Source organism: Methylobacterium sp. UNCCL125 (assembly GCF_900116795.1).
Classification (GTDB): Bacteria; Pseudomonadota; Alphaproteobacteria; order Rhizobiales; family Beijerinckiaceae; genus Methylobacterium; species Methylobacterium fujisawaense.
This window is the reverse complement of the sequence record NZ_FPBW01000013.1, coordinates 54326-167217: the sequence shown is the minus strand read 5'-3', so window position 1 is coordinate 167217 and position 112892 is coordinate 54326. Positions and strand designations below refer to the sequence as shown.

Sequence of the window (112892 nt, the reverse complement as noted above, 5' to 3'; positions counted from 1 at the left end):
GGCGGGCCGACCGACCAAGATCGTCGAGAAGCCGCAGAACCCGGAATCCACCTGGGCGGTGACCGGCCTGTACTTCTACGACAATCAGGTGCTCGACATCGCCGCCGACGTGAAGCCCTCGGCCCGCGGCGAGCTGGAGATCACCAGCGTCAACGAGGCCTACCTGCAACGCGGGCAACTGCACGTGGAGCGCATGTCGCGCGGCTATGCGTGGCTCGACACCGGGACCCACGACAGCCTGCTGGAGGCGAGCGAGTTCGTCCGCACCCTGCAGCACCGCCAGGGCCTGCAGGTCGCCTGCCTGGAGGAGATCGCCTACCTCCAGCACTTCATCTCCCGCGACCAGCTCGTGGCCCGGGGCGAGATGTTTGCCAAGACCGCCTACGGCCAGAACCTGCTGCGCCTCGCCCGCGAGAGCGAGGACGACCTGCGGCTGCGTCGCGGCAAGTAGCCGGCGTGCCCTCGGTCGGATGCGCCTCCTATTTCGGAGCGCATCCGATGCAGATGCCCCGCATGATCCGATCGTTCTGCGCCTCGTTCGGCGTGAGCGTGCGCCGGTCGTCGGGCGTCGCCGCGCCGGCCCCCCGGCTCGGCGGCATCACACGGCCGAGGGAGGAGGTGTTCGGCGCGGTCGCCGTCGAGGCGGGACCGCCGCCGGTGCCGGTCTGAGCCTGCGCCGCCGCGGCGCTGGCCGCCAGGATTGGCAGGAAGATCGCGAGGCCGAGGGTGGTGAGCGGTCGGGTCATCTGTCTGGAACTCCGTGCCGGGCCATAACGCGGGTGTGACCATCCGGTTCGACCCCACGGGCCGATCCCTACCTTTGTTCGCCTTTGCAGAACCGATGCGGCGCCGTATCAGGAGCCGCGTTCCCGCAGCCGACATTCTGAAGCGTCGAAACCCGGAGCCGCCGCGACGATGCGGGACCCCAACGCGATCGACTTCTGGCGCGGCTTCGCCCTGATCACGATCTTCATCAACCACATCCCCGGCAACACCTTCGAGCGCTACACCTTCTCGCAATACGGCATCTCGGACGCGGCCGAGCTGTTCGTGTTCCTCGCGGGCTGGTCGATCGGCATCGCCACACGGGGTCGCGACGGCAACCCCGAGCCGCCCGGACGGAGCGTGGTGCGGCTGCTGGCCCGCACCGTCGAGGTCTACCGGGCGCAGCTCACCGTCATGCTGCTGGCGCTGGCGATCATCGCGGGCGCGGCGCTGCTGCTCGACAACCCGCTCATCCTCGAATGGCACAATGCCGGCGGCTTCTTTGCGGACCCGATCCAATCGGTCTGCGGCATGGCGCTGCTGACCTACCAGCTCGGCTACTTCAACATCCTTCCGCTCTACGTGCTGCTGATCGGTATCGCGCCCGTCTTCGTGCTCGTCGGGCGCGTCAGCCTGCTCGCGGCCCTGGCGCTCTCCGTGGGCGTGTATCTCGCCAGCCTCATCTTCGGCTGGAACCTTCCATCCTGGCCGGGGGAAGGGGACTGGTTCTTCGATCCGTTCTGCTGGCAGCTTCTGCTCGTACTCGGCTTCGTGCTTCAGGGCTGGAACCTGCGCTCTGATATCCTGCGCCGCTGGGCGAGACGCCTGTTTCCGATGGGCGTCGTCATCGTTCTCCTCGGGATCCTGCTCGCGGTGACGGAGATCCGCCCTGATCCGATGCTCGTTCCGGAGCCGCGCCTGCTCTTCACGTTCGAGAAGACCTACCTCACACCGGCCCGGCTGCTTCATTTCTTGGGGGTATTGTTAGCGTTTGCGCCCCTTTACAGGGTACTCGCCCCCCGAATCGGTCGCATTGTCGGTTATCTAACTCAGATGGGCCGGAACTCGCTGGCTGTCTTCTCGATGGGTTCGATCCTGAGCCTGATCGGGCAGCTCGTGCGTTTCCAGACTGGCGGCGGCGTGCCGATCGATATGCTGGTCGCCGGCTCGGGCCTCGTCGGGCTGGGGTTTACGGCATGGTTCGTCGAATGGCGCAGCCGCAGCAGATCGTCGCGACCGCGGACATGATGCGGGCGGGGTATCCTGTACGCCCATCCCGGGCCGTCCGGACCGGTGCCGCCGGCGGGCTCGCCCCGGCGCTGGCCACCTGGATCCTGACGGCCAGCCTGTGGGGCATTCCGGGCGGATCGGCCGCGGCGGAGCAGCCCACCATTCCAGCCCCGGGCGATCCAACCCTCTCCTTGGAGTGCCGGGTTCCCGGCGCACAATTGTACACCGTGGCCCAGCTCGGCGCCGTCAAGGCGGCGCTGGCGGAGAATCGCCCGCTCAAGATCCTGGCGATCGGCGGCAGCGCGGCGCCCGGGGCGTCCGCCTCCTATCCGGCCAAGCTCGAAGCCGCCCTGGAGCACGCTCTGCCGAAGGTCGACGTGACGATCGACCATCGCGGCCTTCCGGGCGAGATCGCCTCCGGGGCCGCCGAGCGCCTGCGGACCATGGTGGCCGAGGCCGAGCCCGACCTCGTGGTCTGGCAGGTCGGCACACACGATGCCATCGCCCGCGTCGACGTCGACGCCTTCGCGAGCGCGCTGGCCGAGGCCGTCGGCTGGATCCGCTCTCACGAAATCGACGTGGTGCTGGTCGACCCGATCTATACCGCCAGCATGGCCGCCGACGTCGACTACAACCGGATCGTCGAGGCGGTCCGCACCGTCGCGACCCAGCAGGGCGTGCCGCTCGTGCGACGCTACGAGGCGCTGCATTACCTGTCGAGCCGCACGGATAAGGGCGAGGGGCACATGCTCGGCCGCCAGTTCCGGCTCAACGATCTCGGGTTGCGGTGCATGGCCGAGCATGTCGCCCTGACGATCGCAACCTCCCTGATGCGGACCGAGACGCCGAAGGAACCCAAGGCGGCCCCGGCCCAGCCGCCCTTAACCGAGCCGCAACGCGCCCCGGGCTAGACCGGACGGCCAGAGATCGGCCTCCCGCCGAGTTCAGGACGGGCGCGGAGCGCGTAGTGTCAGCCACGGCTCTCCCTCTCCGCGCGTTCCGGCACCTCCGGGCTCTGAAGACCGGTCCCCAGCGGGCGGCCCTCGCGGTCTTCGCGATCCGCGTGGGGGCAGCCGGCTTCGCCTACGGCGCGCAGGTGCTCGCGGCCCGGATGATGGGCTGGGACGCCTACGGGATCTTCGCCTCGGTCTGGGTCTGGACCGCGATGCTCGGCCATACCCTGACCCTTGGCCTGTCGCAGGGCGCCTGCCGCTTCGTGCCGGGCGATCAGGCGCAGGGCGATCTCGACCTCGCGCGGGGCTATATCCGGGCCGGCGCCCTGGTGACCGGCGGTGCGGCCCTCGCCATCGCGGGGCTCGGTGCGGCCCTGCTGATGCTCGAACCGGACCTGTTCGCCCCGGCCTACTGGGCCCCGATCGCGGTCGCGCTCGGCGTGATGCCGCTCTTCGCGCTCCAGGATTACCTCGAGGGCGTGGCCCGCAGCCAGAACTGGGTCGGGCTCGCCATCGCGCCGCCCTACCTCCTGCGCCAGACCCTGATGATGGGCTGCATGATCGCGGCGATCCTGCTCGGCGCGCCGCCCCGCGCCGAGGTGGCGATGGCCTGCATGCTGATCGCCGCCGCCGGCGCCACGGGCCTGCAGGCTGCCCTGCTCGCCGCGCGGCTTCGGCGGAGTCTGCCGGCCGGGCCGCACCGCTACCGGTGGCGGGCTTGGCTGGGGACGAGCCTGCCGATCGCCGCCATCGACCTCGCCAATGCCGGCTTCACCTTCGTCGACGTCATCGTGCTCGGTGCCCTGGTGAGCCCGGCGGAGGTCGGGGTCTACTTCGCGGCGACGCGGATCCAGCAATTCGTCGTGTTCGTCCACTACGCCGTCAGCGCGGCGACGCTCCAGCGCTACAGCGCCGCCCAGGCACAGGCCAACCGCTTCCTGCTCGCCGAGCTGGTCCGCCGCCAGGGCCGCATGACGGCAGCCGCGACGCTCGTGGTCGGCGGCGCGATCCTGGCCGTCAGCCCCCTGCTGCTCGCCATGTTCGGCCCGGGACTCGGCGCCAGCGTGCCGATCCTGTGCATCCTGATCGCCGGCAGCGTCGGAGCGAGCCTGTTCGGGCCGGGAGAGGACCTCCTCACCATGCTGGGCGGCGAGCGGCTCTGTGCCGGCATCACCGTGGGGAGCCTCGTCGCCGCCGCAGGTCTGTGCCTCGCCCTGGTTCCGGCCTTCGGGACGCTCGGCGCCGCCATGGCGGTGGCGCTCGCGACCATGGGCCGGGCCGCCCTTCTGGCCCGGGCCGCCGGGCGGATCCACGGGCTGGCGACCCCGGTCTGGGCCACCGGGATGGCCCGATGACCGCGGCGAACCCCCTCCGCGCGCCCTCCGACGTCGCGTTCGCGCTGACCGACGCACCGGATCCCGTCGCCTGGGATGCGCTGGTCGCAGCGAGCACCGCCCCGCATCCGCATTTCGCGCGGCACGTGATCGATGCCCATCGGGCCGCAGGACTCCTGTCGGCCGCTCTGCGCTATGTCACGGTCCGCCAGGGAGACCGGCTCGTGGCGCTGCTGCCGTATGCGCCGACCCGCGACCTGTGCGGTCTCGGCAGCCGGATCCTGCGGCCGTTCCTCTCCCCCTACGTGACCGCCACCGCGCCGCTGATCGCCGACGGCCCGGACCGGACGGCCCATGCGCGGGCGCTGGTGGCCGGGCTCGAGGCGGCTTCCGGTGGCCGGGCGTGGCGCTGGCCTCTGCTGCCGACCGGAGAAGGCGCCGTGCCGGACATGCTGGCGGAAATGCGCCGGCGCGGCTGGGCGATCGGCACGGTGGCGGCCTTCGACCGGCCGGTCATGGACCGGCGCGCCGACCAAGCGGCGTTCCTCGCCGATCATCCCAACCGGGCGCGCTTCAAGGATCTGCGTCGCCGGGCGCGCCGTCTGGCAGAGACCGGCGCCGTCGCCCATGTGAGCGCCGCGAGCGGACCGGACCTCGCCCACCTCGTTGCGGCATTTCTCGACCTGGAGCGCGTCGGCTGGAAGGGAAAGGCCGGCACCGCCATGGCCTGCCGCCCGGAGAGCGCCGCGCTCGCCCGCGCCCTGTTCACGGCGACCCCGGGCCCGGTCGGCGTCCGGGCCGATGCGCTGACCCTCGACGGGCGGCCGATTGCCGTCAGCCTGGCCCTGGTCACCGGCGGCACCGCGACCCTGCTGAAGACCGCCTACGACGAAGGCCTGCGCAGCCACGCCCCGGGCCTCCTGCTGGAAGCCGAGATCATGCGGGCCTGCCACGAGACCGGCTTCGCCGAACGCCTCGACTCGGCGACGTTGGACGGTTCGGCTCTGGAAAGCCTCTACCGCGACCGGACCCCGATCGCCGAGGTCATCGCCGTTCCGCCCGGTCGGCAGGTGATCTCCCTAGAGCGGCGCGTCCGGCTCGCCCGATTCGAGCGCGACGCGCGCGCCGCCGCCAAGCGGGCGCTGCGGCGGCGCTAGATCGGCGCGGCGCAGGTCGCACCCACGGGCGCCCTGGGGAGATTTGCGAGCGCGATCTCCGGTCATCCGCCCCGGGAAGGCCGGTGACGGCGCCCGTGCTCCGCGCGCAGGCCGGCCCGGCGGCGTGTCCGAGCCAGGGCGCCAGGGCGAACTGCGCGTTGCCCGCGACCGCATCGGTCGTATTCTCCATTTCCGGTCCGCCGCACGGATCACCTGCCGGGCGACCACCGGACCGGCCCTGGGGTTTGGCGCCGGGTGGCCATGCCGCGGGAGGACCGGCAGCCGGGCCGCTCGGAACCGCAGCCCGGTCGCGCCGGGCGATCAGCGCGGAGGAGGCATCATGGACGACTGGAAAGCGGGGCTCCGGGCGGAACTGAGGGCGATCGACATCGCCACCGGCGACGCGGCTTCGGCGCAACTGCCGGACCTGCTGCGACGCCTGAGCCGACATCAAGCCGGGCTAGGTCGCAACCCTGTCCTGTCCCTCTATCGCCAATGGCGCATCCGGAGCCTGGCGCGGGCCGTGGCGGACGCGCGCTGGCACGTGGAACAGGGGCGCCGCGCGCGCCTCGGCGGTCTCGATTCGCGGTCGTGAGAGGGTGCGGTCAGGCCGCGGCAGATCGGCCGGCCGCGCCGCGACCCGACCGCGGCGTCTCACTCAGGGTCTTCAACCCGGGGCCGGCCGCCGCGAGGGGGACCGGCGGATCCAAACGGTCGGCCGGCACGGCCGGCAGGCGCACGAGGACGATCGTGCCCACCGTTTCCTCCGAGCGGATCCGGAGCGAGCCGCCATGCAGCTCGACCATCGAGCGGGTGATGGCGAGGCCCAAACCCGATCCCTTGTGGCTGCGGGTCATCTGCGTCTCGACCTGGGTGAAGGGCCGGCCGAGCCGGTCGAGATCGGAGCGCGGAATGCCGATGCCGTTGTCCTCGATGTACAGATGCGTGCACGCCCCGGCACGGCGCGCGCGCACCGCGACGCGCCCGCCGGCCGGCGTGAACTTCACGGCGTTCTGCAGGAGGTTGGCGAGGATCTGCCGGATCGCCTGCGGATCGGCCAGCAGGTCCAGCCCGGACGTCACGTCGACGCTGACGGTGATCGCCTTCTCGCGGGCGGCCGGCTCGACCGGGGCGAGCGCAGCCGTGATGGCGGCCTCCGCCGAGATCGCCTTCGGGATCAGCCGCACCCGCCGGGCCTCGAGGCGGGCCATGTCGAGGATGTCGTCGATCATGGACAGCAGATGCGAGCCGCTCTCGCGGATGTCGCGGCAATATTCGGTGTAGCGCGGGGTGCCGAGCGGGCCGAGCACGGCATTCTCCATCACGTCGGCAAAGCCGATGATGGCGTTGAGCGGCGTGCGCAGTTCGTGGCTCATATTGGCCAGGAATTCGGCCTTGGCCTGGTTCGCGGCCTCGGCGACTGCCTTCTGGTCGAGATAGCGCTCGGCGAGGTCGGCGAGCTGCTGGGTCTGAAGCTCGAGGGTCCGGCGGGACCGTTTGAGGTCCTTCACGGTCTCGATCAGTTCGCGCTCGGACGCGAGGAGCTGCTCCTGATTGCGCTTCAGGCTGGTGATATCGGTCCCAACCGAGACGTAGCCCCCATCCTTGGTGCGCCGTTCGCTGATCTGCAGCCAGCGGCCATCGGTGAGTTCGGCCTCGAAGGTCCGGGCCGCCATGCTGGTCAACGCCATGCCCGCCTCGGGTGATTCCCGACGGACCTGAGGCAGCACGCCGCGACCCATCACGTCCGTGTAGCTTCGCCCGGCCTGCGCATCCTCCGGGCTCAAGGCGTGGAGGTGGCGGAACTTGGAATTGCACAGGACCAGCCGATTGCCGGTATCCCAGAGCACGAACGCCTCCGAGATCGCCTCGACGGCGTCGCGCAGGCGCATGTCGGCCGCCGCGTTGGTCTCTTCGAGGGCCCGCTGTTCGCTGATGTCGGTGGCGATGCCGACGAGGTGGCGGCCACCATCGGCGGCGTCGGCCACGACCTCGGCCCGGGCACGCAGCCAGACATAGGCCCCGTCGGCGCCGCGCATCCGGAAGGCGTGGTCGATATGCGTCTGATTGGCGGCGAGCCCCCGGGCGAGGCTGTACAGGTCGCCATCATCGGGATGGACCAAGCCGTTGACGTCGCCGAACGAGAGATACTCGTTTTGTCGCCGGTAGCCGAGCAGCGTGTACATCGAGTCGGACCAGTAGATCCGGCCCCGGGCGATGTCCCAGTCCCACAGCCCACAGGCACCCCGGCGCAGGGCGGTCTCGAGGCGACCGCGGATCTGCTCGCGGGCGCGGTCGGCCCGGGCCGCCTGACGGGTCTGCAGCCCGTAGGCCAGTCCGACGCCGACGATCACGAGGGCGGCGGCGGCGATCAGGACGATCTGGTCGCGGGTGCGGGCGCTCCAGCCACGCAGCAGCGGCTCGATGGGCTGCAGCACCGCCACCTGGCCCGCGCCGCCCGGGAGGCTGTGCATGGCAGCGAGCACGCTCTCGCCCCCGGGGAGTTCGAGGGCCATGGCGCCTGCGCGCTCGCCGAGGCCGGAGAGCGGCTCGCTGTCGCCGAGGACGGCGGCGAGCGTCGTCCGGTCGGCGGGCAGCGGCGGATGGGCGGCGAGAATGCGGGTGTCGGGGCGGACCACCAGCAGGCGGCGGCCGGGATGCCGTTCGCTCTCCGGCATCAGCGCCCGCAGGTCCTCCGCGACGGTACCGGTTGGGTCCACCGCCCGGGCGGCCAGACGGGCGAAGCCTTCGACCTCGGCCCGGGCACCCGCCAGGATCTCGGCCCGCTGGCCCTGGATGTGAAGCGCCGCGAGCCCGACGAGGCAGGCCAGGAACACCGCCAGCGTCCCCGGCACGGCGTAGCGCAGCCAGCGTTCGGCTTGGCCGAGCCGCGGATCCCGGGTCCGCATCGGCCAGGAGATCGTGAGATTCGAATCCGCACGCGCGGAGAAGGAAGCGGAAGCCGCCTCCGGCATGGCCGAACCTCACCCGTGGGAACAGCGATCCGGTACGGGCGCCCGGCCCCCGAAGGCCCCCCGAATCTGAGTGAATACAATCACCTCGGGGGGCCGTTTGTCCACGGGTTTTTTACCATAACGACTTGACGCCCGTCGGGTGTTGCGCGGCCGCCCGGGAATCAATTTCTACCGCAGGTTCAGACGCTTAGCCGTCTCCAAGGGTGCGGGCGAGGATGTCGGCCGTGTCCCGGGAAAGGCCGGGGATCGCCTTGATCCCATTCAGCATTTCGACCGCTTTGGCGCCGCGTGATTTTTCCAGCCGACGCCATGATTTGAAGGCCGTGAGGAGCCGCGCGGCAACCTGTGGGTTGGTCGAATCAAGCGCCGCGACCGTGTCGGCCACGCGGGCGAAGCCCGACCCGTCCGGCCGGGCGAACTGGGTCGGGTTGCCGAACGCGAAGCTTCCGATCAGCGCCCGGACGCGGTTCGGATTGGTCATGGTGAAGGCGGGGTGCTCCTGGAGACGGGCGATCCGGTCGAGCGTGCCGGGTTCCGGGATCTGGGCCTGGATGGCAAACCACTTGTCGAGCACGAGGGGTTCGTCGGCGTAGCGCGTTGCGAACTCCGCGAGGGCAACCTCGCGGGTCTCGCCCGGAATCAGCGCCAGGGTGCCGAGGGCGGCGAGCCGGTCGGTCATGTTGGTCGCCTCGGCCAGGCGCTCGGCGGCGCGGGCCGCGCCGGTCCGGGGATCCCCGGCGGCGATCAGGTCGAGGGCGGCGTTGCGGAGCGACCGGCGCCCCGCCGAGGCGGCGTCGGGGCTGTAAGGGACACCCGCGTCCGGCACGAGCGCCGCGTCGATCGCTTCGAGCCGCGGCCGCAGGACCTGGCCGAGACGGGTCCGCAGATCGGAACGCCCCCGGTGGATGGCGTCGGGATCGACCTCGGCCGGGACGGCGTCGGCGGCCTCGCCTTCGCTCGGCAGCGCCAGGACCAGCGCCGCGAAGGCCGGGTCGGCCAGGGCCTCGCCGTCGAGGAAGCGGCCGAGCGCCGCCGCGAAGGCCTCGGTCCGGTCGGCGTCCGGGTCGAGGATCAGCCGCAGCGCCACGTCCTGCGCGGCCTGCCAGCGATTGAAGGGGTCGCTGTCCTGTGCCAGGAGCCGCATCCGCTGCGCATCCGTCAGGCCGAGATCGAGCTTCACCGGCGCGGAGAAGTCGCGCAGGAGCGACGGGACCGGCTCCTCGGCGACGGCGTCGAACACGATCGCGGCCTCCGGGCGGTCGAGCACATAGACGCCATCCCGCACATCCGGGCAGTTGGCGCCGGTCAGTGGCCCCGTGGCCCCCACCAGGCCGAGGGCCACGGGAATGACCAGGGGTGTCTCGTCGGAGTCTGCGGTGCCGGGCAGGCTCTGAGCGAAATGGAGGGTGTAACGCGCGGCGGCCGGATCGTAGGCGGCCGTGACGGCGAGGCGGGGCGTACCGGGGCGCTCGTACCAGCGGGCGAACGCATCGAGGTCGTGCCCCGTCACGGCCGCGAAGGCCGCGAGGAAATCCTCCACGGTGGCGGCGCGCCCGTCGTTGTCGGCGAAGTAGCGGTCCATGCCGGCCCGGAAGGCCTCGGGACCGATCAGGGTCCGCAGCATCCGGACGATCTCGGCGCCCTTGTCGTAGACGGTCGCCGTGTAGAAGTTGTTGATCTCGGCATAGGCCCGCGGCCGCACCGGATGCCGCAGCGGCCCGGCATCCTCGGGGAACTGACGCGCCCGCAGCGAGCGCACCTCGGCGATGCGATGCACCGGCCTGGAGCGCATGTCGGAGGAGAATTCCTGGTCGCGGAAGACCGTGAGACCCTCCTTCAGGCAGAGCTGGAACCAGTCCCGGCAGGTGACGCGGTTGCCGGACCAGTTGTGGAAGTACTCGTGGGCAATGATCGCCTCGATGGCGGCGTAATCGCCGTCGGTGGCGGTCTCGGGGCTGGCCAGCACGTACTTGTCGTTGAAGATGTTGAGGCCCTTGTTCTCCATGGCGCCCATGTTGAAGTCGGACACCGCGACGACGTTGAACACGTCGAGGTCGTAGGCGCGGCCGAAGGCCGTCTCGTCCCAGGCCATGGAGCGGATGACGGCGTCCAGGGCGTAGCCCGCCCGGTCCTCCTTGCCGGGCTCGACGTAGACCGCGCAGCTGACGGTGCGGCCCTCCATCGTGGTGAAGGGGGTCTCGACCTTCCCGAGCCGGCCGCCCACGAGGGCGAACAGGTAGGCGGGCTTGGGGTGCGGATCGTGCCAGAGGGCGTAGTGGCGGCCGGGCCCGGCATCGCCGGCCTCGACGGGATTGCCGTTGCCGAGCAGGACGGGCGCCTCGGTCCGGTCGGCCTCGATGCGCGTGGTGTAGACCGCCAGCACGTCGGGACGATCGAGGAAGTAGGTGATCCGCCGGAAGCCGTCCGCCTCGCACTGGGTGCAGTAGACCCCGTTCGAGCGGTAGAGCCCCATCAGCTTGGTGTTGGCGGTCGGATCCACCTCCGTGACGAGGCGCAGCGCGAAGGGCCGCGGAGGCGGATCGCGGAGGATGAAGCCGGACGGCGTCGCCGCGTAGGCGTCGGGCGCCAGCGGCGCCCCGTCGAGTTCGGCCGAGACCAGCCGGAGATCGTCGCCGTCGAGGGTGAGCGGAGCCGCCGGCACACAGGCCGGGTTCGGCCGCAGCGTCAAGGTCGCGTCGATGCGGGTCGCGTGCGGGTCGAGACGGATGTCGAGGTCGACCCGATCGATCAGGTAGTCGCTGGGCCGGTATTCCTCGAGGCGGATCAGCGGCGGCGTCTCGGTGCGCATTCGGCTCACTCCGGGTGCGGGATGGGCCCGTTCTGGTCCCTCGGCGCGCGCGGCGCAACGATCGGAGCCGCCGAAACGGCCCCGGAGAGACAGCGCGCCGTCGGGACAGCCTTCGCGCGTCAAACCGATCCGATCACCGCGCCGCATCGCCCGGCGCTGGCGGCCGGCCGCGGCAACGGACGCGTCCGCGGTCGTCTTTTTGCGGTAGCCTCCCTCGCGCCGGACGCCGGATCGTCACGGGACGCAGGAGCGCCAGGGTCGATTTATGGCCCGTCCGGCGCGCGCGGCCTTCTCACCGCCGGGCCGGCCGCTAGCTAGCGGTGGCGATCAGCCGGAGGCGGGACGCGCGTCCCGAACAGGACGCACGATCCACCTCCGACCAGCCACAGGATAGGTCCGATGGAATACCTGCACACCATGGTCCGGGTCGCCGACCTCGACCGGGCCCTCGCCTTCTACGTCGACACGTTCGGCCTGAAGGAGGTCCGCCGCGTCGAGAACGAGAAGGGGCGCTTCACCCTCGTGTTCCTGGCCGCCCCCGGCGACGTCGAGCGGGCCACGGCCACACGATCCCCGCTCATCGAGCTGACCTACAATTGGGATCCGGAAACCTACTCGGGCGGGCGCAACTTCGGCCATCTCGCCTATCAGGTAGACGACATCTACGCCTTCTGCGCGCGGCTGCAGGAGAAGGGCGTGACCATCAACCGCCCGCCGCGCGACGGCTACATGGCCTTCGTGAAGTCGCCGGACGGCATCTCCATCGAGATCCTCCAGAAGGGCGGCGCCAAAGCGCCGCAGGAGCCGTGGACGTCCATGGAGAACACCGGCACCTGGTAGCGCGGGTCGACTCCCTTGACCCGGACGGCCCCGCGGGCGCATCTGCCCGCGGATCAGCCGGCCGGGCGGCCGCTCCGGACGCGCGAGCGTCCGGGGAGGAAAGTCCGGGCTCCATGGAGAGACGGTGCCGGATAACATCCGGCGGGGGCGACCCCAGGGACAGTGCCACAGAAAGCAGACCGCCCCGGATCCGTCCGGGGTCAGGGTGAAAGGGTGCGGTAAGAGCGCACCGCGGACGCGGCAACGCGGACGGCACGGCAAACCCCACCGGGAGCAAGACCGAATAGGGGCGGCGCGCCCTTCGCGAGAAGGGCAGGCCGGCTCTCCAGGCCAGTCGCCCGGGTTGGTTGCTCGAGGCGGTCGGCAACGACCGTCCCAGAGGAATGGCCGCCACGTCGGCGCGCGCGAGCGCTCCGGCCCTACAGAACCCGGCTTATAGGCCGGCTGATCCACATCCCGATAAGCCCTGCGTCCTCAACGCCTTATCGGCCCGGCGCCGCGCCCGCGCCGCAGCACGCCGCGCCGAAGATTCCGGTGCGGAAAAAACCTTCGGTTAACCTTGCCGGGTTCAGATCGTTCGGCGCGGCAGCGCCAAGCTTGTGCGTTGACGATCCTCCGAGGCCCATGATACCCGGCATCCTCCCGTCAACGGCGTGTATCGGATCGCCGGGCGCAACCTGCCTTCCTGCAGGTCCCGTCCGTGCGCGGCGTTTTGCGCGCTCCGCATCCGGTGCCGTTCCCGTCACGCGCGCCGCGCTCGCGCGGCCCGGCACAGGGCACCATGAGACGCACGAGCCGCTTCCGCGTCCGGATCTCCGGACCGCGCCGATCCTCCGCCGGTTCTCGCAACCCGCGTCGCGCCCCGTCGGCGAGGCGCCCGTGAGCCGGCGCCGTCCTTCTCCCGAGAGCTCGCCCCGCCACAGCGGCGCCGTCGCGCCGTCGGAACCGCACGTGCCGGTCCTCCTCGATGAAGTCGTCGAGGCGCTCGGCACCGCGGGCGGGATCGCGGTCGACGGCACGTTCGGTGCCGGCGGCTATACCCGCGCCCTCCTGGCGGCGGATCCGGACCTGCAGGTCGTCGCGATCGATCGGGACCCCACGGCGATCGCAGCCGGGCAGGCGCTCGTCGCGGAATCCGGGGGGCGCCTGCGCCTCCTGCCCGGCCGCTTCGGCGCGCTCGACACCCTCCTGGCGGAGACGGGTCTCGCGCAGGTCGACCGGGTGGTCCTCGATATCGGCGTCTCCTCGATGCAGCTCGACGTGCCGGAACGGGGCTTCTCGTTCCGGAGCGACGGGCCCCTCGACATGCGCATGGGCTGCGACGGGCCGAGCGCCGCGGACCTCGTGAACGAGGCCGACGAGACCGTGCTCGCCGACATCCTCTATCTTTACGGCGAGGAGCGTCGCTCGCGCGCGGTGGCACGGACCATCTTCGAGGCGCGCCGCCGCGGCCGGATCGAGACCACGGCGCAGCTCGCGGAGCTGGTCGCCAGCGTCGTGCGCGTCGAGCCCGGCAGCCACATTCACCCGGCGACGCGGACGTTCCAGGGCCTGCGCATCGCCGTGAACGACGAACTCGGCGAATTGGTGCGGGCGCTGCACGCCGCCGAGCGCGTGCTCAGGCCGGGCGGCCGGCTCGCCGTCGTGACGTTCCATTCGCTCGAGGACCGGATCGTCAAGCAGTTCTTCGCCGCGCGGAGCGGCCGCTCCGCGCAGGGCTCTCGCCATCTCCCGGGAGCCCCGGTCGAGACCGTCCGCAGCTTCCGTCTCGTCACCAAGGGCCCGGTCCTGCCGGGCGAGGCCGAGACCGCCCGCAACCCGCGCGCCCGGTCCGCCAAGCTGCGGGCTGCGGAGCGTACCGAATCCGACATTCCCGAACCGCTGGCGGCCCTGACCGCCCTGGCGAGCCTGCCGGATGCGGCCCGCGGAGGCCATCGCCGATGATCCGCCTGCTGAACCTGCTGGCGGTGGCCGGCCTCGTCGCCTCGGCGATCTACGCCTACTCGATCAAGTACGACACGCTCTACCAGGGCGGTCAGGTCTCCAAGCTCCAGACGGCCCTGCACAAGGAACGGCAGGCGATCGCCGTGCTGCGTGCCGAGTGGCAGCTTCTGACCCGGCCCGACCGCCTCCAGGCGGCCGTCGACAAACATCTGGCTCTGGAGCCGATCGGCACCAGCCACTTGGCGCGCCTCTCGGACCTGCCCGCCCGACAGGAGCGCGGAGACGAGATCGGCCGCCTGCTCGCCGCCACGGCGACCCCCAAAGACAAGGGCACGATCGAGCCGCGAACGACCGGCGCGATCACCCGCACCGTCACCACGACCCGCACCCCGCCGACGGCTTCGAGGTAATCCCCCGTGTCCGATGACGCCGCCCAGACCCTAGAGCCGACGGTCGAGCCCGCCGTGTCGGACCACGAGGCCGCGCTTCTCGAGGCTGCCGCGCTGGCGCATGCCGCGGGCGCGCCGCGCCCTGTCGAGGAGGAGGCGCGCGAGCCGGTGCCGCCGTCGGAGCGCGCAAAGCTGCTCCTGCGGAGCATGTTCCGGCTGGCCATCGAGCGCTCGCACATGCGCGTCGCCCTGGTCGGCCTGGTCTTCGTGGGCGTGTTCGGGACGATCTCCGCCAAGCTCCTGATGATGGCGATCTTCGGGGATCCGCCCAGCCAGGAGCACCGGGTCGCGGCCGCATCCTCGACCGCCTTCCGGCCCGACATCATCGACCGGAACGGCGAGATCCTGGCCACCGACATCCGCACGGTCTCGGTCTTCGCCGAACCCGGGAACATCTACGACAAGGACGAGGCGGTGGAACTCCTCACCGCGGTCCTGCCGGAACTCAACGCCTCCGAGCTGCGCGCCAAGCTCACCCAGCGCAAGGACAAGAAGGGCGCCGGCTTCGTCTGGGTGAAGCGCGAGCTGACCCCGAAGCAGCAGGCCGAGGTCCACCGGCTCGGCATCCCGGGCATCGGCTTCCTGCCCGACCACAAGCGCGTCTACCCGAACGGCGTCGCGGCCGCCCACATCCTGGGCGCGACGAACCTCGACGGCATCGGCATCGCCGGCATGGAGAAGTACATCGACTCCACCGGCCTGCAGGCCCTCAACAGCTTCGGGCTGATCAACAAGCAGGCCGACCTGAAGCCGGTGCAGCTGTCGATCGACCTGCGCGCGCAGTTCGCCGTCCGCGACGAGCTGGCCTGGGGCATCGACCACTTCAAGGCCAAGGCCGGCGCCTCCATGATCCTCGACGTGAAGACCGGCGAGGTCATCGCGCTCGTGTCCATGCCCGATTTCGACCCGAACGATCCCAAGGATGCGCTCTCGCCGGATCGCATCAACCGCATGAATGTCGGCGTCTACGAGATGGGCTCGACCTTCAAGGCGATGACGCTCGCCATGGCGCTCGATTCCGGAAAGTACAACGTCAACTCGACCTTCGACACCCGGGGCGGCGTGCTGAACTGGGGCCGCCAGAAGATCCACGAGTACCACGGCACCAACCGCGTCATCACCATGCCGGAGGTGTTCACCCACTCCTCCAACATCGGCTCCGCCAAGATGGCGCTCGGCGTCGGCGTGCCCGGTCACAAGGCCTTCCTGAAGAAGATGGGCCTGCTCGACCGGCTGCGGACCGAGCTGCCCGAGAGCGCGGCGCCGATCGTTCCGTCCCGCTGGACCGAGATCAACACCATCACCATCGCGTTCGGCCACGGCATCGCGGTGGCGCCGATCCAGGCGGCGGCAGCGGTGGCGGCCATCGCCAACGGCGGCGACCTGATCACCCCGACCTTCCTCAAGGCGAACCCCGACGACAAGGCGCGATCCACCCACGTCCTGTCGGGCCAGACCTCCGAGGCGATGCGCTACATCATGCGGCTCAACGCCTCCGAGGGCTCGGCCAAGAAGGCCGCGGTCCCGTACTACTTCGTCGGCGGCAAGACCGGCACGGCCGAGAAGGTGATCGGCGGACGCTACATTCACAACCGCCTGTTCACGACCTTCATGGCGGCGGCGCCGATGAACGACCCGAAGTACCTGTTCGTCACGATCATGGACGAGCCGCAGGGCCTGCCGGAATCCGGCGGCTATGCCACCGCGGCCTGGAATTCCGGCGTGGTCACCGGCAAGGTGATCGAGCGCGTGGCGCCGATCCTCGGCCTGCCGCCGCAATTCGAGCCGCCGGTGAGGCCGTTCCCGCAGATGGTCAAGCTCAACGCCTACCACGTCAACCAGCTCGGCGGCCCATGAGGGTGGATTCATGAGTGCGCGGCTCGCCGACCTCTTCCCCGAGGCCACCGGCCCGGCCGCGGACCTGACCGTATCGGACCTCACGGCCGACAGCCGGCAGGTCGCCACCGGCACGGTGTTCGTGGCGGTGCCGGGCACGAAGGCCGATGGCCGGCGCTTCGCCGCGCAGGCCGCCCAGCGCGGCGCCGCCGCGGTGGCCGGGGAGGGGGCCCGCCCCGCCGACCTGCCGGACGCAGTCGCCTGGATCCCGGTCGCCGACGCGCGCCGGTCGCTCGCTCTCGCCGCGGCCCGCCTCGCCGGCGCGCAGCCCGGGACCGTGGTGGCCGTCACCGGCACCGCCGGCAAGAGTTCGGTGGCCGACTTCGTGCGCCAGATCCTGGCCCGCCTCGGCCGCGACGCCGCGAGCCTCGGCACCGTCGGAATCGTCACGAACCGCGGCGCGCAGTACGGCTCCCTGACCACCCCGGACCCGGTGACGCTGCACCGGACGCTGGCGCGTCTCGCCGCCGAGGGCATCACCGACCTCGCCATGGAGGCCTCCTCCCACGGGATCGAGCAGCGCCGGCTCGACGGCGTGCGCCTCGACGCGGCGGGCTTCACCAATCTCGGGCGGGACCATCTCGACTACCACGCGAGCATCGAGGAATACCTCGCGGCCAAGCTGCGCCTGTTCACAGACCTGCTGCCGCCGGGCTGCCCGGCCATCGTCAATGCCGACGGCGCCTATGCCGAGCGGGTGATCGCCGCGGCCGAAGGCGCAGGACGTCCGGTCCGCACGGTCGGGCGGGGCGGCCGGGATCTGCACGTCGAATCCGTCCGGACCGAGGGGTTCGCGCAGGCCGCCCGGGTCCTGTTCGCCGGCCGGGCCCGGGATCTGCGCCTGCCGCTCGTCGGCGAATTCCAGGTGGAGAACGCCCTGGTGGCGGCCGGCCTCGCCCTCGCCACACCGGCGGGCGCCGCCGATCCCGACGGCGTCTTCGCCGCGCTCGAACATCTCACCGGCGTCCCCGGCCGCATGGAGCGGATCGGCGAGGCGCGGGGCGGGCTCTGCCTCGTCGACTACGCCCACAAGCCGGAGGCCCTGGAGAGCGTGCTCGCCGCGCTCCGCCCGTTCGCGTCGGGCCGGCTGATCGTGGTCTTCGGCTGCGGCGGCGACCGCGACCGGGGCAAGCGGCCGCTGATGGGCGCCATCGCGAAGCGGCTCGCCGACGTCGTCATCGTCACGGACGACAACCCGCGCACCGAGGATCCCGCCACCATCCGCCGGGCGATCCTGGACGCCGCTCCGGGCGCAGAGGAGATCGGCGACCGCTCCGAGGCGATTCACAGCGCCGTCGGCCGGCTCGGACCGGGCGATGTCCTGGTCGTGGCCGGCAAGGGCCATGAAACCGGCCAGATCGTGGGGGATCGCACGCTGCCGTTCTCGGACCATGCGGTCCTGCGTGCCGCGATTGCCGCGGCGGCCTGAGGACGACGGGGGAATCGACGATGACCGCACTCTGGACGCGGGAGGAGCTGGAATCCGCGACGGGCGGCCGACTGATCGGCCCCGAGCGCGCCATCGGCGGCGCCTCGATCGACACCCGCACGCTCCAGCCCGGCGACCTGTTCTTCGCGATCCGCGGCGATGCACGCGACGGCCACGACTTCGTTCCCGACGCCCTGGGCCGCGGGGCCGGCGCCGCGGTGGTGAGCGCGTCCCGCCTCGGGGACCTCGCGTCCCACGGTCCCGTCCTGGCGGTGCCCGAAGCGGGCGCCGACCCGGTACTCACCGCGATGGTGCGTCTCGGCGCCGCCGCCCGCGCCCGGACACGCGCGCAGGTCGTGGCCGTCACCGGCTCGGTCGGCAAGACCGGGACCAAGGAGGCGCTGCGCCACGTCCTGGCCGAGCAGGGGGAGACCCACGCCTCGGCGGCCTCCTACAACAATCATTGGGGCGTGCCCCTGACCCTGGCGCGGATGCCGCGCTCCACGCGCTACGGCGTGTTCGAGATCGGCATGAACCACGGCGGCGAGATCGTGCCGCTGACCGCCCAGGTCCGCCCCGACATCGCGCTCATCACCACCATCGCGCCCGCCCATATCGAACATTTCGCCTCGCTCGCCGCCATCGCGGACGCCAAGGGCGAGATCTTCTCCGGGCTCCAGCCCGGCGGCGTGGCGATCGTCAACCGCGACGTCCCGCATTTCGACCGGCTCGCGGCCCACGCGCAGGCCTCCCGGGCGGGACGGGTCGTCACCTTCGGCGAGCACCCGGATTCCGACGTGCGCGCCCTGAAGATCGTGCTCCGCCCCGACCTGTCGGTGATCGACGCGGTGGTGATGGGCCAGCCCGTCACCTACAAGCTCGGCACGGCGGGACGGCACGCGGCGCTGAATTCGCTCGGCGTCATGGCGGTGGTCCACAGCCTCGGGGCCGACCTCGCCCGCGCCGCCCTGTCTCTGGGCAGCCTGACGCCGCCGGCGGGCCGCGGCGAGCGCACCGCCCTCGAAATCGGTGGCGGCACCGCCTACCTCGTGGACGAGAGCTACAATGCCAACCCCGTCGCGGTCCGCGCGGCGCTGGCGACGCTCGCCGGGATCGAGACCGGACCCCGCGGACGCCGGATCGCGGTGCTGGGCGACATGCTGGAACTCGGCGCCGCCGCGCCCGACCTGCACCGCGGCCTCGCGGAGGCGATCGAGGCGGCACGGATCGACCTCGTCTTCACGGCCGGTCCGCTGATGCGCCACCTGTTCGAGGCCCTGCCGGTGAGCCGCCGCGGCGCCGTGACCGACACCGCCGCCGACCTGCTCGAGCCGCTCGCCCGGAATCTCAGATCCGGCGACGTCGTCATGGTAAAGGGATCGAACGGCAGCCGCATGGGCCGGATTGTCGAGGCGCTGAAAGCCCGCTACGCGGTCGATCCGACCCGGCGGACCCAGGCCGTCCCGTGACCGGCACGTCCGCGCGTTCGGCGCAGCCGGCGCCGCTCCCCGAAACCTGAGCCTGAACAAGGGGGCCGAGCGCCCGGATGCTGTACCTTCTCTCGGACCTGAGCAGCGCCTTCACGCCGCTCAACGTGTTCCGCTACATCACCTTCCGCACCGGCGGCGCGCTGTTCACCGCGGGCCTGTTCGTGTTCTGGTTCGGCCCCTGGATCATCTCGCTGCTGCGGATCCGCCAGGGCAAGGGTCAGCCGATCCGCGAGGACGGGCCGCAGACCCATCTGCTGACCAAGCGCGGCACGCCGACCATGGGCGGCCTGATGATCCTGGCCGGCGCCGTCGTGGCGATCCTGCTCTGGGCCAACCCGCGCAACCACTATGTCTGGGTGACGCTGACCGTCACGCTCGGCTTCGGTGCGATCGGCTTCTACGACGATTACCTCAAGGTCACGAAGCAGTCGCACAAGGGGTTCTCGGGCAAGTTCCGCCTCGCCCTGGAGGCCGTGATCGCCATGGCGGCCTGCTTCACCGTCGCGGTCTATTCCCCCGCCGCCCTCCAGAACCAGCTCGCCTTCCCGGTGTTCAAGGACGCCCTCCTCAATCTCGGCTGGTTCTACCCGCTGTTCGGCGCCTTCGTGATCGTCGGAGCGGGCAATTCCGTGAACATGACCGACGGCCTCGATGGCCTGGCGATCGTGCCGGTGATGATCGCCTGCGGCACCTTCGGGTTCATCGCCTATCTCGTCGGCAACTCGTTCACCGCCAGCTATCTGCAGGTGAACTACGTCCGCGACACGGGCGAACTGGCCGTGGTCTGCGGCGCGGTGATCGGTGCCGGTCTCGGCTTCCTCTGGTTCAACGCGCCGCCGGCCCAGATCTTCATGGGTGACACCGGCTCCCTGGCGCTGGGCGGCCTGCTGGGCTCCATCGCGGTGGCGACGAAGCACGAGATCGTCCTGGCCATCGTCGGCGGGCTGTTCGTCCTGGAGATGATGTCGGTGATCATCCAGGTTGCCTCGTTCAAGCTCACGGGCAAGCGCGTCTTCCGCATGGCGCCGATCCACCACCATTTCGAGCAGAAGGGCTGGAAGGAGCCGCAGGTGGTGATCCGCTTCTGGATCATCGCGGTGATCCTGGCGATGGCCGGTCTGGCGACGCTGAAGCTGCGCTGAAAAACTGTGCTAGAGGGGCGATGAAAGTGGGCGATCCCACGCTCGCCCTCATCCTGAGGTGCTGCGCAGCAGCCTCGAAGGAGCCCTCCAGCCGGCCACGCGATCCCTGGAGCCCTTCGAGACCTCCGCCGCGCGCCGGCACGACGGGATGAGACGGCGGGCGGGATCGGCCGGGTTCGGCTGCCGCATCCAGAGTTCCGCATGACCCCCGTCACCGTCTTCCAGGAAAAGACCGTCGCCCTGTTCGGACTCGGCGGCTCCGGACTTGCCACGGCCCTGGCGTTGAAGGCCGGCGGCGCGGGGGTGCAGGCCTGGGACGACAATGCCGACAGCCTCGCGCGGGCGCGGGAGGCCGGGATCGAGACGCGGGACCTGCGCGAGGCCGACTGGTCCGGCTTCGCCGCCCTCGTGCTTAGCCCGGGCGTGCCGCTGACCCATCCCGAGCCGCACTGGAGCGTCCGGCTCGCCCGGGACGCGGGCGTCGCGATCATCGGCGACATCGAGCTGTTCTGCCGGGAGCGGCGGGCCCAGGCGGCGGGGGCGCCGTTCGTGGCGATCACCGGGACCAACGGCAAGTCGACCACCACGGCGCTGATCGCCCATGTCCTCGCCCAGGCGGGCCGCGACGTTCAGATGGGCGGCAATATCGGCACCGCGATCCTGTCGCTGGAGCCCCCCGCGGCGGACCGCGTCCACGTGATCGAGATGTCGTCGTTCCAGATCGACCTGACGCCGAGCCTCGACCCGAGCGTCGGCGTGCTGATGAACATCACCCCCGACCATCTCGACCGCCACGGCACCATGGAGCAGTACGCGGCCATCAAGGAGCGCCTGATCCAGGGCGCCGGCCTCGCGGTGGTCGGCATCGACGACGCGCCGAGCCGGGCGATCGCCGACCGGCGCGGCGCCGACCTCGTGCGCGTCCACGTGCCCCACGGCGACGTGCTGTGCACCGACGCGCTGACGGTGCGCGAGGGGATCGTCCGCGACGTCGACGGCACGGCGCTCGCGGACGTCAACGGGATCGGCTCCCTCCGGGGGGCACATAACTGGCAGAATGCAGGCGTTGCGGTGGCGGTGGCGCGGGCCCTCGGCCTGTCGCCGGAGCAGATCCAGGCGGGTCTGACGTCCTTTCCGGGCCTGCCGCACCGGATGGAGGAGGTGGGACGGCGCGGCCACGTCCTGTTCGTCAACGATTCCAAGGCGACCAACGCCGATTCCACCGAGAAGGCGCTCACCGCCTTCCGGGACATCCACTGGATCCTCGGCGGCAAGGCCAAGGAGGGCGGCATCTTCCCGCTGGTGCCATATTTCGAGCGGGTCGCCCACGCCTACCTGATTGGCGCCGCCTCGGATGCCTTCGCGGCGACCCTGGAGGGCGCAGTGCCCTACACCCGCTGCGAGACCCTCGAGAACGCCGTCCCGAAGGCTGCCGAGAACGCCGCCGCCTCGGGCGCGCCGGAGCCGGTGGTGCTGCTGTCGCCGGCCTGCGCGTCCTACGACCAGTTCCGGAACTTCGAGATCCGCGGCAACCGCTTCCGCGAGCTGGTCCAGGCGCTGCCCTGAGGGTGCGCCGCTCTCAGCGCGCGAGAACCTTGGCGGCGTCGCGGGTGGTGCCGACCGCCTGCGAGACGTTGGCCACCGACTGGACGATCGCCCCGATATTGCCGGTGATCGCCGTGACGGCGCCCGCGGCGCTCTGCATGTTCTCGGCGAGGTCCCGGGTCACGGTGCTCTGCTCCTCGATGGCGGCCGCGGTGGCCACCACGGTCTCGCGCATCACCGAGACCGAGGATCCGATCGAACTGAGCGCCTGCACGACCTCCTGCGAGACGCGCTGCACGCTGGCGATCTCGCCGTTGATCTGGCCGGTGGCGCGCGCCGCCTGATCGGCCAGCGCCTTGACCTCCGAGGCCACGACCGCGAAGCCGCGGCCCGCCGCCCCCGCCCGGGCGGCCTCGATGGTGGCGTTCAGCGCCAGCAGGTTGATCTGGCCGGCGATATCCCGGATCAGGCCGACGATGCCGGTCATCGCGGTGGCGGTCTCGGCGAGGCGCTTGGTGTGGCCATCCGCGTCCTGGACGCAGGCATAGGCGGTGTCGGTGGCGCCCTGGGAGCGCACGATGCTCTGGGACATTTCCGCCACCGACGCCGCGAGTTCCTCGGCCGCGGCCGCGACGGTCTGGACGTTGCCGGCGGTGGAATCCGCCGCCGACGAGGCCAGCGCGGCCGCCTTCGTCGAATGCGTCACCGCCTGCTCGATCTCGCCGAAATTCTGGTCGATGAGCGTCCGGAGATTGGCGAGCAGCCGGACCTGATCGCTGATGTCGGTGGCGAACTTCACCACCTTGTAGGGCCGTCCGGCGGCATCGAGGATCGGGTTGTAGGAGGCCTGGATCCAGACCTCGCGGCCGTCCTTGCCGATCCGCCGGAACTGGGCGGCCTGATAGGTTCCGTTCCGCAGGGCCGCCCAGAAGGCCCGGTACCCCTCGCTCTCGCGGTGGGCGGGGTCCACGAACAGGCTGTGATGCTGCCCGATCACCTCGTCGCGGGTGTAGCCCATCGCGGTCAGGAAATTGTCGTTGACCGCCGTCACCGTGCCGTCGAGATCGAAGGCGATGACCGCCTGCACCTTGTCGATCGCGGCGATCTGGCCGGCGCGGTCGGCCTCCTCGGTCCGCTGCTGCGTGATGTCGGTGGCGAACTTCACCACCTTGTAGGGGCGGCCGCGGACGTCGAGCATCGGATTGTACGAGGCCTGGATCCAGATTGGCCGGCCGCCGCGGCCCACCCGCTGAAATTGACCGGATTCGAATGCGCCGGACCGAAGGCGTTCCCAGAAGGCCCGGTAGTCCGGCGCGTCCCGCTGGGCCGGATCCATGAACAGGCTGTGGTGCTGCCCGACGATCTCGGGCAGCGTGTACCCGACGACGTCGAGGAAATTGCGGTTCGCCGAGAGAATCCGCCCGGCCAGATCGAACTCGATCACGCCCTGAACCCGGTCGAGGGCCGCGAGCTTGGCATGCGCTTCACGGACGTTCAGGGCAGAAAACATGGCGCGTCGGCTTCCTCTGGGCGGGCCAGGCGCAGCGCGCCTCGACCCGCCGGGGGTACACCTGAAAGTTGCAATGGGAAGATTAACATAGGGTGTCTTTATACCAGTATAAAACCGGTCGAATACAGCACTCCACCGCAGGCCGGTTTCGCGGCGGCCGAAAGCCCACGCGGCGACCATAAGGCTCCGTTTACCATTCCTGCACAGGATCAGGCCCGACCCGCGCGGATCGGCATCCGCGCGGCCTGGAGTCGTTGCCCGGCATGATGTCACGCGCGGAACGCACGCCCCTGACGGACTGGTGGTGGACCGTGGACCGCGGTCTGCTCGCGGCCCTGTTCGCGCTGATGATCGCGGGTCTGGTCTTCCTGATGGGCGGCGGCCCCCCGGTGGCCGAACGCATCGGCCTCCCGACCTTCTACTTCCTCAACCGGCAGGCGATGTACCTCGCGCCGACCATCCTGCTGATCTGCGCGGTGTCGTTCCTGTCGCTGCGCGGCATCCGGCGGCTCGCGCTGGTCACCTGGGTCTGCGGCGTCGTCCTGTGCCTGCTCGCCGGCAAGTTCGGGCCCGAGATCAAGGGCGCGCACCGCTGGATCCAGTTCGGCTCCTTCGGCCTGCAGCCCTCGGAATTCGTGAAGCCCGCCTTCGTGGTCGTCGCCGCCTGGGCCTTCTCGGAAGGCGCCCAGCGCCGCGACATGCCGGGCGGGATCCTCGCCCTGCTGCTGCTGCCGATCACCATCGTGCCGCTGCTGCTCCAGCCCGATTTCGGCCAGACCATGCTGATTACCATGGTGTGGTGCGCGCTGTTCTTCGTGGCCGGCCTCCACCTGATCTGGGTGGCCGTCCTCGGCGTGCTGGGGCTCGGAGGCGTGTTCGCTGCCTATCTGTTCTTCCATCACGTGCGTGAGCGCTTCAACAAGTTCCTCGACCGGGATTCCGGCGGCGGCTTCCAGGATTTCTGGTCGCGGGAATCCTTCCGTTCGGGCGGCTGGTTCGGCACCGGGCCGGGGGAGGGCGTGGCCAAGCGCCACCTGCCGGACGCGCATACCGACTTCATCTTCTCGGTCACCGGCGAGGAGTTCGGCGTGATCGTCTGCCTGTGCCTCGTGGCCCTGTTCGCCTTCATCGTCCTGCGCGGCCTCAAGCTCGCCCGCCGCACCGACGACACCTTCTCGCGGCTGGCGATCACCGGCCTGACCACGCTGTTCGGCCTCCAGGCCTGCATCAACATGGCGGTGAACACCCAGCTGATGCCCGCCAAGGGCATGACGCTGCCCTTCGTCTCCTACGGCGGCTCCTCGCTGATCTCGCTGGCGCTCGGCACCGGCTTCCTCGTCGCCCTGACCCGCAAGCGTCCCCGCACCGTGATGCTCAGCCAGAAGCCCCCCGGCACCGCGCCGGCCACCGTCGCCGGAGTGATGCGGTGACGGTCTTCACCCCCACGATCCTGCTCTGCGCGGGTGGAACCGGCGGCCACCTGTTCCCGGCCGAGAGCCTCGCCCACGCGCTGCGCGCCCGCGGCATCCGGGTGGCCCTCGCCACCGACGCCCGGGTCGATGCCATCGCGTCCGAGTTCCCGGCCTCCGAGGTCGTCACCATCGCCTCGGCGACGCCGTCCGGCCGCTCGCCGCTGAAGCGGGCCGGCGCCGTGCTGACGCTCGGCCGCGGCTTCGGCGTGGCCGCGAAGGAGATCCGACGGATCAACCCGGCCGCCATCGTGGGCTTCGGGGGCTATCCGACCGTCCCGCCGGTGCTGGCCGGCCAGATCCTGCGCGTGCCGACGATCCTGCACGAGCAGAATGCCGTGATGGGCAGGGCCAACGCCTTCCTGGCGCGGGGCGCCCGCACCATCGCCACCGGCTTCAAGGACGTGCGCGGCGTGCCCGAGAAGGCCAAAGCCCCGCGGATCCACACCGGCAACCCGCTTCGCCCGGCGGTGATCGAGGCGGCGAAGATCCCGTATCCCCCCCTCGGTCCGGATGACGCCCTGCGACTCCTGGTGTTCGGCGGCAGCCAGGGCGCCCGGGTCATGGGCGAGGTCGTGCCCGAGGCGATCGCCCGTCTGCCCGAAGCGCTGCGCGCCCGGCTGCACCTCGTCCAGCAGGTCCGGCCCGAGGACCTGACGGCGGTGCAGAACCGCTACCTCGCCATGGGGCTTGCGGGGATCGAGGCGGCGCCGTTCTTCAAGGACCTGCCGGCCCGCATGGCCGCGAGCCACCTCGTGGTCTCGCGCTCGGGCGCCTCGACGGTCTCCGAACTAGCGGCGATCGGCCGCCCGGCGATCCTGGTCCCGCTGCCCGGCTCGCTGGATCAGGACCAGGCTGCCAACGCCGCGACCCTCGACGCGATCGGCGCGGCGCTGGCGGTGAAACAGTCGGATTTCACGCCCGAGCGCCTCGCCGCGGACCTCACGGCCTGCTTCGAGACGCCGGCAAAATTGACCGCAGCGGCCGATGCGGCCAGAAGCGCGGGCATCCATGACGCCGCCGAGAGGCTGGCCGAGGTCGTCGTCGAGACGGCCGCCCGCACCTGATCCTCCCGGGATTCCGCACCGGCGATCCCGACACCAGACGGTTCGACCCATGAAGCTGCCCGACAAGCTCGGACCCATCCACTTCATCGGCATCGGCGGTATCGGCATGTCCGGCATCGCCGAGGTGATGCACAACCTCGGCTACACGGTGCAGGGGTCGGACGCCTCGGACAACACCAATGTCCGCCGTCTCGCCGAGAAGGGCATGCGCACCTTCGTGGGCCACGACGCCCAGAACGTCGAGGAGGCGGCCCTGGTCGTCGTCTCCACGGCGATCCAGCGCGACAATCCCGAGCTGCAAGCCGCCCGGGAGCGCCGTCTGCCGGTGGTGCGCCGGGCCGAGATGCTGGCGGAGCTGATGCGCTTCAAGTCCTGCGTGGCCATCGCGGGCACACACGGCAAGACCACGACCACGTCGCTGGTCGCGACGCTGCTGCTGGCCGGCAACCTCGACCCGACGGTGATCAACGGCGGCATCATCAACGCCTTCGGCACCAATGCCCGCATGGGCGAGGGCGACTGGATGGTGGTGGAGGCCGACGAGTCCGACGGCACCTTCCTGAAGCTGCCGGCGGACGTCGCCATCGTCACCAACATCGACCCCGAGCATCTCGATCATTTCGGCTCGTTCGATGCCGTGAAGGACGCGTTCCGGCGGTTCATCGACAACATCCCGTTCTACGGCTTCGCGGTGATGTGCATCGACCATCCGGTGGTGCAGGATCTCGTCGGCCATATCGAGGACCGGCGGATCATCACCTACGGCGAGAACCCGCAGGCGGACGTGCGCCTGATCGACGTGGACCTGCGCGGCGGCCAGAGCCGCTTCCGGGTGATGATCCGCGACCGCCGCCCCGGCTACCGGATGGAGATGGAGGACCTGGTCCTGCCGATGCCGGGCAAGCACAACGCGCTCAACGCCACCGCGGCGCTCGCCGTGGCGCACGAGCTCGGCGTGAAGCCCGACGCGATCCGCCAGGCGCTCGCCGGCTTCGGCGGCGTCAAGCGGCGCTTCACCCGCACCGGCGAGTGGAACGGCGCGACGATCTTCGACGATTACGGACACCATCCGGTGGAGATCAAGGCGGTGCTCAAGGCCGCGCGCGCCTCGACCGAGCACGGCGTGATCGCCGTGGTGCAGCCACACCGCTATACCCGGCTGCAATCGCTCTTCGACGATTTCTGCACCTGCTTCAACGATGCCGACACGGTGATCGTGGCGCCGGTCTACGCGGCCGGCGAGACGCCGATCGAGGGCTTCGACCGCGACAGCCTCGTGGCGGGCCTGCGCTCCCGCGGCCACCGCGACGCCCGGGCGCTGGAGCGGCCTGAGGAACTTTCGGGGATCATCGCGGAGCTCGCCAAGCCGGGCGACTACGTGGTGTGCCTCGGGGCCGGTACGATCACCCAATGGGCCTACGCGCTGCCGGGCGAATTGGCCGCGCGGGGACGGTAAGGGGATGCGCGGGGCCGATCCGGAACCGGCCCGTTTCCGGCGATGCCTGCGCGGATCACAGACCGAGGCCGAGCGCCGCCTCCGGTGTCGCTTGCGGGACCGGCGTCTCGGCGGGGCCGAGGTCGTCCGGCAGGAATCGATCAGGCGCTCTGTCGCGGAGTTCGACTCCCGAACGTCACGCCTGATTGGCGAGCGGACTGGCGACCACCACGCGGACAGCGACCATGGCGTTCGGGCCCCGTGGCTGACCGCACAGGGCTCTCGCGTCCTGGGGTTCTGGAACGTCGGGATCGTGAACACCGTCGCCGGCGTCCGAGACACGATCTTGTCCGTGCCGCCCCCCTCTCACCGCTTGCCGCGAGAGGGTCGCGACGACCCCGTCGTCGGCACGGAACGCCCGAAGGGCGAAGGTGAGGGGGCGGCTTCAGTCAAGCCACAGCTGGAGCCGCCCCCTCACCCTCGGCTGCCGCCCCGATGCGACGACACGGTCGTCGCATCCCTCTCCCCGCAGGCGGGGAGCGGGGAGATCCAAAGATGACCGCATCCCTCCACGACCGTATCCGCGCCGCCGCGCCCGATCTTCGCGGGCGCCTGCTCGCCGACCAGCCGCTGGCCGACCTCACCTGGTTCCGGGTCGGCGGCCCCGCCGAGATCCTGTTCACCCCGGCCGACGAGGAGGATCTCGCGCGCCTCCTCGCCACCCTGGACCCCGACGTGCCGGTCACGGTCATCGGTCTCGGCTCGAACCTGATCGTCCGCGACGGCGGGGTGCCGGGCGTGGTGGTCCGGCTCGGCGGCAAGGCGTTCGGCAGCGTCGCGATCGACGGCGACACGCTGGCCGTGGGCACCGCGGTTCCCGACATGCGCCTCGCCAAGGCGGCCGCCGAGGCCGGTCTCGACGGGCTCGCCTTCTACCGCGGCATCCCGGGCTCGATCGGCGGCGCGCTGCGCATGAATGCCGGCGCGCATGGCGGCGAGACCACCGACGTGCTGGTGGAGGCGCGCGGAATCGACCGCCGGGGCGCATTGCGCACCTTCAGCCACGCCGACATGGGCTTCTCCTACCGGCATTCGGATGCCCCGGAGGACGTCATCTTCACGAGCGCCCTGTTCCGGGGCAAGCCCGGCGACCGGGCCGCCATCGAGGCGGAGATGGAGCGGGTCACGGCCGCCCGTGAGGCCGCCCAGCCGATCCGCGAGCGCACCGGCGGCTCGACCTTCGCCAATCCCGAGGGCGGCAAGGCGTGGCAGCTCATCGACGCCGCCGGTTGCCGGGGCCTGACCCGGGGCGGCGCCCAGGTCAGCGAGATGCACTGCAATTTCCTGATCAACACCGGTCATGCGACCGCCGCCGATATCGAGGGACTCGGCGAGGAAGTCCGTCGCCGGGTGCGCGAGACGAGCGGCGTCGAGCTGCGCTGGGAGATCCGGCGGATCGGCGCGGCGGCCGCCCCCCGGTGAGCGCGGTGTTCCCGTCTCGCCGATGCGGCCGGGATACGGTGCTCGTCTGCCACCGGTGACCGTCCGGTCCCTGCAGAGTCTGTTTGAAGCCGACCTATTCGAGGTGCCCTGATGTCCAAGCACGTCGCCGTCCTGCTGGGCGGCACCTCCGCCGAGCGCGAAGTCTCGCTCAGTTCCGGCAAGGCCTGCGCCGACGCCCTCGAAGGCGAGGGCTACCGGGTCACCCGGGTCGATGTCGGTCCCGATATCGCCTCCGTGCTGACGGCGCTCAAGCCGGACGTGGCCTTCAATGCGCTGCACGGCCCGGACGGGGAGGACGGCACGATCCAGGGTCTCCTGGAGATCCTCAGGATCCCCTACACCCATTCCGGCGTCCTCGCCTCGGCGCTCGCGATGAACAAGGAGCAGGCCAAGACCGTCATGCGCGCGGCCGGCGTCGACGTGCCGGAAGGCCGGATCGTTAACCGTCGTGAGGCCGCCAGGACACACCCCCTGCCGCCACCCTATGTGGTGAAACCCATCGCCGAGGGCTCCTCGGTGGGTGTGATCATCGTGCGCGACGGGCGCTCGCACCCGCCCCAGATCCTCGCCTCCGAGGAGTGGACGTTCGGCGAGCAAGTCCTTGTAGAACCTTACATAGCCGGCCGCGAGCTCACCTGCGGGGTGATGGGCGACAGGGCCCTCGGCGTGATCGAGGTGAAGGCCGCGACGGGGGATTGGTACGACTACGATGCTAAATACGCCCCGGGGGGGTCGGTGCACGTGCTCCCGGCCGAACTTAAACCAAATGTTTACCAGCGTGTCCAAGAACTGTCGTTAACGGCGCATCAAGCACTGGGCTGTCGGGGCGTCAGCCGTGCCGACCTTCGCTACGACGACACACCGGGTGGAACCGGTCTGCTCGTCGTGCTGGAGGTCAACACGCAACCCGGCATGACCCAGACGAGCCTTGTGCCGGAGATGGCGGCCCATGCGGGCCTGAGTTTCGGTGAGCTCGTCCGATGGATGGTGGAGGACGCTTCCCTGAATCGCTGAGCGGCGACGCCGCCGGCCGGACCGGTCCCGCGCGCCTCGCTGGCGCGATCCTGGGCCGGCTCGCCGGCCGCGTCTCGCCTCGGTCGCTCTCGGTCCGCCGGGCCCGCTCGGGCCAGCGCCTGAGCGAGCGCCTGCCGCGCGGCGTCGGCATGGTGGCGGTCTCCGTGTCCGCCGCCGCCATGGCGCTCGCCGGTTTCGTGGCGAGCGGCCGCTACGACGCCTTCGTGGCGGAGCAGGGCCGTCCCCTCGACATCGCGGCGCGCGTCGCGGGCTTCGGCGTCGAGCGCGTCACCATCTCGGGCATCTCCCGGATGTACGAGCGCGAGGTGCTGGCCGCCGCCGGCATCGACTGGCGCTCCTCGGTTCCCTTCCTCGACGTCAACGAGGTCCGCGAGCGGCTGCTGCGCGTGCCGCTGATCGCCCAGGCCTCCGTCCGGAAGATCTATCCCAACGAGATCGCCATCACCCAGGTGGAGCGCGAGCCCGCGGCCCTCTGGCAGAAGAACGGCGAGATCAGCGTGATCGCCGCCGACGGCACCGTCATCGACGCCATGCGGGACGACCGCTATGCCAGCCTCCCCCTGGTGGTCGGCGACGACGCCAACACCAAGCTTCCGGAATATCTCGCCCTCATCGCCGCCGCCGGTCCGCTCGCCGAGCGGATCAAGGCCGGCACCTACGTGTCCGGTCGGCGCTGGACCCTCAAGTTCGACGGCATCGACGTGCGCCTGCCCGAGGCCGACCCGGCCGCGGCGCTCGCCCGCCTCGTCCGGTTCGAGCGCGAGGCCGGCCTGCTTGAGAAGGACATCATCGCGGTGGACCTGCGCATGCCGGACCGCCTCGTGGTGCGCCTGACCGAGGAGGCCGCCGCCGCCCGTGCGGAAGCCCAGAAGGCGAAGAAGAAGGGCGCGGCCAGCTGATGCCCTTCCTGTCGATCTCCGCCCGTCCCGCCTCCCGCGTCCGGTAGCGTCAATGCACAGCCAACACGGCCTCACGCCGCGCTTGAAGCCGCTCTCCGCCCGGCGCTCGACCACCCTCTCGGTGCTCGATATCGGCACGAGCAAGGTGGTCTGCCTCATCGCCGAGCTGCAGCCCGCCGAGGCGCTCACCACGCTGCGCGGGCGCACCCACCTCGCGCGCATCATCGGCATCGGCCACCAGCGCTCGCTCGGCCTGAAGGGCGGCGCCATCGTCGACCTCGCCGCCGCCGAGGGCGCGATCCGTCAGGCGGTCCACGCCGCCGAGCGGATGGCCAAGGTCGAGGTCCAGTCGGTCATCGTCAACATGTCGGGCGGCCGGCTCGCCTCGCAGCATTTCCAGGCGCGGGTGAACGTCCGCTCCGGCACCGTCACGGGCAGCGACGTCGAGCGGGTGCTCGAGACCGCGAGCGCCCACGGCGTCAGCCCCGGCCGCGCCGTGCTGCACGCCCTGCCGACCGGCTACGCCCTGGACGGGCAGGGCGCCGTCATCGACCCGTCGGGCATGATCGGCGAGGCGCTCAGCGTCGACCTGCACGTGGTCACCAGCGAGCTGGCCGCCGCCCGCAACGTCATGCTGGCGGTGGAGCATTGCCACCTCGGCGTCGAGGCGGTGATCGCCACGCCCTACGCGGCCGGACTCTCCGCGCTCGTGGACGACGAGGCCGAGATGGGCGTCTGCGTCGTCGACATGGGCGGCGGCACCACCAGCGTCGGCGTGTTCTCCGGCGGGCACCTTGTCCACGTGGACGCCCTGGCGGTCGGCGGCCACCACGTCACCATGGACATCGCCCGCGGCCTCTCCACCCGGATGGCCGCGGCCGAACGGCTGAAGACCCTCTACGGCTCGGCCCTCTCCACGCCTTCCGACGACCGCGACATGATCGCGGTGCACGGGGTCGGCGAGGACGAGGGCGAGGCCCCGGCCCACATCCCGCGCTCGCAGCTCGTGCGGATCATCAAGCCGCGGGTCGAGGAGGTGGTCGAGCTGGTCCGCGACCGCCTGCGGGACGCGGGCTTCGCGGCCCAGGCCGGACGGCGCGTGGTTCTCACCGGCGGCGCCAGCCAGCTCGTCGGCCTGCCCGAGGTCGCCCGCCGCGTCCTCCAGGGTCAGGTGCGAATCGGACGGCCCCTCGGGATCCGGGGTCTGCCGGAAGCCGCAAAGGGCCCGGCCTTCTCGGCGGCGGTCGGCCTGCTGGTCTACCCGCAGGTGGCGCATGCCGAGCATTTCGAGCCGCGGGGGCACGGCGCCTTCGCGGCGACCGGAACCGACAACTACCTGAACCGGGTCGGCCGCTGGCTCCGGGACAGCTTCTAGGGTTTCGCATCCGCCCCCGCGGACGGGCGGATCGAAGAGTATCCGGCGCCCAGGCGTCGCACGGAAAGCACAGTTAGCGAGAGGCTCGACACCATGGCCATCACCCTCCAGGCGCCGGACATCCGGGAACTCAAGCCCCGCATCACCGTCTTCGGCGTCGGCGGCGCCGGCGGCAACGCCGTCAACAACATGATCGAGTCGGGCCTGCTCGGCTGCGAATTCGTCGTGGCCAACACGGACGCCCAGGCGCTCACCTCCTCGAAGGCCGAGCGGGTGATCCAGATGGGCCTGGGCGTGACGCAGGGCCTCGGGGCCGGCTCGCACCCGGAGGTCGGCTCGGCCGCCGCCGACGAGGTGATCGACGAGATCCGTGACCAGCTCTCGGGCGCCCACATGTGCTTCATCACCGCCGGCATGGGCGGCGGCACCGGCACCGGCGCCGCTCCGGTCATCGCCCGTGCGGCCCGCGACATGGGCATCCTGACGGTCGGCGTCGTGACGAAGCCGTTCCAGTTCGAGGGCATGCGCCGCATGCGCACCGCCGAATCCGGCATCCAGGAGCTGCAGGCCGCGGTCGACACCCTGATCGTGATCCCGAACCAGAACCTGTTCCGGGTCGCCAACGAGAAGACCACCTTCGCGGACGCCTTCGCGATGGCCGACCAGGTGCTCTACTCCGGCGTCGCCTGCATCACCGACCTGATGGTGAAGGAAGGCCTCATCAACCTCGACTTCGCCGACGTCCGCGCGATCATGCGCGGCATGGGCAAGGCCATGATGGGCACCGGCGAGGCGTCCGGCGAGAAGCGCGCCAACCGCGCCGCCGAGGCGGCCATCGCCAATCCGCTCCTCGACGACGTCTCCATGAAGGGGGCCCGCGGCCTGCTGATCTCGATCACGGGCGGCTCGGACCTGACCCTGTACGAGCTCGACGAGGCCGCGACCCGCATCCGCGAGGAAGTCGACCAGGACGCCAACATCATCCTGGGCGCCACCTTCGACGAGAGCCTCGACGGCATCATCCGCGTGTCGGTGGTCGCCACCGGCATCGAGCCGCTGCTGATCTCGGCGAACTCGCCCAACAACCCGGCCATCGCCGAGACCGAGCAGCGCATCGCCGAGGTTGCCGAGCGCCTGCGCGCCGAGGCCCGCTCTCGCGCCGCCTCGCCGGTGCCGAGCATCCGCACAGAGTCGGCCGCGCCGGCCCCCGCGCCGCAGCCCAGCACGGAGATGCGGGCCGAGCCGCGGATCGAGAGCCGCATGGAGAGCGCCGCGCCGGTGACCCGCGACGACGTCGTGCTCGCCCCGGCCCAAGCGCGCGCCGCGGCACCGTTCGTCCCGGCTCCCGCACCGCAGCGGGCCGAGCCGGCCACCGCCATCGAGGCCGGCCCGTTCGTGCCGCCGCGTCCCGCCGCCCCGACGGGCACGCCGCTCGCCCGCGCTCCGCGCATGCCGCAGATCCACGAGCTGCCGCCGATCGCCCAGACCCAGATCATGGCGAACCGCGCGGCCGAGGAGGCCGCTCCGGAATCCAAGCGGACCTCGCTGCTGCGCCGGCTCGCCACCGTGGGCTTCGGCGGCCGCCGCGAGGACATGGAGGGCGCCCCGGCAGCCCGGCCGGCCTCTCCCGCCGCCCCGCAGCCGCATTTGGCCCAGCCGCACATGGCCCAGCCGCACATGGCCCAGCCGCACATGGCCCAGTCCCACGTGCCGCCGGCCCCCCGTGCCCCGGCCGCGCCCGCGGTGCCGCAATACCGCCCGGCCCAGGGCAACCTCGACGCGCAGGGCCGGGTCTCCGCGCAGCCCCGGATGATGGACGACGATCAGCTCGAGATCCCCGCCTTCCTGCGTCGTCAGGCGAACTGACAGGCCGAGATCTCGGACACGGCAGGGGGCCGGCGGGAAACCGCCGGCCCCTTCGCGCTGCAACAAAGCAACTCGTGGTTGTTACGGCCTGAAACAGGCCTCATCGCGTGGGCATGCGGCGTCTCGCGAGGCCGGGACCGTGGTGCATCCGCGCCACAGAACGGCCGCCGGTTAGCCATGCGTTAACCAAGCTTTAAGCCTTTGGTGGACCAGCGTTTTGCGGCAACGAGCCGGTAAGCGTGTCTGTAACAGACCGTAAGAATCCGTGATTTGGCTGCCCTGTGCGGTGCAGCTATAGAAACCATGTGATCGAGACGACACGCATCGGGACACAACCTGATCGCGTGGGCTAGGGCATCAAGCAGCGGACGGATCAGTCGGTTTTCTCTTCACCCCCGGTCGGGGTGTCGGGATCTGGTCGCGCCCGGGGGCTAAGGAATGCGAACGCACAAACAGACGACCCTCAAAGGGCCGGCGACTCTCTCGGGCATCGGAGTTCACTCCGGCAATCCCGCCGAGATCACGATCCGGCCCGCTCCGGCCAATCATGGCATCGCCTTCCTCCGCACCGGCACCACTCACGGCAACGACCGCCTGATCAAGGCACACCACGCCCTCGTCTCCGCCACGGAACTCTGCACCGTTCTGGGTGACGTCGAGACGGGCGCAGTCGCCACCGTCGAGCACCTGATGTCCGCCCTGTTCGGCCTGGGCGTCGACAACGCCCTGATCGAGATCGACGGCCCGGAGATGCCGATCCTCGACGGATCCGCGCTCCCCTTCGTCCAGGCGATCGACCAAGTGGGGATCGCCACCTGCGACACCCCCCGGCGCTGGCTCAAGATCCTCCGCCACGTCCGCATCGAGACCGGCACGTCCTTCGCGGAGCTGCGTCCGATCGATCGCGGCTTCCGCCTCGATGTCGAGATCGATTTCGAGAGCCCGGTGATCGGCCGCTCCCGCAAGGCGATGGACCTCTCGCCCGCCACCTATCGCCGCGAGATCGCCGGCGCCCGCACCTTCGGGATGATGCGGGACGTGGAGCGCTACTGGAAGGCGGGCTTCGCCCTCGGCGCCTCGCTGGAGAACACCGTGGCGGTCGGCGAGACCGCGGTAGTCAACCCCGAGGGGCTGCGCTTCCAGGACGAATTCGTCCGCCACAAGATCCTCGACGCGATCGGCGACCTGGCGCTGGCCGGGCTGCCGATCCAGGGCGCGTACCGCTCCTATTGCGGCGGCCACCGGATGAATGTCGGTGTGCTCTCGGCCCTCTTCGCCGACCGGGCGAACTACGCCATCGTCGAGGCGCAGGGCTCGCGCCGCGAGACCGTTTTGTCCGAACTCGGCGTCGGCCTCGGCATCGCCGCCTTCGCGGGCGACCTCTAGAAAGCGCCTGTGGCCGGTGGGACACAGCCGGCAACCGATCCTGGCTGCCGCAGCCTTGCCGCTTTCGTGCCCGAATCGAACGGCACGGTTTAACGGTCCGTGAACGGCGGGCACGGCCCGGGGCGGGCCGGATCCACCCACGCGATGGCATGACGGCGCGAGACGGCGCCGGTTCCGGGAAAGAGCGCCAGATGCCTGTCACCATTCGTCATCGCCGGGGAGCGGCCTTCGCGGCGCCCCTCGTGGCCATCCTCGGCCTGGGCCTCGGCGGCTGCGACTTCGACCCGACCAGCATCTTCGCTGAGAAGTACAAACCCGAAGTCGTCCCGGACGTCCCGGCCGACAAGCTGTACAGCGATGGCTTGGCCAAGCTCGAGGACAGCGACTACGAGGGCGCAGTCAAGAAATTCGACAATCTGGACAAGCAGTATCAGTATTCCGAGTGGTCTCGGAAGGCACTGCTGATGACGGCCTACGCCAACTACGAAGGCCAGAAATACGACGACGCCATCAGCGCCTCGAAGCGTTACCTGCAGCGGCATCCGGCCAGCAAGGACGCCGCCTACGCGCAGTACCTGATGGCGATGTCGAACTATAAGCAGATCCCGGACGTCACCCGCGATCAGGACCGGTCCGAGAAGGCGCTCGTCGCCCTCCAGGAACTGGTACAGAAGTATCCGACATCGGAATACGCTGCCGACGCGAAGGCGAAGATCCAGATCACCCGCGATCAGCTCGCCGGCAAGGAGATGGAGATCGGCCGCTTCTACCTCGAGAAGCGGAATTTCCCGGCGGCGATCAACCGCTTCCGCGACGTGGTCGCCAAGTACCAGACCACCCGCCACGCCGAGGAGGCGCTCGAGCGCCTGACCGAGGCCTACTGGGCGCTGGGCATCACCCAGGAGGCGCAGAATGCCGCCGCGGTGCTCGGACACAACTTCCCGGAAAGCCCCTGGTACAAGGACGCCCACGCGCTCCTGGCTCAGGGCGGCCTCGAGCCCCGCGAGGAGAAGTCCTCGTTCCTCTCGAAGATCTACCGCACGGTCACCGGCAAGACCGCCTCGGCCGAGTAGGCATCGGAGCCCGCGACCGGGCCGTCCCGCGCACAGATCGAGGCCCGGAGCCGCCGCTCCGGGCCTTTCCCGTTGCGGCGCCCCCTTGCGTGGTGCGACGCATTTTTGGGGTGAATCCGCGCCGCAGCGGCCTTATGTGTGCGGTCCCGTCCTGAGGAATCCCCGTCGCCGCATGCTGGCGCAGCTCGCGATTCGCGACATCGTCCTGATCGACAGGCTCGAACTGAATTTTCGATCGGGACTCAGCGTCCTGACCGGAGAGACGGGCGCGGGCAAATCGATCCTGCTCGACGCCTTCGCCCTGGCCCTCGGCGGTCGTGGCGACGGCCGCCTGGTGCGTCACGGCGAGGCGCAGGGCGTGGTCACGGCGGTCTTCGACCTGCCCGTCGACCATCCCGCGCGCCGGATCGCGGAGGAGGCCGAGATCGACACCGAGGGCGACCTGATCCTGCGCCGGACCCAGATGGCGGACGGCCGGACCCGCGCCTTCGTCAACGACCAGCCGGTGGGCGTGCAGGTCCTGCGGGCGATCGGCGCGGCCCTTGTGGAGATCCACGGGCAGCACGACGACCGGGCGCTCGCCGACCCCGCCTCGCACCGCGCGATCCTGGACGCCTTCGGCGGGCTTCAGCCCCAGCTCGCCAAGGTCGGCACCGCCGCTCGGGCCGTCCGGACGGCTCGGACCGAACTCGCCGAGCACCGCGCCCGGGTCGAGACGGCCCGCAAGGAGGCCGACTTCCTGCGCCATTCCGTGGAGGAACTCGCCGAACTCGCGCCGCTTCCGGGGGAGGAGGCGCAGCTCGCCGAGCGCCGCACCATCATGCAGCAATCCGAGAAGGTGGCGCGCGAACTCAACGAGGCGCTGGAGGCGGTCGGCGGACCCCATTCCGGCGTGCCGCATCTCTCGGCCGCCCTGCGCAAGCTGGAGCGCCGCGCCGCGCAGCTGCCGGCCCTCGTCGACCCGTGCGTGAACGCCCTCGACGCCGCGATGGTCGCCCTCGACGAAGCCCGGGCGGTCCTCGATGCGGCGGTGGCCGAGACGGAGTTCGATCCCCGCGACCTGGAGCGCGTGGAGGAGCGGCTCTTCGCCCTGCGCGCCGCGTCGCGCAAGTACGACGTGCCCGCCGACGACCTCGCCGCCCTGGCGGAGCGCTACGCCAACGACGTCGCGGCCATCGATGCCGGCGAGGCGGCGCTGTCCGGCCTCGAGGAGGGGCTCGCGACGGCGGAGGCCGCCTACGCCGAGGCTGCCGAGAAGCTCAGCGCTGGGCGCCGCCGGGCGGCCAAGCAGCTCGACGCCGCCGTGAAGGCCGAGCTGCCGCCCCTCAAGCTGGAGCGGGCCCGGTTCATCACCGAGATCGTCACGGATCCGGATTCCCGCGATGCCGCCGGCACCGACCGCGTCGAGTTCTGGGCCCAGACAAACCCGGGGACCAAGCCCGGTCCGATGATGAAGGTCGCCTCGGGTGGCGAGCTGTCGCGCTTCATGCTGGCGCTCAAGGTGGTGCTGGCCGATAAGGGCTCCGCTCCGACCCTCATCTTCGACGAGATCGATACCGGGGTCGGCGGCGCGGTGGCGGACGCCATCGGGCTGCGCCTCGCCCGGCTGGCGGCCACCGTGCAGGTGGTCGCGGTGACCCATGCCCCCCAGGTTGCCGCGCGCGCCGAGACGCATTTCCTGATCGCCAAGGCGCCCGTGAAGGGGGCCGGCCGCGTCGCCACCCGCGTGTCGAGCCTGCCGGTCGCCGAGCGCCGGGAGGAGATCGCCCGGATGCTGGCGGGCGCCACCGTCACCGACGAAGCCCGGGCGGCAGCCGCGCGCCTGCTTCAGGGCGCCGAGGCGTAGCCCGGCGACAGCCTTAACCGTTGGTTGAGCTTAACGATGCGTTAACTATTCGACTTGAAAGTGCCGTCATCCCGGTACCGCGGAAGGCATGGGCGGTCGATGGGCGGGAGGGAGCCATGAAGCCGGCTATCGTCGAGTCCGATGGGCATCTGCCTGCGGGACAGTCGCTGAAGCGGGCGCTCGACACGCGCCAGCTCGGCCTCAACCTTCGCACGGTCTACGAAGGCAGCGTCGACACGCAGCCGATCACCGACACGCACGTCGAGCTGCTTCTGCGACTGCGCCAGAAGGAGCGGGAGCTGCGCCGGGCGATCTGATCCGGCCCCGCGCCGCTACCAGCGGCGCGCCCCCGGCCGTCGACGATACTCGGCGGCACGAATCAACGTCAGCACCCGGTCGAGGTTGACCAGCAGCTCGGCCTCCTCGCGCCGCGCTGCGGCCGCAAGCTCCGGATCGGTGGAGAATTTCTGGCGCGCCTGCGCCAGCGTGAGGGCACGCTCCACGGCTTCCCGCTCCGCATGCAGGGCCGACCAGACCGGGTCGGCATCCGCCCCCGTATCGACCTCCTCGCCGCCCACGATCCGACGTCCTCCCGCTGTCACTGCCGCTGGCATTGCTCCGGCATTGCCGCTGCCCATGCGGGTTATGAACGCGCGAGATCCACGAACCGTGCCGTCCGGCCCGCGGCGCGATGTCATCCCGGTGTCATCTGCCTGTCGTATGCGCCCCTCCATCGGGCGGCCGGCGCTGGGTCTCTTCGGAAGATCGGCCGCAGAGCTCTGCCGCGGGCATGGGCTTGCCGGCAGGGCAGCGCAGGCTCTTGCCCGACGGCAACGGAGAATCCCTTGAGACCCTTCGCTTACGCGCTCGCCGTCGGCCTCGCGACGGTTCAGCTGGCGTCCGCGGCGCTTGCCGCCGATATCACCGGCGCCGGGGCTACGTTCCCCTTCCCGGTCTACTCCAAGTGGGCCGAGGCCTATCGCAAGGAGACCGGCTCGGGCCTCAACTACCAGTCGATCGGCTCCGGCGGCGGCATCAAGCAGATCCAGGCGAAGACGGTCGATTTCGGCGCCACCGACGCGCCCCTCAAGCCCGAGCAGCTCGCCAAGGACGGTCTCGTCCAGTTCCCGACCGTGATGGGCGGCGTCGTGCCGGTGGTGAACATCCCCGGGATCGAGCCAGGCAAGCTCAAGCTCACCGGCGACGTGCTGGCCGACATCTATGCCGGCAAGATCGCCAAGTGGAGCGATCCGCGGATCGCGAAACTCAATGACGGGCTGAAGCTCCCCGACTCCAACATCACCCCGGTCTACCGCTCCGACGCGTCGGGCACGACCAACATCTTCACCACCTACCTGTCCCAGGTCTCCGAGCCCTGGAAGAAGGAATACGGCGCCGCCACGACGATCTCCTGGCCGGTGGGGCAGGGTGGCAAGGGCAACGAGGGCGTGACCGCCACGGTGAAGCAGGTCCCGAACGCGATCGGCTACGTCGAGTCGGCCTACGCCAAGCAGAACAAGCTTTCCTACGCCCTGCTGCAGAACAAGGCCGGCAAGTATCCGCAGCCCGACGACAAGGCGTTCCAGGCCGCGGCGGCGAGCGCCGACTGGAAGGCGACCCCGGGCTTCGGCATCTCCCTGACCAACCAGCCGGGCGAGGCGGCGTGGCCGATCACGGCGGCGACCTTCATCCTGGTCCACAAGGAGGCCGTCGATCCGGCCAAGTCCGCCGATGTGCTCAAGTTCTTCAACTGGGCCTACAAGAACGGCGACAAGCTTGCCGTCGACCTCGACTATGTCCCGCTGCCGGACAACGTCGTCGAGCTGATCCACCAGGAGTGGAAGGACGTGAAGGGCAAGGACGGTAAGCCCGTCTTCAACATGTGAGCGTGGCCGGGAGGAGGTGGGAACCTCCTCCCTCGCTTCTCGGAACGCCCCGCGCTACCACGCCCTCTTCGCAGAGAACAGCGGATGCCCGCTTTGACAGAATCGATCGCCCTCGGCCGAACCCGTTCCGCGACGGCGCGGAAGGCGCCGAGCCGGAGCCTCGACACCCTGTTCCGGACCTCCTCGTATGCCGCAGCGCTGCTGGTGCTGCTCGTCCTCGCCGGCATCCTGGGCTCGATCCTCTACGGCGGTTGGCCCGCCTTCCGCGAATTCGGCTTCGGATTCCTGACCTCCAGCGCCTGGAACGTCGGGACCGAGCAGTACGGCGCCCTGGTGGCGGTGATCGGGACCGTCGCCTCCGCCTTCCTGGCGCTCCTGATCGGCGTCCCCGTCTCCCTCGGAATCGCGGTCTACCTCACCCAGCTCTGCCCGGGCTGGGCCCGCAAGCCGGTCGCCATGACGATCGAGCTGCTCGCCGCCGTGCCCAGCATCATCTACGGCATGTGGGGCCTGTTCGTGTTCGCGCCGCTCTTCGCGCGCTACATCCAGATCCCGGTCTCGAACGTCGTCGAGGGCATGCCGATCGTCGGCACCTTGTTCTACGCCCGGGTGCCCTCGGGCGTCGGCGTCTTCACCGCCGGGATCATCCTGGCGATCATGATCGTGCCGTTCATCGCCTCGATCGCCCGCGACATGCTCGACCAGATCCCGACCGTGCTGCGCGAGAGCGCCTACGGCATCGGCTGCACCACCTGGGAGGTGGTGCGCCACGTGCTGGTGCCGCAGGCCTCGGTCTCGATCATCGGGGCGATCATGCTCGGCCTCGGCCGGGCGCTGGGCGAGACGATGGCGGTGACCTTCGTGGTCGGCAACGCCAACCGCCTCTCGGCCTCGATCTTCGATCCGAGCTCGACCATCGCGTCGCGCATCGCCAACGAGTTCAACGAAGCCGACGGCCTCCAGCTCAACGCCCTGATGGCTCTGGGCTGCATCCTGTTCGTGATCACCTTCGTGGTTCTCATCATCGCCCGGCTGCTGACGCGCCGCGTCCAGGCCGCCTGAGGAGCACGCGCGATGGACGCCTCCCCCACGATGACCGCGGCGCCCCGGCGCCGCTCCGGCCGGGTCCGTCAGGGCCGGCGCATCGCCGACCGCACGCTGCGGGTTGCCTGCACCGGGGCGACGCTGGTGGGTGCCCTGGTCCTGGGCTCGATCCTGGTGATGCTGATCGTCCAGGGCGTGCGCGGCTTCACGCCGACCCTGTTCACCAACCCGACGCCGGGCCCCGGATCCGAGGGCGGCGGCATCGCCAACGCCATTCTGGGCAGCCTCGTCCTGACCGGGATCGGCATCGTGATCGCGACGCCGGTCGGCGTCATGGCCGGGACCTTCCTGGCCGAGTACGGGCGCGGCTCGAAGCTCGCGGCCCTGATCCGCTTCCTCAACGACATCCTGCTCTCGGCGCCGTCGATCCTGATCGGCCTGTTCGTCTACACCCTGATGGTGCGGCCGATGGGCACCTATTCGGGCTGGGCCGGCGGCGTCGCGCTCGCGATCATCGCCGTTCCGGTGATCGTCCGCACCACCGAGGACATGCTGCGGCTCGTCCCCGGAACCCTGCGGGAGGCCGGCGCGGCGCTCGGGGCGCCGCCCTCGACGGTGATCATCAACGTCACGTGGCGGGCGGCCTCGGCTGGCATCGTCACCGGGATCATCCTGGCCCTGGCGCGCATCGCCGGCGAGACGGCGCCATTGCTGTTCACCGCCCTCAACAACAATTCCTGGTTCTCGGCCAACCTGATGGGTGGCGTCGCGAACCTGCCGGTGATGATCTACCAGTTCGCCCTGTCGCCCTACCCGAACTGGCAGGGCCTCGCCTGGGCCGGCGCGCTTCTGATCACCGCCACCATCCTGGTGCTGTCGATCATTGCCCGCCTTGTGATCAAGCCGCAGACCTCGCGCTGAGACCCTTCGAGGACACGACGATGAACGCCGCCTCCGCGATCCCCACGGTCGAGCTGAACCGCAACCGCGCCGACGAGGGCGGTCCCGTGCGGATCGCCGTGAAGCGCCTGAACTTCTACTACGGCAGCTTCCACGGGTTGAAGGACGTCAACCTCAACTTCCACGACCGGCAGGTCACGGCGCTGATCGGGCCCTCGGGCTGCGGCAAGTCCACCCTGCTGCGCTGCTTCAACCGGATCTACAGCCTCTATCCGGAGCAGCGGGCCGAGGGCGAGATCCTCCTGGACGGCGAGAACATCCTCAGCCCCTCCATCGACCTGAACGAGCTGCGCTCGCGCATCGGCATGGTGTTCCAGAAGCCGACGCCGTTCCCGATGTCGATCTATGACAACGTCGCCTTCGGCCTGCGCCTCTACGAGAAGCTGCCGAAATCCGAACTCGACGGCCGGATCGAGGCCTCCCTGCGCAAGGCCGCCCTCTGGGACGAGGTGAAGGACAAGCTCAAGCAGCAGGGCACGGGCCTGTCGGGCGGCCAGCAGCAGCGCCTGTGCATCGCCCGCACGGTGGCGCAGCGCCCGGAGGTGATCCTGTTCGACGAGCCGACCTCGGCCCTCGACCCGATCTCCACCGGCCGCATCGAGGAGCTGATCGAGCAGTTGCGCGACGAGTTCACCATCGTGATCGTCACCCACAACATGCAGCAGGCGGCGCGCATCTCGCAGTTCACCGCCTTCATGTATCTGGGCCAGCTGATCGAGTTCGGTCCGACCAACCGGATGTTCATGAACCCGACGGAACGCCGCACCCAGGACTACATCACCGGCCGGTTCGGCTAGTCTGCCTGGACGCTCCGGTCTCGGGGAAGGCCGTCCGGTCGCCGCATCCGCGGAGGGCCGGCGGGTCCCCGAGGGCCTCCCCGGAGCGCCGCCCCCGGGACCCATCGAAGGATTCGCCATGCCCGGCCATATCGTCACCTCCTACGACACCGACCTGGAGAACCTGCGTCGCTCGATCTCGGAGATGGGCGGCGTGGCCGAGAAGATGACCGCGGAGGCGACGGACGCCCTCGTGCGCCGGGACGACACGCTCGCCCAGGCGGTGATCGTCGCCGACAAGCGCCTCGACGCCCTGCAGCGGGACATCGAGGAGCGCGCCGTGCTGTTGATCGCCCGGCGTCAGCCCCTGGCGATCGATCTGCGTGAGACGATCTCGGCGATCCGCGTCTCCGGCGACCTCGAGCGGATCGGCGACCTCGCCAAGAACGTCGCCAAGCGGGTGGTGGCGATCTCCGATCAGGCGCCGGCCCAGAAGATCGTTCTCGGCGTGCGCCACATGAGCGACCTCGCGGAGGGCCAGCTCAAGGACGTTCTCGACGCCTATGCGAGCCGCGACGTCCAGGCAGCCCACGATGTCTGGGAGCGGGACGGCGAGATCGACGCCCTGTACAATTCGCTGTTCCGCGAGCTCCTGACCTACATGATGGAGGATCCGCGCAACATCTCGTTCTGCACGCATCTTCTGTTCTGCGCCAAGAACGTCGAGCGGATCGGCGACCACACCACCAACATCGCCGAGACGATCCATTATCTCGCCACGGGCGAGGCCCTGGCGGGCGACCGGCCGAAGAACGATGCGTCGAACTATGCGACCGTGGACGGGGTGCCGGCTCCGTAAGCGGGCCGCCCCCGGTCCAGGCGTCGGCCTGCGCGCGCTCCTGTGGGGCGCCGCCGGAGAATCGGAGCGTGCGGGTTGAGGCTGAGCGGCGCCTCCTGCACCCTCCGCCTGCCCGCCGGCTCCAAGGAGAGTCGGCGCGCCTGCAGGCCGTATGGCGCCGCTTCGTGAACGGATCTTCGAACGTGAGCATGCAAGTCCTGATCGTCGAGGACGAGGAGGCGCTGACCACGCTGCTGCGCTACAATCTGGAAGCCGAGGGCTTTCTGGTGGATTCCGCGGCTCGCGGCGACGACGCGGAGCTGCTCCTGGCGGAGCGGATCCCCGATCTCGTCCTGCTCGACTGGATGCTGCCCGGCCTGTCGGGCATCGAGCTGTGCCGGCGGATCCGGGCGCGCCGGGAGACCGAGCGGCTGCCCGTGATCATGCTCACCGCCCGGGGCGAGGAGGGCGACCGGATCCGCGGTCTCGGGACGGGCGCCGACGACTACATCGTCAAGCCGTTCTCCGTCCCGGAACTGCTTGCCCGGATCCGCGCGCTGCTCCGCCGGGCCAAGCCCGCGCATGTCTCGGACCGGCTGGCGGCGGGCGACCTCGAACTCGACCGCACCGGCCATCGCGTCCGCCGCGGCGGCGAGGAGCTGCATCTCGGTCCCACAGAGTTCCGTCTGCTGGAATTCCTGATGCTGGCGCCGGGCCGGGTCTTCTCCCGCGAGCAGCTCCTCGACGGGGTCTGGGGACACGACGTCTACATCGACGAGCGCACGGTCGACGTCCATGTCGGGCGGCTGCGCAAGGCACTGAACGGCCCGCGCCAAGCCGACCCGATCCGCACGGTCCGCGGCTCGGGCTACGCCTTCGACGAGACGTTCTCGCTCGACGCTTGAGACGGGCGCGAAGCGTTCCGGGGCAAAGCGTTCCGGGCCGGAGGCCGGTCGGCCGCGCCGCCCGCCCGCGCGCAGCGAAGGGAGCCGGGGACGTTCGAGGTCCGCGGATGCTGCGAGGCCCGGCGGGCCCCCGGGCCTCGCGCAGATTCAGCGGGTCAGCGCCGCGCTCCGGCCGGACGCGACCGGCACGACGTCGAGCGCCGCCAGAACCGTCCCCTCGGTGAGGATCTGCGGAAGCACCTGAGGCGCTCCGGTTCCGGTATAGAGGAGGTAGAGCGGCACGCCGCTGCGCCCGTGCTTCTCCAGCAGACGGGTGATCTCGGGATTCTGGTTGGTCCAGTCGCCCTTCATGTAGGTCACGCCGCGCTCGGCCATCGCGGCCCGCACGGCCTTGGTGTTGAGGGAGGTCGCCTCGTTCACCGCGCAGGTGATGCACCACGCGGCGGTCATGTCCACGAAGACGGGGCGGTGCGCGTCCACCAGGGCGTCGAGACGCGCTTGAGTGAAGGGCTCGACCCCGTCGGCGGCGGCCTGCGCCGACGGCGCGGCGCGGTCCCGCGGAAGGGTCACGGCGAGGGCCGCCACGGCGACCAGCGCGAGGGCCGCAGCGACCCGCGCGACCCGGCCCGCCCCGGGCGCGGCGGCGCGGCCGTGTTCCCAGGCCCAGGCGGCGAAGCCCACCAGGACGAGGCCGATCAGTGCCGCCAGCAGCCCACGCGGATCGACCTGCTGCGCCAGAACCCAGATCAGCCAGGCCACGGTGGCGTAGACCGGGAAGGCCAGGACCTGCTTGAGGGTCTCCATCCACGCGCCCGGCCGCGGCAGCGCCCGCAGGGCCGGCGGCCAGAGGGTCAGCACCAGGAAGGGCAGGGCGAGGCCGAGGCCGAGGCTCGCGAAGACGGCGAGCGCGACACCGGCACTCTGCGTCAGCGCGAAGCCCACCGCCGAGCCCATGAACGGCGCCGTGCAGGGGGTCGCCACCAGGGTCGCCAGCACACCCGTGAAGAACGAGCCGCTCAGGCCGGCACGCCGGGTCAGGCCGTCTCCGAGGCCGGCGAGCCGGCCGCCGACATGGACCACCCCGGACAGGCTCAGGCCCATCGCGAACAGCAGATAGGCGAGCGCTGCGACCATGGCGGGCGATTGCAGCTGGAAGCCCCAGCCGATCGCGGCCCCGCCACCCTTCAGGGCGATCAGCAGGGATGCGAGGCCGAGGAAGCTCGCCAGCACGCCGGCCGTGTAGGCGAGGCCGTGCAGTCGCAGCCGCGCCGGGCCCTCGCCGGCATGCCGCACGAGGCTCAGCACCTTGATGGACAGCACCGGGAAGACGCAGGGCATCAGGTTGAGGATCAGGCCGCCCAGAAAGGCGAAGGCCGCGGCGGTCGCGAGGGTCAGCGCGTCGAACTCGGCGACGGCCGGCGGGGCTCCGGCCGGATTCGGCGCGCTCGACGCGGCCGCGACGGCAGGAAGCACCGGCTCGTCACCATACGCGAAGGCGAGGCGGCGGGTGCCGTCCGTACCGACCTCGTCGATCGTCAGGACGCCGGGCAGGGCGGCGGGCACAGGATCGGTCGGGCTGCTGCGCGCGATGGTCAGATGCAGACCGGTCTCGTCGACGGTCATCACCTGCGCGGCGGCGTTGTCGATCGCCGTCTCGGCATAGGGGAAATAGGCGGCGTTCCGGATGGATTCGGGCTTCAGGCCGGTCGCGGCGAAATCGAGCTGCAGCGTGTCGCCCTGGCTCGACAGGCGCAGGGGCCAGAGCGCCGGCGCGGGCAGGGCAGCCCGGGCGCGCGCGAACAGCGCGGCGTTGGCCGGGTCCGGCTCGGCCTTGCCCACCGGCAGGGTGAGGGCGAGATCGGCCGAACCAGGGACGCACTCGGTCTCGCAGACGAGATAGGTCAGCTTCGCCTGGATCTGAACGGGATTGGCCGGGTCGAGGCTCGGCGGCGGCGTCACGGGCACGAGGAGCGTGACCTCACCCTCGTAGCCGTAATTCATGAGGGTCGCGATCGGGATGCGCTCCGGCGCCGGCCACCGGATCGCGCTGGCGTTGAAGCCGGCCGGCAGGGTCCAGGTCACCTCCGGAGGCAGTCCGGAATCGCCCGGGTTGCGCCAGTAGACGTGCCAGCCGGGCTTGATCTGCATCCGCACCGCCAGCGTGAACGGCTGTGCGCCGGCGACCGCGGCGGGCTCGGCCACGAGGCTCGCCCGCACGAGGTCGGCCGGCGTGCGGAAGCCCTGCGGGACCCCTTGGGCTGCGGCGGCCGAGAGGCTCGCGGCGAAGGCCAGGATCAGAATGGCGAGGCGGCGGATCATGCTGTCCCTTCGCGCGCAGGGCCGGCGCGGTTTCACGCACGGTGTATCCGGGCCAGCGCGGTCGTTTCGATGGCGGTGGGTCTTACCACGGGCCGCGCCCGGGATCCCACGCCGATCGCTCAGTCCGCGAGCGGCACGGTCGCACGCTCCAGCCAGTCGCGCGTCCCGGCATCGACCCGGGGCGCCAGGGTCTCCCGCACCCGGGCGTGATAGGCATCGATCCAGGCGCGCTCCTCCGGTTCGAGCAGGTCCGGCTGGATCAGCCGCCGATCATAGGGGGCGAGCGTCAGGGTCTCGAAGCCCAACATCGGGCGCTCGCCGCCCGCGATCGTGCGGGGCTCGACCAGCACGAGGTTCTCGATCCGGATGCCGTAGGCGCCGCGGGCGTAATAGCCCGGCTCGTTCGACAGGAGCATGCCGGGCTCCAGCACCACCGTGCCGGTCTTGGCGATCCGCTGCGGTCCCTCGTGCACCGACAGGAAGGCGCCGACGCCGTGGCCGGTGCCGTGATCGAAGTCGAGTCCCGCCTGCCAAAGCGGCGCCCGGGCGAAAGCGTCGATCTGGGCGCCGGTCGTGCCGACAGGAAACACCGCCCGGGCAATCGCGACATGGCCCTTCAGCACCCGGGTGTAACGGTCGCGCATCTCGGCGCTCGGCGTGCCCACCGCGACCGTGCGGGTGATGTCGGTGGTGCCGTCCGGATACTGCGCACCGGAATCGATCAGGAACAACTCGCCGGTCCGGACCGTCCGGTCGGTGGCGCGGCTCACCCGGTAATGGACGATCGCGCCGTTCGGCCCGGATCCCGAGATCGTCGGGAACGAGACCTCGCGCAGATCGCCGCCCGCCGCGCGGAAATCCTCAAGGGCCTCGACGGCGGCGATCTCGGTGAGGCCTCCGGCCGCGGCCGCACCGTCGAGCCAGGCAAGAAACCGCACGACACTCGCCCCGTCGCGGACATGGGCGGCGCGCGCACCGGCGATCTCGGCGGCGTTCTTGACCGCCTTCATGCCGGTGATCGGATCCTTGCCGACATCGGCGGTGCCGCCGGCAGCCTCGATCTTCTCCTTCAGGGCGACGGCGCCGGTCGCCGCGTCGAGGCGGACACGCACGCCGGCGAGGGATCCCAGCCCGTCGTCCAGTTCCGCCCGGGGCAGGATCTCGGCGATCGGGGCCAGCACCGCGCGCAGCGCCGGATCGACCTCGGGCGAGACCAGGAACAGCCGCGCCAACCCCTCGCGCGGCAGGATGGCGTAGCCGAGGGCCAGGGGCGTGTGACCGACATCGGAGCCGCGCAGGTTGAAGGCCCAGGCGAGATTGTGCGGATCCGAGATGACCAGGGCATCGCAGCCGCCCTCGGCGAGGGCCGCCCGGATCCGGGCGATTTTGTCGGTGCAGGCCTCGCCGCACAGGGCATCCGGATGGAGCACCACCGGCCCGGCGGGGGGCCTCGGGCGGCCCGCCCAGACGGCGTCGACGAGGTTCGGCACGGCCCGCACCGCGCCGCCGGCTCGGGTGGCGGCCCGCTCCAGGCGTGCGAGACCGTCGGGTGTATGCAGCCAGGGATCGTAGCCCAGAACCTGATCCCTCTTGAGGTTGACGCCGATCCAGGCTTCCGGCGTCGACTCGACCAGCGGCACCACCGTGAGGATGCCGGTATCGACCTGTTCGGGCGCCTGCAGGGTGTAGCGGCCGTCGACGACCAGCGCCGCGGATTCCATCAGGATCACGGCCGTCCCCGCAGAGCCGGTGAAGCCGGTGAGCCAAGCCAGCCGTTCGGCATCGGCCGGAACGTATTCGGACTGGTGCTCGTCCGCCCGGGGCACGACGAAACCGTCGATCCCGTGCTCGCGGAGGGCGGCCCGCAAGGCCTCGATCCGCTCGGCGCCCTTCCGGTGGCTCGGGTCGTCGAAGCTCTGGAAGCGCTGACGCGGCTGGGGCGGACGGGGCTCAGTCATGAGGCGAGCCTAGCGCCCGCCGCTCCCACGCCGCAACACCCCGTCCTCAGAGGAGGCGCCCGGGTGCGGTGCCTAAAAGATCGCTAACAATCTTATCACGCCGCCGGATTTGGCCTATTCCTCAGACATGCCACGCCGCGTCTACTACCGGATCAGCGACAGACCCGATGGCCGCTTCGACGCCATCGTGACGATCGAACCCGACACGGTGGTTCGCCGGGACGGATTCGATTCGCTCGCCGAACTCGAGGAATGGGTGGACGGTCTGCGCGTGCTGATGGCGGCGCTCGGCGCTCCCGTGTCGCGGGCAGACGGGGCGGAAACAGCAGCCGAAACCGCCCCCACGTCGGATGGTTCGACGCCGTCGGGCCGGCTTCGCACTGCGCGCTGATCAGCGCTTCGCGACCGGCAGGTCCGGCATGCGCTCGATGGGCGCGCCGTCATAGCCTTCGAACCACGCAACGCGTGCGGGCGAATTCGCCGGATAGGGGCAGGCGTCCTTGGGACGGCCCTGCGCCCGGGCGCGGGCGCCCTCGGCGATGGGGTCCGCGGGCGGATCATGGAGCGACGTCTGGCTCATGGCCAATCAACGCGCCGGCGCGCCGCCGGTTCGGGGCGCCTCAGCGCCTCAGGGCCGTGGGCGGCGGGCGGCGCCGCCGCGCATCAGGACCAGGGCGACCCATCCCTCGATCATGCCGCGGCGGACGAGGGAGAAGCCCTGGAGGCGGTAGGCCGAGAGGACGCCGGGCACGTCGCGCGCGATCAGGCCGGACAGGACCAGAACGCCCTCGGAGGCGACCACGCGCGTCAGCGTCGGCGCGAGGAGCCGCAGGGGCCGGGCCAGGATGTTGGCGAAGACGAGATCGAAATGGCGCGGCCGGTCGGCGAGGCGGTGGCGCACCCCCGGCCCCTCGTAGAGCTTGAGATAGGGCCCGAGCCCGTTGGCCCGGGCGTTCTCGCGGGCCGTGCGCACGGCCTCCGCGTCGAGGTCGCCGGCCACGACGGGTTGCCGCAGGGCCTTGGCGGCCGCGAAGGCGAGGATCCCGGTTCCCGTACCGACATCGAGGACATGGGCCGGGCGCCGGCGCTTCAGCTCCGAGACCAGCGCGCGCAGACAGCCCAGGGTAGTCCCATGGTGGCCGGTACCGAAGGCGAGGGCCGCCTCGATCTCGATGGGCAGATCGTTGCCCCGCACGGCGTCGCGGTCATGCGAGCCGTGGACGAGGAAGCGTCCCGCCCGGACCGGCTTCAGCCCCTCGAGCGACGCGCGCACCCAATCCTGCTGCTCGATGGTGCGAAACTCGGCCGCATCCGCCGCATCGCCGATGACGGGCCGGATCAGGTCCCGGACGTAATCCTCGTCGGGCGCGTCGGCGAAATAGGCTTCGAGGCGCCACGTGCGGCCGTCCTCGTCCTCGAAGGCGGCGACGGCCGTGTCCATGGGATCGAACATCTCACCCAGGAGGTCGGTCATCGCCCGGGCCGACCGTTCATCGGTCAGCAGGCGCAGGACGTGAGACGGGCGGTGGGGCGGCAGGCCTTCGAGCATGATGCCGGGCTGTAACGCCGGGGCGCGCCGCAGCCCAGGGGCTAACGCGAAAAAATACGGTCCCCGCCGGCGCAGGGAGGCCCGGGAGACGCGGCCGACGCGGCCGACGCGGCCGACGCGCGGCCGACGCGCGGTCCCGCCCTTTGTTGCCGGACAGACACAAGGGTCAATACTTGTGATCTCAGCGATCTAAATCAGTTTCCAGGGGCATCGCGCGTGCTTAAACAATCTCGGCTTCCCCAAGGCCAGACCCTCGACTCAGGCGCGCCGCACTTCGTGGAGCGGCGCGCCGGTTTTGACAGACGATCGTGCTGCCATGACATCGCCTCTCCTTATCAGCGTCGCCTTCGCGGTTGTGACCACGGCCGCGGCCACGCTGTGGGCGCTGCTGGTTGCGGACGGCATGAGCGGCGCGCCGGAGAGTCAGCCGGTGGAAGGCCGCGACATCCGGACCTGGTGAGCCCCGCCTTTCGATTCGTGCGCGCGACTGCCCAGGAATGCGGCACGATGGTCGCGCGTTAATCACATGATCCACCGGGGCCGTGGAACCAGCCGCTTCGGGCGGCGTTTTTGCCGGCTTTTTACGTGAATCACGATTGAGCAGGGTGCGTACAGCGTGACCAAGTCCCGGCGTTCCGGCCCCCGTGGGCCCGTGGTCGTCACCGGCACGGCCGTGCAGTCCCGACCGCGTGAGCGGATCTTCGGGGGCCCCGCACCGGACGGGCCCCTCCCGGGCCACCTCCTGGTTCTGCTGAGCCGCCTGCACCGCGCCGAGGCCGAGCCCAAGGATCGCCGCGACGCCAATCTGGGGTGATCCGACGAGGGCGTCCTTCCCGGCGCGACCGCCGGCCTTGGCCGGCGGCCGCGGCGTCCCTATGATCCCCGTCGTTCCCCGCCGGATATAGCGGGTCGCGACCGGGGAGACCCCATCCATGCGCCTGACCCGACGGATCCTGGCCACGCTGGCCCTCGCAACGCTGGCGCTCGCCCCCGGGGATCGGGCGGCGCGGGCGGAGGAGCCCGTCGTGGTGTTCGCGGCCGCCAGCCTCAAGAACGCCCTCGACGACGCTTCAGCCGCCTGGACCAGGGCGACGGGCAAGACCGCGCGGGTCTCCTATGCGGGCTCGAACGCCCTCGCCAAGCAGATCGAGGCGGGGGCGCCGGCGGACCTGTTCATCTCGGCCGACCTCGCCTGGATGGACTACGTGGACCGGGCCGGGCTCCTGAAGACCGGCTCGCGGATCGATTTCCTGCGCAATGCCCTGGTGCTGATCGCGCCGGGTCCGAAGAACGGCGCCGCGGACCCGCAGATCGCCCTGGCGCCGGACCTCGGCACCACGCTGACGCGGATTCTCGGCGGCGGCCGGCTGGCCATGGCGACGATCGACGCCGTCCCGGCCGGCAAGTACGGGAAGGCGGCCCTGGAGAAGCTCGGCGCCTGGGACGCCGTGAAGGGGCAGGTGGCGCAGGCGGAGAACGTGCGCGCCGCCCTGCTGCTCGTCGCGCGGGGCGAGGCGCCCCTCGGCATCGTCTATGCCACCGACGCCGCCGCGGACCCGAGCGTCCACGTGCTGGCGACCTTCCCGGCCGACAGCCACCCGCCGATCATCTATCCGGCGGCCGTGACCAAGGTTTCGCGCAACCCGGATGCCGGAGCCCTGCTCGGCTACCTGCGCGGCCCGGAGGCCCGGGGCTTCTTCGAGCGCCAGGGCTTCACGGTGGTTGCGCAGCCCGGCGCCAGCCAGTAGCGGCGCGCCGGCCCCGTGTTCGGTCTGACCCCGGAGGAGTGGACCGCCGTCGGCCTGAGCCTTCGGGTGGCGACGGTGGCGACGCTTGCGAGCCTCGTGCCCGGCCTCGCCGTGGCGTGGCTGCTGGCGCGGCGCCGCTTTCCCGGCCGCGCCCTGCTCGACGGGCTGGTCCACCTGCCGCTGATCCTCCCCCCGGTGGTCACCGGCTACCTGCTGCTGCTGGCCTTCGGCCGGCGCGGTCTGCTCGGCGCCCCCCTCGCCGAGATCGGCGTGGTGCTCTCCTTCCGCTGGACCGGAGCGGCGCTCGCCTGCGCGGTGATGGGGTTCCCGCTCATGGTGCGGGCGATGCGGCTGTCGATCGAGGCGGTCGACCGGCGGCTGGAGCAGGCGGCCGGGACGCTGGGGGCGAATCCCTTCGCGGTGTTCCTGACCATCACGCTGCCGCTCAGCCTGCCCGGCTGCCTCGCGGGGGCCGTGCTGGCCTTCGCCAAGGCGATGGGCGAGTTCGGCGCGACCATCACGTTCGTGTCGAACATCCCCGGCGAGACCCAGACGCTGCCGTCGGCGATCTACACGCTGACGCAGGTGCCCGGCGGGGAGGGGCCTGCCCTGCGCCTCACCCTGATCTCGATCGCGCTGTCGGTCTCGGCCCTTCTGATCTCGGAAGTCCTCGCCACGCGGGCGGGTCGACGGCTGGGGGCGGGCTGAATGGCCGCCGCCGCCAAGGGGGAGACCCGCTCAGGCATAGGCGTAGGGGCCGCCCTGCTGCAGCGCCCTCTGATAGGCCGGGCGGGTATGGATGCGTGCGAGCCAATCCGTGACCTGCGGGCCCGTTCCCGTGCCGCGCGCCGCGAAAGCCTCCAGCGGGAAGCTCATCAGGATGTCGGCCGCGGAGAAATCGGTGCCGCAGAAATACGGCCGGTCCGCGAGCTCCGCCTCCCAGAAGGCCGCATGCCGGCGCAGATCCGGATCGACGAAGCCCCGCAGCACCGTGTCGGCGATCCGGCGCACGAGGGGCCGCAGCAGCCAAGGGCTGCTCGGCGCCAGCCGACCGAAGACCAGCTTCAGCAGCAGCGGCGGCATCGCCGACCCTTCGGCGTAATGCGACCAGTAGACGTAGCGCCGCCGCGCCTCAGTCCCCGGTTCGGGCACGAGCCTCGCGCCGGCCAGCTCCGTGAGATAGGCGACGATGGCGCCGGTCTCGGCGACCACCGTCTCGCCGTCGGTGATCACCGGCGCCTTGCCGAGCGGGTGCACGGCCACGAGCTCGGGGGGCGCGCGCAGGGTCCGGGGATCGCGGGCATAGCGCGTCACGCGATAGGGCAGGCCGAGTTCCTCCAGCAGCCAGAGCACGCGCTGCGACCGGCTGTTCTCGAGGTGATGGACCGTAATCATCGCGGGCGAGTCCGGGCCGGCGCCGGAACGCGCCGCGGCCCCTGTTACCCGAGTCCCGCCGCGTGAGCATCCAGGTCGACGTCCAGATCCGGCGAGGCGCCTTCGCGCTCGAGGCCGCCTTCGAGGCCGGGCCGGGGCTCACCGCCCTGTTCGGGCGCTCGGGCTCGGGGAAGACCACGTTGATCGACCTGATCGCCGGCCTCGCCCGCCCGGATCGGGGCCGGATCACGGTCGGGGGGGCCCCATGGGTCGATACCGCGGCGGGACTGATCCTTCCGCCGCATCGGCGACAGGTCGGCGTGGTGTTCCAGGATGCGCGGCTGTTCCCGCATCTCAGCGTCCGGACCAACCTCGGCTACGGCCGCGTCTTCGCGCGGCATCGTGCCGACCCGGTGACCTTCGCGGCGGTGACGGGCATGCTCGGGATCGACCATCTCCTCGACCGGCGGCCTGCTGGGCTCTCGGGGGGTGAGCGCCAGCGGGTGGCGATCGGCCGGGCCCTCCTGGCCAGACCGCGCCTCCTGCTGATGGACGAGCCCCTCGCGGCCCTGGACGAGGCCCGCAAGGCCGAGATCCTCCCCTACATCGAGCGCCTGCGCGACGAAGCCGGCATCCCGATCATCTATGTCAGCCACGCGGTGTCCGAGGTGGCAAGGCTCGCCACCACGGTGATCGTGCTGGAATCCGGGCGCGTGGCCGCCGCCGGCCCCGCGGAAACGATCCTGCGCCGGGCCGATCTCGTCCCGATCCACGAGGCCGAAGCCGGCGCGCTGCTCGACATGGTCGTCGAGGCCGTCGATGACGCCACCGGGCTCACGCGTCTGACGGGCGCCGCCGGGCGCCTGCTGGTGCCGGGGCTGTCGCGCCCGCCCGGAACGCGGCTGCGCGTCCGGATTCCCGCCCGCGACGTGCTCGTCGCCACAGAGCGCCCTCGCGGGCTCAGCGCCCGCAACGTGCTGGCGGGCCAGATCTGCGGGCTCGCCCCGGCGGGAGCCGAGACGGCGGTGGAGATCGATTGCAACGGCGCGCGCCTCGTGGCGCGCGTCACCGCCGCTGCCGTCCGCGAACTCGGGCTGGTGCCGGGGCGCGACGTTCATGCCATTATCAAGAGCGCCGCCTTCGATCCCGCCGGCATCGGTCTGCTGCGGCCGCCGACGGCCATCTGAGGCCGCCCCGGCGCGACGGCATCGGCGCCGCACGCGGTGGCGCAGCGCGGTCCCCCCTGCCGGCGCCGCACCGGAGCGGCTGTTTTCGCCCAAAGGTTGCATAATCGACGATTAAAACAACCATTGGTTAGAAGATCGGCGCCACCATAGGTCGTGCAGTCATCGGGCTGCGCGACCCGTGGAGGGCGATGCGATGGACTTGCGGCGCTTGCGCCGGCGTGGCGCGCCGAAGGGGTGGACCTGCCGGCGGGGCAGCTCTGCGGTGGAGTTCGCCCTCGTGGCGCCCATGCTGCTCCTGCTGTTCGCCGGGATCGCGGTGTTCGGGATCTGTCTCGGCGCGGCCCACAACCTCCGCCAGATCGCCGCGGAGGCGGCACGCGCCTCCGTGGCGGGCGTCACCGATTCCGAGCGCGCCAGCCTCGCCCAGAAAATGGTGAACCAGAGCCTGAACGCCGGCGCGATGTTCCGGCCGGGCAGCATCGTCGTGCAGGTCGGGCCGGATCCCAGCGACGCCACGGTGTACACGGTCACCGTCACCCTCGACGCCACGACGCTGGGCATCAACGTCTTTTCCCGCCTGCTGCCGATGCTGCCGAGCGTGCTGCGCAGCACCGTCAGCGTTCGAAAGGGCGGCCTGTGACCGCGCCGCGCGCAGGCCGGGCACGGCGCTTCCGGGCGGCCCGGGGCGGCAACGTCGCGATCCTGGTCGCCCTCGGCAGCGCGATGCTGATGGGAGCGGGCGCGGTCGGGATCGACCTCGGCATGGTCTTCCAGGCGCGGCGCAAGGCACAGGGGGCGGTGGACATCGCCGCCATGCTGGCGGCCGTCGATCCGACCCAGGCGGACACGGCGGCGCGGCGCTCCCTCGGCGACAACGGCTACGCCACGGCGACCGCCACGGTCAGCCCGGGCAGCTACGACGCCAGCGCGCCGGGAACCGCGCCCGGCAGCCGGTTCAAGGCCGGCGGCAGCCCGGCCAACGCCGTGCGGGTCGGTCTCTCGACTTCGGTCCCTGTGACCTTCGGCCGGGCGATCGGCCTTCCGGCCGCGGTGCCGCTGCGGGTCACGGGCACCGCGGCGAGCGCGCAGTTCGCCGCCTTCACGATCGGTTCCGGCACCCTGCAACTCCAGGGCGGCATCGCCAACGCCCTGCTCGGCGCGCTTCTGGGCGCCAAGCTGTCGCTCAGCGTCAGCGACTACGACGCCCTGGCGAGCGCCCGCGTGGACGGCCTGCGGGTGCTCGACGCGCTCGGGGCGAGCCTCAACATGCAGGCGGCGAACTACACCGACATCGTCCAGGCGCAGGCCAGCGTCGGGCAGATGTTGATGGCGCTCCGGGTCGCCGCGCAAGACAATGGCAGCGTCGTCTCGGCCCTCTCGGGAATCCTCAACGCCCTGCCGAATGCCGGCAACCTCATCGCGATCGGCCAGGTGGACGGGCTGGGCGATGCCGCGGCGCTGGCGCCGCCCCGGGGCTTCGCCGGCCCCTCCCTCAACGTGCTGAACCTTCTGGGTGCCGCGGCCGCGCTGGCGAACGGCCAGAACCAGGTGGCGGTCGATCTCGGGGCGACCATTCCGGGCCTGCTCGCGACCCGCCTGACCCTGGCGATCGGCGAGCGCAAGCGCAGCTCGGGCTGGGTCCGCCCGGGCAGCCCGAACGCCACCGTGCAGACCGCGCAGACCCGGCTGCTGATCGAGGCCACGGTCACGGCGCCCCTCGGACTCGGGAGCCTCACCCTGCCGGTCTACGCCGAGGTGGCGCCCGCCCAGGCGACCCTGCGGTCGCTCACCTGCGCGGGGCCCAGCGGACGTCAGGTCACCCTCGACGCGCAGACCGGGCTGGCGACCCTCGCGATCGCCGGCGTGCCGCGCACGGCGATCAACGGCGGCAGCACAGGTCCGGACCTCTCGCAACCGGCCCCCCTGATCGCCCTGCCGCTGATCACCGTCTCCGGCCGCGCGCTGGTGACACTGGGTACGGGCGCGCAGACCCTGACCTTCTCGGACGCGGACATCGCCAACCACACCGTGCGCTCGGTCGCGTCGGGCAACCTGACCCAGTCGCTGACCGGCAGCCTGCTGCGCAACCTCACGCTGAACATCAACGGGATCGGCGTGGCTCCGCTGCTCCAGTCGGCCCTGACGACGACCCTGGGCGCCGTGGCGCCCGCGATCGACCTCGTGCTCGACAACGTGCTGCGCAGCCTCGGACTGCGCCTCGGCTACGCCGATCTCGATGTCGACGGCACCCTCTGCAGCCAGGCCGTTCTGGTGCAGTGAGCCGGGCCGGCCCGGCTCAGTGGCCGCGACCGCGCGCACCGGTCGTGGAAGCCTTGGCGATGTGTCGGCCCAGGTGCAGCAGCAGCATGTCGACGAGGAGCTGAAGCTCGGTATCCGCCACCCCTTCCAGGGCGTCGCGGCATTCGAGGGCCCGATCCACCGCCTGCGTGAGCGCGTCCGCGGGCTCCGCCGCCGCAGCCGCGGGCGGCGACGCATCGGTCACGTCGATGATGATGCCGTGTCCGAGGCGCCGGCTCGACGCGCCCGCCGGAATGCGACCGCGATCGAGGATCCGGCGGACACGGCCGGAGGGCGACAGCGTCCGGTACTCGGCCACGAACAGGCCGCCGCGCGCGCGCACCGCCTTGAACTGCCGCACCACGGCCGGCCGGTCCTCGGGATGAACGCAGGCCTTGGCGACCGAGAGCGGGAGCGGACGTCCGGCGAGCCCGGAATCCCCGGCCAGAACGTCGGCGGCGCCGGCATCGAGGATGCACCGCTCGTCCCGCGGCGACCAGGACCACGCACCGATGATCCCGGACGCGTTCAGCGCGGCCGCGAGATCGACGGGCCGAGGACGGGGATCTTGGATCGCGTCGGCAATCATGGGCGATCTCCGATTCCGGCGTGCCGCATGCACGCATTCGCCGGAGACATACAACCTTTGATAGAATTAATGAGCAGTTAACTCAACCCGTAGCCAGGCATCTATCCCGGTACGCGACTGAGCCTCCATCACGATTCTCTTTTTCCGGCAGCGGGTCCACTTCGTTGCGTTCGCCTAACGACCCGCCCAAGTTGCAATTCCGGCAGCACGTCAACCGAGTTGCGTGACCAGCGTGAACGCGCCGAAAATCAGAACCGCTCCCACCGAGGCAGCGAGCAGGATCAGCGCCGCGCGGGATTCCCGTATCTCCGGTGACATGCCGCCCTCCCATCACGGCCCGTGTTGGTTCGCGGGCTGGTTGCGTCAAGAATCGCACCGATCGGTCGGTCTGTCGACGGTCGCCTGCGCCCAGACCCATCATCGCCCGACATCCGGACAGCTCCGGACGGCGGGGACCGCCGGGCGTCAGGCGGCGGTGCGCCGCTCCACCATCCGGGCGAGGAAGGCGCTGCCGATCGGGATGATCGAGTCGTCGAAGTTGTAGCCGGCATTGTGCAGGCCGGGACCCGGATTGGCGCCGAGCCAGACATAGGCGCCGGGCACCGCCATGGTCATGTCGGCGAAGTCCTCGCTGCCCATCTTCGGCACGACGTTCGCCTCGACCTTGTCGGCGCCCAGCAGCTCGGTGGCGACCTCCGTGGCGGCGGCCGCCTGCTCGGGGGCGTTCTCCAACACGGAGAACACGTCCTGCAGGTCGACCGTGACCTCGGCGCCGTAGGCCGCGCCGAAGCCCGCCGCCAGCTCGCGCATGCGGGCGCCGGCGAGGGCCCGGATCTCCTTGTCGAAGGTGCGGATCGTGCCGGCGAGATGGGCCGTCTCCGGGATGACGTTGTAGGCGGAGCCCGCCTCGATCCGGGTGATCGACAGCACGATGGATTTCAGCGGATCGGCGTTGCGCGACACGATCGACTGCAAGGCCTGGGCGAGGCCGGTGGCGATGATGATCGGATCGACGCCCCGGTGCGGCTGGGCCGCGTGGATGCCCTTGCCGCGGATGTGGATGTCGAAGAAGTCCGCCGCCGCCATGATCGGCCCCGGCCGCAGCTTGATCATGCCGTGGCCGCCGCCCGGCTGGTTGTGCAGGCCGTAGATTTCGTCGCAGGGGAAGCGCTCGAACAGCCCGTCCTTCAGCATGGCCCGCGCGCCGCCGCGGCCCTCCTCGGCCGGTTGGAACACGAACACCGCGGTGCCGTCGAAGTCGCGGGTCTCGGCGAGGTAGCGCGCCGCGCCCAGCAGCATCGTGGTGTGGCCGTCATGGCCGCAGGCGTGCATCTTGCCGGCATAGGTCGAGCGATAGGGGAGGTTGGTCTCCTCCTCGATGGGCAGGGCGTCCATGTCGGCGCGCAGGCCGATCCGGCGGCCGTTGTCGGTGCGGCCCTTGAGCAGTCCCACCACGCCGGTGCCGCCAACGCCGCGATGCACCTCGCAGCCGAAGGTCTCGAGGAGGTCGGCGACGATGCCGGCGGTGCGCACCTCCTCGAAGCCGAGCTCCGGATGGGCGTGCAGGTCGCGGCGCAGGGCCGTCAGCTCGTCGGCATAGGTCTGGATGCGGTCGATCGGGCTCATGTCTTACGGACTCTCGGGGGCTGACGTCTTGGAGGGCGAGGTTTCGGAAGGCGCAGCGCCGTCGCAGGCACCGCCCTCGTCCGTGCGCCGGAACGGCGTCAACGTGTCGAGGACGTCCACCGCCTCGGCGACGTGGGCGCGCTCCCGCTGCAAGTAATCGGCCACCGCGCGGCGCAGGGCCGGGTCGGCGATGTCGTGGGCCGAATGCATCAGGACCGGCCGGTAGCCGCGGGCGAGCTTGTGCTCGCCCTGGGCGCCCGCCTCGACCCGCTTCAGGCCTCGGGCAATCGCGAAGTCGATCGCCTGATAGTAGCAGATCTCGAAGTGCAGGAAGGGGTGGTCCTCGATGCAGCCCCAGTTGCGCCCGTAGAGCGCCGTGTCGCCGATGAGGTTGATGGCCCCGGCGATGTAGGTGCCCGCGCGCTTGGCCATCACGAGGAGCACCCGGTCGGCCATGCGCTCGGACAGGAGCGAGAAGAAGCGGCGGTTGAGGTAGGGCCGTCCCCATTTCCGGGAGCCCGTGTCCATGTAGAAGGCGTAGAACGCGTCCAAATGGGCCTCGGTGATGTCCGCGCCGGTGAGGTGCTCCACGGTGATCCCGGGCGCGAGGGCGTCGCGGCGCTCCTTGCGGATGGTCTTGCGCTTGCGCGAGGCGAGGGCGGCCAGGAAGTCGTCGAAGGTGGCGTAGCCGTCGTTCTGCCAGTGGAACTGCTGGTCGGTGCGCTGCAGGAAGCCGGCGGCGCCGGCCCGCTCCCACTCGGCCTCGCGCATGAAGGTGACGTGGATCGAGGAGGCCTTGGTCTCGCTCCGCAGCGCCCGCAGGCCCGCGACGAGGCCGGCGGTGGCCTCGTCGGGATCGGCGCCCGGCGCGATCAGGAAGCGGGGGCCGGTCACCGGCGTGAACGGCACGCTGACTTGCAGCTTCGGGTAGTAGGCGCCGCCGGCCCGCTCATAGGCGTCGGCCCAGCCGTGATCGAACACGTACTCGCCCTGGCTGTGGGATTTCAGGTAGCAGGGCGCCACGCCGAGGCGCTCGCCGTCGCGCTCGACCGAGATGTGGAGCGGCAGCCAGCCGGTCCTGCGGGAGACGCAGCCCGAATCCTCCAGCGCCGACAGGAAGGCGTGCGACAGGAAGGGATTGTGGGTCTCGTCGCCCGCCGCCAGCGTCTCGGCCGAGAAGGCGCAGGCATCCCAATCCGCGGCGCCGATCTCCTTCAATCCGGGAAGCGCCCGCACGGTGAGTGCGGCGGTCTCCGGCGTCGGCCCGGGTGCTTGCTTCATGGGCCGGAATCTAGCCTGTGCCCCGCAGGGAGCAAGCGGGCGGATGCGCACGGCAGCCATGGCTGCCTTGTCAGATGGCCGCCGCCGTCACCCGCTGCGCGCGCCGGACCCGCCGTCGCGCGCTTCCTCGACGGCTTGCTCGACGGCGTGCGCGACGGCGCGGAAACGGGCCTGAGACCCGAACGGGACGCCGCCGTCGCGGCCCGCGCTCACTCCCCGAGCCGGCCCACGCAGGACACGTCCTCCGGCTTGCAGTCGAGATATCCCTTCAGGATCTTGGTCCGCGCGTCGGTCAGGCCCTTCAGGCAGCCGTTGTATTCCATCGCGTAGGCCGAGCCCCCGTCGAAACCCATGGTCTCGAGGAAGCAGGTCGCGTCCCGGTACGACAGCCAGGCCTTCTGGGCGCCCCGCAGGGCGTCCTTCGTCTTCGGACCGACCTTCTTCATCAACTGCCCATAGACGGCGTTCAACGCCGTATCGGCGGTCCGGTAATCGGCACCCGCGCAGGCGTTGAGATCCGCCTGGGTCGTGCCCTCGCACGGGTCGGCCGCAGCGGCGGGCACCGGGGAGAGCAGGGTCGCGGCGAGGGCGAGCCCGCCGCAGAGCCGCACGAACCGTGTGCGCGATTCACTCGAAACGGTCATGGCGGTCTTCGTCGTGACGAATCGGACGGGCCTTAGGAAAATTTACGGGACGAATCCCTCGAACACCATCTGGTCCGCGTGTGCGGCGGCCCGGGCGCGCTGCTCCTCGGTCCGGACCGTCCAGGTCATCACCGGGACCCGTCCGAGCAGCCGGCAGAGATAGGTCGGCGCGCAGGGCAGGTCGTCCACCCGCCAGGACAGGAAGTCGGGCCGGGTCTCGGCGAAGTGCAGCAGGTCGGAGAGCGACCGGCGGAGCGAGGGCGTCAGCGCCGCGTAGACGGGATCGTCCTGCGTCGTCTCCGCCACGATGCCCCGCGGGATCGTGGCAGGGCAGAGATCGCGCAGGGCCGCGACCACCTGCGGGTCGAAGGATTTCAGCGCCACCGGCCCGGCATAGGCCGCGGCGACCTCGGCGGTGCGGGTCGCGAGCCGCAGGTCGCCGTCGTAGCGGGACTTCACCTCGATCACCACCGGCACGACCCCGGCCACCGCCGCCAGGAAGGCCGGCAGCGTCGGGATCGTCTCCGCGGACCCGGCGACTTTGAGCGTCCCGAGTTCGGCGGCCGACCGTTCGGCCACCGCCTCGCGCGTTGTCGTGAGGCGGCCGAGGGCGGCGTCGTGGAACACCATCGCCTCGCCGTCGGCACTCAACTGGACGTCGCACTCGATGGCGAAGCCGCCCGCGACCGCCGCCCGGGCCGCCGCCAGCGTGTTCTCCGGCCGGCCCGCCGCCCGGTCGTGCAGGCCGCGATGGGCGATCGGCCGCGCGGTGAGCCAGTCGGGGGCGCCCACCGTCAGCGGACCTCGAACATCGCCTCGACCTCGACGGCGGCGTCGAGGGGCAGTTCCGCGACGCCGACGGTGGAGCGGGCGTGGCGCCCGCGGTCGCCGAGCAGCTCGACCATCAGGTCGGAGGCGCCGTTCATCACCCCGGCCACCGCCGAGAAGCCCGGCGCCGCGTTGATGAAGCCGCCGAGCCGCACGCATTGCACCACCGCGCGGTCGAGGTCGCCGACCGCGGCCTCGAGCTGGGCGAGGACGTTGAGAGCGCACAGACGGGCAGCCGCCTTGCCGGCCTCCGCCGAGACCCCGCCGCCGACCTTGCCCTTGTGCTCGGCCGCGATGGCGCCGTCCGCGCCGAAGCAGACCTGGCCGGAGATCACCACGAGGTTGCCGGTGCGCACGAACGGCACGTAGTTGGCGACGGGCGCGGCCGCCTTGGGCAGGGTCAGGCCCAGCGCCGCCAGGCGTTCCTTGATCGAGCTCATCGGGTTCTCCCTGGTTCCTGCGAATCCGCGGGAGCAGGAGCACGGCCGCGCCCCGCGGCGCAAGGGCCGCGCGCCGCGAAGGCTCGGATCGCGGCCTCGATGACCGGCCGCGGCGGCGGCCGTCCAGCCTCCGTTTCGCGGGCTCGCGATTCGCCGACGGCGCACGGCAAAGCCGCGGATTTGTCCCAGAGATCAGCTCTGTCCGTGCTCCGTGCAGGCCTGCCCGGCGGGCCCACCTGACATTGAAACGTTGACAGGAGCCGGCTCTTTCATAGTAATCGCGCGCGTGCCGCCCAGGACTGAGGCGGCACTTTCATTTGGAGCCGGCTCAACGCTGGCTCCCGGATCCTGCATGAAACGGAGATGGGACCCGTGACGTCAGCCCTTCTGCCGACCTACGTCCGCGCGCCGCTCGCCTTCGAGCGCGGCGAGGGCGCCTGGCTCGTGACGGAGGGCGGCGAGCGATACCTCGATTTCGGCGCCGGCATCGCGGTGAACGGCCTCGGCCACGCCCATCCGCATCTCGTCGGCGCGCTCACCGAGCAGGCGGGCAAGATCTGGCACACCTCGAACCTGTTCCAGATCCCCGGCGGCGAACGCCTCGGGCAGCGGCTCGTCGATGCGACCTTCGCGGACGTGGTGTTCTTCTGCAACTCGGGCGCGGAAGCCAACGAGGCGGCGATCAAGATCGCCCGCAAGTACCACGCGGCCGACGGCCATCCGGAGCGGTACCGGATCGTCACCTTCGCGGGCGCCTTCCACGGGCGGACCCTGGCGACGCTCGCGGCCGGCGGACAGCAGAAGTACATCGAGGGGTTCGGGCCGAAGGTCGAGGGGTTCGATCAGGTCCCGGCCGGCGACTGGGCGGCGCTGGAGGCGGTGATCGGGCCGGAGACGGCGGCACTGATGATCGAGCCGATCCAGGGCGAGGGCGGCGTGCGGGTGATTCCCCACGCGGACCTGCGCCGGCTGCGCGAGATCTGCGACGCGAAGGGCCTGCTTCTGATCATGGACGAGGTCCAGACCGGCGTCGGCCGCACCGGCCGGCTGTTCGCCCATGAATGGTCCGGCATCACGCCGGACATCATGAGCGCGGCCAAGGGCATCGGCGGCGGCTTTCCCCTCGGCGCCTGCCTCGCCACCCGCGAGGCGGCCCGCGGCATGACCGCCGGCACGCACGGCACCACCTTCGGCGGCAACCCCCTCGCCATGGCGGTGGGCAACGCCGTGCTGGACGTCGTGCTGGAGGAGGGCTTCCTCGATCGCGTCGCCCGCTCCGGCCTGCTGCTCAAGCAGAAGCTCGCGGCTTTGCGCGATCGCCATCCGCACGTCATCGAGGAGATCCGCGGCGAGGGGCTGATGCTCGGCCTCAAGCTCGGCGTGCCGAACACGGATTTCGCCGCCGCCGCGCGGGACGCGCACCTGCTGGTGATCCCGGCGGGCGACAACATCGTCCGCCTGCTGCCGCCGCTGACCATCGGCGAGACCGAGATCGACGAGGCGGTCCGGCGCCTGGACGCGGCGGCGTCCAGCTTCGAGGCCGTGCGCGGCGCGGCCGAGTAGGACCGATCCGAGAGTTTCAGAACACCGCCCTCCGGATGCCGGGGGGCGGCCCGAAGCATTTCCGGGCGCGGTCGATCCCGCCGCGCCTGACGGAGATGCCCCTGCCAGGAGGTAGAGTGCGGTTCATGATCAGGTGATCGTTGAGCAGACTCTAGTTATTGTGACGCGATGAAAGCCCAGATTGACGGCCGGGCACAGGCCCCGGCCAGGCACCTGAACGGTGCCGGCCCTCGTCATTTCCTCGATCTGAAGGACTTTTCCGGAGCAGAGCTGCGCCGGGTCCTCGATGCCAGCGCCGCCATCAAGGGGCGCCGTCGGAAGGGCGAACTGGCCGCGGAGCGCCCCCTCACGGGCAAGACCCTGGCGATGGTGTTCGACCGGCCCTCGACCCGCACCCGCGTGTCCTTCGACGTCGCCATGCGCGAACTCGGCGGCGAGACCCTGATGCTCACCGGCTCGGAGATGCAGCTCGGGCGCGGCGAGACCATCGGCGACACCGCGCAGGTGCTGTCCCGCTTCGTCGACGCGATCATGATCCGCATCCTCGACCACGGTCAGATGCTGGAACTGGCCGAGTACGCCACCGTCCCGGTGATCAACGCCCTGACCAAGGTCTCGCATCCCTGCCAGATCATGGCCGACGTGCTGACCTTCGAGGAGCATTGCGGGCCGATCAAGGGCCGCAAAGTGGCCTGGTCCGGCGATGCCAACAATGTGCTGGCGAGCTGGGTCCATGCGGCCGCGCGGTTCGACTTCACGCTCAACATCGCGAGCCCGCCCGAGCTGGCCCCGCCCCCCGCGCTCCTCGCCTGGGCGCAGCAGGAGGGCGCCGACATCCACGTCACCACCGACGCCTTCGCGGCGGTGGAGGGCGTCGATGCCGTGGTCACCGATTGCTGGGTGTCGATGGGCGACGACGACGAGGCCCACCGGCACAACCTGCTCAGCCCCTATCAGGTCAACGCCAAGCTGATGGCGGCGGCGAATCCGGACGCGATCTTCATGCACTGTCTCCCGGCCCATCGCGGCGAGGAGGTGACGGCCGACGTGATGGACGGCCCGCGCTCCGTGGTGTTCGACGAGGCCGAGAATCGCCTGCACGCGCAGAAGGGCATCCTAGCCTGGTGCCTGGGCGCGAACGGGCTCTGATCCGGTCGATGTCACCGGCCTCGCGCTGGCGGGGTCGGTGCACCATATGGGCGTGAGCGGTCGGCCGGTGCCGTCCGCCTCCCCATCATGGCTGCCGTCAGGCGGCATCCCGGCGACGGACGGCGCGCGCAGCGCGGCGGCTCCGACTCCGGGCCGGTCGGGGTGAGGGATCCGATCGCTCCGCCAAGGTCATCGCCTCACGCCGCCCGGTCCGCCGGGAGGACGGATCCACGCCTCGCCGGCACGACATGCCGGACGCATCGATCGGAGAGGGCATGACCTCAGGAACCCAGTCGCATTCCCCGTCTCATTCCCCGTCGCAGCCCGAGAATGCCGGCAACGGCCAGGCAGGGGCGGACGATGCCGTGCTGCCCTTCGCCGTCGAGGCGCTGGACGTGCGCGGACGCGTCGTGCGGCTCGGTCCCGCCGTGGATACGATCCTGCGCCGCCACGGCTATCCGGACCCGGTGGCACGCCTCCTCGGCGAGGCGGCGGCGCTGACGGTGCTGCTCGGCTCCTCCCTCAAGTTCGAGGGCCGGTTCCAGCTCCAGACCAAGACCGACGGTCCGGTCGCGATGATCGTGGTCGATTTCGAGGCCCCGGACCGGCTGCGCGCCACCGCGCGGTTCGACCCGGCACGCGTGGCCGCCCTCGGCACCGGCCCGCTCGCGGATTCCGACCTGATCGGCACCGGCCATCTGGCCATGACCATCGACCAGGGCACGGCCGCCAGCCGCTACCAGGGCGTCGTGGCCCTTGAGGGCCAGAGCCTGGAGGAGGCCGCGTATCAGTACTTCCGGCAGTCGGAACAGATCCCCACACAGGTGCGCCTCGCCGTGGCCGAGGCCGTGGAGGAGGGGGCCGGACGCTGGCGGGCCGGCGGGCTGCTCGTGCAGTTCCTGCCTCAGTCGGTGGACCGGGCGCGCCTCGCCGATCTGCCGCCGGGCGACATCCCGGAGGGGCACAGGCATCTCTCGGGCGAGGCACCGGAGGACGATGCCTGGGTCGAGGCCCGCTCGCTGGTCGCCACGATCGAGGATCACGAACTCGTCGATCCGCATGTCTCCAGCGAGCGGCTGCTCTACAGGCTGTTTCACCAGCGCGGGGTGCGGGTGTTCGACCGCCAGCCGGTCCGGGAGACCTGCCGCTGCTCGCGTGAGCGCGTGATGGGCATGATCCGCTCGTTCTCCCCGCAGGAGCGCCACGACATGGTGGCCGATGACGGACGCATCGTCATCACCTGCGAGTTCTGCTCCCGGCGCTACGATCTCGATCCCCAGGAGGTCGAGGCGGAGGTTGCCGGACAGCCGACCCAGTAGAGCGCCGATCGGCGCAAGCACGGGTCCGCAGACCCGTGCTTATGGCCAAGCTTTTCCGCGCGAAACGCACGAAGATCGGTATTCGTTGCGTGAATTTTTGGATCCTCCAGTCTGAACCGTTTCGCGACCTTCGACGTTGCGTGGCAGATTCAACATTGGAGGTTTCGCCATGCGGAAGATGTCGATTGGTTTGGCTGCGCTGCTGATCAGCACCTCGGCCTATGCCCAGCAGGGTGGCGCCGAGATGGGCGGGCGTGGCGGTCAGGGGGCTGCCGAGTCCAGCATGAAGGCCGGCGGCGGCGAGCGCGGCGGGATGCAGGGTAGCGCGCAGGGTGGCGCGCAAGGCGACATGAAGGCCGGCCGCCAGGCGGGCTCCGAGCGCGGGGCCGCCGAGACGGGCCGGTCCGCGCAGGGCCGTGAGGCCGGCGGCGAGGGTCGCATGGCCCAGGACAAGGATCGGGCCGGTGCCGAGCGTGGCGGTCGGGATGGCGACCGCGCCGAGCGGAATGAGCGCGGCGATCGCACCGGCGACCGCGTCGAGCGCGGCGACCGGCACGGTGATCGACATGGCGACCGTCATGGTGAGCGGCGTGGCGACCGTGCTGATTTCCGCGGTCGGACGGATGTGAGCCGTACCGATGTCCGGTCCGAGCGCTTCGAAGGCGGCTTCCGCCGTGAGGGGCGCTACGTGTTCATCGGTGGCCGCCGCGTCGTGTACGGCTCCCCCGAGTATCGGCGCCTGATCGTCACCGAGAACCGTGGCCCGCGCGTCCGCTATGTCGTCATTCGCGGCCAGCGCGTCCTCTACGGTTCGCCCGAGTACCGTCGTCTCGTCAGCATCCGCGAGACCGGACCCCGCGCGCGCTACGTCGTCGTCCGCGGCCAGCGCGTCCTCTACGGTTCGCCCGAGTACCGTCGCCTCGTCTCGGTCCAGGAGGATCGCTTCGTGACGATCCGCGGTCAGCGGGTGCGCTACGGCTCCGCGGAATATCGCCGTCTCAGCGGCGGCGGCGCGGTCAGCGCGAGCTTCCGCTCCGAGCAGCGGGCCGGCGCGCGCTTCGACAACCGCGGCGGCCGGGACGGCATCCGCGACGTCTCTCGGACCGAGGGTCGCAACGACAACCGGACGGACCGCAACGACCGCGGCCAGGATCGCGGCATGGATCGGGCCGCCGGTCGGGACGGCAAGATGGACGGCCAGACGGGCGGCAAGACGGACGGCATGCGCAACAGCGACATGCGCGGCGGCCAGCAGGACGGCATCCGCAACGCGTCGGATCGCGGCGGCCAGGCGGGCGGCATGAAGTCCGGCGCCGAAGGCGGCCGGATGGGCGGCGCCGAGCGTGGCGGCATGAACGGCGGCAAGGCCGGCATGGACGGCGCGCAGGGTGCGGGCCGGTCGGGCGGTCAGGCGGGTGCCGGCCGCAACTGACGCGACCGATCAGGGGGAGGAGCCGTGGCGCTCCTCCCCCCTTCTGTCTCGGTCGACGGCCTCGCGCCCCGTCTCAGGACGCGGAGCGAGGCCGGTCGGTGAACATCCGCCGTCCGGCCTCGCAAGCCCGGACGTGCGGGATGGCCTCGGCGACAATGTTCGACGGCGTCGCGGTTCATGCGAGGGGCTGCCTCGCCCCCGGCCCTCCGGCCGAACGGTCTCACGCCTTCAGGACGGGCTCCGCGATGTCGCCGCCACCGCCGCGGGCCCTGAGATATTCGGGCTGGAACAGGCACATCCGCACGGCGTCGCGGTAGCGCCCGTTCACGAAGAACTCGTCCTTGAGCACGCCCTCAGGATGGAAGCCGCAGCGCTCGTAGATCCGCACGGCCCGGGCATTGTCCCGATCGACGTGCAGGTAGAGCTTGTGGATGTTGAGCACGCTAAAGGCGTAATCCATGGCGATCCGGGTTGCCTGCCACGCGTAGCCGCGCCCCTGGAAGCTCGGATGGATCGCGATCTGGAACTCGCAGCGCCGGTGCAGGTGGTTGATCTCGACCAGCTCGATCAGTCCGGCCGGTTCTCCGCTCGGATCGGCGACGATGAAACGGCGCTCGGTCTGATTGTGGATGTTGCGCTCGTAGAGCTGCTGGAGTTCGGCGAAGGACTCGTAGGCCTCCTCGAACCAGTAGCGCATGATGCTGTCGTTGTTGTTGAGCTGGTGGACGAAACGCAGGTCCTCCCGCTCCAGCGGTCGCAGCTTGATGGTGATTCCGCTCATCGCGTTCATGACGCACACGCCTCGATCAGGTTGCGCAGGAACCGCTCACCCTGGCCGAGGGCGTCGAGGGTGATGAACTCGTCGGGCTGGTGCGCCTGGGCGATGTCGCCGGGGCCGCAGACCACCGTCGGGAGGCCCGCCGCCTGGAACCGTCCGGCCTCGGTGGCGTAGGGGACGGCGACCGTATGGTTGCGTCCGGCGAGACGCAGGCAGAGCCGCTCGGCCTCCGAGCCCGGCTCGGGGGCCAAGCCCGGGATGTCCACCTCCTCGAGGGTCTCGATCCGCCCATACGCGCCGTAGCGGTTCAGGCGCTCGCGGGTGACCCGATCGACCTCCTGGGCGAAGAGGCGCGGAATCTCGGCCGGGTCGAGATCCGGGAGGCCGCGATACTCCCAGAGGAAGCGGCACTCCTTGGCCAGGATGTTCCGGGCGGTCCCGCCTTGGATCGTCCCCACATGGACCGTGGTCGAGGCCGGGTCGAACCGCCCGGACGGGTCGCCGCGCTCGATCATCAGATCGGCGATCCGGTTGAGGCCGGCCACGAGATCGCAGGCGGCCGAGACGGCGTTCGCCCCGAGGGCGGGACGGGCCGAATGGGCCTCATGGCCGTGAACCGTGGTGAGGCAGGTGACGATGCTCTTGTGGGCGTCCGCCACCTCCATGCCGGTGGGCTCGCCGACGATCACCGCGGCGGGCCGCGGCAGGTCGGCGCCGAACCGCGCGATCCCGTCCATGGATCCGAGACAGGTCGTCTCCTCATCGTAGGAGAGCAGGATGTGGATCGGCCGCTTCAGGCCGGCGGCGAGCATGTCGGGCACCAGGGCCAGGGCCAGCGCGTCGAAACCCTTCATGTCGACCGCGCCCCGTCCGTAGGCCCGGCCGTCGGCAAGGCGCAGCGTGAACGGGTCGCTGGTCCAGGCCTGCCCCGTCACCGGCACCACGTCGGTATGTCCGGACAGGACGACGCCGCCATCGACCATCGGCCCGATCGTGGCGAGGACGGCCGCCTTGTCGCCCCCAGGGTTCGGCAGATGCAGATACGGGACGTTCCAGCCGCCCAGATAATCGCAGACGGCCTCGATCAGCGGGAGGTTGGACTTGTCGCTCTCCGTGTCGAAGGACACGAGGCGGGCGAGCATGTCGAGCGGGCTGAGCCGCTCGCCGGTCGCGGACATGGATTCCTCCGGGGCGAGGCCCCGGGCCGGGACCTCAGTGCAGGCTGCGGCGGACGTGCGGGCTGTCGAGGGAGAAGGCGGGGATCTCGGCCTCGAAGCTCTCGCCGGCCACCGTCGCCATGGTGTAGCTGCCGGCCATCAACCCGTCGGGCGTGTTGAGGGGACAGCCGCTGGTGTAGCAGAAGGACTCGCCCGGCTCCAGCACGGGCTGCTTCCCGACCACGCCGGTGCCGCGCACCTCCTGGCAGGCGCCGTGGCCGTCGATGATGCGCCAATGCCGCGAGCGCAGCTGAACCTGCTCGCTGCCGTTGTTCACGATCTCGACCGTGTAGGCGAAGAAGTAACGGCTCTCATTCGGCGAGGATTCCTCCTCGACGAAGCGAGATTGCACGGTCACACTAATTCCCCGCGTCTCGGCCTTGTACATCGCCCTATTTGGCCCTTCTTCGGACTGTGCGATTCGCAGAAGCCGAAAGGAACGCGCTTCCTGGCCGGTCGTAGTAGGCGGCGGAATCGCCGTCAATTGCGGCGGACTACCTCGCGTCGTCCCGATCCCGGCCGCGGGCCGGGCGCCGCGACCGGCCGGGTCGCGGCGCCGACATGACGCGGCCCTCGGAAGCGGTTAAGCCCGCGTTAGCGGGTCCCGGCCGACAACGCTCTCCGACGCGGACCTGCCGGGCGCGCGAAGGAGTCATGGGCGCGATGAACGCGGGCGCAGCCACGGGAGCCGCCGATTCGGGCGCGGATGGCCGGTCCGGCATTCTGCCGGCCCAGGCGATCGCCGCCCTGGCCAGGGCGGGCGGGATCCGCGCCGCGACGCCCTTCGCGCCCGACCAGATCCAGCCCGCGAGCCTCGACCTGCGCCTGGGCGCCAAGGCCTACCGGGTGCGGACGAGCTTCCTGCCGGGCTCCGGCCGGACGGTCCAGGCCTGCGTCGACCGGCTGTCGCTGCACGCCGTCGACCTGCGACCGGGTGCCGTCCTGGAGACGGGCTGCGTCTACATCGCCGAGTTGCAGGAGAGCCTCGCCTTGCCGGGCGACCTCGCGGCGGCGGCCAACCCCAAAAGTTCGACCGGGCGCATCGACGTCTTCACCCGAGTCATCACCGACCGGGGCGAGGCCTTCGATCAGGTGGAGCCCGGCTATGACGGGCCGCTCTACGCGGAGATCTCGCCGCGCACCTTCCCGGTCCTCGTGCGGACCGGCTCGCGCCTGTCGCAGATCCGCTTCCGCCGCGGGGCGCCACGGCTGACCGAGGCCGAGCTCGGCCTGCTCCATGCCCGCTCGGCGCTGGTCGACGTGGGCAGTCCGTCCCTTCAGGGCGGTGTGGCGGTCTCGGTGGACCTATCCGGCTTCGACGGCCTCGTCGGCTATCGGGCGAAGCGCCATACCGGCCTCGTGGACGTGGACGCCCCCGGCCGTCATCGCGCCGCGGATTTCTGGGAGCCCCTGGCGGCCGACGGATCGGGCAGCCTGATCCTCGATCCCGGGCAATTCTACATCCTGGCCTCCAAGGAAGCGGTCCAGGTCCCGCCGGACCACGCCGCCGAGATGGTGCCGTTCGATCCGCTGGTGGGCGAGTTCCGGGTCCACTACGCCGGCTTCTTCGATCCGGGCTTCGGCTATGCCGGAGCCGGCGGGGAGGGGGCGCGGGCCGTCCTGGAAGTCCGCTCCCGCGACGTGCCGTTCCTGCTGGAGGACGGGCAGATCGTCGGCCGCCTCGTCTACGAGCGCATGCTCGACCTCCCGGAGACGCTCTACGGGGCGGGGGCGGGGTCGAACTACCAGGCCCAGGGCCTCAAGCTCTCGAAGCACTTCGCGTTGTAATCCGGCCCGGAGCCGTCGACGGGAGCATCGTTCGCATGGACGCGGTGGACCGGAAGATCCTGGACCTCCTCCAGCAGGACGCGACCCTCCCGGTGGCCGAACTCGCCGAGCAGGTCGGGATCAGCGCAGCCCCCTGCTGGCGCCGGGTGAAGAAGCTGGAGGCCTCCGGCGTGATCCGGCGCCGGGTCGCCCTGGTGGATCGCCGCAAGGTCAACGTCCCCACCACGGTGTTCGTGGCCGTGAAGGCGCCCCGTCACGCCGCCGACTGGTCCGACGCGTTCCGGCGGGTCGTCGCCGGCTTCCCGGAGATCGTCGAGGCGTGGCGCCTGACCGGCGAGATCGACTACCTTTTGCGGATCGTGGTGCCGGACATCGAGGCCTACGACGCGGTCTACCAGCGCCTCATCGCCAAGCTCGACTTCTCGAACCTGTCCTCCTCCATCGCCATGGAGGAGATGAAGTACACGACCGCGGTCCCGACGATCTACGTGACGTGACGCGGTCGCTCCGCGGCGCGACTCAGCCCGCCGCGACCGCGTAGGTCCGGTGGATCGACGAATCCTGCGCCCGGTGGTCGTAGCCGTAGACGTGGATCGAGACGGCCGCGTCCGGCCCGTCATTGGCGATCCGGTGCAGGTTCGGTCCCGACGGCATCATGCAGGCGACGAAGCCGGGCTCGCGGACGACGTCCTGCGTCGCCACCGCGTGGGTCTCGCTGATCGGGCGGTACCACGTTTCCCGCAGCCGGCCGCGCAGCAGGCCGAAACAGCACGAGCAGTGATGGTCGTGGACCGGCGTCACCGCGCCCGGCGCCCACACCATCGCCCAGACGCTGATCGCCTTGGTGCCGAACAGCAGATTGCGGCTCAGGCCCGGACCGCGGCCGACCAGCCGCGACGGGTCGAGGAGATCCGGCTCGTTCAGGATGCGGACCAGCGTGGCCCGGGCCGTGGCCAGATAGGCCTCCGGCGAGCGGCCCGCGGAACGGGCGAGGCTCGCCATCATCGCCTCAACTTCGGTCGAGATGGTCGTCTGCGGCATCGGCGGGTCTCCTTCGGCGCCCTTCACGCGGCGCCCTTCACGAGGCTGCGCGAAGCGTACCGCAGGCCTGACGGCGCGGGGTTGCGTTCTTAACCGCGATGTCGCCCGAGCGAGCAATGGGATTGCGCCACGCGGCGATCGGACGAAATCCCGTTGCGCGCCCTCCGCTATCCCGGCGAAGCCGATGCCGTCGTGACGGAATCGGGCGTGCCGTCGGCGAACGTCCGGCCGTCCCGACGCCATAGCTGTCCGGGGATCGGTTCCTGCCGGGAAAAGGCGGCGGATGAGCCCGCGATGCCGCCGGCGAGAACCACCGAGGGTGTCAGCCGGCCGCGGCCTCGTCGAGCAGCCACGCCACGGCGCCCGTGCTGGTCACACGGCCGGCAGGCAGGCTCTCGCCCGCGGCGAGCCGGGCGAGGGGCGCCCGCTTGCCGGCGCCGGTGACCAGAAACAGCACGTGCCGCGAGGAGGCGAGCGCCGGCAGCGTCAGGCTGATCCGCGGGACGAACGGCTCCAGGCCGGCCTCGGGCACGGGGACGACGAGCCGCCGGGCCTCGTCGGCGGCAGGCGTGCCGGGAAACAGCGAGGCGGTGTGCCCGTCCTCGCCGAGGCCGAGCAGAACGAGATCGAACAGCGGCCGCGCCGGATCGAGGCGCTCGGCGCCGTAGAAGTCGAGAAGCGTCCGCTCATAGGCGCGGGCGCCCGCGTCCGCGCCTGCGTCGGACGGGATGAAGTGGAGGTGCGTCGGCGGGATCGGGGCACCGTGCCCGAACGCCTCCCGGACCATCCGGACATTGCTGCGCGGGTCGTCCCACGGCACCGCGCGATCATCCCCGAAGAACCAGTGGATTCGCGCCCAGGGAAGCCGGGTCGCGTAGTCCGGCCCCGAGAGCAGGCCGTACAGCACCTTGGGCGTCGAACCGCCCGAGAGGCAGATCGCGATCCGCTCGGACCGGCTCTCGCCGCAGGCCTCGATGAGCCGCTCGGCCGCCGCGCGGGCGACCGCCTCCGGATCCTTCAGGATGTGGCTTCCGACGGGAAGGCTCATGGGTGACGGCCCTGCGGCTTCGGGGGTCGGACGGGTCGGTCTGCGGGCGGCCCGAGGCGTCCGGCTCAGCCCTTCGGCTCCTGGTGGCCGCCGAAGCCCTTGCGCATCGCCGAGAGCAGCTTGTCGGCGTAGCTCGCGTGCTCCCGGGAGCGGAAGCGGCGGTAGAGGGCGGCGGAGAGCACCGTCGCCGGGACGCCTTCCTCGACGGCGGCGTTGATGGTCCAGCGGCCCTCGCCCGAATCCTCCACGTAGCCGGAGAAGTCGGTGAGCTGCTCGTCGCCCGCCAGCGCCTGGGCGGTCAGGTCGAGGAGCCACGACGAGACGACGCTGCCGCGCCGCCAGACCTCGGCGATGTCGCCCATGTTCAGGTCGAAGCGGCGCTCGGCCGGCAGCTCCTGGGCATTGGCGTGGCGGAGGATGTCGAAACCCTCGGCATAGGCCTGCATCAGCCCGTACTCGATGCCGTTATGGACCATCTTGACGAAGTGGCCGGCACCGGTCGGCCCGGCATGGATGTAGCCCTGCTCGGCGCGCGGGTCGCGCCCCTCGCGGTTCGGCGTCTTGGGGATGTCGCCGACGCCCGGCGCCAGGGTCTTGAAGATCGGGTCGAGGCGGTCGACGGTCTCCGTGTCGCCGCCGATCATCATGCAGTAGCCGCGCTCCAGGCCCCAGACGCCGCCCGAGGTGCCGACATCCACGTAGTGCAGGCCCTTCTCCTTCAGAGCGAGCCCACGGCGGACATCGTCACCATAGAAGGAATTGCCGCCGTCGATGACGCAGTCGCCCGCCTGCATCAGGCCCGACAGCGTCTGGACCGCCTGCTCGGTGATCGCGCCGGCCGGCAACATCACCCAGGCCGCGCGCGGCACCTCCAGCTTGGAGACCAGATCCTCCAGGCTCGATGCGCCGACCGCGCCGGCCTCCACCAGCGCCGCGACGGCCTCCGGGTTCTGGTCGAACACCACGGCCGTGTGTCCGTCGCGCAGGAGACGCCGGACGATGTTGCCGCCCATCCGGCCGAGGCCGATCATGCCGAGTTGCATTGCCGTCATCTCCTCGGGGGTTTTCCTCCCCCGTGCGGGGAGGGGTCAGGGGTGGGGGTGGTGCAGACGGGACCGCTGAGCCTCATCGGGAATCGCCCCCACCTCCGGCGCCTACGCCACGGCAGCCTTGAGGGCCGCCGCGATGCGCTTCAGCCCGGCCTCGAGGTCGCCCTTGATGTGGACCCGCAGCGCCCGCCGGCCCCGCTCGGCCAGCACGGCGAAATCACCCCGCGCCTGCGCGGCCACGACGGTGGCGAAGCCGAGGGAGCGGCCCGGGATCGGCAGGTCCTGCGACGGATCCGCGGTGATCTGCAGGAACACGCCGGTATCCGGGCCGCCCTTGTAGGCCTGACCGGTGGAGTGCAGGAACCGGGGCCCGAACTCCAGGCAGGTCGCCACCTTGCGGGTGTCGCGCACGGCGATCCGCGCCTCCTGGAGGATACCGGCGGCCTCGGCGTTGCGCGGCACGTAGGCGAGCAGCCCGAGGTAATCGCCGTCCTTCAGCCGGGCGATCTGCGCCTTGAGCGCAGGCTCCAGGCCGTCGGTCGCCTGCTTCAACCCGTCCGCGTTCTGCGGGTCGGCGTAGAGGGCGATCGCATCATCCGAGAAGAGCGGCGTCTCCGCGGGGAGGGCGCCGCTCGCCTCGGCTTCGGCGAACAGCTTCTTGGTCTCGACCTTGCTGGCCTCGACGTCGGGCTGGTCGAACGGGTTGATGCCGATCACCGCGCCGGCCACGGCGGTGGCCATCTCCAGCCGGTAGAATTCCTGCGGCAGCTGCTCGACCGAATCGAGGGTGATGCGGGCGATCGGGTGGCCGTCCCGCTCCAGCGCCCGCAGGGCCTCGTCCTGCGCCGCCTCGGCGTTGCCGTCGAGGCGGAGATAGATGAAGAATCGGTCGTGCCCGTAGACCGCCGGAACGCCCACCGGCTCGCCGTCCACGGGAACCAAGCCCTTGCCCTGCTTGCCGGTCGATTCCGCGATCAGCTGTTCGGCCCAGGCGCCGAAGCTCGCGATCGCCGGGGAGGCGACGATCGTCACCTTGTCGCGGCCGGCCAGCGCCGCCGCGCCCATGGCGGTCCCGAGCAGCACGCCTGGGTTCTGGGCCGGAGGCACCGCCGGGCCGCAGGAACGGACCATGATGCGCGCCGTCTCCAGAAGCGCCTTGACGTCGAGGCCCATGGCGGCCGCCGGCACGAGGCCGAAGGCCGAGAGCACCGAGTAGCGCCCGCCGATCTGCTTCACGCCGTAGAAGATGCGCTTGAACCCGTCCGCCTTCGCGGCCCGCTCCATGTCGGAGCCGGGGTCGGTGACGGCCACGAAGTGGTCGCCGGCCCGGTCGCCGAGCACGTCCTTGGCGCGGGCCAGGAAGTAGTCGCGGAAGACGTTGGGCTCCAGCGTCGAGCCGGATTTCGACGCGACGATGAACAGCGTCTTCGCCAGATCGATGCTCGCCTCCAGGGCGCGCACCTGATCCGGGTGGGTCGAGTCGAGGATCTGAAGCTTCGGGAAGCCTTCGCGCTGACCGTAGGTCAGGCTCAGAACCTCCGGGCCGAGGCTCGATCCGCCCATGCCCAACACGACGACGTCGGTGAAGCCTTCCGCCTTCACCCAGTCCGAGAAAGCCGCGTAGTCGGCGGCCTTCTCCAGTTCCTCCTCGACGATGTGCAGCCAGCCGAGCCAGTTCGCCTCGTCATGGCCGGACCAGACCGAGGCGTCACCCGCCCAGAGCCGACGGATCGAGCCGCTCGCGCGCCAGGATTCGACGGTCTTCTTGGCCTCGGCCGCGAGGGTGTCGTCCATGACGAGGCTCTGGCCGTCCAGCCGATGCCCCAGGAGCGCGGTGCGCTTGCCCGCCACGGCGCCGAGCAGGTTGTCGGCGGCGTCGATGAAGAGCTGCACGCCCTCCTTCACCAGCTGCTCGGCGACGGCCTCGATGTCGATGCCGGACCGCGCGAGCTTGGCCATCACGGCCTCGGCGCCGGGCACGTCCTCCTCGATCGTCGCCCGCACCACGCCGTGGTCGCGGAACGCGTCCATGGTGGCGGGCGGCATGGTGTTGACGGTGTTCGGCCCGATCAGCTCCTCGACGTAGAGGACGTCCGAATAGGCCTTGTTCTTCGTGCCGGTGGAGGCCCAGAGCAGGCGCTGCGCCTTGGCGCCCTTCTCGGCCAGGGCCGTCCACTTGGACTCCGCGAAGATCCGCTTGTAGCGCTGGTAGGCGAGCTTGGCGTTGGCGATCGCCACCTTCCCCTTCAGCTGCTCCAGGGCGAATTTCTCGTCGGGATCGTTGGCCTCGGCGATCTTCTCGTCGAGGCGCTTGTCGACCAGGACGTCGATGCGGCTGATGAAGAAGCTCGCCACGCTGGCGACCTTCGAGACGTCGTGGCCGGCCTTCGCGCGCTCGTCCAGCCCGTCGATGAAGGCGCGGGCCACGGCCTCGTAGGCCTCCTGCGAGAACAGGAGGGTGACGTTGATCGAGATGCCCTCGCTGGTGAGCTGCCGGATCGCCGGGATACCCTCCGGTGTGGCCGGCACCTTCACCATCAGGTTGTCGCGGGCGACCGCCTTGTGCAGGCGCCGGGCTTCGGCCAGCGTCTCCTCGGTGTCGAGGGCGAGGTAGGGCGAGACCTCCAGGCTGACATAGCCGTCGGCCCCGTCGCTCGCCTCGTAGACCGGGCGGAGCACGTCGGCGGCCGCCTGGATGTCGGCGATGGCGAGACCCTCGTAGAGGTCGATGACGCGGCTGTCCCCGGTCACCTGAACGGCCTTCAGGCTGTCGTCGTACTCGTCCGAGTGCCCGATCGCCTTCTCGAAGATCGACGGGTTGGAGGTGACGCCGCGCAGGCCGTCGCGCTCGACGAGCTGCTTCAGTTCGCCTTTCTGGATGAAGCCGCGGGCCACGAAGTCGAGCCAGACCGCCTGATCCTGTTCGTCGTGCAGGGCCTTGAGCGCGTTCATGTCGGTTCCTCGTCTCGCGTGCCGCTACTTGCCGGGCGCTCTCCCTCACCCCTCTGCGGGGGAGGGTGGCCCTCGCGTCAGCGAGGGTCGGGAGAGGGGGACCCGGGCTCAGGGAAGGTCGCGGCCTTCATATAAGGACGGCACCATCCTGTGCACCGTCGCTCCCCTCTCCCGACCCCCTTCGGGGCCTCCCTCCCCCCGCAGAGGGGGGAGGGAGGCGTCGCGCATCAGCTGTTACCGCTTATGCTTGGCCATCTGCGCCTTCGCGGCCTCCAGGACCTTGTCGGGGGTGAAGCCGAATTTGGTCTGGAGATCCTTGATCGGCGCCGAGGCGCCGAAGGTGTGCATGCCGATGATCGCGCCCTCGGAGCCGGCGTAGCGGTCCCAGCCGATGACGCTGCCCTGCTCGACGGCCACCCGTGCCTTGACGGCGGGCGGCAGCACCGAGTCGTGGTAGGCCTGATCCTGCCGCTCGAACAGGTCCCAGGACGGCATCGACACCACCCGGGCCTTCACGCCCTCGGCCTTCAGCGCCTCGTAGGCGCCGACGCAGAGCTGCACCTCGGAACCCGAGCCCAGCAGGATGACGTCGGGCGTGCCGTCGCAATCGGCGAGCACGTAGCCGCCCTTGGCGGTGCCGGAAGCCGCGCCGTACCGGGTCCGGTCGAGGGTCGGCAGCGGCTGGCGGGAGAGCGCGAGCACGGCCGGCTGGTTCCTCAGCGAGAAGATCACCCGGTAGGCCTCGGCCACTTCGTTGGCATCGGCCGGGCGCAGGGTCACGAGGCCCGGGATGCAGCGCAGCGACAGCAGCTGCTCGACGGGCTGGTGGGTCGGCCCGTCCTCGCCCACGCCGATCGAATCGTGCGTGAAGATGTGGAAGACCGGCAGCTCCATCAGGGCGGCGAGACGGATCGGCGGGCGCATGTAGTCGGCGAAGACCAGGAAGGTCGCGCCATAGGCCCGCAGACCCGACAGCCCGAGGCCGTTCACGATCGAGCCCATGGCGTGTTCGCGGACGCCGAAATGCAGGTTGCGGCCGCCCGGCGAGAACGGGCCGAACGAGCCCGCGCCCTCGAAGGTCAGGTTCGACTTGTTGGACGGCGCCAGATCCGCCGAGCCGCCGAGCAGGAACGGCACGTGCTGGGCGATGGCGTTCAGCACCTTGCCGGAGGATTCCCGGGTGGCGAGGCCCTTGGCGTCGGCCTCGAAGACCGGGATGTCCTTGTCCCAGCCGTGCGGCAGCCGGCCTTCCAGGAAGGCGTTCAGGTCCTCGGCGTGGGCGGCATCCGCCGCCTTGGCCTGGCTCAGCAGGCCCTGCCACGCGTCGTAGAGGCCGGCGCCGCGCTTGCCGATCCCATCGCGGAAATTCTCGCGGACGCCGTCCGGGACGAGGAACTGCGCGTCCTCCGGCCAGCCGTAGGCGCGCTTGGCCCCCTTGACCTCGTCTTCGCCCAGCGCGTCCGAGTGGGCCTTGGACGTGCCCTGCTTCTTCGGCGCCCCGTAGCCGATCACCGACTTGACGATGATCAGGGTCGGCCGGTCGTTGGTGGCGAGGAAGGTCTCGATCGAGCCGGCGAGTGCGTGCACGTCGTTGGCGTCCGCAACGCGCAGAACCTGCCAACCATAGGCGAGGAACCGGGTGGCCACCTCCTCGCCGAAGGCCAGCTCGGTGTGGCCCTCGATGGTGATGGTGTTGTCGTCGTAGATCCAGCAGAGGTTCGCGACCCGGAGGTGGCCGGCGAGGGACGCAGCCTCCGAGGCCACGCCCTCCATCAGGTCGCCGTCCGAGCACATCGCGTAGACGTTGTAGTCGAAGAGCGGCAGGTTCGGCCTGTTCAGGTGCTGGCCGAGGAAGCGGCTGCCCATGGCCATGCCGACCGAGTTGGCCACACCCTGGCCGAGCGGGCCGGTGGTGGTCTCGACGCCGGTGGTGAAGTGGTACTCGGGATGGCCCGGGGTCCGGCTGTCCAGCTGGCGGAACTTCTTGATGTCGTCCAGCGACACCGCCGGCGCGTTGCCGCCGTCGCTCTGCGCGACGCCCGCGAGATGCAGCAGCCCGTAGAGCAACATCGAGGCGTGGCCGCAGGACAGCACGAAGCGGTCGCGGTTCGGCCAGTGCGGATGGGCCGGGTCGTAGCGCAGGTAGCGGTTCCACAGGGTGTAGGCGACCGGCGCCAACGCCATGGGCGCGCCGGCATGGCCGGAATTGGCCTTCTGCACCGCGTCGATCGCGAGCGTCCGGATCGTGTTGATGCTGAGCGTATCGATCTCAGCGAGGTCCGCCTTGGCGGGAGTGTCAGCACCGCTCATGATGTCGCGTCTTCCAGTTCGCCTCGCGCGGTCCGTTTCGCGGCTTCGCGCTGCCGTAGGACGGCGGGAGGGGCTCCGTTGGCCTTACCACCCTGCCGATCCGCCGGCCCTTCGCCGCGCGTATAGCTGAGCAGCGTGTTGACGAGCGCGACGTGCGTGAACGCCTGAGGGAAGTTACCCACAAGACGCTTGGCTTGCACGTCGTATTCCTCGCTGACCAGGCCGAGATCGGTGCAGATGCCGATCAGGCGCTCGATCAGCACCCCCGCTTCGTCGCGGCGCCCCAGGCCGATGAGGTTGTCGGCGTACCAGAAGGTGCAGGGCAGGAAAGCCCCCTCGCTGCCCGTCAGGCCGTCGGTTGTCTGGCCCTCGGTCTCGTAGCGGAGGATGAACCCGTCCCGCATCAGCCCCTTGCCGATCGCCTCGACGGTGCCGATCACCCGGGGGTCGTCCTGCGGCAGGAAGCCGGTATGGGCGATGAGCAGCAGGCTCGCGTCCAGCGCCTTCGAGCCATAGGACTGGACGAAGCTGTTGAGCGCGGGGTCGAAGCCCTTGGCGCAGACCTCGGCGTGGATCTCGTCCTTGATGGCGCGCCAGCGCTTGGCATGCTCCTCGGTGGCACCCGATTCGTGCATCTCGTGCATGCGCAGGGCCCGGTCGAACGCCACCCAGGCCATGACCTTGGAATGGGTGAAGTGACGCCGCCCGCCGCGCACCTCCCAGATCCCCTCGTCGGGCTCGCGCCATGCCTGTTCCAGGTGGCCGAGGATCGCGAGGCCGACCCGCAGGCCGTCCTGGCTCACCGGCAATCCGCGGGCATGAGCCTGATAGAGCGCGTCGAACAGCTCGCCGTAGACGTCGATCTGGAACTGGCTGGCGGCGGCGTTGCCGATTCGCACGGGCCTCGAATTCTCGTAGCCCGGCAGCCAGTCGAGCTCGATCTCGGGCAAAAGCCGCTCGCCGCCGATCCCGTAGAGGATGTGCGCCTGCTCGGGATTGCCGGCCACGGCCCGAAGCAGCCAGCCCAGCCAGTCCCGGGCCTCGTCGATATAGCCCGCATCCATCAGGGCGATCAGGGTCAGGGTCGAGTCGCGCAGCCAGCAGAACCGGTAATCCCAGTTGCGGATCCCGCCGAGCCCCTCCGGCAGGGACGCCGTGGGCGCCGCCACGATGCCGCCGGTGGGTTCGTAGATCAGCGCCTTGAGGGTCAGCAGGGAGCGCTGGAGCATCCGGTCCCAGGGGGCGCCGCCCGCGCAGCGGCACGCCCAATCCCGCCAGTGCTGATCCGTGGCTTCGAGAACCTTGCGCGGCTCGATCGGGGGCGGATCGTCCTCGTGGGAGGCCCCGTAGCTCAGGACGAACCGGTGCTGGTCGCCGGCATGGACCGTGAACTCGGCCACGGTGGTCTGCGCCTCCGATCCCTTGAGATGGACGTCGGAGCGCAGCACGACTTTGTGCGGTCCCGAGACGGCGCGCAGGTCGCCCAGCTCGGAGCGCGACACCCAGGGCACGGCCGAGCCGTAATCGAACCGGACCGCCATCTCCATCCGCATGGCGACCCGCCCGTGCACGCCCTCGACGAGGCGCACGAGATGCGATCCGTCGCCGACGGGCATGAAGTCCGTGACCAGGACCTCGCCGAGCCGCGTGGTGTGCCGCGTCTCCAGGACGAGGCTGCCCGGGCGGTAGGACCACCGGGTCTCGACGTGCTCCGCCTCGGGGAAGATCTTCCAGAAGCCGTGCGCCTCGGTGCCCAGCAGGCTGGTGAACAGGGCGGCCGCGTCGAAGCGCGGCCAGCACAACCAATCGACGCTGCCCTGCCGGCTGATCAGCGCGGCGCTGCGGCAATCCCCGACGAGCGCGTAATCCTCGATGCGTGCAGCCATCCGGCCCCGGCTCCGGTCCGCGGACGGAAGCTCGGTCCATCCGCTGCGACGCACCTAGGACGTCCGCCCAGGAGATCCAGAGGTTTGGGGCCGGCCCGCGGATACGGTCAGCGCAGGCAGTCGGCCACCGCCAGGGCCACCGAGCCCTGAACCGACGCCGCACCTTTGCGCACGAAGTCCGCGGCATCGCCGACTGCCCGGGCCGCAGGGACCAGCGTCTCGACCACCGAGGTGGCAAACGGCAGGGCCCGCCCAGGGAGCAGCGCATCCTCGGCCGGTTCGGCGGCTTCCGCGCGTCCGGGCGCCATGGGATCGATCGGGCTGCGGGGCGCCTCGGGGCAGCGCCGTCCCGGGCAGGGACGCCGACCCGCCACCGCCACATGGGACGTCGCCCGCGCCGTCGTCGCCGGACGGACGGGCAGGGCCCCCGTCCGCGAGACCGCAGCGTCCAGAGGGTACAGCTCGGCGAACGCGATCGCGGCCGGCGGCCGGATCGGCGACGCCACCGCGGCGACCGGTGCGAAATCCGTGGGTCCGAGAGCGGGGGATCCGCTCGCCCGGACACCGGGGGGCACCGGATTGGACGACGGGCAGTAGAGCGAGGCCACACCCAGGAGCGCCACGACGGCCAGCGTCGGCAGGAAGGGCATGGACACGCGGCCATTCGCGGCATCCGTCAGGGCGGGCTGATCTGGCCTGCGCATCCGAATCACCGATCTCCCTGACCACCGTGAGGCGAAGAGAATGCGGCCAGCATTGCGGCGGAAGCTGGACCGTTTCTTTGCGCGGCGGTTACCGGCATCGTGCATTGGGATTGCGCGGATGCGTCCGCGGCGGGCCCCGACGCGGGCACGGGCCTTGCTTAGGTCGCGGCGGCCCGAGCCGGGCCGTCCTCCAGAAGAAGACCCGCCCCGTCCCGGGCCAAGATGACCGAATCCAATCTCACCGTCGCCGTGATCGATCCGAGCCGCGCCCGCGCGGCCATTCTGGAGGAGGGCCTGCGCGCCGCCGGAATCGGGCGTGTGGTGGTGATTCCCGATACCGCCGACCTCATGGAACGCGTGGCCGCGCTGAAGCCCGACGTGGTGGTGATCCATCTGGAGAGCCCGAGCCGGGACATCCTGGAGCAGATGTCGGGCGTTTCCCGGCAGGTCGAGCGGCCGGTGGCGATGTTCGTCGACCGCTCGGATTCGACCATGATGCAGGCCGCCGTCGATGCCGGGATCTCCGCCTACGTGGTGGACGGGCTGCGGGCGGAACGGATCAAGTCGATCCTCGACATCGCGATCCTGCGCTTCAACGCCTTCGCGCGCCTCCAGCGCGAGCTGACGGAGGCGCGCAGCGAACTCGCCGACCGCAAGCTGATCGAGCGGGCGAAGGGCATCCTGATGACCATGAAGGGCCTGTCCGAGGACGAGGCGTACAAGCAGCTGCGCCGCAAGGCCATGAACGAGAAGCGCAAGATCGTCGACATCGCCCGGGCGATCGTCACCACCGCGGACCTGCTCGGATGAGGCTCCAGCTCGGCTACGTCCCGCTCTGCGATGCGGCCCCCCTGATCGCGGCCCATGAACTGGGCTTCGCCCGGGCCGAGGGGCTCGACCTCGACCTCACCGCCGAGCCCTCCTGGGCGACCCTGCGCGACCGGCTGGCGCTGGGGCACCTCGACGGCGCGCACATGCTGGCGCCGCTGGCGCTGGCGAGCCGGCTCGCCTTGTCCGGGCCGCCCTCTGACCTGATCGTGCCGCTCCAGCTCAGCACCGACGGCAATGCCCTCACGCTGTCCCGCACCCTCTGGGCGGCGATGGCCCCCGACAGCGAGGCCCTGCCGGATGTCGCCCGCGCCTTCGCGGGCGTCGCGGAGATGCGGCACCGCGCCGGAGACCCGCTCACCCTCGGCACCGTGCATCCCTTCTCGTGCCACAGCTACCAGCTACGGCTGTTCGCCGAAGCCGGGAGCCTCGACCCTACCGCGTTCCGCACGGTCGTGGTTCCCCCGCAACATTGCGTGGAGGCCTTGGCCCGCGGCCTGGTCGACGGATTCTGCGCGGGCGCACCCTGGAACGACGTGGCGGCCGAGGCCGGGCATGGGCGCATCGCCGTCCACGGCAGCGCCCTCGCGCCGAACGCGACCGAGAAGGTCCTGGCCGTCTCCGCACGGCTCGACGGCGCGATCCTGCCACTGGTGCGGGCGGTCGCCCGGGCGGGACGCTGGTGCGCGGATCCGGAGAACCGGACCGAGCTGATCCATCGCCTCGCACGCCGGACCTATCTGAATCTCGATCCGGCGTTGGTCGCGCGGACCTTTTCCGACGGTCCGGACGTCATGGCCGAGACGGGTGCGCGTCTCCGCTTCGGCGCGGCGATCGAGGAGCCGCGCGCGGCGCAGGCCCGCTGGGTGCTGGAGCAGATGCGCGCCGCGCAGCAGATCCCCGGGCCTTTCGACATCCCGGCGGCGATCACGACCGTCTACAGACCCGACCTTTACCGGCGGGCGGTCGCCGACATCTGAGGCCCGCGACACTTCGAGCCATTCGTCATCCACCCGCAACGCCGGCGCGAACAGCCGCGGAACGTCGGGCGGGCTCGCCCGTTGTGCCTACGCCATGCCTGGATGTCGCAAACTCGAAACTGGATCGTTGATGTCGCATCCGCGCGGGCGGGTCGAACTTCGACGCTACGTATGCCGGGGCGGGCGTGTCCCCCGCGCCTGCAACGACAACCGGCGGGCCGGTGCGCGCCACGCTTGGTACTGGGTGCTGGCGGCCGGCGCGATGCCGACCCTGGGCCTCCTGGCGATGCTGTCGCAGCTGCTGTAGCCCCCACATCGATTGGATTGGTGACCGGCTGGCGAGAGCGTGGGCCGAGCGCCCGCGCTGCCCGAAAGAACAGATAGCGACATTCGACACATGTAGAGTGTTGTTCTAAAACAAATGTTGTTCACGTAGAATTTTCATATCTCGTCGTCGAAGTTTTCTCGACCGACTTTTGCTCGCTCTCCAGTTTGCCCGTGTCGTGATCTCGCGACAGTGAGCGCCGAGCCGACCCTCCGTCAGTCCGGAAGTCATCCTTAACCCTCCGCAGCTCGCCCCACCGCGTCGCTGGCGCGTGATCGCTTTTGCGACGGGCCGCACAGATTTTGTGCAGCGCCGATGGGCGGCCCCTGGGGTACCTCCGATCTGCAGGCCTCGCCCCGGCGTCAGCGTCCACGCGCGCCGTGCGGCGCATTTCGATTGGCACGGAACCTGCGAGGCGAGCCGCGTCCGTCAACGGCGACGGACAGCGCCGTCAGCGAGGCCGCTGATCCGGTTCTCCTGGGGCTGAAGCCTGCCAGGAGACGACCGGCAGCGGCTTTTTCGTGGGCGGTCCGCCAACGACCCTGCAATCGAGGTTCCAGACACGATCGAGCGATGGCGACATCCCCTAAGGACACACGCGGACATGACGCGCGCGCCGAGAGCGGCCTGCCGCGCGAGAGATTGGTCGTCGTCGGCAACGGCATGGCCTCCCTGCGCTTCCTGGAGCGGCTCACGGAGATCGCACCCGGCCGTTACGACATCACCTGCATCGGCGCCGAGCCGACGGTCGCCTACAACCGGGTCCTGCTCTCCTCGCTGCTCGGCGGCGAGGTCGACGAGGCCGCCTGCGCCTTCCGCGGCCTCGACTGGTACGCGGATCACGGCATCTGCCTGATCACCGGCGCGCCGGCGACCCAGATCGACCGGGAGAACGGGTACGTCCGCGTGGGCGAGACCCACGTCCTGCCCTTCGACAGGCTGGTCCTCGCGGTCGGCTCCCTGCCGATCCGCCTGCCGAAGCCCGGCATGGATCTCCCCGGCGTCATCACCTTCCGCGACCTCGCCGACGTGGCGGCGATCCGGAAGGCCGCCGTGCAGCACGCCCGGGCGATCGTCATCGGCGGCGGCCTTCTCGGCCTGGAGGCGGCGGTCGGGCTCGCGCGCCTCGGCGTCGAGACCACGCTGCTCCACGTCATGGACCGGCTGATGGAGCGCCAGCTCGACCACCATGCCGCCGCGCTCGTAAAGCGTGCCATGGAGGCGCGGGGGGTTCGGGTGATCCTCAAGGCGGATACCGCCCGCCTCGAAGGAGACGGCCGCGTCGAGCGCCTCGTCCTGGCGGACGGCACCGCGCTCCCGGCCGACCTCGTGGTGATGTCGGTGGGCGTGCGCCCCTCGGTGGCGCTGGCGCAGGACGCGGGACTGGCGGTCGGCCGGGGCATCACGGTCGACGACCGGATGACCACCTCGGACCCGCGGATCTTCGCGCTCGGCGAGTGCGCCGAGCACCGCGGCCAGATCTACGGCCTGGTCGAGCCCGCCTACGAGCACGCCGAGACGCTCGCCCGCCACCTCGCCGGCGAGCCGGCCGAGTACCGGGGCACGGCCCTGTCCACGAGCCTGAAGGTGTCGGGCCTGCCGGTCTTCTCGGCCGGGATCGTCGACACGCCCGACGATGCGGAGGCGATCGTGCTCTCCGACCCCGGCGCCGGCCTCTACCGCAAGCTTCTGGTGCGCGATGGGAAGCTGATCGGCGCGGTGTTCGTCGGCGACATCGCCGAGCAGGGCGCCTGCAAGGGCCTGATCCGCTCCGGCGACCCGATCGAGAACATGGACGACTTGATGTTCGGGCGCCCCGTGCCCGAGCCGCTGGCTGCTTGAGGAGGCGCGGATGTCCGAGACCACCACCCAGAGCGCCGCAGGCGCGTTCGAGGCCGAGCAGAAGCGCTACCTCGAGGGCTTCGCCTCCGGCATCGCCGCCGTCCGCATGACCGGCGGCCTCGCCGCGGGCGGGGCCGGGGCGGCCGCGCCGCCCGCCGAGCCCACGGGCCCGGACGCGATCCACATCAAGGCGCAGGACAAGACCGTCAAGGCGGGCGGCAAGCTCTGCGACCAGGAGAAGTGGAAGCGCGCCGAGAACCCGTTCGACGGCCACAACCGCCTGATCCAGGAGGCCGCCGCCGGCAAGCAGCCGAAGCCCGAGGACAATTTCCGCTGGCGCTACCACGGCCTGTTCTGGGTCGCGCCGAACCAGGTCTCGTACATGTGCCGGCTGCGGATCCCCAACGGGATCCTGCACCATTGGCAGTTCGCGGGCGTCGCCGACCTCGCCGACGAGCATGGCGGCGGCTACGTCCACGTCACCACCCGGGCGAACCTCCAGGTGCGCGAGATCGGCCCCGAGCATGCCCAGCCCTTCCTCGACGGGCTCACCGATATCGGCCTCACGGCCCGGGGGGCGGGCGCCGACAACATCCGCAACGTCACCGGTTCGTCGACCGCCGGCATCGACGCCCAGGAGCTCCTGGACACGCGCCCCCTCGCCAAGTCCTGGCACAACTGGATCCTGAACGACCGCTCGCTCTACGGCCTGCCGCGCAAGTTCAACGTCGCCTTCGACGGCAGCGGCGTGATGCCGACCCTGGAGGAGACCAACGACATCGGCTTCCAGGCGGTGGAGGTTCTCGACGGCGCTTCGGTGCCTCCGGGGATCTACATGCGCCTCGTGCTCGGCGGCATCTCGGGCCACCGCGACCTCGCCCGCGACACCGGCATCGTCCTGAAGCCGGAAGACTGCAACACCGTCGCCGACGCGATCATCCGGGTGTTCATCGAGAACGGCGACCGGACGAACCGCAACAAGAGCCGGATGAAGTACGTCCTCGACGCCTGGGGCTTCGACAAGTACCTCGCCGCCGTCGAGGACAAGCTCGGCCGCAAGCTCGACCGGGTCGCGCCCGAGCACGTGGCGCCGCGTAAAGCCACCGACCGCTACGCCCATGTGGGCGTCCACGCCCAGAAGCAGCCCGGCCTCAACTGGGTCGGCGTGGTCCTGCCGGTCGGCAAGATGACGAGCGATCAGGTGCGGGCGCTCGCCAAGATCGCCGCGGAGTGCGGGGACGGCCAGATCCGCCTCACCGTCTGGCAGAACTTCATTTTTTCCGGTGTTCCGGACGCGAAGGTCGCCGAGGTGGAAGCCCGCGTGGACGCGCTCGGCCTCACCACCAAGGCCGCCGGCATCCGCTCCGGCCTCGTGGCCTGCACGGGCGCCAAAGGCTGCAAGTTCGCGGCCTCCGACACCAAGGGCCACGCGCTGATCATCGCCGACCACGTCGAGAAGGCCGTGCCGAACCTCGACGTGCCGGTGAACGTCCACCTCACCGGCTGCCACCACAGCTGCGCCCAGCACTACATCGGCGATATCGGGCTGATCGGCGCCAAGGTCGTCGTCTCGGAGGAGGGCGACACCGTCGAGGGTTACGACGTCGTGGTCGGCGGCGGCTTCGCCGAGAACCCGAAGATCGGCACCGAGATCTGGAAGGCCGTGAAGGCCGAGGATGCGCCCTCCCGCGTCGAGGCTCTGCTGCGCGCCTACCTCGCCCTCCGCCAGGGCCCCGAGGAGAGCTTCCAGGCCTTCACCAGCCGCACCGGCGCGGAGGCGCTCCGCGACGCCGCCGAGGACCAGCCCGCCCTGAAGGCCGCCGCATGACCCAGCACGTCTCGCCCCCCCTCGTCCTGATCCCCGAGACCGCGCCCTTCAACGAGGACCAGCGCGCCTGGCTCTCGGGCTACTTCGCGGCCCTGCTCGGCCCGGCGGTCGCGGGTGCGACGGCGCTCGCCCCCGGCGAAGGCCCCGCGACCGGGCCGAAACTGGCCGACAACGACGACGCCCCCTGGCACGACCCGTCGATGCCGCTCGGCGACCGGATGGAGATGGCCAAGGACCGGCCCGAGCCGCAGAAGCTGATGGCCGCCATGGCCCAGCAGGATTGCGGCCAGTGCGGCTACAACTGCGCCGACTACGCCAACGCGATCTTCCTGAAGAACGAGGCGCGCCTGAACCTTTGCCAGCCCGGCGGCAAAGAGACCCTGCGCATGCTCAAGAAGCTGGACGAGGAGTTCGGCGCCGCCGGGGGCGCCCCGGCCGCGCCGAAGGCGGACGATGACGCCCCGAAGGCCGCCGCCGACCTCGGGCCGCTCGGCTTCTGCCGCGAGAACCCGGTCGAGGCGCTGTTCCTGTCACGCCGCCGCCTCAACGATCCGGGCGGCGAGAAGGAGACGTGGCACATCGAGATCGGGCTGGACGGTACGCCGATCCAGTACGAGGTCGGCGATTCGCTGGGCCTGTTCCCCGCCAACGCCCCGGCGCTGGTGGACGCGGTGATCGCGGAGCTCGGCGCCCGGCCCGAGCGGGTGATCGGCGAGAAAACCCTGCGTGAGCATCTGCTGATCAACTACGCACTGGGTGCCGCGCCCGACAACCTCTATCAGCTCCTGTCCCTGCTCACCTCGGGCGCGGCCCGCAAGAAGGCGCAGGCGCTCGCCTCCGGCGAGGATCCGGACGGCGATGCCGCCTATCTCGACGTCCTCGGCGCCCTGCACAAGTTCCCGGGCGCGCGGCCCGACGCCGAGGTCTTCCTGGAGGCCTTGGACGAGCTGCAGCCGCGGCTCTATTCGATCTCGTCCTCGCCCAAGATGGATGTCGGCCGCGTGTCCCTGACGGTGGACGCGGTGCGCTACAACCACCGCTCGCGGCTGCGGCTCGGCGTCGCCTCGACCCATCTCGGCGAGCGCCTGCCCGAGCAGACCAAGGTGAAGGTCTATCTTCAGAAGGCGCACGGCTTCGGGCTGCCGGCCGATCTGTCGAAGGACGTGATCATGTGCGGCCCCGGCACCGGCATCGCGCCCTTCCGGGCGTTCCTGCGGGAACGCGCCGCCACGCAGGCGCCGGGCCGGAACTGGCTGTTCTACGGTCACCAGCGCCAAGCCAGCGACTTCTTCTACAAGGACGAGCTGACCCAGCTGAAGGACGACAAGGTGCTCACCCGCCTGTCCCTGGCTTGGTCCCGGGACGGCAAGGAGAAGACCTACGTCCAGGACCGGATGCGCGAGAACGGCGCCGAGCTGTGGAAGTGGCTCGAGGGCGGCGCGCATTTCTACGTCTGCGGCGACGCCAAGCGCATGGCCAAGGACGTCGAGCGGGCGATCATCGACGTGGCCGCGCAGCACGGAGGCAAGAGCCCCGAGGATGCGGTGGCGTATCTCGCGGCGCTCAAGAAGGCCGGGCGCTATCAGGCCGACGTGTACTGAGCAGCCCAACCCTCCCCCGCAGAGGGGGGAGGGAGACGCGGCGCGAACCTTCGAGGACTTCAGCCATGACCCAGCCCGTGGCGGCGTCGACGGTGCGGACCACCTGCCCCTATTGTGGGGTCGGGTGCGGCGTGCTCGCGAGTCCGGACGGGCAGGGCGGCGCCACGATCGCGGGCGACACCGACCACCCGGCCAATTTCGGGCGCCTGTGCTCGAAGGGCTCGGCGTTGGGCGAGACCCTGTCGCTGGAGAACCGCCTGCTTCACCCGCAGGTCGACGGCGCGCAGGTCTCGTGGGATGCGGCCCTCGACACCGTGGCGGGCAAGCTCCGCGCGGTGGCCGAGGAGCACGGCCCGGACGCGATCGCCTTCTACCTGTCGGGCCAGCTCCTCACCGAGGATTATTACGTCGCCAACAAGCTCGCGAAGGGCTTCATCGGCACGCCGCACGTGGACACCAATTCCCGGCTGTGCATGTCGAGCGCGGTGGCGGCCCATCGCCGGGCCTTCGGCTCCGACACGGTGCCGGGCTGCTACGAGGATCTCGACGAGGCCGACCTGATCGTGTTGGTCGGCTCCAACACCGCGTGGTGCCACCCGATCCTGTTCCGCCGCATGGCCGACGCCAAGGCGCGCCGCGGGACCAAGTTCGTGGTCATCGACCCCCGCCGGACCCAGACCGCGGAGGAATCTGACCTGTTCCTCGGCATCCGGCCAGGCACCGACACCGCGCTGTTCTCGGGCCTGCTGGTCTACCTGTCCGACAACGGCTTCCGCGATCGCGCTTTCATCGATTCCCATACGGCCGGCCTCGACGGCGCCCTCGACCGCGCCCGCCAGATTGCGCCGGACGTCGCGGCGGTCGCCGCCGTCACCGGCGCGCCGGAGGCCGACATCGCGGCCTTCTACGCCCTGTTCGCCGGCACCCGCCGGGTGGTCACGGCCTTCTCGCAGGGGGTGAACCAGTCGGCGCAGGGCACCGACAAGGGCAACAGCATCATCAACTGCCACCTCGTCACCGGCCGCATCGGCGAGACCGGGATGGGGCCGTTCTCCCTGACCGGCCAGCCCAACGCCATGGGCGGGCGCGAGGTCGGGGGGCTGGCCAACATGCTGGCGGCCCACATGCACTTCACCCCCGAGGAGGTGGACCGGGTGCGCCGCTACTGGGGCGCCCCGCGGATCATCACCGGCGAGGGCATGAAGGCGGTGGCGCTGTTCGAGGCGATCGCCCGGGGCAAGATCAAGGCGCTGTGGGTGATGGGCACCAACCCGCTGGTCTCGATGCCGCGGGCCGACGCGATCCGCGAGGCGCTCGCCGGCCTCGACCTCTACGTGGTGTCCGAGGCGGTGGCCGATTCCGACACCGCCCGAGGCTGCGGCAGGACCACGGTGCTGCTGCCCGCCCAGGCCTGGGGCGAGAAGGACGGCACGGTCACCAATTCCGAGCGGCGGATTTCCCGCCAGCGCCGCTTCCTCGCGAGCCCCGGCGAGGCGCGGCCGGACTGGGCGGCGCTGGCCGATGTCGGCCGCCGCCTCGGGCACGGAAAGGCCTTCGCATTCGACTCCGCCGCCGCGATCTTCCGCGAGCATGCCGGGCTCTCGACCTACGAGAACAACGGCACCCGCGACTTCGACCTCGGCGCGCTCGCGGACATCAGCGACGCCGCCTACGACGTGACCCTGCCGGTGCAGTGGCCCATCCCGAAGCGCTCCGGCTTCCGGGGCGCCCCGCAGGGCAAGGCCAGGCTGTTCGGCGACGGCCGGTTCTACACCTTCGACCGGCGCGCCCGCTTCGTCGCGGTGCAGCCGCCGGCCCTCGCGCTCGCGGCCTCGCCGACGTTCCCGCTCATGCTCAACACCGGCCGGGTCCGCGACCACTGGCACACGATGACGCGTACCGGGAAGAGCCAGCGCCTCTCGGCGCACCGGGCCGTCCCGTTCGTCGAAATCCACCCGGACGACGCGGCGGCCCACGGCCTCGCGGAGGGCGACATCGCCCGGCTCACGACCGAGCACGGCGCGGCCGAGCTGGAGGTGACGGTCACCGACACGGTGGTGCCGGGCAATCTGTTCATGCCGATGCACTGGGGCGGCGCCTTCGCGTCGCAGGCCCGGGTCGGCGCGCTGGTGCGCGGCATGACCGATCCGGTCTCGGGCCAGCCCGAACTCAAAGCGACCCCGGCGGCCATCGCGTCCGTCGGCTACCGCGCCCGCGGCTTCCTGCTGACGCGCCGGCAGGTGGCGATGCCCGAGGGCTGGTGGTGGGCGCGCGCCGCGATCACCGGCGGCTGGGGCGCGCAGTTCGCCACCGCCGACAGCTCCCGGGCGGTGGCGCTGATGGTGCGCGGCCTGATCCAGAGCGAGGCCCTGTCGGGCTGCGAACTCGCGGAATATGCCGATCACACCCGCAACCGCTACCGCTGCGCGGTCTATGACGGCGACCGCCTCGTCGCCTGCCTCGCCTACGCCCCCGCGGGGGAGCGGCCGGACTGGGAGGCCGCCAAGGCCCTGTTCGCCACCGAGGTGCCCGACGCCGCCGACCGACGGGCGCTGCTCTCGGGCCGCGCGGCCACGGCCTCGGCGGGGCCCGTGGTCTGCGCCTGCCACGGCGTCGGCGCCGACGTCATCGCCACCACCATCGCCGGGGGCGCCGCCTCCGTGGAGGCGGTGGGCGCCGCCTGCAAGGCCGGCACGAATTGCGGCTCGTGCATACCGGAGATCCGCAAGATGCTGGCCGGGCAGACCGCATGCGCCGCGTGATTTTCTGATACACTTGCCGGCGAGGACAGACCGACCCGTCCAACCGGACCCCCTCATCCTGGGGGGGTGGACAGGAGAGGCCGGTTCGAGACGATTCAGGACAGGCCCGTGACCGAGACCCCCCTGCGCGCAGCCCGCGCCCCCCGCGAGACCAAGGCCGCCGGCCTGGAGCCGCTGGCGGTGCTGCCCGTCTTCGTGCCCCTGCGCGGCAAGCGGGTGGTTCTGGCCGGATCCTCCGGCGGGGCGCCGTGGAAGGTGAAGGTCCTGGCCGCGGCCGGCGCCCATGTGGACGTCTACGCCCCCGATCCCGGTGAGGAGCTGCGCGCGGTCCCGGGCGAGATCGTCGATGGGCACGTCACGCTGCACGAGCGGGCCTGGACGCCGGACGACCTTTGGGGCGCGGCCTTCTGCATCGGCGCCTTGGAGGACGAGGCCGAGTGCGTCGCCTTCGTGGTGGCGGCCCGCGGAGCCGGGGCGATCGTCAACGCGGTCGACCGGCCGCATCTCTGCGACGTGAAGTTCGGCGCCATCGTCAACCGCTCGCCGCTGGTCGTGGGCATCTCGACGGAGGGCGCCGCCCCGGTCTTCGGCCAGACCGTGCGCGCCCGGATCGAGGCGATGCTGCCCCGGGGCTTCGCCCGCTGGGTCGGGGCGGCCCGCGACTGGCGCGATGGCGTCACGGCGCGCTTCCACGGCTTCGCGGAGCGCCGTGCCTTCTGGGAGCGCTTCACCGACCGGGCCTTCGCGGAGCCGGACCGCGCCCCCTCCGACACGGATCTCGCGGAGTTGCTCGGCGAGACGGAAGCCGCCCCGAAGGGCGGAGCGGTGACCCTGGTCGGGGCCGGCCCCGGCGACGCGGAGCTTCTGACCCTCAAGGCGCTGCGGGCGCTCCGCAACGCCGACGTGATCCTCTACGACGACCTCGTCGCCCCGGAGATCCTCGACTATGCCCGCCGCGAGGCGCGCACCATGCTGGTGGGCAAGACCGGCCACGGCCCGTCCTGCCGCCAGGACGACATCAACGCGCTGATGGTCCAGCTCGCCCGCTCGGGCAAGCAGGTGGTGCGGCTGAAATCCGGCGACCCGCTGGTCTTCGGCCGGGCCGGCGAGGAGATCGAGGCCTGCCGGGCCGCCGGCATCCCGGTCACCGTGGTCCCCGGGGTCTCGGCCGCGCAGGGTGCAGCGGCGGCGCTCGGCGTGTCCCTGACCCATCGGGACGCCGCGCGCCGGCTCCAGTTCGTCACCGGCCACGACCGCCGCGGGGCGCTGCCGGACGACCTGAACTGGGGGGCGCTCGCGGATCCGAGCGTCACCACGGTGATCTACATGCCCAAGCGGACCCTGCGGGCGCTGCTGGCGCGCGCGGTGGAGGAAGGTCTGGCGCCGTCGACGCCGGCGTTGCTCGTGTTCAACGCGACGCGCCCGAACCAGCAGGCCCTGCGGGGCACGGCCGCCGACCTCGCCGACCGGGTGGAGGCGGCGGGGCTCGAAGGGCCGGCGCTGCTGATGGTCGGTACGGCCTTCTCGGAGATGCGGAGCGCCGTGACGGAAGACGGGGCGCAGAGCCGGATGGTCGTCTGACCGCACGGATCCCGCGTGCCCCGCGCGGCTTGCGACGATCTGAAACGGTTGCCCTGCCTGGGAAACGGCCCGCCCGGACCCAGAACTGCCCGTGGGCCCAGGCCTTGGGCAGAAACGGAGGGTGGAATGACACGGTCATGGATCAGCGCCGCGGCGGCGCTGGCGATGCTCGGCGGTTTCGGGCCGGCTTCGGCGGCCGACCACTCCGGGCTGGTGGTGGTTCCGGATGGCGCCTCCGCCACCTACGAGCCCGGCCCGCCCAACCTGCCCAGAGGGACCCAGATCAGCCGGATCGCGGGCGATCCGTCGAAGCCCGGCGCCTTCGTGCTGCGGGTGAAGGTACCGGCCAATACGGTGATCGCGCCGCACACCCATTCCAAGCCCGAGACGCTGACGATCCTCTCGGGTTCGATCCATCACGCGCACGGGCGGACCCTGGACAAGACCAAGGGTTCGGTGCTGAAGGCCGGCGGCTTCGTCTACCTGCCGGAGGACATGCCGCATTCGCTGTGGACCACCGACGAGCCGGTCGAACTGCAGGTCAACGGCTCCGGGCCGTTCGGGCTGAACTACATCAACCCCGCCGACGATCCGAGCCGGGACGCCGGCAAGCCCGGCTAGAAACGGGCGGGGGGCTCAGGTCTCGCCCACCACGAACGCGCGCATCAGGTAGTGCGCGATCGCCATGGGCGGCGGGGCCTGGATCCCCTCGGGATGCGTCCCGTCGAGCATCGCCGCGACCGCGTCCCGGTCGAACCAGCGGGCATCCTCCAGCTCGTTCGGATCGGTCACGATGGCCGCGTCGAGGGCCTCGGCGGCGCAGCCGAGCATCAGCGAGGACGGGAACGGCCAGGGCTGCGACGTCCGGTAGGTGACGGCGCCGACGCGGATCCGCGTCTCCTCGAACACCTCGCGGCGGACCGCGTCCTCGATCGTCTCGCCGGGCTCCAGGAAGCCCGCGAGGCACGAGAACATGCCCGGCTTGAAATGCGGTCCCCGGCCGAGCAGGCAGGTGTCGCCCCGGCGCACGAGCATGATCACCACCGGATCGACCCGGGGGAAGTGGTGGGCGTCGCAACCCGGGCATTCGCGCCGGAAGCCGCCGGCCTTCGCCACGGTGGCGGTGCCGCACTTGGCGCAGAAGCCGTGGCGGGCGTGCCAGTCGAGCATCGACTTGGCTACGGCCAGCAGGCCGAGCTCCTCGGCCTCCACGGCGGATTCGGTGGCGATCGAACGCAGGTCGAGGGTGCGGACCGGCGCCTCGGCGAACCGCTCGGCCGCCTCGGCGGGGGCTGCGGCGGCGAAGACGGGCTGCCCGTCCCGGTGCCCGAGGAAGATGCGCGTCCCGCCGTCGAGGCCCGCGGCCTCGGCGGGGGCGATCAGCGCGGTCGATCCGCGCAGCACGATCCGGTCGCCGCAGATCAGGACGAGGCGCGCGTCCGGCGCGTCGAAGGCGGGCACCGCCTCCTCGGGCTGCTCGGACGAGTGGCGGTCGAGGCGGTTGCGGACGAATCCGAGGGTGTCGCGGGGATCGGTCATGCCAGGGTCAGGCCGCGGAGAACAGGGCGCCGGCGCGCTCGAGGAGCTGGGCGCGGGCGTGGGGTGGATAGGGCTTGCGGGTCTCGAACCCCCAGACCGGACCCGGCCAGGCCGGATCCGACCGGAATCGGCCGATGACGTGGACGTGGAGCTGCGCCACCACGTTGCCGAGGGCGCCGACATTCACCTTGTCGGGCTTCGACAGGGCCTGCATCACCCCCGTGGCGAGACGGATCTCCTGCCAGAGCGCGGCGGCATCGGCCTCGGAGAGATCGGTGATCTCGCAGAGGTCCGGGCGGCGCGGCACCAGGATCAGCCAGGGGAACCGGGCATCGTCCATCAGCAGCACGCGGCACAGGGCGAGGTCGCCCACCTCCGCCGTGTCGGCGGAGAGGCGCGGGTCGAGGGTGAAGGCGGACTCGGTCATCGGGACACGATGTAGCGCAGCTTCCGCATCGGCGCGCGGGTTTGGTGCGCCGCCGATGATGCGGCGCGGGTCTCGTCCGCCTCAGAGCCCCGGCACGACGCCCTGGCGGCCGACCGCGATCGTGCCGGCCACGAGGCCGCCCTCCGGGTGGGAGCGGGCGAAGATCGTCACGGCGGCGCCGGGCTGGAGCATGGCTTTCTCGCCCGGGGCGAACTGCGTCACCGGCGCGCCGTCCGGGATCGCGAAGGACGCCTGCCCGTCCTTGTAGGCGAGCGTCACGCGCATCGGCGGCCCCCTCTGCAGGTCGGCGACCCAGCCGGCCGTCAGGCTCGCGCCCTGCGCCGTGTCCCAGGGCTGGCTGCCCGCCTCGAAGCCGCGCTCCGAGGGCGAGTACAGGGTCACCGCGGTCGCCTGCCGCGGCTCGGGGCCGGCCTCGCCGATGACGCTGACGTAGCTCTCGGGTTTGATGTTGCGGAGGCTCGCGGCATTGACCGCGTAGATACGGGTGCGCGGGACCATCCGCACGGTGAGGGTGCCGCCGCTGGCGCGGCGGATCTCCAGGCGCTCCGAGTCGGCCCGGACCACCGTGCCGCGGAACCGGACCGTCGTCGGCTCCGCCCGGGCGGCGCCGACGGCTGAGATCGCCAGAAGGCCGGCGAGGAAGAGGCGTCTCACGGGGCTCGTCACGGGACTCCTTTCGCGGCGTCGCACCATCCGGACGCGGGAGCCGAACGCCACGGGCCGGCGCCGGTTCCCGGCGCGGTCCCGGTTGCCGCCGTCCCGGTCCGCGCAGCGGTCAATGGGCCATCAGCACCGGCATGTCGGCATGGGCCAGGACATGGCTGGTGACGCCGCCGAAGATCATCTGGCGCAGGCGGCTCTGGGTGTAGGCGCCCTTGATCAGCAGGTCGCAACCGAAGGCCTTGGACTCCGCCAGGAAGGTCTCGCCGGGCACCCGCCGGCCGGCCGGCAGCGCCCGGTGCGACGCGTCCACGCCCTCGCAGGCCAGCGCCTGGGCGAGATCCTGGGCGGTCGGGCCCGGCACCATGCCGCCCTCGACGCTGAGCACCAGCACCCGCTCGGCCCGCCGCAGGAACGGCATCGCGAAGGCCACCGCCCGGGCGGTCTCGGTGGAGCCGTTCCAGGCGATGACCACCGCGTCGCCGAGGCTCGCCGGGGCGCTGGGCGGGGCCAGCAGGATCGGCCGGCCGCTCTCGAACAGGGCCGTCTCGAAGGTGGTCATGCGCGGGGCATTGTCGGTCGTGCCCGGACGCCCGACCACGGTGGCCGAGAAGAGCCGTGCATACTGGCCGAGGAACGCGTCGCCGGTGGGGACGTCCTGCCGCCAGCGGTAGCGCGGGCCGGCATCCGGCACGCGATCCGGAATGCACAGGCCGTCGCGGGCATGCCGCGGGATGCCGGCACCGTCCATGAAGGCGATGAAACGGCTGCCCGCCTCTTCGGCCTCGGCCCGGTCGGCCTCCTCGTCGCGCAGCCACGTCATGCCGCCGACCATGTCGACGGGGACGTACTCGGCGAGGGCCGGGCGCAGGGACACGCCCTCGATCAGGCTGCCGAAGCGCGTCGCCGCCAGCCGGGTGGTCTCGAAGACGGAGGGCAGGGCGTCGTGCATCGCGACGGGTACGAGCAGGGTCTTCATGGTGGCAATCTCCCCGGTTCCGAGAGGCTAATCCGCCCGGCCGCCCGGTGGAACCGGGGCCAGCGCGGCGCGCACACGGTTTTGCGGCCCGCGCGGATCGAGGCGCGCCCGCAGGATCCGGGTCAGCGGCGCCTCGACGAGGCGGTGGACCACGAGCGCGGCCGCCACGCTGCCGGCGAGCATCAGGACCATGCTGCCCCAGGGCTGCACGGCCGGCGCCAGCCCGAGCCGGAGCAGCCCCTCGCGCACGAGGCGCAGCGCGAAGGGATGCACGAGATAAAGGGCGTAGGAGGCGTCGCCCAGCCCGACGAGCCCGCGCACCGGGACGGGAAGGCGCGCGACCTGGGCGGCATCGCGCGTCGGACCGAGGGCGGCCGCCACCAGCAGGGCGGCCGGGCCGCCGACGAGGAGGGGCCGCAGAAATCCGTCGGCCCCGCCTTGGCCGGCGAGCACGCGCGCGGCCAGGACGAGCCCGACGCCGCCCAGAACCGTGAGACCGACCCGCAGGGGCAGGCCCGGCCGGAAACCCTCGCGGTAGGCGAGGGCGAGACCGGCGCCGGCGACGAATTCGAGCACGATCGGATCCGTCCAGAAGCGGAGCGGCACCGGAAGACCGGGCACGAGGGCTCCGACAGCCACGAGGAGCACAAGGCCCCCGCACAGCCAGGCGACGGCGCCGCGCCGGCCGAAGCCGAGCCCTGCCGCGAAGACTGCGTAGAAGAAGGCCTCGTAGTTCAGGGTCCAACCGAGGCCATAGAGCGGTTGGACGGTGCCGTCGGGCCGGGCCACCGGCCAGAACAGGAAGCTCGCCACGAGGGCTGCGGGATCGCCGAGGAGGGCCGCCGCGTCGCCGAGCAGATCCGGCCGGGCCAGCGCGAGGGCGAGGAAGACGAGGCTCACCAGCCAGTAGAGCGGGACCACCCGGGCGATCCGATGGGCGAGAAAGCGGGCCCGCCCCCCCGGCCTGCCGGCCAGCCGGACCCCGGTATGGACGATGACGAATCCGGAGATCACGAAGAACAGATCGACCCCGCCCCACCAGGGCACAAGCGTTTCCGGGGCGGGCGCCTGGCCGAAGCCGCGCTCCGCCAGCAGCCCCGCCTCGTGCCGCGCATGATGCCAGACGACCATCAGGGCAGCGGCGGCGCGCAGGACCTGGAGCAGGACGAAGATCACCGGGCGACCATGCCTCGCCCCGCACCCCGCCAGCAGGGCGCGCATGCGGTTCCGCCGCGGCTGCGGCCGGGGTCGGAGGCGGGCCGGACGGCGACCGGTCCGGCGGCCGAGTCTGCGGACCGGCGGCTCACCCCGCGGACCGCCGCCCTTCGGCCACCGCCCCGTCCGGGGCGAAAACGGCAGGAACCATAAGCCCATAACCTCGTTGACCGACCAATTCGCGAACCCGCCTGCGCCCGATCCTTCGTGCTGCGCATGCGACCTGCCAGAGTTCGCGTATCCATTTCGAACAGAGGTCCCGATGCTGAAGAACTATGCTGCCGCGTCCGCGCTTGTCCTGGCGCTGTCGACCCCGGCCCTGGCTCAGAGCGCCAACGACTTCCGCCTCCAGTCGATGCAGGCGAACGCCTTCGAAATCCAGTCCTCGCAGATCGCCCTGTCCAAGTCGCGCAACCCGAAGGTCCGCTCCTACGCCCAGGAGGTCCTCCGCGACCACCGGGCCGCCAACGTCGCCCTGGCGGGCGGCCAGATGAACGGCGTGGCCGGTGATCCGGGCGTCGGCGGCCTGATCACGGCGCCGATCGCGGTGGCGGGCAGCGCCGTGGGCGCCGGCGTCGGCGCGGCGACCGGCGTGGTCGGCGGCACCCTCGCGGGCGGACCGGTCGGCGGCCTCGAGGGCGCCGGCGCCGGTGCGGCGCGCGGCGCCGCCGCGGGCGGTCAGATCGGGCGCGGCGACATGATGGCCACGGGCGCCTCGACGATGGTGGCGCCGAGCCCCGAGCAGCAGGCGATGCTGGCCGAGCTGTCGTCGACCCCGGCCGGCCCGCGCTTCGACCGCCTCTACGCCAGCCAGCAGCTCCAGGCGCATCAGATGACCATCGCGATGACGCAGGCCTACGCCCAGGGCGGCCCGAACCCGGCGCTGCGCAACTACGCCCAGCAGGCCCTTCCGGCCTTGCAGATGCACTACAACCAGGCTCAGCGCCTCCCCGGCGCGATGTAAGGGTCATCGTCAGGGACGGCCCGGCTTCCGCCGGGCCAGACCTCCGGCGGCGGGTGCGAGCCCGCCGTCGTTTTCATGTCCGGCCCCTCCGCCCCGGCCACCGGCGAACCCGCGGGCGCGCCGCGTTCACGGGCCGGCACGTTGCGCCAGCCGTCTCCGCCACGGACGGGCCGCGCAGAGGCAGTGCCGAGATCCGCGCGCCGACCGGAGCCCCAAACGAAAACGGCCGGTGCGCGATGCGCAGCCGGCCGTTGCCGCAAAGTTACCGATCGGAGCCGGTCAGCCGACCCCGTTCTTCGGCGCGCGTCGCGCTCAATCGCACGCGATGGCGGCGACCGAGCGAACGGTCTGGCCCGTCGTGTCGATCGGCGGCTTGAACACGCCGGTCTCCGGGTCGCGCACCAGCAGGGAGCCGCTCGCCACGCCGAAATGCGCGCCGTGGATCTCCAGACGGCCGTCGTCGACCCGCTCCTTCACGAACGGGAAGGTCAGCAGGTTCTCCATGCTCTGGACGACCACCGCATGCTCCAGCTTGGTCAGGTAGTCCGGCGCGCCGGGATCGCCGGCCTTGTCTTCGGCCTGACCCACGAGCGAGACCCACTTGCCGATGAAGTCGCCGGGAGAGAGCGGCTTGGCCTTGTTGGCGTAGGCCTTGATGCCGCCGCAGGTGGCGTGGCCGAGAATGACGATGTGCTTCACCTCCAGAGCCTGGACGGCGAATTCCAGCGCCGCCGAGGTGCCGTGGTACTGACCGTCCGGCTGGTAGACCGGCACGAGGTTCGCGACGTTGCGGATCGTGAACAGCTCGCCCGGCCCGGCGTTGAAGATCGCGCTGGGCGACACCCGGCTGTCACAGCAGCTGATGACCAGGATCTCCGGGTTCTGTGTGGAGGCGAGCTGCGCGAAGCGCCGGCGCTCGGTCGGGAAGCGGTCGAGGAGGAAGGACCGGTAGCCTTCGGTCAGGTAGACGGGGAACATAAAGGCGTCTCCAGTTAGACAATCCCGCGACGGCAGGAAGTGAACTCAAAGTTCTCGCCAGGCAAGAACGCGTGGGTGGGCCGGAATAGTCCCGTTCGCGAGATCCGCGGCGAGATCGGCGAGACCGGCCGGCTCGAAGTGCTCGCCGCTGGCGCGCAATTCGTCGATCGGCCACCAGCGTGTCCCGATCAGCGGGTTGTCCTCGGTCTCGGCGAGGCGGCTCGTATCGACCCGGTCGTCGGGCAGGCGGACGAGGAAGTAGCGCTCGCGGGCGTCCCGCGCCTGCCGGAACAGGTGGAACGGGCCGTCGCAGGCGGCGACCTGCGGGCCGATGGCGACATCGCCGCGGCCGATCTCCTCCTCGAGCTCCCGGCGACAGGCGGTGACGTGGTCCTCGCCGGGCTCCAGGCCGCCCCCCGGCATGAACCAGAACCGCAGGGGCGCGCCGTCCGGCCCTTTGGCATGGACCGACGTGTAGGCGATGAGCAGGATCCGATCCTGCGGATCGAGCACGATCGCGCGGGCGATGTGGCGGACGGGCAGGGGGTTCGCGGCGCTCATGCAGCGAGAGCTAGAGCGGGCGCGGTGAACGGACACCGCCTGTGCGCGAGGCTGCGTGCAAAACAGCACGTTGGGTCGCGCACGGCGCCGGTTGCGATCCCTGGCGGACGGCCGCTCAGGACGGCGCGCGCAAGGCCGGGGCCCAGATCACCACGGGAAGCCCGAACGCGTCCCGCTCCGGCGGATCCGGCAGCGGCACGGCGCATCCGAGGCGGATGTCGCGGGCGACCACCAGGGCGGCCAGCGCATCCAGATGGTCGTCCTCCGGAACGCCCTTCGCCCGGGCCTCGATCAGCGCGCCCGGCAGGCCCGCCGCCGCGAGGAGCGCCCGGCGCAGGTCCAATCCTTCCCGGGCGCGCCGGCCCTTCTTGGGCAGGCCGAGCGGCCGGCCGCCGTTGAGGGTGTGGAAGGCCACCTCGGGATGGACCTCGTGGACCCGCGCCCGCACCTCCGGCCGCTCCCGCAGGAGCGTGTCGACCGCGCGGACGGCGCGGAAGATGTTGTAACCCTGGATCGAGGGCGCGAAGGGCGGGTCGCTCGCCTCGCGCGAGGCGGCCTTCGCGGCTTCATAGTCGGGGGCGTAGACCGCGCTCCGCGGCGGCATCGGAAACACCGATGCCCGCGCCGGCCCGAGCCGGGCGCGGGCCGCCCGGTCGGCGGCACGTCCGCCGCCGATGATCCGGTCCGGCAGGCCGATCGGCACGTCGATCCCGACGATGCAGGGCCGCTCCGGGGCGTCGAGCAGCGCGGCGACGTCGGGGAACAGGGCAGAGCGGTGCCGGTCGGGATCGTCGAGGTCGAGGAGCGCGCCCGCCCAGGCTCCGCGGCAGCCGTCCAAACCCGCGATCCAGCGTGCCATGCCGTTCCTTCCTCGCGCGACGCGCGGCGGGCGTTCTTGCCGGGATGCGCAGGGAAAGCTATCCGCGTCGCCGAGGGCGCCGCCGGCCCGGGAGAAGCGTGATGAGCGAGATCCGTCCCCGTCGCAGCGTGCTGGCGATGCCGGGCTCCAACGCCCGGGCGCTGGAAAAGGCGCGGTCGCTCCCCGCCGACGTCATCCTGATCGACCTTGAGGACGGCACGGCCCCGGAGGTCAAGGCGGCCGCCCGTGCCCAGGTCGCCGCAGCGGTCACGGCGCGCGGCTTCGGCACCCGCGAGGTGGTGGTGCGCATCAACGCGCCCGAGACCGAGGACGGCGAGGCCGATCTCGTGGCACTCGCTGCGGCCGCACCGGATGCCATTCTGGTGCCCAAGGTGCGCACCTCCGACACGCTGATCGCGGTCGGATCCCGGCTGCGCCGGCTCGGCGCGCCCCTGGCGACGCGGGTCTGGGCGATGATCGAGACGCCGATGGCGGTGGTGAACGCCGCCGAGATCGCGGGCGCGGCCCGGGACGTGGACGGGCGGCTTGCCGCCCTGGTGATCGGCCCGAACGACCTGCTGAAGGCGTCCCGGATCCGGCCCCCGGGGCGGGCTGCCCTGATGCCCTGGCTGATGACCGTGCTGGCCGCCGCCCGGGCCTACGAGATCGAGGCGATCGACGGCGTCTTCACCGACCTCGCCGACGCGGCCGGATTCGAGGCGGAGTGCGTCCAGGGGCGCGACCTCGGCTTCGACGGCAAGATGCTGATCCATCCGAGCCAGATCGGCCCGGCCAACGCGGCCTTCGGCCCGGATGCCGCGGAGATCGCGCAGGCGCGGTCGTTGATGGACGTCTTCGACGCGCCGGAGAACCGGGCGCGCGGGGTCATCGCGGTGGATGGGAAGATGGTCGAGCGCCTCCATGTCGAGGCCGCCCGGCGGACCCTCGCCATGGCCGAGGCGATCGCGCGTCTCGGCGCGTGAGCGACCGGCCGGAGATCGGCCTGCGGCTGCTCGATCCGCGGCTGCCGGGCTGGGGCTTCCCGCGCTGGGGCTCGCCGGCCGCGGCCGGCCTCGACCTGCACGCCTGCCTCGACGCGCCGCTGGTGCTCCCGCCCCAGGGCAAGCCGGCGCTGATCCCGGCGGGGTTCAGCGTCCTGATCCGCGATCCCGATTGGTGCGGCCTGATCTTCCCGCGCTCGGGGCGCGGGCACCGCGAGGGTCTGGTGCTGGGCAACGGCACCGGCGTCATCGACGCGGATTACGAGGGGCCGCTGATGGTTTCCGCCTGGAACCGCGACGAATCCGAGCCGGTCCGGATCGAGCCGGGCGAGCGGATCGCCCAGCTGGTCTTCACGCGGATCACCCGGCCGGTCCTGACCGTGCTGGAGGGCGAGCCCGGCCCCGGCTCCGAGCGGGGGTCGGGCGGGTTCGGGTCGAGCGGGCGGTAGGCGCCCTCAGTCGAGCGTCTTGCCGAGCCGCCCCGCCAGATCCTGGATGAACTGGAAGGCGGTCCGGCCCGAGCGGGAGCCGCGGGTGGTGGCCCATTCGAGGCATTCGGCGCGCAGCTGCTCCGGCGGCACGGCGAGGCCATAGCGCTCGGCATAGGCGCGGATCATCGCCAGGTACTCGTCCTGGCTGCACTTGTGGAAGCCGAGCCAGAGGCCGAACCGGTCCGAGAGCGAGACCTTCTCCTCGACCGCCTCGCCGGGGTTGATCGCCGTGGAGCGCTCGTTCTCCACCATGTCGCGGGCGAGCAGGTGCCGGCGGTTCGAGGTGGCGTAGAACAGCACGTTGTTCGGCCGCCCCTCGATGCCGCCATCGAGCGCGGTCTTGAGCGACTTGTACGAAGTGTCGTCGGCGTCGAAGGAGAGGTCGTCGCAATAGACCAGCCAGCGGTGCGGGTCCGGCCGCAGCAGGGCCATCAGGTCCGGCAGGGCCTCGATGTCCTCGCGGTGGATCTCCACGAGCTTCATCGGCCGGCTGCCGGCGGGCCTGCGGGCGTTGATCTCGGCATGGGCCGCCTTGACCAGCGACGACTTGCCCATGCCGCGGGCGCCCCACAGCAGGGCATTGTTGGCCGGCAGGCCGCGGGCGAAGCGTTCGGTGTTCTCCACCAGGGTGTCGCGCGCCCGGTCGATGCCGGTGAGCAGGCCCATCTCCACCCGCGCCACCTGCGGCACCGGGGTCAGCCGGCGCTCGGGGCCCCACAGGAAGGCGTCGGCGGCGTCGGGATCGAAGGCCGGCGGGGCGGCGGGCGCGGCCCGCTCCAGCGCGGTGGCGATGCGCTCCAGGAGCGGCATCAGGGTATCCAGGGTCGCGGGGCTCGTCATCGGATCGGGGGGTTCGCGTGCGGGTCGGTCAGGCGGCCGGTTCTACGGGGAAGATCCGGGGAAATCATCCGTATCCGGATGCATGGCCCGGGCCTTTCGAACGGGAACCCGGATCGGGCGTTGATCATCGCGGCGGCACGGGTGCCGTAACGGCCGGGGGGCATGATGGACGCGGGACCGACGATCCGGATCACCCAGGTCGCCGATTACGTCTTCACGGTGGATTTCGGCGCGGCCCTGCCGGCGCTTTTCACCGACGAGGCGCCTCCGATCGGCGGCGGGACCGGACCGTTCCCCGAGCAGCTGCTGATCTCCGGCGTCGCGAATTGCCTCTGCGCCAGCCTGGTCTTCGCCCTGGGGAAGTTCCGCCAGGAGGCGCGGGGCGTGGCCGCCGAGGCGTCCTGCCGGCTGGAGCGCAACCCTGCCGGGCGGCTCCGCGTCACCGCGATCGACGTGCGGATCCGCCTCGGCGCGGCGGCGGCCGACATGCCGCGGATCGACCGGGTGCTGGAGCAGTTCGAGCGGTTCTGCACCGTCTCGGAGAGCGTGAAGGCCGGGATCCCGGTCGCCGTGTCGGTGGCCGATCGCGACGGCACGCGCCTGAAATGACCGGCGCCCCGGGGAAAGATCGGCCGCCCGGCGCATTGCCGCAGCACCAACCAGCCACCGGAGCCGGACGAGGAGACGCCATGTCGGATCAGACGCGAGAACCCGCCCGCGCCCCCGAGGACCTTGCCGCCCTGTTCAACCAGCGTGCCAATGCCGGCGATGTCGAGGGCCTCGTCGCCCTCTACGAGCCCGACGCGGTGCTGGCCGCCGGCCGGGTCGTCGCCACGGGCCATGCCGAGATCCGGAGCTTCTACGCCGACCTGCTGGCGCGCAAATCCGACTTCCCGGCCCCGGAGACGCTGCCGCCCCTGCGCAACGGCCCCCTCGCCATGACCTTCGCGCGGCTGCCGAACGGCGCCCTGTCGGTGGAGGCCGCCCGGGAGCAGGCGGACGGGACGTGGCTCTGGACGATCGACCAGCTCAAGATCGCGCCGCCGAAGACCTGACCGTCGGCCCGGACGCGCCCCCGCGCTTGTCCCACCGGACGCGATGCGGCAAAGCGGAGCCCGCGCGCTCGACGCTGCGCAGAAGATCCGAGCCGACTCGATGCACGACATCCGCGCCATCCGGGAGAACCCGGACGCCTTCGACAGCGACCTCGCCCGCCGGGGCCTCGCGCCGCTCTCGGCCGCGCTGATCGCGCTGGACGAGGCGCGGAAGGCGTCGGTCTCGGCCGCGCAGGCCAACCAGGAGCGGCGCAACGCCCTGGCCAAGGAGATCGGCGGCGCCAAGAAAGCCAAGGACGAGGACCGCGCCGCCGCCCTGATGGCGGAGGTCGCGGCCCTGAAGGGCGCCGAGCCGGAGCTGAAGGCCGCGCAGGACGCGGCCGACAAGGCGCTGGCGGACAAGCTCGCCGCGATCCCGAACCGGCCGAAACCTGACGTGCCCGAGGGTGCCGACGAGCACGGCAACGTCCTCTACCGCAGCCACGCCGCGACCCGCGAGCGGCTTACCGAGGGCCGCGAGCATTTCGAACTCGGCGAGGCCGCCGGCCTGATGGATTTCGAGGCGGCGGCCAAGCTGTCCGGCGCGCGCTTCGTGGTGCTGAAAGGTCAGCTCGCCCGGCTGGAGCGGGCGCTCGGCCAGTTCATGCTCGACCTGCACACCCAGGAGCACGGCTACCTGGAGGTGGCACCGCCGGTTCTGGTGCGCGACGCCGCCATGTTCGGCACCGCGCAGCTGCCGAAGTTCGAGGACGATCAGTTCTCGGTGTTCAAGGGGCTGGACGCCGTGAAGACGCTGGACTCCGCGGCGGACCCGGCCTCCGGCAACACCGAGAAGTTCTGGCTCGTCCCCACCGCCGAGGTGCCGCTGACGAACCTCGTCCGCGAGTCGATCCTCCGCGAGGAGGAGCTGCCCCTGCGCTTCACCGCGCTGACGCCCTGTTTCCGGGCCGAGGCCGGGTCGGCGGGGCGCGACACGCGCGGCATGCTGCGCCAGCACCAGTTCAACAAGGTGGAGCTGGTCTCGATCACCACGCCGGAGGAATCCGCCACCGAGCACGAACGGATGCTCACCTGCGCCGAGGCGGTTCTGAAGAAGCTGGATCTGCCCTACCGGGTCATGACCCTCTGCACCGGCGACATGGGCTTCGCGTCGCAAAAAACCTACGACATCGAGGTCTGGGTGCCGGGCCAGCGCACCCACCGCGAGATCTCGTCGTGCTCGGTCTGCGGCGACTTCCAGGCCCGGCGGATGAACGCCCGCTACCGGGGCAAGGACGGCAAGCCGGCCTATGTCCACACCCTCAACGGCTCGGGCGTGGCGGTCGGCCGCGCGCTCATCGCCGTGATGGAGAACTACCAGAACCCGGACGGGAGCATCACGATTCCGTCGGTGCTCCACCCCTACATGGGCGGGCTCAACCGGATCGAGGGCACCCGCTGATGCGCATCCTGGTCACCAACGACGACGGCATCCACGCGCCGGGGCTCAGTACCCTGGAGGAGATCGCCCGGGAGCTGTCGGACGACGTCTGGGTGGTGGCGCCGGAGAGCGACCAGTCCGGCGTGTCGCACTCGCTGTCGCTCAACGACCCGCTGCGCCTGCGGCAGGTCTCGGAGCAGCGTTTCGCCGTGAAGGGGACGCCGTCGGACTGCGTGATCCTGGGCGTGCGCCACATCCTGGGCGACCACGGGCCGGACCTCGTCCTGTCGGGGGTCAACCGCGGCCAGAACGTCGCCGAGGACGTGACCTATTCGGGCACGATCGCGGCCGCCATGGAGGGGACGATCCTCGGCATCCGCTCGATCGCGCTCAGCCAAGCCTACGGGGTGGGCGGACGCGGCGCCCTCAAGTGGGACTGCGCCCGGACGCACGGGGCGAAGGTCGTCCGGAAGATCCTGGAGACCGGGATCGAGCCCGGCATCCTGGTCAACGTGAATTTTCCGGATTGCGAACCGGCCGACGTGCAGGGCATCGCGGTGGCCGCGCAGGGCTTCCGCAATCAGGCACTGCTGTCCATCGACGCCCGGGTCGACGGGCGCGGCAACCCGTATTTCTGGCTGGCCTTCGCCAAGGCCCGGTTCGAGCCGGGCCACGGTTCGGATCTGAAAGCCATCGCCGAGAAGCGGATCTCGGTGACGCCCCTGCGCCTCGATCTCACGGACGAGCCGACGCTGACGCGCTTCGCGCAGGCCTTCGCCGAGTGATCGATCTGGGCAGCCTGGAAGAGGCTGCCGGCAACGCGGCCTTCGTCATGGCGCTCCGGGGCCGGGGCCTGCGGGACACCGCGGTGCTGCGGGCCATGGAACAGGTGCCCCGGGACACCTTCGCGCCGCCGCAGCATCGGGAGCATGCGCGGCGGGACATCGCCCTGCCGCTGTCCTGCGGGGCGTCGATGACGGCCCCCTCCACCGTGGCGGTGATGCTGGCGCTGCTGCGGCTCGAGCCGGGCCAGCGCGTCCTGGAGATCGGCACGGGCTCGGGCTACGTGACCGCCCTGCTCGCCCAGCTCGGGGCCGGGGCGGTGCTCAGCCTGGAACGCTACACCTCCCTGGCCGGGGCGGCGACGCGGCGGCTCGCGGCCCTGTCCGAGGTGCATGTCGTCCGGGCGGACGGGCTGGCCCCGGACCTGCCGGACGGGGGGTTCGACCGGATCCTGGTCCACGGCAGCGTCGCGGCGATCCCGCAGCACTGGCGCGCGGCCCTCGAACCCGGCGGACGGCTGGTGACGGGCCTCAGGGGCGAGGGCGGCTGCCGGGTCGCGGTGCTGCCGACGCCGGAGGCCGAGCCGGAACCGGGGGCGCCGGTGCGGCTGACGGCGCTGATGCCGGGACTGGCGCGGGTTCTCTGACGCCGAGCCGACAGCGCGCGCGCCGCGAAGCGACCGAGGGCCGGGCGACATTTGCGAGCGCGGCGCCGCTGGATTGCCCCCTCGCGAGGACGGTGGAGCGACCCTCAGCCCGCCCGCCGCGCCGCCCGCCACAGGCGCCACAGCCGGCGCCAGCGCGGCAGTTCGACGGGCGTGTTGAGCGGGTCGTAGGAGGCCCGCTCCATGGCGGCGAGGTAGGGTTCCACCAGGGCCGTGGGCAGGAAGGCGGCGCCCGCCGAGGGGGCGATGGTCGGACGCGCCGCCTCGAAGGCCTTGAGGTGCTGCCGGGCGAGGTCGCGCAGGTCGGCACAGGCCCGGCGCAGGCCCGGCCCGCCGCGGCCCGTGACGATGTCCTCGCGGGTGACGCCGTAGCGGCCGAGGATGTCCGCCGGCAGGTAGACCTGCCCCGAGCGGGCGTGCCAGGGCAGGGCACGCAGGAGTCCGGTGATCCCGTAGGCAACCCCGGCATGGCCGGCCGCCCCCGCGCCGCCCGGCTCTGTGCCGTTGCCGATCACGAGGCTCGCCAGCCGGAACAGGGCCGAGGCGGTCTCGCCGCAATAGCCCTCCAGGTCGTTCACCCGGGGCATCGGGTCCTCGTAGAGATCGAATACCCGTGCGTCGATCAGGTCGACGAAGGGCTGGCGACCGAGGCGGTTGACCCGGATCGCCTCCTCCAGGGCCGCCGCCACAGGATTGGCGCGCACGTCGCCCCGGGCCTCCCCCTGGAGGGCGTCGCGCCACCATTGCAGGCGGATCTCGCCGGCCAGGGGGTTCGAGGCCGCCTCGCGCACCCGCGCGATGGTCAGGCTGAAGGCGTAGAGGGCGAAGAGGTGCGGACGGGCGGCGGCCGGGGCGAACAGGGTGGCGTAGTAGCGGTCCGGATCGCCGGTCCGCACGAGATCCTCGCAATGGGATTGCGCGAAGGCGAGCCCGGTCTCGGTGGTCCTGCCCTCGACCTCCGGCATCAGGCCACCGCGATCAGCGCGGCCGCGACCTTGCGGTTCTCGGCCACCAGGATGTTGTAGGTCCGGGCCGCGGCCCCGGTCTGCATCACGTCGAGGCCGACGCCGAAATCCTTGAGCCAGCCCCGCAAGGCGGGGTCGATGGCGGCGATGTCGAGGCCGGTGCCGACGAGCAGCAGCTCGATCCCCTCCGATTCCGCCTGGACCGGCCGCAGGGCCGTCCGGTCGATCGCCCTCGGCTCCGTCACCTCCCAGGCCCGAACCCCCGAGGGCAGCAGCAGGATCGAGCCGCGATGCGACATCCCGGCGAAGCGGAAGCCGCCATTGCCGTAGGTGTCGATGATGTGGCGACCCGGCACGAAGCCGGAGTCGAAGGTCTTCGGACTTGGCTGATCGGCCATCTCGGAAAAAAGACTACTCCGCCGGTTGCGGGACGCCGGACCGCTCGGACGCGGAGCGGGCGCCCGAGAGCATCAGGCCCAGATAGATCAACACCGGAGTCGAGATGAAGATCGCCGAGTAGGTGCAGATCAGGACGCCGCAGAGCATCACCACGGCGAAGCCCTTGATCGCCTCGCCGCCGAACAGGACCAGCGCCAGCAGCGACAGGGAGGACGAGATCGACGTCATCACCGTGCGCGACATGGTCGAGTTGATCGACAGGTTCAGCAGGTCGACGGTGGGGATGGTCTTGTACCGCCGCATCAGCTCGCGGGTCCGGTCGAACACCACGACCGTCTCGTTGAGCGAGTAGCCCACGATGGTCAGGATCGCCGCGATCGAGGTCATGTTGAACTCGATCCGGGTGATGATGAACACGCCCACCGTCAGCACGATGTCGTGGAGCGTGCCGACGATGGCGCCGAGCGCCAGTTCCCGCTCGAACCGGAACCAGAGGTAGAGCAGCACCGCCACGACGGAAAGCACGACGCCCAGCGTGCCGGACTGCACGAGTTCGCCGGAGACGCGCGGGCCGACGGTCTCGGTGCGGCGGAACTCGTAATCCTTATCGAAGGCGGCGTGCGCCTTGTTCATCACCGCGGTCTGGCCCTGCTCGCCGGGCTGGAGCGGCAGGCGGACCAGCACGGTACCCTGGTTGCCCAGTTCCTGCACCTCCGGCTCGCCGAAGCCGAAGCCCGCCGCCGTATGGCGGATCGCCGCGACATCCGCGGTGCCGGATTTCGCCTGCAATTCGACCAGGGTCCCGCCCTTGAAGTCGATGCCGAAGTTCAGCCCGATCGTCAGGAACAGCGCCACCGTGACGAGCGACAGCACCGCCGAGAGCGGGAAGGTAAAGCGCCGGAATCGCATGAAGTCGAAATGCGATTCATCGGGCCAGAGGCGGAGCAGGCGCATGGAAACGGACCTAACGTTTGGGAGATCTCAGCACCGGTCCGCTCATCCCACCCTCACCCTCGACCTGAGGCGCCGGAGCGAAGCGGAGGCCTCGAAGGAGGGCTCCAGGGATCGCAGCGCCGTCTGGAGGGCCCCTTCGAGGCCCGCTGACGCGGGCACCTCAGGATGAGGTGAGGGTCTGGAGCGGCCTTCTTCCGCCGGTGATGCGTCTCCCGAAAGTGAACTCGTTCAGAACGGCAGGGTCTTCGGCCGGAAGGTCTTGTACCACACCGCGATCATCATCCGGGTCAGCGTCACCGCGGTGATGACCGTCGTCAGGATGCCGAGGATGAAGACCACGGCGAAGCCCTTCACCGGGCCCGAGCCGAGGAAGAACAGGATCAGGGCGGCGATCGCCATGGTCGAGTTCGAGTCGATGATGGTGGCGAAGGCCCGGTCGAAGCCCGCCTGCAGCGCCGAGATCAGCGAGCGGCCGGCATGGCTCTCCTCGCGCATGCGCTCGTAGATCAGGACGTTCGAATCCACCGCGGTGCCGATGGTGAGCACGATGCCGGCGATGCCCGGCAGCGTCATGGTGGCCTCCAGCACCGACATCAGGCCCAGGATCAGCCCGACGTGGACGATCAGTGCGATGTTGGCGATGAAGCCGAACGTCCCGTAGGTCGCGAACATGAAGGCCACCACGAGGCCCGCCGCCACCAGGGTCGCGAGCTTGCCGGCCTCGATGGAGTCGCGGCCGAGGCCCGGGCCGACGACGCGGCGCTCGACCACGGTGAACTTGGCCGGCAGCGCGCCGGCCCGGAGCAGGACCGCCAGGTCGTTGGCCTGCTGGACGGTGAAGTTGCCGGTGATCTGGCCCGAACCGCCGGTGATCGCCGAGCGGATCACGGGGGCGGAGACGACCTCGTTGTCGAGCACAATCGCCATGCGCCGGCCGATATTCTCCGAGGTCGCCTGCCCGAACCGCTGCGCGCCGCGCAGGTTGAACTTGAAGCTCACCATCGGCTCGTGGGACTGCTGGTCGAAGGCGGGCTGCGCGTCGGTCAGCTCGCCGCCATCGGCCATGACCCGGCGCTCCACCGGGACCTTGGCGCCCTTCTCGTCCTTGGAGGGCAGCATGTCGACGTCGCCCGAGGGGCTGTCGGCGAGCATGCGGAACTCGAGCTTGGCGGTCGAGCCGAGGAGCTTTTCCAGCCGCTCGGGATTCTGCTCGCCCGGCACCTGGATCAGAATGCGGTCGGCGCCCTGCTGCTGGATCGACGGCTCGGTGGTGCCGGTGGAGTCGAGGCGGCGCCGGATGACCTCGATGCCCTGGCTCACGGCCCGGCGGGTCCGGTCGGTGATGCCGGCATCGGTCAGCATGAGGCGGATCACGCCGCCCGGCTGCTCGGAGATGTCGAGGGTACGGGCCGCCGTCTGGCCTATCGAGGTGGTGATCGGCTGCGACAGTTCCTGAAGCTTC

General features: G+C 71.1%; 103 protein-coding genes and 1 other RNA gene (2 of these 104 running past the window's edge). 65 read left to right on the top strand and 39 right to left on the bottom strand.

Annotation, left to right across the window (positions count from 1 at the left end; all coding sequences use genetic code 11):
- Nucleotides 1-451: the 3' portion of a glucose-1-phosphate thymidylyltransferase RfbA gene (gene rfbA, locus BM396_RS15295; protein ID WP_043384277.1), read on the top strand. 449 nt of this gene lie to the left of the window's left edge; only the last 451 of its 900 coding nucleotides appear in the window; the start codon falls outside the window, past its left edge; its stop codon occupies nt 449-451.
- A gap of 28 nt (nt 452-479) precedes the next feature.
- Here rfbA and BM396_RS15290 read toward each other — a convergent pair whose 3' ends face one another.
- Nucleotides 480-746, bottom strand: a complete 267-nt coding sequence (locus BM396_RS15290) for a hypothetical protein (RefSeq protein WP_051044598.1) — start codon at nt 744-746, stop codon at nt 480-482.
- Between the two features lie 169 nt (nt 747-915).
- On the opposite strand from BM396_RS15290, the gene BM396_RS15285 reads away from it, so the two are divergent.
- From BM396_RS15285 to BM396_RS15265, 5 genes are all read left to right on the top strand, one after another.
- Nucleotides 916-2013: an OpgC family protein gene (locus BM396_RS15285; RefSeq protein ID WP_043350697.1), complete on the top strand. Its 1098-nt coding sequence runs from the start codon at nt 916-918 to the stop codon at nt 2011-2013.
- Nucleotides 1974-2906, top strand: coding sequence for an SGNH/GDSL hydrolase family protein (locus tag BM396_RS15280; RefSeq protein ID WP_051976117.1), 933 nt, complete (start codon nt 1974-1976; stop codon nt 2904-2906). Before BM396_RS15285 ends, BM396_RS15280 begins: the two co-directional genes overlap by 40 nt.
- Nucleotides 2907-2962: 56 nt before the next feature.
- Nucleotides 2963-4303: a lipopolysaccharide biosynthesis protein gene (locus tag BM396_RS15275; RefSeq protein ID WP_043384274.1), complete on the top strand. Its 1341-nt coding sequence runs from the start codon at nt 2963-2965 to the stop codon at nt 4301-4303.
- Nucleotides 4300-5439, top strand: coding sequence for a GNAT family N-acetyltransferase (locus BM396_RS15270; RefSeq protein WP_043384272.1), 1140 nt, complete (start codon nt 4300-4302; stop codon nt 5437-5439). Before BM396_RS15275 ends, BM396_RS15270 begins: the two co-directional genes overlap by 4 nt.
- 340 nt (nt 5440-5779) lie before the next feature.
- The gene (locus BM396_RS15265; RefSeq protein WP_043350706.1) at nt 5780-6034 is read left to right on the top strand and encodes a hypothetical protein; all 255 of its coding nucleotides are present in this window, start codon (nt 5780-5782) and stop codon (nt 6032-6034) included.
- Nucleotides 6035-6044: 10 nt separating this feature from the next.
- On the opposite strand, the gene BM396_RS15260 is transcribed toward BM396_RS15265, so the two are convergent.
- Together BM396_RS15260 and pepN are read right to left on the bottom strand one after the other, a co-directional pair.
- On the bottom strand, nt 6045-8414 hold the full coding sequence (locus tag BM396_RS15260) for a PAS domain-containing sensor histidine kinase (RefSeq protein ID WP_043384266.1): 2370 nt from the start codon (nt 8412-8414) through the stop codon (nt 6045-6047).
- 187 nt (nt 8415-8601) lie between these two features.
- Nucleotides 8602-11223 (bottom strand): aminopeptidase N, encoded by a 2622-nt coding sequence (gene pepN, locus BM396_RS15255; RefSeq protein ID WP_043384263.1) that lies wholly within the window; start codon nt 11221-11223, stop codon nt 8602-8604.
- Between the two features lie 399 nt (nt 11224-11622).
- Between pepN and BM396_RS15250 the strand changes: the two genes are divergently transcribed.
- From BM396_RS15250 to murD, 9 genes are all read left to right on the top strand, one after another.
- Complete coding sequence (locus tag BM396_RS15250) at nt 11623-12063, top strand: VOC family protein (protein ID WP_043350719.1); 441 nt, start codon at nt 11623-11625, stop codon at nt 12061-12063.
- Nucleotides 12064-12116: 53 nt separating this feature from the next.
- Nucleotides 12117-12515, top strand: an RNA gene (rnpB, locus tag BM396_RS15245) — RNase P RNA component class A.
- A 499-nt stretch (nt 12516-13014) separates the two neighbouring features.
- Nucleotides 13015-14007 (top strand): 16S rRNA (cytosine(1402)-N(4))-methyltransferase RsmH, encoded by a 993-nt coding sequence (gene rsmH, locus BM396_RS15240; protein ID WP_043384260.1) that lies wholly within the window; start codon nt 13015-13017, stop codon nt 14005-14007.
- Nucleotides 14004-14417 carry a cell division protein FtsL gene (locus BM396_RS15235; protein WP_043384256.1) on the top strand — a complete coding sequence of 138 codons (414 nt, stop codon included), beginning with the start codon at nt 14004-14006 and terminating at the stop codon, nt 14415-14417. Before rsmH ends, BM396_RS15235 begins: the two co-directional genes overlap by 4 nt.
- Before the next feature lie 6 nt (nt 14418-14423).
- Nucleotides 14424-16313, top strand: a complete 1890-nt coding sequence (locus tag BM396_RS15230; RefSeq protein ID WP_043384253.1) for a peptidoglycan D,D-transpeptidase FtsI family protein — start codon at nt 14424-14426, stop codon at nt 16311-16313.
- A gap of 10 nt (nt 16314-16323) precedes the next feature.
- The gene (locus BM396_RS15225; RefSeq protein ID WP_043384250.1) at nt 16324-17781 is read left to right on the top strand and encodes a UDP-N-acetylmuramoyl-L-alanyl-D-glutamate--2,6-diaminopimelate ligase; all 1458 of its coding nucleotides are present in this window, start codon (nt 16324-16326) and stop codon (nt 17779-17781) included.
- Between the two features lie 20 nt (nt 17782-17801).
- Nucleotides 17802-19250, top strand: a complete 1449-nt coding sequence (locus BM396_RS15220; protein WP_043384248.1) for a UDP-N-acetylmuramoylalanyl-D-glutamyl-2,6-diaminopimelate--D-alanyl-D-alanine ligase — start codon at nt 17802-17804, stop codon at nt 19248-19250.
- Nucleotides 19251-19327: 77 nt separating this feature from the next.
- Complete coding sequence (mraY, locus tag BM396_RS15215) at nt 19328-20413, top strand: phospho-N-acetylmuramoyl-pentapeptide-transferase (RefSeq protein ID WP_043356717.1); 1086 nt, start codon at nt 19328-19330, stop codon at nt 20411-20413.
- Between the two features lie 201 nt (nt 20414-20614).
- On the top strand, nt 20615-21979 hold the full coding sequence (gene murD / locus BM396_RS15210; RefSeq protein ID WP_043384245.1) for a UDP-N-acetylmuramoyl-L-alanine--D-glutamate ligase: 1365 nt from the start codon (nt 20615-20617) through the stop codon (nt 21977-21979).
- Nucleotides 21980-21992: 13 nt separating this feature from the next.
- Here the strand turns inward: murD and BM396_RS15205 are convergent, their stop codons facing one another.
- Nucleotides 21993-23468, bottom strand: a complete 1476-nt coding sequence (locus BM396_RS15205; protein ID WP_043384241.1) for a methyl-accepting chemotaxis protein — start codon at nt 23466-23468, stop codon at nt 21993-21995.
- A gap of 263 nt (nt 23469-23731) precedes the next feature.
- Here BM396_RS15205 and BM396_RS15200 point away from each other — a divergent pair, with 263 nt between their 5' ends.
- The 13 genes from BM396_RS15200 to BM396_RS15140 all read left to right on the top strand — a co-directional run bounded on the left by BM396_RS15200 (nt 23732) and on the right by BM396_RS15140 (nt 38739).
- Nucleotides 23732-24898, top strand: a complete 1167-nt coding sequence (locus BM396_RS15200) for an FtsW/RodA/SpoVE family cell cycle protein (RefSeq protein WP_043356321.1) — start codon at nt 23732-23734, stop codon at nt 24896-24898.
- Nucleotides 24895-26004: an undecaprenyldiphospho-muramoylpentapeptide beta-N-acetylglucosaminyltransferase gene (gene murG / locus BM396_RS15195; RefSeq protein ID WP_043384238.1), complete on the top strand. Its 1110-nt coding sequence runs from the start codon at nt 24895-24897 to the stop codon at nt 26002-26004. Before BM396_RS15200 ends, murG begins: the two co-directional genes overlap by 4 nt.
- Nucleotides 26005-26053: 49 nt before the next feature.
- Entirely contained in the window at nt 26054-27460 is a 1407-nt protein-coding gene (gene murC, locus BM396_RS15190; RefSeq protein WP_043356325.1) for a UDP-N-acetylmuramate--L-alanine ligase, read from the top strand.
- 4 nt (nt 27461-27464) lie between these two features.
- The gene (locus BM396_RS15185; protein ID WP_043384235.1) at nt 27465-27998 is read left to right on the top strand and encodes a DUF559 domain-containing protein; all 534 of its coding nucleotides are present in this window, start codon (nt 27465-27467) and stop codon (nt 27996-27998) included.
- Complete coding sequence (gene murB, locus BM396_RS15180; protein WP_043384233.1) at nt 27995-28921, top strand: UDP-N-acetylmuramate dehydrogenase; 927 nt, start codon at nt 27995-27997, stop codon at nt 28919-28921. The genes BM396_RS15185 and murB overlap by 4 nt, the downstream gene beginning before the upstream one ends.
- Before the next feature lie 111 nt (nt 28922-29032).
- Nucleotides 29033-29956, top strand: a complete 924-nt coding sequence (locus BM396_RS15175) for a D-alanine--D-alanine ligase (RefSeq protein WP_043356331.1) — start codon at nt 29033-29035, stop codon at nt 29954-29956.
- On the top strand, nt 29923-30876 hold the full coding sequence (locus tag BM396_RS15170) for a cell division protein FtsQ/DivIB (protein WP_043384230.1): 954 nt from the start codon (nt 29923-29925) through the stop codon (nt 30874-30876). The genes BM396_RS15175 and BM396_RS15170 overlap by 34 nt, the downstream gene beginning before the upstream one ends.
- A 52-nt stretch (nt 30877-30928) precedes the next feature.
- Entirely contained in the window at nt 30929-32251 is a 1323-nt protein-coding gene (ftsA, locus tag BM396_RS15165; RefSeq protein ID WP_043384227.1) for a cell division protein FtsA, read from the top strand.
- Between the two features lie 93 nt (nt 32252-32344).
- Nucleotides 32345-34117, top strand: coding sequence for a cell division protein FtsZ (ftsZ, locus tag BM396_RS15160; protein ID WP_043384225.1), 1773 nt, complete (start codon nt 32345-32347; stop codon nt 34115-34117).
- 438 nt (nt 34118-34555) lie between these two features.
- A complete protein-coding gene (gene lpxC / locus BM396_RS15155) occupies nt 34556-35503 on the top strand; it encodes a UDP-3-O-acyl-N-acetylglucosamine deacetylase (RefSeq protein ID WP_043345543.1) in 948 nt (315 codons plus the stop codon).
- A 191-nt stretch (nt 35504-35694) separates the two neighbouring features.
- Entirely contained in the window at nt 35695-36576 is an 882-nt protein-coding gene (locus BM396_RS15150; RefSeq protein ID WP_043345570.1) for an outer membrane protein assembly factor BamD, read from the top strand.
- Between the two features lie 172 nt (nt 36577-36748).
- Nucleotides 36749-38422, top strand: a complete 1674-nt coding sequence (gene recN / locus BM396_RS15145) for a DNA repair protein RecN (protein ID WP_043384223.1) — start codon at nt 36749-36751, stop codon at nt 38420-38422.
- 116 nt (nt 38423-38538) lie between these two features.
- A complete protein-coding gene (locus BM396_RS15140) occupies nt 38539-38739 on the top strand; it encodes a hypothetical protein (RefSeq protein WP_043345537.1) in 201 nt (66 codons plus the stop codon).
- Between the two features lie 15 nt (nt 38740-38754).
- Here BM396_RS15140 and BM396_RS15135 read toward each other — a convergent pair whose 3' ends face one another.
- Nucleotides 38755-39000: a hypothetical protein gene (locus tag BM396_RS15135; protein ID WP_043345535.1), complete on the bottom strand. Its 246-nt coding sequence runs from the start codon at nt 38998-39000 to the stop codon at nt 38755-38757.
- A gap of 267 nt (nt 39001-39267) precedes the next feature.
- On the opposite strand from BM396_RS15135, the gene pstS reads away from it, so the two are divergent.
- The 6 genes from pstS (at nt 39268) to phoB (ending at nt 44831) form a co-directional block, all read left to right on the top strand.
- Complete coding sequence (pstS, locus tag BM396_RS15130; protein ID WP_043384220.1) at nt 39268-40308, top strand: phosphate ABC transporter substrate-binding protein PstS; 1041 nt, start codon at nt 39268-39270, stop codon at nt 40306-40308.
- 84 nt (nt 40309-40392) lie between these two features.
- A complete protein-coding gene (pstC, locus tag BM396_RS15125) occupies nt 40393-41370 on the top strand; it encodes a phosphate ABC transporter permease subunit PstC (RefSeq protein ID WP_043384217.1) in 978 nt (325 codons plus the stop codon).
- Nucleotides 41371-41382: 12 nt separating this feature from the next.
- Nucleotides 41383-42273 carry a phosphate ABC transporter permease PstA gene (gene pstA / locus BM396_RS15120; protein ID WP_075380270.1) on the top strand — a complete coding sequence of 297 codons (891 nt, stop codon included), beginning with the start codon at nt 41383-41385 and terminating at the stop codon, nt 42271-42273.
- Nucleotides 42274-42293: 20 nt separating this feature from the next.
- Complete coding sequence (gene pstB / locus BM396_RS15115; protein ID WP_043345526.1) at nt 42294-43109, top strand: phosphate ABC transporter ATP-binding protein PstB; 816 nt, start codon at nt 42294-42296, stop codon at nt 43107-43109.
- Nucleotides 43110-43227: 118 nt separating this feature from the next.
- Entirely contained in the window at nt 43228-43947 is a 720-nt protein-coding gene (gene phoU, locus BM396_RS15110) for a phosphate signaling complex protein PhoU (protein ID WP_043345524.1), read from the top strand.
- A 188-nt stretch (nt 43948-44135) separates the two neighbouring features.
- Nucleotides 44136-44831 carry a phosphate regulon transcriptional regulator PhoB gene (gene phoB / locus BM396_RS15105; protein WP_043345521.1) on the top strand — a complete coding sequence of 232 codons (696 nt, stop codon included), beginning with the start codon at nt 44136-44138 and terminating at the stop codon, nt 44829-44831.
- A 147-nt stretch (nt 44832-44978) separates the two neighbouring features.
- On the opposite strand, the gene BM396_RS15100 is transcribed toward phoB, so the two are convergent.
- A complete protein-coding gene (locus BM396_RS15100; protein WP_170867479.1) occupies nt 44979-47150 on the bottom strand; it encodes a protein-disulfide reductase DsbD family protein in 2172 nt (723 codons plus the stop codon).
- A 119-nt stretch (nt 47151-47269) separates the two neighbouring features.
- Nucleotides 47270-49108 (bottom strand): aminopeptidase P family protein, encoded by a 1839-nt coding sequence (locus BM396_RS15095; protein ID WP_043384214.1) that lies wholly within the window; start codon nt 49106-49108, stop codon nt 47270-47272.
- A gap of 127 nt (nt 49109-49235) precedes the next feature.
- Here BM396_RS15095 and BM396_RS15090 point away from each other — a divergent pair, with 127 nt between their 5' ends.
- Nucleotides 49236-49499, top strand: a complete 264-nt coding sequence (locus tag BM396_RS15090) for a hypothetical protein (protein WP_043345518.1) — start codon at nt 49236-49238, stop codon at nt 49497-49499.
- Here the strand turns inward: BM396_RS15090 and BM396_RS15085 are convergent, their stop codons facing one another.
- Nucleotides 49500-49688, bottom strand: coding sequence for a ribosome modulation factor (locus BM396_RS15085; RefSeq protein WP_043384211.1), 189 nt, complete (start codon nt 49686-49688; stop codon nt 49500-49502).
- A 48-nt stretch (nt 49689-49736) separates the two neighbouring features.
- Nucleotides 49737-50657 carry a 50S ribosomal protein L11 methyltransferase gene (locus BM396_RS15080; RefSeq protein WP_043384208.1) on the bottom strand — a complete coding sequence of 307 codons (921 nt, stop codon included), beginning with the start codon at nt 50655-50657 and terminating at the stop codon, nt 49737-49739.
- A 316-nt stretch (nt 50658-50973) separates the two neighbouring features.
- Between BM396_RS15080 and BM396_RS32795 the strand changes: the two genes are divergently transcribed.
- The 4 genes from BM396_RS32795 (at nt 50974) to modB (ending at nt 53113) form a co-directional block, all read left to right on the top strand.
- Nucleotides 50974-51117: a hypothetical protein gene (locus BM396_RS32795; protein ID WP_167380412.1), complete on the top strand. Its 144-nt coding sequence runs from the start codon at nt 50974-50976 to the stop codon at nt 51115-51117.
- A 156-nt stretch (nt 51118-51273) separates the two neighbouring features.
- Entirely contained in the window at nt 51274-51471 is a 198-nt protein-coding gene (locus BM396_RS15075) for a hypothetical protein (protein ID WP_043345513.1), read from the top strand.
- 118 nt (nt 51472-51589) lie between these two features.
- Nucleotides 51590-52405: a molybdate ABC transporter substrate-binding protein gene (modA, locus tag BM396_RS15070; protein WP_043345511.1), complete on the top strand. Its 816-nt coding sequence runs from the start codon at nt 51590-51592 to the stop codon at nt 52403-52405.
- A gap of 15 nt (nt 52406-52420) precedes the next feature.
- Complete coding sequence (modB, locus tag BM396_RS15065; RefSeq protein ID WP_043345507.1) at nt 52421-53113, top strand: molybdate ABC transporter permease subunit; 693 nt, start codon at nt 52421-52423, stop codon at nt 53111-53113.
- Nucleotides 53114-53143: 30 nt separating this feature from the next.
- Here the strand turns inward: modB and BM396_RS15060 are convergent, their stop codons facing one another.
- Nucleotides 53144-53800, bottom strand: coding sequence for a glutathione S-transferase (locus tag BM396_RS15060; protein ID WP_043384205.1), 657 nt, complete (start codon nt 53798-53800; stop codon nt 53144-53146).
- 62 nt (nt 53801-53862) lie between these two features.
- Here BM396_RS15060 and modC point away from each other — a divergent pair, with 62 nt between their 5' ends.
- The 3 genes from modC (at nt 53863) to BM396_RS15045 (ending at nt 57246) form a co-directional block, all read left to right on the top strand.
- Nucleotides 53863-54966: a molybdenum ABC transporter ATP-binding protein gene (modC, locus tag BM396_RS15055; RefSeq protein WP_043384203.1), complete on the top strand. Its 1104-nt coding sequence runs from the start codon at nt 53863-53865 to the stop codon at nt 54964-54966.
- Between the two features lie 262 nt (nt 54967-55228).
- The gene (locus BM396_RS15050) at nt 55229-55606 is read left to right on the top strand and encodes a TadE/TadG family type IV pilus assembly protein (RefSeq protein WP_236961402.1); all 378 of its coding nucleotides are present in this window, start codon (nt 55229-55231) and stop codon (nt 55604-55606) included.
- Nucleotides 55603-57246: a TadG family pilus assembly protein gene (locus tag BM396_RS15045; protein ID WP_043384200.1), complete on the top strand. Its 1644-nt coding sequence runs from the start codon at nt 55603-55605 to the stop codon at nt 57244-57246. The genes BM396_RS15050 and BM396_RS15045 overlap by 4 nt, the downstream gene beginning before the upstream one ends.
- A gap of 16 nt (nt 57247-57262) precedes the next feature.
- Here BM396_RS15045 and BM396_RS15040 read toward each other — a convergent pair whose 3' ends face one another.
- The 6 genes from BM396_RS15040 to BM396_RS15015 form a co-directional block, all read right to left on the bottom strand.
- Nucleotides 57263-57853, bottom strand: a complete 591-nt coding sequence (locus BM396_RS15040) for a PAS domain-containing protein (RefSeq protein ID WP_043384196.1) — start codon at nt 57851-57853, stop codon at nt 57263-57265.
- A 465-nt stretch (nt 57854-58318) separates the two neighbouring features.
- Complete coding sequence (locus BM396_RS15035; protein ID WP_043384193.1) at nt 58319-59479, bottom strand: M20 aminoacylase family protein; 1161 nt, start codon at nt 59477-59479, stop codon at nt 58319-58321.
- A 3-nt stretch (nt 59480-59482) separates the two neighbouring features.
- Nucleotides 59483-60760 carry a GNAT family N-acetyltransferase gene (locus BM396_RS15030; protein ID WP_043384191.1) on the bottom strand — a complete coding sequence of 426 codons (1278 nt, stop codon included), beginning with the start codon at nt 60758-60760 and terminating at the stop codon, nt 59483-59485.
- A 209-nt stretch (nt 60761-60969) separates the two neighbouring features.
- Nucleotides 60970-61404, bottom strand: a complete 435-nt coding sequence (locus tag BM396_RS15025; protein WP_051045005.1) for a lysozyme inhibitor LprI family protein — start codon at nt 61402-61404, stop codon at nt 60970-60972.
- 42 nt (nt 61405-61446) lie between these two features.
- On the bottom strand, nt 61447-62196 hold the full coding sequence (locus tag BM396_RS15020) for a glycerophosphodiester phosphodiesterase family protein (protein ID WP_043384188.1): 750 nt from the start codon (nt 62194-62196) through the stop codon (nt 61447-61449).
- A 2-nt stretch (nt 62197-62198) separates the two neighbouring features.
- On the bottom strand, nt 62199-62672 hold the full coding sequence (locus BM396_RS15015; protein ID WP_043384185.1) for a RidA family protein: 474 nt from the start codon (nt 62670-62672) through the stop codon (nt 62199-62201).
- Between the two features lie 372 nt (nt 62673-63044).
- Between BM396_RS15015 and BM396_RS15010 the strand changes: the two genes are divergently transcribed.
- The 4 genes from BM396_RS15010 to BM396_RS14995 all read left to right on the top strand — a co-directional run bounded on the left by BM396_RS15010 (nt 63045) and on the right by BM396_RS14995 (nt 68135).
- Nucleotides 63045-64235, top strand: coding sequence for an aspartate aminotransferase family protein (locus BM396_RS15010; RefSeq protein WP_043384310.1), 1191 nt, complete (start codon nt 63045-63047; stop codon nt 64233-64235).
- A 168-nt stretch (nt 64236-64403) separates the two neighbouring features.
- Nucleotides 64404-65384, top strand: coding sequence for an ornithine carbamoyltransferase (argF, locus tag BM396_RS15005; RefSeq protein ID WP_051045020.1), 981 nt, complete (start codon nt 64404-64406; stop codon nt 65382-65384).
- 275 nt (nt 65385-65659) lie between these two features.
- The gene (locus BM396_RS15000; RefSeq protein WP_043355216.1) at nt 65660-66703 is read left to right on the top strand and encodes an Hsp33 family molecular chaperone; all 1044 of its coding nucleotides are present in this window, start codon (nt 65660-65662) and stop codon (nt 66701-66703) included.
- A 169-nt stretch (nt 66704-66872) separates the two neighbouring features.
- On the top strand, nt 66873-68135 hold the full coding sequence (locus BM396_RS14995; protein WP_043384182.1) for a hypothetical protein: 1263 nt from the start codon (nt 66873-66875) through the stop codon (nt 68133-68135).
- 220 nt (nt 68136-68355) lie between these two features.
- On the opposite strand, the gene speG is transcribed toward BM396_RS14995, so the two are convergent.
- The 3 genes from speG to apaG are packed head-to-tail and all read right to left on the bottom strand — an operon-like array spanning nt 68356 to nt 70518.
- Entirely contained in the window at nt 68356-68907 is a 552-nt protein-coding gene (gene speG / locus BM396_RS14990) for a spermidine N1-acetyltransferase (protein ID WP_024830042.1), read from the bottom strand.
- 14 nt (nt 68908-68921) lie between these two features.
- Nucleotides 68922-70091: an acetylornithine deacetylase gene (gene argE, locus BM396_RS14985; protein ID WP_043384180.1), complete on the bottom strand. Its 1170-nt coding sequence runs from the start codon at nt 70089-70091 to the stop codon at nt 68922-68924.
- 34 nt (nt 70092-70125) lie between these two features.
- Complete coding sequence (apaG, locus tag BM396_RS14980; protein ID WP_043355208.1) at nt 70126-70518, bottom strand: Co2+/Mg2+ efflux protein ApaG; 393 nt, start codon at nt 70516-70518, stop codon at nt 70126-70128.
- Between the two features lie 275 nt (nt 70519-70793).
- Between apaG and BM396_RS14975 the strand changes: the two genes are divergently transcribed.
- Nucleotides 70794-71918, top strand: a complete 1125-nt coding sequence (locus BM396_RS14975; RefSeq protein ID WP_043355214.1) for a 2'-deoxycytidine 5'-triphosphate deaminase — start codon at nt 70794-70796, stop codon at nt 71916-71918.
- Between the two features lie 35 nt (nt 71919-71953).
- On the top strand, nt 71954-72415 hold the full coding sequence (locus BM396_RS14970) for an Lrp/AsnC family transcriptional regulator (protein WP_043384177.1): 462 nt from the start codon (nt 71954-71956) through the stop codon (nt 72413-72415).
- A gap of 22 nt (nt 72416-72437) precedes the next feature.
- Here the strand turns inward: BM396_RS14970 and BM396_RS14965 are convergent, their stop codons facing one another.
- The 7 genes from BM396_RS14965 to BM396_RS14935 form a co-directional block, all read right to left on the bottom strand.
- Nucleotides 72438-72959 carry a cysteine dioxygenase gene (locus BM396_RS14965; RefSeq protein WP_043384173.1) on the bottom strand — a complete coding sequence of 174 codons (522 nt, stop codon included), beginning with the start codon at nt 72957-72959 and terminating at the stop codon, nt 72438-72440.
- A 322-nt stretch (nt 72960-73281) separates the two neighbouring features.
- The gene (pgl, locus tag BM396_RS14960; RefSeq protein ID WP_043384171.1) at nt 73282-74007 is read right to left on the bottom strand and encodes a 6-phosphogluconolactonase; all 726 of its coding nucleotides are present in this window, start codon (nt 74005-74007) and stop codon (nt 73282-73284) included.
- Between the two features lie 65 nt (nt 74008-74072).
- Entirely contained in the window at nt 74073-75050 is a 978-nt protein-coding gene (gene gnd, locus BM396_RS14955; protein ID WP_043384168.1) for a phosphogluconate dehydrogenase (NAD(+)-dependent, decarboxylating), read from the bottom strand.
- Between the two features lie 111 nt (nt 75051-75161).
- Nucleotides 75162-78008 (bottom strand): bifunctional transaldolase/phosoglucose isomerase, encoded by a 2847-nt coding sequence (locus tag BM396_RS14950; protein WP_043384165.1) that lies wholly within the window; start codon nt 78006-78008, stop codon nt 75162-75164.
- A 234-nt stretch (nt 78009-78242) separates the two neighbouring features.
- Nucleotides 78243-80318 carry a transketolase gene (tkt, locus tag BM396_RS14945; RefSeq protein WP_043385020.1) on the bottom strand — a complete coding sequence of 692 codons (2076 nt, stop codon included), beginning with the start codon at nt 80316-80318 and terminating at the stop codon, nt 78243-78245.
- Nucleotides 80315-82204: a glycoside hydrolase family 15 protein gene (locus tag BM396_RS14940; RefSeq protein ID WP_043385017.1), complete on the bottom strand. Its 1890-nt coding sequence runs from the start codon at nt 82202-82204 to the stop codon at nt 80315-80317. The genes tkt and BM396_RS14940 overlap by 4 nt, the downstream gene beginning before the upstream one ends.
- A 107-nt stretch (nt 82205-82311) precedes the next feature.
- Entirely contained in the window at nt 82312-82908 is a 597-nt protein-coding gene (locus tag BM396_RS14935) for a hypothetical protein (protein ID WP_043385014.1), read from the bottom strand.
- 222 nt (nt 82909-83130) lie between these two features.
- Here BM396_RS14935 and BM396_RS14930 point away from each other — a divergent pair, with 222 nt between their 5' ends.
- The 9 genes from BM396_RS14930 (at nt 83131) to BM396_RS14895 (ending at nt 95276) form a co-directional block, all read left to right on the top strand.
- Nucleotides 83131-83718 carry an ANTAR domain-containing response regulator gene (locus BM396_RS14930; RefSeq protein ID WP_043353887.1) on the top strand — a complete coding sequence of 196 codons (588 nt, stop codon included), beginning with the start codon at nt 83131-83133 and terminating at the stop codon, nt 83716-83718.
- The gene (locus BM396_RS14925) at nt 83715-84716 is read left to right on the top strand and encodes a CmpA/NrtA family ABC transporter substrate-binding protein (protein ID WP_043385011.1); all 1002 of its coding nucleotides are present in this window, start codon (nt 83715-83717) and stop codon (nt 84714-84716) included. The genes BM396_RS14930 and BM396_RS14925 overlap by 4 nt, the downstream gene beginning before the upstream one ends.
- A gap of 130 nt (nt 84717-84846) precedes the next feature.
- Nucleotides 84847-85023, top strand: a complete 177-nt coding sequence (locus BM396_RS32790) for a hypothetical protein (RefSeq protein ID WP_158498452.1) — start codon at nt 84847-84849, stop codon at nt 85021-85023.
- Nucleotides 85024-85614: 591 nt separating this feature from the next.
- On the top strand, nt 85615-86883 hold the full coding sequence (locus BM396_RS14920) for an NAD(P)/FAD-dependent oxidoreductase (RefSeq protein WP_081948713.1): 1269 nt from the start codon (nt 85615-85617) through the stop codon (nt 86881-86883).
- Nucleotides 86884-86893: 10 nt separating this feature from the next.
- Complete coding sequence (locus tag BM396_RS14915; RefSeq protein WP_043385007.1) at nt 86894-88711, top strand: NirA family protein; 1818 nt, start codon at nt 86894-86896, stop codon at nt 88709-88711.
- Nucleotides 88708-90312, top strand: a complete 1605-nt coding sequence (locus BM396_RS14910) for a sulfite reductase subunit alpha (protein ID WP_043385004.1) — start codon at nt 88708-88710, stop codon at nt 90310-90312. The genes BM396_RS14915 and BM396_RS14910 overlap by 4 nt, the downstream gene beginning before the upstream one ends.
- A gap of 65 nt (nt 90313-90377) precedes the next feature.
- Complete coding sequence (locus BM396_RS14905) at nt 90378-93074, top strand: nitrate reductase (protein WP_043385001.1); 2697 nt, start codon at nt 90378-90380, stop codon at nt 93072-93074.
- Between the two features lie 108 nt (nt 93075-93182).
- A complete protein-coding gene (cysG, locus tag BM396_RS14900; protein WP_043384998.1) occupies nt 93183-94655 on the top strand; it encodes a siroheme synthase CysG in 1473 nt (490 codons plus the stop codon).
- Between the two features lie 126 nt (nt 94656-94781).
- Entirely contained in the window at nt 94782-95276 is a 495-nt protein-coding gene (locus BM396_RS14895; protein ID WP_043384995.1) for a cupin domain-containing protein, read from the top strand.
- A gap of 15 nt (nt 95277-95291) precedes the next feature.
- On the opposite strand, the gene nudC is transcribed toward BM396_RS14895, so the two are convergent.
- The 5 genes from nudC to BM396_RS14870 all read right to left on the bottom strand — a co-directional run bounded on the left by nudC (nt 95292) and on the right by BM396_RS14870 (nt 99502).
- Nucleotides 95292-96194 (bottom strand): NAD(+) diphosphatase, encoded by a 903-nt coding sequence (nudC, locus tag BM396_RS14890; RefSeq protein ID WP_043384991.1) that lies wholly within the window; start codon nt 96192-96194, stop codon nt 95292-95294.
- Between the two features lie 7 nt (nt 96195-96201).
- Entirely contained in the window at nt 96202-96621 is a 420-nt protein-coding gene (locus tag BM396_RS14885) for an HIT domain-containing protein (RefSeq protein ID WP_043384988.1), read from the bottom strand.
- 81 nt (nt 96622-96702) lie between these two features.
- Entirely contained in the window at nt 96703-97296 is a 594-nt protein-coding gene (locus tag BM396_RS14880) for a hypothetical protein (protein ID WP_236952938.1), read from the bottom strand.
- A gap of 121 nt (nt 97297-97417) precedes the next feature.
- Nucleotides 97418-98281 carry a universal stress protein gene (locus BM396_RS14875; RefSeq protein WP_043351769.1) on the bottom strand — a complete coding sequence of 288 codons (864 nt, stop codon included), beginning with the start codon at nt 98279-98281 and terminating at the stop codon, nt 97418-97420.
- A gap of 27 nt (nt 98282-98308) precedes the next feature.
- The gene (locus BM396_RS14870) at nt 98309-99502 is read right to left on the bottom strand and encodes an acyltransferase family protein (RefSeq protein WP_051976155.1); all 1194 of its coding nucleotides are present in this window, start codon (nt 99500-99502) and stop codon (nt 98309-98311) included.
- Nucleotides 99503-99758: 256 nt separating this feature from the next.
- On the opposite strand from BM396_RS14870, the gene BM396_RS14865 reads away from it, so the two are divergent.
- Nucleotides 99759-100460: a DUF4142 domain-containing protein gene (locus BM396_RS14865; protein WP_043384982.1), complete on the top strand. Its 702-nt coding sequence runs from the start codon at nt 99759-99761 to the stop codon at nt 100458-100460.
- Between the two features lie 312 nt (nt 100461-100772).
- On the opposite strand, the gene BM396_RS14860 is transcribed toward BM396_RS14865, so the two are convergent.
- From BM396_RS14860 to BM396_RS14850, 3 genes are all read right to left on the bottom strand, one after another.
- A complete protein-coding gene (locus BM396_RS14860) occupies nt 100773-101438 on the bottom strand; it encodes a carbonic anhydrase (protein WP_043351772.1) in 666 nt (221 codons plus the stop codon).
- 45 nt (nt 101439-101483) lie between these two features.
- Nucleotides 101484-101999 carry an NUDIX hydrolase gene (locus tag BM396_RS14855; RefSeq protein ID WP_043351773.1) on the bottom strand — a complete coding sequence of 172 codons (516 nt, stop codon included), beginning with the start codon at nt 101997-101999 and terminating at the stop codon, nt 101484-101486.
- A gap of 115 nt (nt 102000-102114) precedes the next feature.
- Complete coding sequence (locus BM396_RS14850; protein WP_043384979.1) at nt 102115-102858, bottom strand: DUF429 domain-containing protein; 744 nt, start codon at nt 102856-102858, stop codon at nt 102115-102117.
- Nucleotides 102859-102959: 101 nt separating this feature from the next.
- On the opposite strand from BM396_RS14850, the gene BM396_RS14845 reads away from it, so the two are divergent.
- On the top strand, nt 102960-103841 hold the full coding sequence (locus tag BM396_RS14845; RefSeq protein ID WP_043384976.1) for an HpcH/HpaI aldolase/citrate lyase family protein: 882 nt from the start codon (nt 102960-102962) through the stop codon (nt 103839-103841).
- On the top strand, nt 103838-104308 hold the full coding sequence (gene dut, locus BM396_RS14840; RefSeq protein WP_043384973.1) for a dUTP diphosphatase: 471 nt from the start codon (nt 103838-103840) through the stop codon (nt 104306-104308). The genes BM396_RS14845 and dut overlap by 4 nt, the downstream gene beginning before the upstream one ends.
- A 6-nt stretch (nt 104309-104314) precedes the next feature.
- Here dut and BM396_RS14835 read toward each other — a convergent pair whose 3' ends face one another.
- The gene (locus BM396_RS14835) at nt 104315-105190 is read right to left on the bottom strand and encodes an ATP-binding protein (RefSeq protein WP_043384970.1); all 876 of its coding nucleotides are present in this window, start codon (nt 105188-105190) and stop codon (nt 104315-104317) included.
- 165 nt (nt 105191-105355) lie between these two features.
- On the opposite strand from BM396_RS14835, the gene BM396_RS14830 reads away from it, so the two are divergent.
- The 5 genes from BM396_RS14830 (at nt 105356) to BM396_RS14810 (ending at nt 109094) form a co-directional block, all read left to right on the top strand.
- The gene (locus tag BM396_RS14830) at nt 105356-105799 is read left to right on the top strand and encodes an OsmC family protein (protein WP_043385041.1); all 444 of its coding nucleotides are present in this window, start codon (nt 105356-105358) and stop codon (nt 105797-105799) included.
- An 80-nt stretch (nt 105800-105879) separates the two neighbouring features.
- On the top strand, nt 105880-106245 hold the full coding sequence (locus BM396_RS14825) for a YybH family protein (RefSeq protein WP_043384968.1): 366 nt from the start codon (nt 105880-105882) through the stop codon (nt 106243-106245).
- 100 nt (nt 106246-106345) lie between these two features.
- Nucleotides 106346-107686 carry a serine--tRNA ligase gene (gene serS / locus BM396_RS14820; RefSeq protein ID WP_043385037.1) on the top strand — a complete coding sequence of 447 codons (1341 nt, stop codon included), beginning with the start codon at nt 106346-106348 and terminating at the stop codon, nt 107684-107686.
- Nucleotides 107686-108450: a 5'/3'-nucleotidase SurE gene (gene surE / locus BM396_RS14815; RefSeq protein ID WP_043346675.1), complete on the top strand. Its 765-nt coding sequence runs from the start codon at nt 107686-107688 to the stop codon at nt 108448-108450. Before serS ends, surE begins: the two co-directional genes overlap by 1 nt.
- Nucleotides 108447-109094 (top strand): protein-L-isoaspartate O-methyltransferase family protein, encoded by a 648-nt coding sequence (locus BM396_RS14810; protein WP_043346673.1) that lies wholly within the window; start codon nt 108447-108449, stop codon nt 109092-109094. The genes surE and BM396_RS14810 overlap by 4 nt, the downstream gene beginning before the upstream one ends.
- 104 nt (nt 109095-109198) lie before the next feature.
- On the opposite strand, the gene BM396_RS14805 is transcribed toward BM396_RS14810, so the two are convergent.
- The 4 genes from BM396_RS14805 to secD all read right to left on the bottom strand — a co-directional run.
- Nucleotides 109199-110077 (bottom strand): phytoene/squalene synthase family protein, encoded by an 879-nt coding sequence (locus BM396_RS14805; RefSeq protein ID WP_043384964.1) that lies wholly within the window; start codon nt 110075-110077, stop codon nt 109199-109201.
- Nucleotides 110077-110475: an Mth938-like domain-containing protein gene (locus BM396_RS14800; RefSeq protein ID WP_043384961.1), complete on the bottom strand. Its 399-nt coding sequence runs from the start codon at nt 110473-110475 to the stop codon at nt 110077-110079. The genes BM396_RS14805 and BM396_RS14800 overlap by 1 nt, the downstream gene beginning before the upstream one ends.
- 13 nt (nt 110476-110488) lie before the next feature.
- Complete coding sequence (gene secF, locus BM396_RS14795; protein ID WP_043384958.1) at nt 110489-111430, bottom strand: protein translocase subunit SecF; 942 nt, start codon at nt 111428-111430, stop codon at nt 110489-110491.
- Between the two features lie 228 nt (nt 111431-111658).
- Nucleotides 111659-112892, bottom strand: the 3' portion of a protein-coding gene (gene secD, locus BM396_RS14790; RefSeq protein WP_043350919.1) for a protein translocase subunit SecD. 371 nt of this gene lie beyond the right edge of the window; 1234 of the gene's 1605 nt are visible here — the last part of the coding sequence; the start codon falls outside the window, past its right edge; the stop codon is at nt 111659-111661.

Excerpts from the sequence above, each read along its gene's own strand:
- BM396_RS15290 (WP_051044598.1), bottom strand. The coding sequence starts at position 746 with ATGACCCGACCGCTCACCACCCTCGGCCTCGCGATCTTCCTGCCAATC.
- BM396_RS15285 (WP_043350697.1), top strand. The coding sequence starts at position 916 with ATGCGGGACCCCAACGCGATCGACTTCTGGCGCGGCTTCGCCCTGATC.
- BM396_RS15280 (WP_051976117.1), top strand. The coding sequence starts at position 1,974 with ATGGCGCAGCCGCAGCAGATCGTCGCGACCGCGGACATGATGCGGGCG.
- BM396_RS15270 (WP_043384272.1), top strand. The coding sequence starts at position 4,300 with ATGACCGCGGCGAACCCCCTCCGCGCGCCCTCCGACGTCGCGTTCGCG.
- BM396_RS15265 (WP_043350706.1), top strand. The coding sequence starts at position 5,780 with ATGGACGACTGGAAAGCGGGGCTCCGGGCGGAACTGAGGGCGATCGAC.
- BM396_RS15260 (WP_043384266.1), bottom strand. The coding sequence starts at position 8,414 with ATGCCGGAGGCGGCTTCCGCTTCCTTCTCCGCGCGTGCGGATTCGAAT.
- pepN (WP_043384263.1), bottom strand. The coding sequence starts at position 11,223 with ATGCGCACCGAGACGCCGCCGCTGATCCGCCTCGAGGAATACCGGCCC.
- BM396_RS15250 (WP_043350719.1), top strand. The coding sequence starts at position 11,623 with ATGGAATACCTGCACACCATGGTCCGGGTCGCCGACCTCGACCGGGCC.
- BM396_RS15235 (WP_043384256.1), top strand. The coding sequence starts at position 14,004 with ATGATCCGCCTGCTGAACCTGCTGGCGGTGGCCGGCCTCGTCGCCTCG.
- BM396_RS15225 (WP_043384250.1), top strand. The coding sequence starts at position 16,324 with ATGAGTGCGCGGCTCGCCGACCTCTTCCCCGAGGCCACCGGCCCGGCC.
- BM396_RS15220 (WP_043384248.1), top strand. The coding sequence starts at position 17,802 with ATGACCGCACTCTGGACGCGGGAGGAGCTGGAATCCGCGACGGGCGGC.
- mraY (WP_043356717.1), top strand. The coding sequence starts at position 19,328 with ATGCTGTACCTTCTCTCGGACCTGAGCAGCGCCTTCACGCCGCTCAAC.
- murD (WP_043384245.1), top strand. The coding sequence starts at position 20,615 with ATGACCCCCGTCACCGTCTTCCAGGAAAAGACCGTCGCCCTGTTCGGA.
- BM396_RS15205 (WP_043384241.1), bottom strand. The coding sequence starts at position 23,468 with ATGTTTTCTGCCCTGAACGTCCGTGAAGCGCATGCCAAGCTCGCGGCC.
- BM396_RS15200 (WP_043356321.1), top strand. The coding sequence starts at position 23,732 with ATGATGTCACGCGCGGAACGCACGCCCCTGACGGACTGGTGGTGGACC.
- murC (WP_043356325.1), top strand. The coding sequence starts at position 26,054 with ATGAAGCTGCCCGACAAGCTCGGACCCATCCACTTCATCGGCATCGGC.
- BM396_RS15185 (WP_043384235.1), top strand. The coding sequence starts at position 27,465 with ATGCGCGGGGCCGATCCGGAACCGGCCCGTTTCCGGCGATGCCTGCGC.
- murB (WP_043384233.1), top strand. The coding sequence starts at position 27,995 with ATGACCGCATCCCTCCACGACCGTATCCGCGCCGCCGCGCCCGATCTT.
- BM396_RS15175 (WP_043356331.1), top strand. The coding sequence starts at position 29,033 with ATGTCCAAGCACGTCGCCGTCCTGCTGGGCGGCACCTCCGCCGAGCGC.
- BM396_RS15170 (WP_043384230.1), top strand. The coding sequence starts at position 29,923 with ATGGATGGTGGAGGACGCTTCCCTGAATCGCTGAGCGGCGACGCCGCC.
- ftsA (WP_043384227.1), top strand. The coding sequence starts at position 30,929 with ATGCACAGCCAACACGGCCTCACGCCGCGCTTGAAGCCGCTCTCCGCC.
- ftsZ (WP_043384225.1), top strand. The coding sequence starts at position 32,345 with ATGGCCATCACCCTCCAGGCGCCGGACATCCGGGAACTCAAGCCCCGC.
- lpxC (WP_043345543.1), top strand. The coding sequence starts at position 34,556 with ATGCGAACGCACAAACAGACGACCCTCAAAGGGCCGGCGACTCTCTCG.
- BM396_RS15150 (WP_043345570.1), top strand. The coding sequence starts at position 35,695 with ATGCCTGTCACCATTCGTCATCGCCGGGGAGCGGCCTTCGCGGCGCCC.
- recN (WP_043384223.1), top strand. The coding sequence starts at position 36,749 with ATGCTGGCGCAGCTCGCGATTCGCGACATCGTCCTGATCGACAGGCTC.
- BM396_RS15140 (WP_043345537.1), top strand. The coding sequence starts at position 38,539 with ATGAAGCCGGCTATCGTCGAGTCCGATGGGCATCTGCCTGCGGGACAG.
- pstC (WP_043384217.1), top strand. The coding sequence starts at position 40,393 with ATGCCCGCTTTGACAGAATCGATCGCCCTCGGCCGAACCCGTTCCGCG.
- pstA (WP_075380270.1), top strand. The coding sequence starts at position 41,383 with ATGGACGCCTCCCCCACGATGACCGCGGCGCCCCGGCGCCGCTCCGGC.
- pstB (WP_043345526.1), top strand. The coding sequence starts at position 42,294 with ATGAACGCCGCCTCCGCGATCCCCACGGTCGAGCTGAACCGCAACCGC.
- phoU (WP_043345524.1), top strand. The coding sequence starts at position 43,228 with ATGCCCGGCCATATCGTCACCTCCTACGACACCGACCTGGAGAACCTG.
- phoB (WP_043345521.1), top strand. The coding sequence starts at position 44,136 with ATGCAAGTCCTGATCGTCGAGGACGAGGAGGCGCTGACCACGCTGCTG.
- BM396_RS15100 (WP_170867479.1), bottom strand. The coding sequence starts at position 47,150 with ATGATCCGCCGCCTCGCCATTCTGATCCTGGCCTTCGCCGCGAGCCTC.
- BM396_RS15095 (WP_043384214.1), bottom strand. The coding sequence starts at position 49,108 with ATGACTGAGCCCCGTCCGCCCCAGCCGCGTCAGCGCTTCCAGAGCTTC.
- BM396_RS15090 (WP_043345518.1), top strand. The coding sequence starts at position 49,236 with ATGCCACGCCGCGTCTACTACCGGATCAGCGACAGACCCGATGGCCGC.
- BM396_RS15085 (WP_043384211.1), bottom strand. The coding sequence starts at position 49,688 with ATGAGCCAGACGTCGCTCCATGATCCGCCCGCGGACCCCATCGCCGAG.
- BM396_RS15080 (WP_043384208.1), bottom strand. The coding sequence starts at position 50,657 with ATGCTCGAAGGCCTGCCGCCCCACCGCCCGTCTCACGTCCTGCGCCTG.
- BM396_RS32795 (WP_167380412.1), top strand. The coding sequence starts at position 50,974 with ATGACATCGCCTCTCCTTATCAGCGTCGCCTTCGCGGTTGTGACCACG.
- modA (WP_043345511.1), top strand. The coding sequence starts at position 51,590 with ATGCGCCTGACCCGACGGATCCTGGCCACGCTGGCCCTCGCAACGCTG.
- BM396_RS15060 (WP_043384205.1), bottom strand. The coding sequence starts at position 53,800 with ATGATTACGGTCCATCACCTCGAGAACAGCCGGTCGCAGCGCGTGCTC.
- BM396_RS15040 (WP_043384196.1), bottom strand. The coding sequence starts at position 57,853 with ATGATTGCCGACGCGATCCAAGATCCCCGTCCTCGGCCCGTCGATCTC.
- BM396_RS15035 (WP_043384193.1), bottom strand. The coding sequence starts at position 59,479 with ATGAGCCCGATCGACCGCATCCAGACCTATGCCGACGAGCTGACGGCC.
- BM396_RS15030 (WP_043384191.1), bottom strand. The coding sequence starts at position 60,760 with ATGAAGCAAGCACCCGGGCCGACGCCGGAGACCGCCGCACTCACCGTG.
- BM396_RS15025 (WP_051045005.1), bottom strand. The coding sequence starts at position 61,404 with ATGACCGTTTCGAGTGAATCGCGCACACGGTTCGTGCGGCTCTGCGGC.
- BM396_RS15015 (WP_043384185.1), bottom strand. The coding sequence starts at position 62,672 with ATGAGCTCGATCAAGGAACGCCTGGCGGCGCTGGGCCTGACCCTGCCC.
- argF (WP_051045020.1), top strand. The coding sequence starts at position 64,404 with ATGAAAGCCCAGATTGACGGCCGGGCACAGGCCCCGGCCAGGCACCTG.
- BM396_RS15000 (WP_043355216.1), top strand. The coding sequence starts at position 65,660 with ATGACCTCAGGAACCCAGTCGCATTCCCCGTCTCATTCCCCGTCGCAG.
- BM396_RS14995 (WP_043384182.1), top strand. The coding sequence starts at position 66,873 with ATGCGGAAGATGTCGATTGGTTTGGCTGCGCTGCTGATCAGCACCTCG.
- argE (WP_043384180.1), bottom strand. The coding sequence starts at position 70,091 with ATGTCCGCGACCGGCGAGCGGCTCAGCCCGCTCGACATGCTCGCCCGC.
- apaG (WP_043355208.1), bottom strand. The coding sequence starts at position 70,518 with ATGTACAAGGCCGAGACGCGGGGAATTAGTGTGACCGTGCAATCTCGC.
- BM396_RS14975 (WP_043355214.1), top strand. The coding sequence starts at position 70,794 with ATGAACGCGGGCGCAGCCACGGGAGCCGCCGATTCGGGCGCGGATGGC.
- BM396_RS14970 (WP_043384177.1), top strand. The coding sequence starts at position 71,954 with ATGGACGCGGTGGACCGGAAGATCCTGGACCTCCTCCAGCAGGACGCG.
- BM396_RS14965 (WP_043384173.1), bottom strand. The coding sequence starts at position 72,959 with ATGCCGCAGACGACCATCTCGACCGAAGTTGAGGCGATGATGGCGAGC.
- pgl (WP_043384171.1), bottom strand. The coding sequence starts at position 74,007 with ATGAGCCTTCCCGTCGGAAGCCACATCCTGAAGGATCCGGAGGCGGTC.
- gnd (WP_043384168.1), bottom strand. The coding sequence starts at position 75,050 with ATGCAACTCGGCATGATCGGCCTCGGCCGGATGGGCGGCAACATCGTC.
- BM396_RS14950 (WP_043384165.1), bottom strand. The coding sequence starts at position 78,008 with ATGAACGCGCTCAAGGCCCTGCACGACGAACAGGATCAGGCGGTCTGG.
- tkt (WP_043385020.1), bottom strand. The coding sequence starts at position 80,318 with ATGAGCGGTGCTGACACTCCCGCCAAGGCGGACCTCGCTGAGATCGAT.
- BM396_RS14940 (WP_043385017.1), bottom strand. The coding sequence starts at position 82,204 with ATGGCTGCACGCATCGAGGATTACGCGCTCGTCGGGGATTGCCGCAGC.
- BM396_RS14935 (WP_043385014.1), bottom strand. The coding sequence starts at position 82,908 with ATGCGCAGGCCAGATCAGCCCGCCCTGACGGATGCCGCGAATGGCCGC.
- BM396_RS14930 (WP_043353887.1), top strand. The coding sequence starts at position 83,131 with ATGACCGAATCCAATCTCACCGTCGCCGTGATCGATCCGAGCCGCGCC.
- BM396_RS14925 (WP_043385011.1), top strand. The coding sequence starts at position 83,715 with ATGAGGCTCCAGCTCGGCTACGTCCCGCTCTGCGATGCGGCCCCCCTG.
- BM396_RS32790 (WP_158498452.1), top strand. The coding sequence starts at position 84,847 with ATGTCGCATCCGCGCGGGCGGGTCGAACTTCGACGCTACGTATGCCGG.
- BM396_RS14920 (WP_081948713.1), top strand. The coding sequence starts at position 85,615 with ATGGCGACATCCCCTAAGGACACACGCGGACATGACGCGCGCGCCGAG.
- BM396_RS14915 (WP_043385007.1), top strand. The coding sequence starts at position 86,894 with ATGTCCGAGACCACCACCCAGAGCGCCGCAGGCGCGTTCGAGGCCGAG.
- BM396_RS14910 (WP_043385004.1), top strand. The coding sequence starts at position 88,708 with ATGACCCAGCACGTCTCGCCCCCCCTCGTCCTGATCCCCGAGACCGCG.
- BM396_RS14905 (WP_043385001.1), top strand. The coding sequence starts at position 90,378 with ATGACCCAGCCCGTGGCGGCGTCGACGGTGCGGACCACCTGCCCCTAT.
- BM396_RS14895 (WP_043384995.1), top strand. The coding sequence starts at position 94,782 with ATGACACGGTCATGGATCAGCGCCGCGGCGGCGCTGGCGATGCTCGGC.
- nudC (WP_043384991.1), bottom strand. The coding sequence starts at position 96,194 with ATGACCGATCCCCGCGACACCCTCGGATTCGTCCGCAACCGCCTCGAC.
- BM396_RS14885 (WP_043384988.1), bottom strand. The coding sequence starts at position 96,621 with ATGACCGAGTCCGCCTTCACCCTCGACCCGCGCCTCTCCGCCGACACG.
- BM396_RS14875 (WP_043351769.1), bottom strand. The coding sequence starts at position 98,281 with ATGAAGACCCTGCTCGTACCCGTCGCGATGCACGACGCCCTGCCCTCC.
- BM396_RS14870 (WP_051976155.1), bottom strand. The coding sequence starts at position 99,502 with ATGCGCGCCCTGCTGGCGGGGTGCGGGGCGAGGCATGGTCGCCCGGTG.
- BM396_RS14865 (WP_043384982.1), top strand. The coding sequence starts at position 99,759 with ATGCTGAAGAACTATGCTGCCGCGTCCGCGCTTGTCCTGGCGCTGTCG.
- BM396_RS14860 (WP_043351772.1), bottom strand. The coding sequence starts at position 101,438 with ATGTTCCCCGTCTACCTGACCGAAGGCTACCGGTCCTTCCTCCTCGAC.
- BM396_RS14855 (WP_043351773.1), bottom strand. The coding sequence starts at position 101,999 with ATGAGCGCCGCGAACCCCCTGCCCGTCCGCCACATCGCCCGCGCGATC.
- BM396_RS14850 (WP_043384979.1), bottom strand. The coding sequence starts at position 102,858 with ATGGCACGCTGGATCGCGGGTTTGGACGGCTGCCGCGGAGCCTGGGCG.
- BM396_RS14845 (WP_043384976.1), top strand. The coding sequence starts at position 102,960 with ATGAGCGAGATCCGTCCCCGTCGCAGCGTGCTGGCGATGCCGGGCTCC.
- BM396_RS14835 (WP_043384970.1), bottom strand. The coding sequence starts at position 105,190 with ATGACGAGCCCCGCGACCCTGGATACCCTGATGCCGCTCCTGGAGCGC.
- BM396_RS14830 (WP_043385041.1), top strand. The coding sequence starts at position 105,356 with ATGGACGCGGGACCGACGATCCGGATCACCCAGGTCGCCGATTACGTC.
- BM396_RS14825 (WP_043384968.1), top strand. The coding sequence starts at position 105,880 with ATGTCGGATCAGACGCGAGAACCCGCCCGCGCCCCCGAGGACCTTGCC.
- serS (WP_043385037.1), top strand. The coding sequence starts at position 106,346 with ATGCACGACATCCGCGCCATCCGGGAGAACCCGGACGCCTTCGACAGC.
- surE (WP_043346675.1), top strand. The coding sequence starts at position 107,686 with ATGCGCATCCTGGTCACCAACGACGACGGCATCCACGCGCCGGGGCTC.
- BM396_RS14805 (WP_043384964.1), bottom strand. The coding sequence starts at position 110,077 with ATGCCGGAGGTCGAGGGCAGGACCACCGAGACCGGGCTCGCCTTCGCG.
- BM396_RS14800 (WP_043384961.1), bottom strand. The coding sequence starts at position 110,475 with ATGGCCGATCAGCCAAGTCCGAAGACCTTCGACTCCGGCTTCGTGCCG.
- secF (WP_043384958.1), bottom strand. The coding sequence starts at position 111,430 with ATGCGCCTGCTCCGCCTCTGGCCCGATGAATCGCATTTCGACTTCATG.